The organism is Winslowiella sp. 2C04 (assembly GCF_050037805.1).
Lineage (GTDB): Bacteria > Pseudomonadota > Gammaproteobacteria > Enterobacterales > Enterobacteriaceae > Erwinia > Erwinia toletana_A.
On the sequence record NZ_CP188300.1, the window covers coordinates 1841620 to 1955692 of the forward strand.

Sequence of the window (114073 nt, forward strand, 5' to 3'; positions counted from 1 at the left end):
CACCAGTACCGCCATCGCCACTTTGGCGCTAATGCCAAAGCCGAACCACAGCACCAGTAGCGGGGCCAGCGCAAACACCGGTATTGCCTGGCTGATCACCACCACCGGCATCAGCCAGCGTTGCAGCCACGAAGAAAAAGTCATCGCCAGTGCCAGCATTGCGCCAAGCAGAACGCCCAGCAGCAGGCCGCTTAGCATTTCTGCCGCGGTAATCAGCGTGTGGTGCAGTAAAAAAGCGTGGCCGTTCCACAGCGCCAGCGCAACCGCCAGCGGTGATGGCAGCAGAAAGGCGGGGATATCAGTAAAAGTGATCAGCCACCACAGCAGAATAAAACCGGCGAAAACCGTCAGCCCCTTCATGCTTCTCTGACCAGTTGCTGTAATAATTTTCCCTGGCTGTGCAACAGGTGAGGATCGTCGGGCGCGCGCGGCGGCGTTCCGGCAATCATCAGCGTAGTGTCAATCTGCGCCGGCTGGCCGGAAAGCGTCATCAGACGGTGGCTGAGACGACAGGCCTCCATCGGATCGTGAGTAATCAGCAGCACGGTATGATCGGCCAGCAGTTCAGCCGCCAGTGCCTGGATTTTGGCGCGGGTAAGGGTATCGAGAGCAGAAAAGGGTTCATCCATCAGCACAATCGGCTGACGTTGATACAGCGTACGGGCGATGGCAACCCGCTGACGCATGCCGCCCGACAGTGCGGCTGGCAACAGAGCCTGCTTTCCGGCCAGTCCGACACGTTCCAGCAGAAAGTCGACCCAGGCCGAGTCGACTTTTTCACCGCGCAGGCGCGCGGCCAGCGCAATATTTTCACTTACCGTCAGCCATGGATAGAGCAGATCCTGCTGACCCATCCATGCAATACGGCCGGTCAGCGGTTGCCCGTCGCTGCCGCAGACCGTACCGGAGCTTTGTTGTGCCAGCCCGGCAATAATCCTCAACAGGCTGGTTTTACCCACGCCGCTGGGGCCGAGCAAGGCAACAAAACTGCCGCTGTCGATATCAAAACTGAGCGAATTGAAAATCAGCTGCTGGCCAAAATGTAGCGACAGGTTGCGCACCTGAATACCGGGTGGCGCGGGAACGGATGTTTTCATCGCGTATTAACCCGATCTGCCGTTGCATTTAGCCCCATTTGCCAGAATGCTGCTTCAAGCTGGGTCGCGGTGGTAAAGATAGTCGATAAACTACTGAAGCGGCTTGCCGCACCACGCTGTTGACCAGTGCGCTCCAGCAGATCAAGCGCGCGCTGTACTCCCGCCAGATAGTCGCTATCACCATAGTTTTGCATCCAGCGGGCATAAGGATTTCCCTCCATTACCGTCTTCGGATCGTCCAACAGACGCAGACCAATTTCGGCATAACCCGCAACGCAGGGCATCAGCGCCACCAGCAGCTCAAGCGCATCGCCAGACTGGCCGATATCCAGCACATAGCGGGTGTAATTGATGGTTTCCATCGCTTCGGGTTGTGCGGCCATTTCTGCTTCGCGAAGACCCCATTCAGCGCAATAGCCGACGTGTAGCGGCAACTCCGACACGATGGCATTCAGAGATGCGCTGGCGGCGCGAATATCGGGCAGGGTGCGCATTTTGTATACCAGCAGGGCGTAAGCGCGGGCGAAGTGGATCAGAAACAGATAATCCTGCGTCAGATAGCGACGAAAAGCGCTCTGGTCCAGCGTACCGACGGCCAGTTGCTGGATAAAGGGATGTGCAACATAGTTCTGCCAGTGGCTGCCTGCCTGCTGGCGCAGTCGTCCGTAGAGACCGGTATCGAACATGGTGGTTAACATGGGACCTCCAAAAGTGTGTGGAGATCCGGGCGCGATGAGCTGAATGGCAAGTGCAGACTACCAACCCGTCCCTTCGCTGGCATGACCCAGATCAGGTTCAAAGGGTTCGGCTTACGCCATCTCAGCCCATTACAGGACACCCCTCGGAGTCGCTTGTTATACGATATTTATTTTTTGATTACAATCGCCGGGTGTTCTGTTCGCCAGATCTGCTTTTGCTTACCGCATAACGTATTGTGTCAGGCAGAGCTTAAGAAACCGTCAATGACTCTGCGATTAAGAAAGCGGAAATACCTGATTCATTAATACCGAATAATTAAGCATCAAATGTTCAACAATAATGACCTCATCAGCTACTCTTTATTTAAATTCAGCCCAACTCAAAACACAGCAACGTGATGTGAAAAACCACATCTGCGCAGATATTTGTATGAATATTCGGCGGGAGAAGAGGGTTTAGCATGATATACAGGTAAAGCAATGCCCATATCTAAACGAAAAGTAAACGGATACTCGATTTATATAAATGAATCGAACATGGATATCAGTGCGTTGATGCACAAGTACTTTAATAATGAAATTCAGGGGGCAAGACTCAATAGCGGTCATGAGCTTCGTACTGTGGAACTAATTGAGTTTAACTCGAAAAAATTCATCTTAAAAAATGACAAAGAAATAGATTTGCGCCTGGAGAAAAGGATTCAGAGTATTATATTTGGTTCTTTCTATTCAAGATTGATGAAGAAGCTGTACAGCCTGAGGAAAGACCAGCGTGCCTGCACTCCACAACTCTATTACGTGGCCGAGAAAGTGAAGTTCAGACAATGCGTAGACGTCTATGCTCTGTATGAATACATTGAGGGCACTCCGCTGAAAGCTATTGACCGAGAAAATTCTTACCGTGTGAAGCAATGCATTACTGACCTGCATCAGGTTGGTCTGGCATCCAATGACATTCATCCGGAGAATTTTATTCAAACCAGAAATGATGAAATAAAAGTTATCGATTTATCCTTCAAAGGAAGTCTGAAGATTTGCCAGGCAAACGACATTTACACTCTCAGAAATAAGTATGGTATAAACTTTTCTGGTAAAGGCGTGGTTTTTCATTTGATCTCGACAAAAGAAAAATTAAAAAAATTATCCCGTCGCTTAAGAGGGAAGTGATTTTATCCCGGCTTAAGCTATTAATGCGAAGTTGTAAGGCAGTGGGTATTCCTGCGTTGGTGATTGGATAGCGAAATCATCAACGTCAGTTCATTCTGAGTTACGTCATCGATTACCTGTGACACGCTTGCAACCCATTACTATTGTGAAAACCAGCAAGCAAAAAGCCCGCTCAGGTTTCCCTGAGCGGGCTTCTCAAATATGGCTCCCCTGACTGGACTTGAACCAGTGACATACGGATTAACAGTCCGCCGTTCTACCGACTGAACTACAGAGGAATTGTTGGAACGGGGCGAATATTAGCGACTGGCCGACAGTGTGTCAACAGCAAAAAACAGTCTAGCTTTCAACTGGCTACGTTTACAGCAAAGCGGCCGCTTAGTGAGCAGTTTCGCTGTTGTCATCTTGCTGCTGCCAGTTATCGATGCGGCTAAGCGGATCCTGCAGATAAAACTGACTGAAACGCTGATAAAGTGCAGGAAAACGATGGTGTAATAATTCAGGTGCACTGAAGAAGTACTCCGAAAGCACCGCAAAGCATTCCGCCGGGTCACTGGCCGCGTAGGCATCAATAGTCGTCGCATTTTCACCGACCAGATCGATTTCATCCTGTATTGCGTTCATCGCCGCATGCAGATCTTTCTCCCAGGCCGCAACGCTGCGTAAGGAAATTGCCGGTACGCCGTTGGCATGGCCGCTGCCACGGGAGTCCAGTTTATGCGCCACTTCATGCACAATCAGGTTAAAGCCGGAAACATCGAAAGAGTCCTGAATATCCAGCCAGTTAAGCACCACCGGGCCCTGTTGCCAGCTCTGACCCGATTGCACCGTGCGTTCGCTGTGAACCAGGCCGAAATCATCCTGCCACTCGTCGTCGACCACAAAGGGCGAAGGATAGATCATCACTTCGTGAAAGCCATCCAGCCATTCCAGACCGAGATTCAATACCGGCAGGCAGAACAGTAAGGCGATGCGCGCGCTGCGTAGATCGTTAAGCGCAAAATCTTGCAGTGGCACCAGGCGTTTTTGCTGCAGAAAGCGTTGAGCCATCGTCGTCAGCGCCTGCTGCTCGGCCGGGTTTAGCGACGAAAAAAGCGGTACAGACAGCGCTTCCTGCCAGGGTAGCGATGAAAGTTGTTGTTGCTCTGCGTTTCCTTTCCACGGCCATTTAATCATTGCGCATCTCACTGTGGTTGCCCGCCTGCATCGCCGGCTCTTACAATACCCTCTGACATTCAATCACTTACTGCAAGAAATGTCTGTGATTCACGCCGCAATGTCAGTCACAGGAATATCTTATCGCTCTGGATGATTATGCCGGGGTGTCATCAGCATAATCAACTGCTATAACTTGATAATAATCTCGTTTTATCTAAAGGGTTTACATAAGTTGCAACAAGAGTGAGTTACATGTCATAAGGGTTTGTAACCCATTTTAAGATATTGAATGTGGATTTAGTTATCGTGACGAGTAAATTCTGTGGGCAGGAGTGGAGCATGTTGCGATAATTTAGCGTTAATTAATTCCAGTTCTTCAGCATTACCCTGTCATAATAAACCTGATAAAGCATCTGTAGGCTGCTACGGCCCGTCTATGCAGCGATAAAATAAGGATTTGCCCCAGCGGACAATATCCACCACGCGGATGTGTGTCTGGACTGATATAGATTTCTCGACTTTAATCCAGCGCTTTTCATTGCACTCATCCGTGTGTAGTCTAAGGATGTTTATGAGTAATACATCCCTACATCGCTTGAAAAAGTAGCTAAGTCAAAGTCAGAATAAAAATGTGAAAAAATCAGTTATTTTATTTCCCTTTGTTTTGTCTGAATAATACCTCATGCTATTTCATCATCCTGGTTTGATGTTTCACTATGGACATTCATCAATTACACGTATTATTCTGGATTAAATTCGGCTACTGAAAAGTCATCTGAAAAATATATATTTTTTGTCAAGTGTAGGAGTTGTAAATACTTTCACCGCCTTATAAAAAGATTAGGGTGTTCTTCAACTGGTAAAGCTCTGTAGGGCTTGAGTTGTTAGGTGTGTGAATTTATTATGGCGGGAGGGTTCCCGCCTTTTTTATTTCATTATGAAATATAAATCTTTATCTTTTTTCACAACTCGATAGAAGCTGTTCTCACTATCCTTTATCCCATCAGTTGGCAGAGATCCACAATTGCTCCAATCATGAACTATCCTTTTTTCTCCTGAGTTACGAATGAAAAATCTGATCGCCCAAGGCGCCTCTGGATTAAGCCAGTCGATAAAGGAATTAAAACTTTTAAATATTTCTTCTTTTTGGGAAGGGGTCGAGGAACATAAAATATATATTCTTTTGTAGTTTACGAACTCTTCAGATTGAGTTTTATTTATAACTAAACTGGAAATGGTTCTATATCTTTCTTGTTGTGATTGTAAGTTTCCTGAAAATGCATATGATATGACTATCGAGTGCACTAAAAGAATGGCCATTGGAATGCAGTATATTGGTGAAGTAAATCGATTGTTAATGATTATTGCTATAATCATCATGAAAACACCAAAAGACATAAGAACTCTTGGCCCAGCAAATCCCTCCTTCAGTAAAACTGATGGGAACAAACATAAAACGTAAGATAAAAGAATAATTATAAGTATAAAAACAGATTTGGCGCGACTCACTTTTATAAAGGTTGAAATTAGCGAAAATACAACCAATAATGTTATAGCTATAAATAACCATCCTAAACCATGATAAAGGTCGCTAAATTTATCATGGAGAAATATAATGTTCCTTTTTATCTCATCTAAACTTCCGATACTTCCCCTTGAGCTGATAGCTTCACTTTTTGCTACCACTAATAAATAATAAGAAGCACAGGATACCATTGCAGAGAGTAATATCAAGGCTGAGCGTTTAAGAATAACCCTTAATGTTATATCATGTAAAATATCTTTTATTATAATACAGCAATATATGCAAGCTGCAATAATGATGCTGGACTGGTAAAGTGTCAGTGACAAAAAAAGACATATTGTAGTGAGCGCAAAGCTCAACAATCTATTTTTGAGAGTAAACGCAACTGATGCTGTTGCTAGGAAGACTGCAAGTGCCATAGGCATGCTATCATATTGATAAGCAAAGTTTTGCAAAGAAAAAGGGTTTGCGAAAACAAGTGCGCAAGTAACTGCTCCAATCCAGCCTTTAGTATCAAAAAGCTTAACATAAAGAATTATAGATGATATGCATAGCAGGATTAAGGATATCAGCTTTGGTAGTGGGCTTAAGTTAACCCCCTCGAAACCAAAGCCCAGAATTTTATAGATAATGTCAGCTGAGGGCCTGCCAAGATTAGTTAGTCCAACAAATCCCCAATACTCTCTACTCAGGTCATCTCTAAATGGGATGTCATTGATTATGAGTGGGAAATATAAAAGTAACATCATCAATATAATGAATGTTATCTTTAAATTGCCATTAACGTTAATCATCCTTTCCACCTTTCAATAAAAAACGAGGACGTCTCTTGACCTCTATATAAATCCTGCCAATATATTCTCCCAATACACCTATACCGATAAGTTGAATCCCACCAAGAAACAAAATCGATACCAGAAGAGATGGATATCCGCGAACAGGGTTACCGAATGCTAGAGTACCTATAATCATCCAGGCGCCGTACAGAAAAGAAATTCCAGCTACTACGAGTCCAATGTAAGTCCATATGCGGAGCGGTATAGTTGAAAAGCTTGTAATGCCTTCAAGAGCAAGATTCCATAATTTCCAGCCATTAAACTTCGTTGTCCCTGCTACGCGCTCTGCCCGGGAATACTCGACCACATCAACTTTGCCACCAACCCATGAGAGTATTCCTTTCATGAATAGATTACGTTCTGGCATTTGTCTTATGTGATCGACAACCTCCCGTGACATCAGTCGGAAATCGCCAACGTTTTCTTCGATTTGCGGATTGCTAATTTTATTGTGAAGACGATAGAACCATTCGGCAGTTTTGCGTTTTATATGTCCGTCAGTGCTGCGGTCTGTTCTTTTAGCCAGAACTACATCAGCGCCTTCCTGCCAGCGCTCAATGAGGAGGGGGATAACTTCTATCGGGTCTTGTAAGTCAACGTCGATAGGAATTACGGCATCGCCGGTTGCGCGCTCAAGCCCAGCAAACAGCGCTGGCTCTTTACCAAAGTTGCGCGTGAAGGATAATGGCACTATAAGCGGGTCAGAAACTGTAAGAGCATTAATAATCGATTCTGTAGCGTCTACGCTGCCATCGTTGATGAAGACTATTTCAACTTCATGCTGCTTTAAGCCTTCAAATTCTCTTACTGTTCGATAAAAAATAGGTATTGCATCCTCTTCGTTAAAGACGGGGACAACCAGTGAGACCTTCATTTTACATCCTTGAAAACTATAAATTTAGAATATACAAATCCGCATATCAGGCTGATAGCAGAGAAAAAGATCAATGTGATAACAGGAGAAAGCTCGCACATATCGGCAACCCATCCGATCACGGATGCGAGAGAGCCCATAAATAACACGTAGATCATGTATCGCATGGTGGTTGTTTCAGAGTTAAACGTCCATCGTGCATTAGCAAAAAAAGAGAAAGTTACAGCGACACAAAATGCACTAAAGTTAGCCAGCGCTTGAGCTGCCCCACAGTAAACCATCATGGCGAAGATGGCCCAGTGAATGCATGTATTTATGACGCCGACTGAAACGTATTTCTTAAATGTTTTGAGCATAAAATCGTTGTTCTAATGAGAGTTGTCCGATCTTGGCATTACGTTAAGTCAATGGCAAGGCTTCGTAATGAATTGTCAGAATCTGAACGTAAAAACTTAATTCCAGCAAATTTTAACGCGCCACCAAAACCTCTACCTCAATCGATTGATCAATCCTCTTGAACAATAACCCTGTATTTAAATACAGTGTTTATTAGGTTGACAAATCATGTCAAGACGAAACGAAACCGACGTGGTTACCGCTCAGCCGTCAAAATTATCCCGAGTGTACGGTGATTATAAGAGACTTCGCGGCAGAACTGGCTAAGGTCAACTGGATTGGACTGCACTGCACTGCACTGGACGCTGGCGGAGGCTGACCGCGGGATAGAGCACCACGTCGACCAGTTCAAGGACATATCCAATGAGGTAGGTGACGACTTGGCATTCATGCTGTTTAACCCAAATGTGAGTTAACTGTGGGATTTCTATCACCTTTAAACCTGTCATTGACCGCAGCGTGACACCGAAAATCTAAAACATGGTTGATTACGATTCATTTAGTGAGTGCCAATTAGGGAAAAATTATGGGGCGGAGTCTGATTACAACGTACGGTGAAGCGTTCGGGGGCCCGGAATTGGAACGGATGGCGGTTGTAGGCGTGATGACAGCAAAGTTTCTGAAGATTCATGAGCCGGACGGGCCGATTATCTGACTATGGGGCAAAAAATTGTCGCAAGTTAACTCACAACTGCGACTGATTTTGAGACAGCTTGCGGCAAGGGTTTGCTTTACTTGGTATAACTCAGTGTGACATGTTAATTTTATCTGTATTCATTATATTAAAGTGTTATCAGTCGTGGTTTATAAACCTGCTGACAGCATTCAAAAAGCGCGTATTGCCAGCAGCCTGTGGGATGCAGCTTAGTGTTAAATGTTGAGAGTGCCGCAAACAAGCCATCTATAGGGAGAAGTCTATGTCGTCTATGTCGCTTGAAACTTGGCAGTCACGATTTGAAACCTGGTTCAATCAGAACTGGGCGCAGGATGATAAAGCCCACGACGTGGCACATCTGCGTCGGGTATGGAAAACCGCACAACAGATTATGCAGGGCACCGGAGCCAATCCGCTGGTGGTTTTAACCGCCAGCTATTTCCATGACGTGGTTAACCTGCCGAAAAATCACCCTGAACGGCATCTGGCATCCAGTAAAGCGGCAGTGGAAACACGTCGAATTCTGTTGGAGGCATTTGCTGATTTCCCCACGGCGCTACATGACGAAATCGCCCATGCGGTGCAGGCACACAGCTTTAGTGCCGGTATCGCGCCGAACAGCCTGGAAGCCAAAATTGTTCAGGATGCTGACCGTCTTGAGTCGCTTGGCGCAATCGGTCTGGCGCGGGTGTTTTACACCTCAGGCGCGCTGGGGCGTCCGCTATTTGACAGTCAGGATCCGTTAGGCAAAGACCGTGAGCTGGATGACAGCCACTGGACGCTGGACCACTTTCAGAAAAAGCTGTTTACGCTGCCGGAAACGATGCAAACCGTGGAAGGCAAAAGATTGGCTAAGCATAATGTCGCATTTTTGGTGACCTTTGTGGCCAAATTATGCGCTGAAATCCAGGGCGATCTCTCAGGGATGGATGAGTCAGTACTGCGTGATTTCACCCCCCGCGAAAGCGAATATTAAATTTTTGTGAACATCTATCCAAAATATTTAACATGGGCTAACGTGGGTGAGACTATAACCAGGAGAATCAGGTATGACCGGCACCGTGAATTTGACGATTAAGATCGATCCCGCGTTAAAAGAGACCTTGAAAAGCCTTGCTCTGGAAAATCAAACCACATTAAGCGAGGAGGTTAGTCAGCGTTTGCAGTCCAGCCTGTCTGGCTCTCAACCACCCGCCATTGACAGCCAGCACATCGAAGAGCATGGCGAAGATGATGAAACGTCAGTGCAGTTAACCAGCAGCGAATTAAAGCAAATTCGTGCGTTGTTGAAAAAACAGAAAAAGAAAAAATAAGTTCCCGTCTTACACGGGAGCCGTTCCCGGCTCCCGTACTGGTGTCATGCAGGATACAATCCCCTTAACCAGCATTATCAGTTACTCATCGTCACCATAGTAGAGCACGCCGAGCTTGATTAGCGGTCGACCCTGCGATTTCCGATGCAGGTTGCTGTCACGTAAAGAATAGACGCAGCCGCAATACTCCTGCTGATAAAAGCGTTCGCGCTTGCTGATCTCAATCATACGTGAGGATCCACCCTGCTTGCGCCAGTTGTAATCCCAGTAAACCATATCGGGATACGCAGCCGCTGCGCGATCTCCGCAGTCATTAATCTGTTGCATGTTTTTCCAGCGCGAAATGCCCAGCGAACTGGAGATCACTGAAAAGCCATTTTCCCAGGCATACAGCGCCGTACGCTCAAAGCGCATATCAAAGCACATAGTGCAGCGTACCCCGCGTTCCGGCTCCCACTCCATACCTTTGGCGCGTTCAAACCAGTTATCGGTGTCGTAATCCGCATCAACAAAGGGTACGCCGTGCTGCTCAGCAAAACGGATGTTTTCTTCTTTGCGCAGCAGATATTCTTTCTGCGGATGAATATTCGGGTTGTAGAAAAATATCGTGTAATCAATCCCGGAAGCCTGGATCGCCTCCATCACTTCACCCGAGCAGGGGGCGCAGCAGGAGTGCAGCAGCAGTTTATCCGCACCATTGGGTAAGGTTAGCGGGGTGCGTTGCAGTTCGCTCATCTTGATCGGCTCCATTATAAAAAACAGAGCAAGTTTAGGAGCCTGGCAAGCGGATGTCACCCCTGCGGCGGGGATTAATCGGGCCAGTTAAGCTGCTGAAAAAGTGAGATAAGCGCCATTTCTGTCTTACGCTGGGTCAACGAAGTGATAGACTGACACCAGACTATCCCAAATTAAGCAGCCCTATGAGTGAATTTGATACCGTTGCGGCGCAGCTGGCAGAACAGGCACGCCAGCAGCAGCAGCAAAAGAGTGAGCAGGATCGCCAGCTGTTACAGCGATTGCTGGAGATTTATGACCAGAAAACCCTCGCCAGCCTGCTGCGAAAGGTCAGTCAGCATGAGTGGACGCGCGAATCGCTTAACCGCTGGCTGAATGGCAAAAGTGTCGCTAAACCGCTGACCGAAGCGGAAGTCAGCCTGCTGGAAAAAATGCTGCCGGAACCGCCTGCGCATCATCCTGATTACGCGTTTAAGTTTATCGATCTTTTTGCCGGAATTGGGGGTATTCGCAGCGGCTTCGAAGCCATTGGCGGCCAGTGCGTATTTACCAGCGAGTGGAATAAACACGCGGTGCGTACTTACAAAGCCAACTGGTACTGCGACGAGCAGATGCACCGTTTTAATCAGGACATTCGTGATATTACGCTCAGTGGCAGAGCCGATGTCAGTGAGCAGCAAGCGTATCAGCATATCGACCAGGAGATTCCCGATCATCATGTGCTGCTGGCCGGCTTTCCCTGTCAGCCATTTTCGCTGGCGGGAGTATCGAAGAAAAATGCGCTGGGCCGCGCTCATGGTTTTGAGTGTGAGGCGCAGGGAACGCTATTTTTTGATGTGGCGCGGATTATCACCGCCAAAAAACCGGCGATCTTTGTGCTGGAAAACGTGAAGAACCTGAAGAGTCATGACAAGGGCAAAACCTTCCGCATTATCATGGAGACCCTCGATGAGCTGGGCTATGAAGTGGCGGATGCGGCCGTCAGCGGTAAGGACGATCCAAAAATTGTCGATGGCAAACACTTTCTGCCACAGCATCGGGAGCGCATCGTGCTGGTGGGGTTCCGCCGTGACTTACAGTTGTCCGCAGGTTTCAGCCTGAGCAATCTCAGCCAGTTTTATCCACAGCAGCGCAAAACCATCGGTGAATTGCTTGAGCCGACGGTCGATGCTAAATATATTCTGACGCCAACTCTGTGGAAATACCTTTACCAGTATGCCAAAAAGCATCAGGCCAAAGGTAACGGCTTCGGCTATGGGCTGGTCGACCCGGCGCGTAATAATGGCGTAGTGCGAACGTTATCTGCACGTTACTACAAGGATGGCTCGGAAATTCTGATCGATCGCGGTTGGGATCGCCAGCTGGGTGAGGCAGATTTTGACGATGCGGAAAATCAGCAGCGTCGTCCGCGACGCCTGACACCGCGTGAATGCGCCCGTTTAATGGGCTTTGAAAGCGTCGGCGGTAGGGTATTCAGGCTGCCGGTTTCGGATACTCAGGCTTATCGCCAGTTCGGCAACTCGGTGATTGTGCCGGCATTTGCCGCCGTCGCGCAATTGTTGCGGCCGTGGATTATCGAAGCGACAAATAAAGTCTGACGGGTTGCGTTTGCCAGCGTGCAGCAGCATCCAGGGAGAGAAGATGGCCGACGTCCATTCTGCGGCAGTCCGCAGCAAAAATATGCGCGCTATTCGCACGGAAAATACCGCGATTGAGAAGCGGCTGGCGCACCTGCTGGAAGAACTGGGATTCAGCTATCAGGTTCAGGACAAAACGCTGGCTGGTAAGCCAGATTTTGTGCTGGCGGAGCAGCGAACGATTATTTTTGTTCACGGCTGTTTCTGGCATCACCATCACTGTTATCTGTTCAGGGTGCCGGCAACGCGCAGTGAATTCTGGCTGGAAAAAATCGGCCGGAATGTCGAGCGGGACCGGCGAGATATCGCTACGCTGACCGCCGAAGGTTGGAAGGTGCTGGTCGTCTGGGAATGCGCGCTGCGTGGCAAGCTCCGGCTGAAAGATGAGGCCATCCGTTCACGTCTTGAGGAGTGGATAATTGCCGGAAACGGTAATGCCGGGATAGATCATCAGGGCATTCACCGTTTCTGAGCGACTTATGCCAGCGGCTTAATTCGCGGCTTTGCCGGAAACAGATATTTACCCAGCGTCACCAGTACCACCGCAAAGATGATAATCGCCAGCGCCAGCCATTCCCGCGTCGACAGCGTTTCATCCGCAAAGCTGGTGCCGAGCAGTACTGCCACCACCGGATTAACATAGGCATAACTGGTAGCCACCGCCGGGCTGACGTTGCGGATCAAATACATATAAGCATTAATCGCAATAATTGAGCCGAAAACGATCAGGAAGCCGAGGGCTAACATACCCTGTAAATCGGGCATCGCCTGCAGTTTTTCACCGCTGATAACGCTCACCACCAGCAGTACGCTACCCGCTGCCAGCATCTCAATGGCTGCCGCCATCGCGCCTTTCGGTAGCTCAATCCGCGAACCCCATACCGAGCCAAACGCCCAGCTGACGGCGGCCAGCAGGATCATCATCGCGCCCCAGGGATTGCCGCTTAAATGGCCACCGCTGTTGAGTAACACGATACCGCTCAGGCCGACGGCGATGCCCAGCCACTCAATCCAGCGCGTGGCGATGCCAAATAGCTGGCTGAAGCACAGCGCAAACAGCGGAACGGTGGCGACCATTACCGCTGCCAGCCCCGACGGCACATGCTGATGCTCGGCAATCGTGACCAGTCCGTTGCCGATCGATAATAACAGCACGCCGACAATTGCCGCATTAAGCATCGCCCGGCGGCCCGGCATCGGATGTCCACGCAGTTTTAAGAAGCTGAACAGGATGATACCGGCAATCAGAAACCGTAAGCCTGCCATCATCATTGGCGGCCAGCTTTCGACGCCGAGGCGAATCACCAGGTAGGTTGATCCCCAGATGATATACAGAGTGAATAATGAAGCGACTAACAGTACGGCAGGGGCGGCATGGCGTGGCATAGTACTGGCTCAGGCAAATTTTTCAGGCGCTTACACTACCGCTAAATCATCTATTAATCGTCACAAATATTGCCATTGTGACCCATAATTGTTTAGATCGACCGCTTCCATAGATAACACGCACAGGGTGAACGTATGGCCAGCATCAAGCTGACGGTAAGACGCCTGTATAAACTGCGCGAGCAACGTATGGTTAATACCCAGGCGACGGCACGCATTTATGTTGGCGACAGGCTTATAGCTACCGAGGAGATCTCCGGTATGACGGAGAGTCCGGTCAGTAAATATCTGCATCATGACCAGGCGCAAGGCCAGCCGGTGCGGGTTGAATGGGACTGTGACGGAATAGCAGATATGGCAGTGGCGGAAATTGAAGTCTGTCCCTGCTGCCAGCATCATGAACATTGATAAAGGAAAACCATTTTGGCTGGAAGTAGCTTACTGACGTTATTGGATGATATTGCCACCTTACTTGATGATATTTCGGTGATGGGCAAGCTGGCGGCGAAGAAAACCGCAGGTGTACTGGGTGACGATTTATCGCTAAATGCTCAGCAGGTAAGCGGAGTTAAAGCCAATCGGGAAATTCCGGTGGTGTGGGGCGTTGCCAAAGGTTCATTCCTCAATAAGCTGATACTGGTGCCGCTGGCGCTGTTAATCAGTTATTTTGCGCCCTGGGCCATTACGCCGCTGTTGATGATTGGCGGTGCTTATCTCTGCTTTGAAGGCGTGGAAAAAGTCATGCACAGCCTGCAGAGTGATAAATCGCACTCGACGCCTGAAGCTCGTGAACAGCGCCTGCTGAAAGCCGCCGAGCAGAATCCGGCTGAGTTCGAAAAGAAGAAGATCAAAGGGGCTGTTCGTACCGATTTTATTCTGTCGGCAGAAATTGTGGCGATCACGCTCGGCATCGTTTCTGACGCGCCGCTGCTGAATCAGGTGCTGATTCTTTCCGGCATCGCCATTCTGGTGACCGTTGGGGTGTACGGAATTGTCGCCGGTATCGTCAAGCTGGACGATTTAGGTTTATGGCTGAAGCAGAAAAGTTCCGCCATTGCCCAGGGGATTGGCGCTGGGTTGCTGGCCGCTGCACCCTGGCTGATGAAGATCCTGACGGTGGTCGGCACGCTGGCAATGTTTCTGGTCGGCGGCGGGATTATCGTTCACGGTTTGCCGTGGCTGCATCATACCATCGACCACTGGAGCAGTGGATTCAATGGTCTGGTGACTGCGTTAATCAGTAACGGTGCCAATCTGGTGATCGGCTTTATCGTTGGTTCGATTGTGCTGTTTGTCGTAAATATGATTGCGAAGATACGCGGTAAATAAGTATAAAGGCAGCAGATAACCTGTAAGACAATCCCTGGAGTTAACATGAACGACGATATTTTCGAATTTGATATTGATGCCCAGCTGGAACAAGCTGAAGCCAATGCCGAAAAGAAAGCCAACGAAGTGCCAGCCGATCTGGGCGATGAAGCCGATTGCGAAGGCTGCAAAATCTGATTCCAGGTGATGAAGATTGATGTAAAAACGGACAACTCAGGTTGTCCGTTTTTTTTAATTTTTCAGCAATCGTTATCATAAAAATGTTTATGAGGCTAAATCCCTGCATTTACGCTATTTCCTGCCTGACTTTATCGATCAGCCGATTTTTTTAGTCGCAAGTAGCAGGCGAGAATGATTCGCACCTGCTATACCTGTTAAGGTGTTTTTCACCCTGAAACGGAGGCGCACGATGTTGTTTATTGTCAGTGATGAAGTACAGCATAAAAATGGCGGGCCAAGGATGATTGTTACCGGTTACGCCAGCGGCATGGTTGAGTGTCGTTGGCACGATGGTTACAGCGTCAGGCGTGAGGCTTTTAAAGAAGATGAACTGTATTCCCTTGCATCAGAGCGTCAACTTGCCAGTTAATTATCCCTGAGGCCGCCTGACGATATTATTATCGCCGGCGGCTTTTCTTTGCCTGCCACTCTTTCAAATCTGTACGTAAAGTACTTTTGGCATTTTCTTGAACCGGGTAAACTTATTGTGGGCGTCATCCTCGCGAGGGCGCTGGGCGTTACGCCACGTGCATCAGGCAAATAGCTGAACGGTGAGACCATTCCCCGGCACGGAAAATTCAGGTGCTGGCGAGCTTTCTGCATGTGACACCCGAATAATTACAGCCGGGCAGCTTGTTTTAACCACGTCTACACTGAATGATAGTTGCAACTCGGAGGCTGTGTTGGTTGAAAACTAATGCGTTTTTTCGCCGTATCGGCTCCGGAACAAATCCGCGACATATCGTGCACCTCTGTTTTGTCGCGGTATTTCTGTGTTCGACTTTTCTTACCTTGCGTGAAGCGCTGGAGTTAAAGAACAGCTATGAAGTGAATCAGCAAATCCGTTTAACGACGGTAGCCGTGACGCTGGATCGCCAGTTTCAGTTCAGCCTTGATACGCTGGGCGTTTATCGCTCAATGCTGAGTCATGCCCTGACCAGCCCTATAGACTCAGATAATAATCGCCAGGCGGCGCAACTGTTTAATCAACTGCGTGATGATCCTGTCTGGTAAGTGAATCTGAACACTCAGCGCAGTATGCCGCTCAACGGCGTATCCGACAGCTGGATGAAAGATTATCCGCTGCTTAACCGTGATGACCCACAGCGCTTAAGTGACGAACTGAGCGCGGTGCTTGAGTTAAGCTTTATCCTGCAGTTCAGCGATCCCGATCGCGATTTTCACTCCCGCCTCTGGTATATCTCGCGCGGAGGATTTTACCTTAGCTCCACACCTCCGCTTAACGATAATGACACGCTGAACAGTTATCGCGTGATGATTCAACGCGACTACTTTACTGCCATGCAGCCGGATAAGAACCCTTTGCGTCATCGGTACTGGACGCCGATGTATAACGGATTGTCAGAAGAAAGCGCAATCATCACCGTCAGTGTACCGGTGGATAGCGGTGATTACTGGTTCGGCGTGTTGGCGATGGACTTTTCGCGCGAAAGTATTCACCGGCATTTGCAACGGGCGATACAGCAAAAACATCAGGGTGTGGTGCTGCTACTGGATCGTCAGCAAAACGTGCTGGCAAGTTCCGATTCGCCTCCTGCCATTGAAGGGCACGCGCTGAGCACCAGTGAGAAGCAGCAGTTGAAGAATGCACTGCAACAGGGCGTCAGAGGAGAGTTACGGTTTGGTACGCGCTACCTGACATGGGATAAACTGCGCGGTTTTGACGGTGTTATTGTTAATATTCAGACATTGGCTGAGGGGCTGAAAGGCGACCAGGGGCGAATAGTGCTGGTGTTGATATTGATGTGGTTGCTGTTCAGCTTAATTTTACTGGGATCGTATTACGCTATTATCCGCCTTATTTCTAAAATGATGAGATTGCAAAATAAACTGGAGTGGCGTGCGAATTACGATGGTCTGACTCGATTATACAATCGCGCGGCGTTTTTTGATCTGAGTGAGCGCTGTGCGGCACAGTGCCAGCGCAGTCACCGACCGCTGTCACTGATTCAGCTGGATATCGATTTCTTTAAGTCAGTTAACGATAATTATGGGCATCAGGCCGGTGATTCAGCGTTGTCACACGTAGCCGGAATTATCACGCAGTCGTTACGCCGGATGGATATTGCCGGACGGGTCGGCGGAGAAGAGTTTTGCCTGTTGTTGCCGGAAACTCAGCTGGAGGAGGCGGTGGCAGTTGCCGAGCGTATCCGTCATCAGCTGGCACAAAAAGAGCTGATGATCAGCATCGATCAAACGGTGATCCTGACCGCGTCATTTGGTGTTGCCAGTAGCGAGGAGCAGGGCGATTACCAGACTGACAGCCTGCAATCGTTGGCCGACAGCAGACTGTATCAGGCAAAGCAGAGCGGCCGTAACCGCGTATGCTGGCAGAGTTAAACCTCGCCGCGATTATCCTCTTCCACTGCCTGCCAGATGCGTTGCAAAATATCCGGAAAGGCTGACTGCACGCGGCTCCAGCTCGGAATAAAAGGTTTATCGTTGGGACGTTCAATAAACGACTGGCCGGCTTCCAGGATGGTCTGAGTAAACATTTCCACTGCTGCTTCTTCCGCATGCTGATCAAACGTCAGGCCATTCATTGTGGCTTCGTGGTTATACACTTCCATCATATCCAGCGCGTTACGGTAGTAAGTGGCTTTCAGTACGCGGAATGAGTCACTGGTCACACTGACGCCCATGGTTGCCATTTTTCGCAGCAGCGACTGCACAATATCATTGCTCATCCGGCGCAGGCCGCCGGTACCATCCTCTTCTGACAGCGGCTGATGTTTATGGTCGTAGTTATCGGCAATTTCTACCTGACAGCTCTGCCGGGTGGTGTAATTGCGATAGATTTCTGACAGCACGCCAATTTCCAACCCCCAGTCTCCGGGAATTTTAATGCCGTTCAGCACGTGGGTGCGCATGGCAAACTCACCGGAGAGCGGATAGCGAAAACTGCTGAGGTAATCGAGATATTCGGAGTGACCATAGACTTTTTGTAGTGAACGCAGCAGCGGGCCAACCAGTAAGCGACCCACGCGACCATTAAGCTTATTGTCAGCTACCCGGGCATAGAAGCCCTTACAGAACTCATAGTGGAATGACGGATTGGCCAGGGGATACAGCAGACGAGCCAGCATGCCACGTTCATAAGTAACAATGTCGCAGTCGTGGAGTGCTACGCAGCTGGTACGATCGGACGCGAGGGTATAACCGGTACAAAACCAGACGTTACGCCCTTTACCGGGTTGGCTGGGCGACAAGCCCTCTTTATCCAGTTCGGCGTCCAGTGCCTTCAGGCGCGGGCCGTCATTCCATAAAATGCGGTGGCGCTGCGGCAGACGAGAAAAGAATTCACGCGCATGCAAAAACTGCTCACGGTCGGCGCGATCAAGACCAATCACAATCTCTTCAAGATACGGGACTTTTGCCAGTTCGTCGACGATATGGCTTAATGCCGGTCCTTCCAGTTCAGAAAATAGCGAAGGGAGCATTAGCCCCATTTTGCGCTTTTTGGAAAATTGAACCAGATCTTTCTCCAGCGATTCAACGCTGCGGCCTGTCAGGTTATGGAAATTAGTAATAACACCATTCTGGAAAAAATCACTCATTGTGTTCCCCTTCAGACAGCCTACTGACGCCCGGCATGGGCAAGAAAATTGACTTTGTGACATGCATTCGCGCGGCAGAACTACTCCTGCGCGATAAAGTAGTCGAGCCCTTCACTCCAGCCATCGGGTCCTGTGTGGCTGGTTTCGTAAATATTGTGTCGATCGGCGCGGGATAAAACGATCGGCGTTTTACTGAAGCCTTTAATCACCACAGCATAGTCAACGCTGTCGAGCATTGGCGCATCGTTAGGCCCGTCACCCAGACCAACAGTGATAAAAGGTTGTTGATGGTGCGACGGATACGCTTGCAAGAGCCAGGCCAGGGCTGCGCCTTTCCCACTCCCTTTTGCCATCACATGCCAGAAGCGGCCGCCCTGAGTCAGGCTAAAACCTTCGGCATCAAGCGCTTCACGGAAGGCAGAAAACTGCTGTTCACTGTCACGCCATACCAGCGATTCTGACGCCTCGCGGCGGCGCGCCAGTGCCGCATTGCTGACGGTCAGGCCGGTGATATCGGCGACTTCTCTGTCGGTGAAGTCGGCAAAACCGCTAAAACGAAACTGATACTGCTGACGTAAACGGCGCAAGCAGTGGCAGATTTCACTGTAGTCTTTGCCGGCGTGATGGCGAACGGTATCACCTCCGGCGCTGTCGAGCTGAACCAGTGCGCCGTTTTCAGCAATAAAAGGCGCGCCACTGAAGCCCAGTTGCTGTTGTAGCGGTATAATTTCTGAGGCGGTTTTGCTGGAACAGAACACCAGAGAAATCTGATGCTGTTTAAGGCGATCTAACCAGGGCTGAGCGGGTTGCCAGCTATAAGTATGGTGATCGAGTAGTGAGCCATCTAAATCAGTCACAATCATTAATGCGTCATGCAAACCTGGCATGGTGTTCACCTCGAAACTTAACGGATAAGAGAGATAACATCCTGATTAATGGCTAAGTATAACTAACTCTGCGGCTTGTGAAGGGAAGCTAAGATGATTTAACAGTCGGTAAGATATTAGGAAGTTTTTTTGTAAGATTATTCTTAAAAGTGGTGAGAAAACATTGCTATTGTACGATTTATGATCGAGTTATAGGCCGCTACAGCTATGGCACCATGCCAGCCAACGTGTTTAGAGCGGGAATAAATATTCAGAGTTTTGCTAGCATCAGACTTGTCTTAATTACTCGAAAGAGTAAGCTGTCAGCGTTACGGATTACCCTGGTGTAACGAATTTCTTTTTAATGTTTTTCTTTCCCGGCCACTGGCCGGGATTTTTTTTGGCATGCAGTTAACGGTTCACTTCACTGATTGAGAAATCACGGATATCCAGCTCGAAGGCCTCCGCCAGTTCGCTGTAAGAACCGTACTCTTTACCCTGTACCTGTAACCTGTGCGCATCTTCATTAGCCATGAACTCTTGCACTTCGCCGGACGAACGACTTTGAATCGCATCCAGCAAGGCGTCAACATCAACTTTCACTTCGCGCTGAATGTCATCGCCGTTCTGTTTTGCCGTGCCCATGATTCTAATCCTCACTGAGCCAATGTGCTGTAAGTATAGCCACTGGTGAGAAGGGGGAGGGGGCAGGGGCAAAAAAAGCCCGCGCTGCGCGGGCAAAAATCCTTGTTACTTTTTGGGTTGTCTGCCTCTTTGGGGGAGACAGCTGTAAGAATTTTACCCGCTGCTGGTGTCAGAAGTCTCACATCGTAATGTTAAGAAAGTGAAAAGGTCAGCGGGTATTGCCCGGGCTTACGATGATTTACATCCGTGCTGGCAGCAAAAACAGAGATAAATGCTATCTTAATAACGAGTTAAAAATATTTTTAATAATTTAATTGTATTTACCAGGAGTCAGTATGGATTTTCTGCGCATTGTAATCGCTATTCTGTTGCCACCACTGGGCGTGTTTATGCAGGTTGGTTTTGGCGGCGCGTTCTGGCTGAACATTTTGCTGACCCTTTGCGGTTATATCCCCGGTATCGTTCATGCTGTATGGGTTATCGCTCGTCGATAAGTGCGTGATCGAGGTCAGGAAAAACCGGCCAGTATCGGTTAAACTTCCTCTATTATTTCGGGGAGAAAACCAATGAAGGTTAATGATCGGGTAACAGTTAAAACTGACGGTGGTCCGCGTCGTGCCGGCAAGGTTCTGGCGGTAGAAGATTTTAGTGAAGGCACTATGTACCTGGTTTCGCTGGATGATTATCCGCTGGGAATCTGGTTTTTTAACGAGCTGGGCCACGACGACGGTATTTTTGTCGAACCGCACGATGCTTCGCAGTAACCCGTCATCGTAAATCACGGGCCTGACCTTGAGTCAGGCCCGTTTTAGTTTATCTGTCGGTTAAAACGTTTCCCAATTTGCATTCTGTGACGTCAGTAAACGACCGGCAGCAGAACGCGTGCGCAGAGCTGATGCACCGGAGTTCAGCGTCACTGCATCGCTTTCGGCATTCTCATTGAGACGAAATGCCGCCACCGCTTGGGTCAGACGCGCAGCCTGCTGCTCAAGTGACGAGGCCGCGGCAGAGGCTTCTTCAACTAACGCGGCGTTTTGCTGTGTGACATTATCCATTTCGGTTACGGCCTGACTGACCTGCTGAATACCTCTGCTCTGTTCATCTGAGGCGGCGGCAATTTCCGCCATGATATCGGTGACGCGGCGCACGGCATCGACAATTTCTGTCATGGTATCGCCAGCGTGGCCCGCTTGTGATGAACCTTTGCCAATCAGGTCGACCGATTCAGCGATCAAGCCGTCAATCTCTTTTGCCGCCTGGGCACTGCGCTGTGCCAGATTGCGGACTTCACTGGCGACGACCGCAAAACCTCGCCCCTGCTCACCGGCGCGGGCCGCTTCCACCGCGGCGTTTAACGCCAGGATATTCGTCTGAAAAGCGATACTGTTAATCACATTAGTAATTTCGGCAATTTTACCTGAGCTGGCGGAAATATTGTTCATGGTGCTAACCACGCCGCTGACAATATCGCCACCTTCACGGGCCTTACCTGAGGCATCCGCCGCCAGCAGGCTGGCATGATGGGCATTTTCGGCGTTCTGTTTTACGGTGGCGGTAAGCTGTTCCATGCTGGCGGCTGTCTGCTCAAGAGCTGCCGCCTGCTGTTCGGTACGGGCAGAGAGATCGGTATTTCCAGCGGAGATCTCGCCGGAGCCCTGCCAGATAGCGACCGCACCTTCACGTACCGTACCAACGGTGTTGATCAGCGCCCGCTGCATCGCCTGTAAATTATTGCCCAGGATACCAATTTCATTACGCCCCCAGTTTTGCATCGGGGCGGTTAAATCTCCCTGAGCGATCAGTTCAATACGGCCTACCGCCTGGCGCAACGGTGTAATCACGACGCGACGCAGAAAGATAAACGTTGCCAGCGTCAGCAACAACGCCAGCGCAAAGGCGGCGGCCATGGTGATAAAGCCAAGACGCGAGTGCTGTTGGGCCTGAGTATTAATCGCTTCGGCGCGGTCGGTGCGAATCTTAATCGCCTTCAGCAGCAGCTGATTATATTGATCATCAAGTTTGCGCGTGACGTCGGTTTCCTGCGCGATGACGCCCTCGAAACTGCCCTGTCGGGCCGCGGTAATCATCGGTGTCAGGCCCTGTTTAACGTAAGCTTCAAAACGCTGCTTCATCGGTGCATCGAGTGCGATGCCCGCCGCGGTTTTATCGGGACGATTGCCATAGCGCAGGAAATTTTCCTGCGCTTGCTTAATGCGGTTTTCGCTGGCGGCCAGATTCGCTTTGAACTCATCCATTTCGCCGATACGCGCTGCGGCAGCGGCATGAATGACATTCAGACGTGCAGTTCGCAAGTGATTGGAGCTGTTGGAGACCGCCATGCGAATTTGAATTTCCTGAGTAGCGTCATTTAACGACTGGTTACTTTTAATCAGAAAATAGCTGGAAAGGCCGATACACAGTGCAAAAAGCAGCAGAATTCCGCCAAAGATTACGGCAAACAGCGGAACCAGCCGCAGATGCTGCCAGAAACTTAATCCGCTATATTCGGCTGTTGATTGATTAACTGTCATATTCTGTTGCTCTCAGTCAGATGTAGGGCGAAGCACTGCTTCGGTATCGATCTGAGCATCGGCAAAATAATGAAAACAATTAGCGGAAAGAGTGGGATCGCCGTCGCAAAACGAAAAGTTAAGATAAATAAAAAAGGCCGGTCAGTCCCGGCCTTTTCATTGGGTGATTATCTCACGTTGACATAAATACCTGAGGTGACATTATCAGTTAAACGGACAACATGATAAATAACCTGCTTGTTGTGCGTTTTGATTTTTCGCTTGATATTACCTTTGTGCGATGAAACCGTTTTCGCTTTTATTTGCATCTTATCGGATATCTGTATCGTATCATGACCTGACATCCACATCTTCAGCATATTTGATTCGGTCTGGCTGAGTGTTAACGGATGAACCTCTGGGCCAGAGGAATTACGATTTGGGGTGTTAAGTCTCTTTTGCAGATAGGTGCATAGCAGATCATCAAGTACTGCGGGCTTAATCGATTTTGAGGTAATAATCAAGTTCTTACGAACATAAAGATACTCCTCGAAGTGGATGTTCGAGATAGCCATAAAGATAAAGAATAGTGTATCAGGGTGCTGAATCAGGATATTTCGAATACGCAGGCTGGCATCAGGCTCGTGAATAAAACACTCTTCATTTATAAATACAATACCAGGCTTAATTTGCTGGCATTTATTATGAAGCTGGTCGATATCGTTGACTGAAGAGATATTCTTCTTCTTAACTCCTTTTACAGTCATATAGTCCATCAGACCCAGCCTTGTGTAGCTGCATGAATCCATAATAATTGTTGGCATGTTAGCGACCCTCACCAAATTGTTATCCGTTAAATCAACGATGAATTACGCGTATCGCGGTACGAAAAAGATAGCTTTGCAAAAATTTATTTTTATTGTTCACGAACTACCCGTGTGCAGACCGATGTCTTGCTAAGGCCAACAACTCATCCTTGCTGAGCACCACGTAGTTTGTGTTTGGAAGATGAAAGCGTTGTCTTACTACACGCAGCGGAGTGACACGGGCCAGAAAGACCGGCGGCGATATGCCAACATGCTGCTCCAGTTGCAATATTTCATTACATTGCCACTATCACCCAGAATTGGTCATTTTCTGATAAGATAATTCCTAAAATGATTTGTTGTACGAATGTTTCGTCTATCTGGGTGTGTTGACAATGCCGTAAAAACCATTTTAAGACAAGTAAAAAAAACTGAATCCGAAAAGGCTTGAAAAACATCCATTTGCGCTATTTTTCATCAAGATGCTCGCGCCAGGGCGCCGTGAGATAGCTTTTTTAAAATACGCGAAATATCCTTTGATAAGAATAGTTTTCATTTGAATAAGGAATTTATAAGATTTTCCTTAGGGAAATTCTTACAAAGAGTGTTCTGATTACAGGTTGATAGTTTTTCATTGCTTAAGTTTTTATATGGGATTGTTTAGGTTGGTTAATGTTTAGTTTTTGGGCATTTCGGAAATTATGTCAGAAAGTAAATCAAACACTTCACTGAATAAATGCTCGCAGAAGGGTGCCAACAGCGGCATCAAAATGCCCATCGTTAGTATGCCGATTGATAAGGTAATCGGAAAACCAATCGCGAAAACTGACAGCTGAGGTGAAACGCGATTTAACAAACCGAGTGCCATGTTAAGCGTCAATAACAGCGTGATTAACGGCAGCGCCAGCATCATGCCGTTAAGAAAAATTAATCCTCCGGCTTTGGTCAGCGCCAGAAACGCATTGGCATTAAGCGGTTCACCCCCAATCGGCAGGGTATGAAAGCTGTCAGCCAGCAATGAGATCAGCCACAGATGGCCGTTAAAACTCAGAAAAAGCAGCATTGCCAGCATATCGAGAAAGCGCGCCAATACCGGCATATTCAGGCGGCTACCGGGGTCAAAGAAGGTCGCGAATGATAATCCCATCTGTAAACCAATCACTTCACCTGCGGTTCGCACCGCCGCAAAAGCGAACTGCATGGTAAAGCCCAGGGCGATGCCAATCAGCATTTGCTGGATCAGCAGCCAAAGACCGCCGACGGAAAACAGCGTCACCTGGCTGGGGGGTAACATGGGCACCAGTAACCAGGTGATCATAAATGCCAGGCCAACTTTCACTTTGCGGCTGACCGATCGTTCACTGAGAATCGGTGCGGTGGCAATAAGTGCCAGCACCCGCACCATTGGCCAGAAGAATTGACTAAGCCAGAGCATCAGCTGGCTGCTGTCGAAAGTGAGCATCAGCCGATTATATAGGGCAGGTTGTTAAACAGGGTGCGCATATAGTCGAGGATCAGACTGAGCATCCACGGCCCGGCGATCACGGCGGTGGCCGCAACAGCAAGAATTTTGGGAATAAACGACAGCGTCTGTTCGTTAATCTGCGTTGCGGCCTGCAGCAGGCTGATTAACAGACCACTGATCAGTGCGGCCAGCAGCAGCGGGGCGGCCATTGCCAGCGCCACTTTCATCGCTTCGTGACCAAGCACCATTACCGATTCCGGTGTCATTGTTATATTTCCTGATGGCAGAGCAGGCGATTACGCCGCCAGTTAAGGTTAAGAATAAAAACTCTGTGCCAGTGAGCTGACCAGCAGTTGCCAGCCATCGACCAGCACAAAGAGCATCAGCTTAAACGGCAGCGAGATGGTCGCCGGTGGCACCATCATCATTCCCAGCGCCATCAGCACGCTGGCGACCACTAAATCGATAATCAGAAACGGAATAAACACCGTAAAACCAATCTGGAACGCGGTTTTCAGCTCACTGGTCACATAGGCTGGCAGCAGAATGCGCATTGGCACTGCTTCCGGGCCAGCTATCGGTGGGGTATTCGCCAGCCGGGCGAATAACGCCAGGTCCGCTTCGCGCGTCTGACGCAGCATAAATTCACGCAGCGGCTGCACCCCTTTATCAATCGCCACTTCCATGCTGATCTTGTCCTCGCTAAATGGCAGATAAGCATCCTGATAAATTTTGTCGAACACCGGCGCCATAATAAAAAAGGTCAAGAACAGTGCCAGACCGAGCATTACCTGGTTTGGCGGCGCTGACGGAGTACCAAGCGCATTGCGCAGCAAACCAAAGACGATGATGATGCGGGTGAAACTGGTCATCATCAGCAGGATTGCGGGCAAAAAAGTCAGCGAAGTGAGAAAAACCAGCGTCTGCACCGGCAGTGACCAGCTTTGTCCACCATTGGCCAGCGGCTGGCTGACCAGGCCCGGAAGCTGGGCATATACCTCTGGCGTCAGCATTAACAGTGGCAACAGTGATAACAGTCGACGAATCATTGCGATTTTCCGGAGCGTTTCAGGAACGTCTGTAGCAGGTGACGAAAATCTGCCGTTGCCATCGGCTCAGACTGTGGGTCCGGCGCTTTTGGCGGCAAGGTATGCAGATGGGTAATATGTTGGGCGGTAACACCCAGCACCAGACGCGCATCGTCCACATCAACAATCACCACACGCTCACGCTGGCCGATGCTGACGCTGGCGCTGACGTTTAGCGACTGGGAGCTGACTCGCCTGGGCGCAAAGCCACAGCGCCGCGCCAGCCAGGCGCAAGCGAGGATCAGTAACACAATAAAGGCCAGCACCGAGCTGACCTGCGTCAGCATCGAACCCGCGGAAGGCACGGCAGGCGAGGACGGCATAGATTGAAGCGGCTGGGTGCTGCTTTTCATTTATCGGCTCAGACGACGCATGCGTTCAGAAGGCGTAATAATATCGGTGATGCGAACGCCGTATTTATCCGCGACCACCACCACTTCACCCTGGGCAATCAGGTAGCCGTTAATCAGGATATCCAGCGGTTCACCGGCCAGCCCATCCAGCGCCACGACAGACCCTTGCGACAGGCGCAGCAACTCTTTAATGGTCATTTTGGTACGACCCAGCTCGACGGTCAGTTTGACCGGGATATCCATAATCAGATCGATATCCTGCAACGAACCGGCAATATCATTATTTTCAAAGGACTTAAAGACGTTATCCGTTGACGGCGAGCTGGCGGATGCTGCTTGCTCATTCATGGCTTCAGCCCACAGATCGTCCGCAGACGCGTTACCGTCGGCTGGTTTATTACTGTCAGTCATGGGCCTGTTCCTCATTCAGCGAGTTCAAAATTGGGTTAATCAAATGTTCCACACGCAGCGCATATTGACCGTTCAACGTGCCATATTGACTGGTTAATACCGGCACGCCATCGACGTGGGCGAGAATGCGATCGGGCTTTTCAATCGGCAGCACGTCACCGGGTTTCAATTGCAGAATGCGCGACAGGCGTAATGAAACATCGGCAAAGTTAGCCACTAATTCCAGCTCCGAGTGTTGAACCTGTTTGACCAGCGTTTCGCGCCAGCTCTGATCTTCCTGGCGCGAGTTTTCCAGCGGCGGGTTGACCAGCAGTTCGCGCAGCGGCTCGATCATGCTGAACGGAATGCAAATATTAAATTCACCCACCAGATTGCCAATCTCCACCTGGAAGGGCGTCGTCACAACAATGTCATTCGGCGATGTAGTAATATTGGTAAACTTCACCTGCATTTCCGAGCGCACATACTCCACTTCAAGTGGATAAATCGCTTTCCAGGCGTCACTGTAGCCGTCCAGCGCCAGCTTCAGCATGCGGCGAATCACCCGCTGCTCGGTATGGGTAAATTCACGACCTTCAACTTTGGTCGGGAAGCGTCCATCACCACCAAACAGGTTATCTACCGCGATAAAAACCAGCGCAGGCGAGAAGACAAACAGCGCGGTGCCGCGCAGCGGTTTCAGGTGCACCAGATTCAGGTTGGTTGGCACCGGAAGGTTGCGGGCAAACTCATGATAAGGCTGAATTTTAATGGCGCCGACGCTGATGTCCGGGCTGCGTCGCAGCAAATTAAATAATCCCATGCGGAATTGTCGCGCGAAGCGTTCATTAATGATTTCCAGCGCCTGTAAGCGTTCACGAACAACACGGCGCTGGGTATTGGGATCGTAGGGACGAATATCGCTTTCGCCCAAACCTTTAACTTTTTCGTCTGCGGTACTGTCACTGTCGCCGTTAAGCAGCGCGTCGATCTCAGCTTGCGAAAGAATGTTATCGCCCATCGAATCACCTCAAAATAAAGGCGGTAAACAGCACATCGTTTACGACCTGTGGAGGTTGACCCTCAACCAGTGGCGCTGCCAGCACCTGTTTGATCTGCGTCATCAGATCCTGTTTGCCCTGTTCACTCATCAGTGTTGATGCATTCTGACGCGAGAGTAGCAGCAGTAGTCGGCTACGCACTTCAGGCAGATATTCGTTCATGCGGCGACGTGTCTCTTCATCGGGCAGGCGCAGCGTAAAGCCGATATACAGCACGCGATCGGCATCGCTGGTGGCATTGACCAGGTTCACCGTAAAAGTATCAAGTGCAAAAAACAGAGGGGCGGCTGGGGGCTGTTTTTTTGCCGTGGTTTCTGTGGCATCAGCGGGTTTTTTTATCATTCGCCAGACTGCATAGCCTGCCACGCTGCAAGCGGCCACTGTGACAATCAGTAACAGCGGGATCATTATTGAACGTTTGCGGCCTTTGGCTTTCGCGATATCAGACATTTTTGCAGTAACTTCCTGTGAATTAGATGGGCGACGCCAGCCGCAGAGCCAGGTCAGATTATCCCGCGTCTTTTGTCGTTCAATAGCCAGAAAAGACGCGAGTTTTACTGCTAGCTTCGGCGTTTGCCGCTATCAGGCGAAAATATCAACAGCGTTGTTGCCGATCGCGCGTGCCTGAAGGGTGGCCGGAACGGCAATCGGCGTTATCTCGCCATCGTTATCCCGCGTCCTGCCAGAGTTACCGCTGGCGTTGCCACCTGACTGTTGCTGGCCGCTGAAAGAGTGGCTCTGCGCAGAGGCATCACTGCTGACGTTGCTCTGCGCGAGATAAATGCCGCTCTCTGCCAGCGCAGTACGCAGTTGCGGGATGGCGGCCTCAAGTGCGGCACGCACCTGGCTGTGACCCGAAACCATATTCAGCTGCGCCTGGTCGTTATCCAGTTTCAGGCTGATTTGAATCGATCCGAGATCCTGCGGATGCAGGCGCAGCTCAGCATTTTGCTGGCCGTTACGGTTGAACATTACCACCTGCTGGCTCAGTGCCTGCTGCCACTCCGGGCTGCCCAGCTGCGAATTCAGCTGCGGCGTGGCAGGCGCCATAACGCTGGCCGATGCTGTCGGTGTCAGCGGCGTACTGGCGGCGCTGAGGGGGGCGACAGCCGGCAAGCTGGTCGGCTGACTCTCTGTCGATTGCTCTTGCTTAATACTGCTTAACGTCTGCTGAAAGGAAGAGCTGGCCGACAGGCTGGCGCGGGTATCCATGCTCGTCTGCGCGGGCGTGCTGTTACGGGTCAGGCTGCTCAACAGCGCATTCAGACCGTGCTGTTTACTGCCGTCAGTTTCATTGTCAATGCCAGTACTGCTGGCGTCGTCAGGGTTTGCCGCGGTGAAATCAGGCTTAACCGGCGTTGGTGGCAGCATGGCAAACAGCGCCTGTAACGCCTGTTTATCACCGTCGGTTAGCTCCGCTGGCTTAAGCTGCTGTTGATCATCGGCGGATTCTGGCTGGACTTTACTCTTTTCGCTTTGTAGCAGTGCATTTAACGCTTCTGGTTTATCCAGCGCGGCAAGCAGGGTGCTGAGTTCGCTGGCAGGCAGCGATTTTTCCTCGCGACTTTGCTGCCCCGGCAGTTTGGCAGTTGCGCCTGCGACAGTGCCGGATTGCTGTGCCAGCGTTAACAGGCGGTTGCCCAGCAGGGTCAAAAACGCCGGCGGCATAGCGTCACTGGCGGTTAAATTGTTGCTGACGGCGCTGAGTTCGACGCTGGTATCGGCGCTGACCGCCGTCGGAAGTGTTGGCAGCGTGATCATTCGCCTTTCCTCAATGATGCCCGTTGGGCAAATTCATCCATCCGTTTCTGATCGAGACGGTTTTCTTGTAGTAATGCCGTCGACAGAGCACGGGCTTGCAGAGTTTCGTAAGCATGCAGCCGCTGCTGTTTATCGCGCCAGCAGCGCAACGCCTGCTCCAGTTTGCTGTTCCACTGCGCCAGCTGATGACGATGCTGCTCAATTGCGTTTTCCAGCGTCAGAATAAACTGGTGATAGTTGTGCCAGCGGGTACTGGCAATGCCGGACGACATATTGCTGTTAAGCTGGTTGCGATATTCGTGCTGGTAGTCGAGCAACATAGAGAGCTGATCGTCGGCCTGCTTATGCGCGCGCCGCACATCGCCCAGCTGCTGCGTGGCTTTCTCCACCTCTTTTTGCGCTAAATCGCGCAGTGTCTCAATCGCCGTGCTTTGCTTTGCCATACTGGCCTCACCTGAACTGTTTACGCTGAAACGAGCAATGCTGGCCGCTGGTGATGGTTAACCAAAAATGGCCTGCAGATGCAGTAAGGCATCGTCGTAACTGCTGCGCTCGAAAATGCCCTGCTGCAGAAACGCTTCCAGTTCCGGATAAAGCCTGATGGCTTTATCCAGCATCGGATCGCTGCCAGCGGCGTAAGCGCCGACGCTGACCAGATCGCGGTTGCGCTGATAGCTGGAAAGTAACTGTTTGAACTGGCGCACTTTGGCGTAATGGTTTTCATCAATCAGTGACGTCATTGCACGGCTGATCGACGCTTCAATATCAATTGCCGGATAGTGGCCCGCTTCAGCCAGACGGCGTGACAGCACGATATGACCGTCAAGGATGGCGCGCGCCGAGTCGGCAATAGGATCCTGCTGATCGTCGCCTTCAGTCAGTACGGTATAGAAAGCGGTAATTGAACCGCCGCCATCGATACCATTACCGGCGCGCTCAACCAGCGCGGGTAGTTTGGCAAATACCGACGGTGGATAACCTTTAGTGGCGGGCGGTTCACCAATCGCCAGCGCGATTTCACGCTGCGCCATGGCATAGCGCGTCAGGGAGTCCATGATCAGCAGAACGTGCTGACCACGATCGCGAAAATCCTCGGCGATGCGGGTGGCGTAGGCGGCACCCTGCATACGCAGTAGCGGAGAGACATCGGCGGGAGCAGCGATCACCACCGCGCGCGCGCGTCCTTCAACCCCAAGAATGTTCTCGATAAAATCTTTCACTTCGCGACCACGCTCACCGATCAGCCCGACGACGATCACATCGGCTTTGGTGTAGCGCGCCATCATACCGAGCAGCACGCTTTTACCGACGCCGGAACCGGCGAACAGCCCCATGCGCTGGCCGCGTCCGACGGTGAGCAGGGCATTAATCGCGCGAACGCCGGTATCCAGCACATCGGTAATTGGCGTGCGCTGTAGCGGGTTGAAGGGCGGGGTAATCAGCGCTGCCCGGTAGCCGGTTTCTGGCGAAGGCAGGCCATCCAGCGGACGCCCGCTGCCATCCAGCACTCTGCCCAACAGCTGCGGGCCGAGTAACAGCTGTTTGCCACTGTGCTGGCTGTCTCCGCTCACGCGGGCAAAAACCCGCGCCCCCGGCAGAATGCCTTCCACTTCTTCCAGCGGCATCAGAAACAGCCTCTGGCCGTTGAAGCCAACCACTTCGCTCTCAACTTCGGCCACCTGCTGGCCGTCGTAGCGTTCAATGACGCAGGTTGCGCCAAGCGGCAGTTGCAGGCCGGTGGCTTCCAGCACCAGCCCGGTGGCGCGCGTCAGGCGACCGTAGCGGCGTACCGTTGGCAGCTGGCTAAGACGTTGTTCAAACGCGTCGAGTGCGCCGAGCCAGCGTGAGAGACGCGAGGTCATTACAGCTCTCCCGGTGCAGCCAGACGGCACAGTTCATGCCAGCGGGTGGCGATGCTGGCATCAAGGTCGCCATCTTCAGCGCTGACCTTGCAACCGCCGGGATGCAGCGAGTTGTCGGCCAGTAAGCGCCAGCCGTGCAGAGTCAGCGTGGCACCAAGCGTCTGTTCAATTTGCGGCAGATCGTCCGGATGAACCCGCAACTGTGGCTTACCGCTGAACATAGGCTCCTGCTGGATCATCTGTTGAATCTGACGTAAAAGTGCCGAACCGTCGACCGCGGTCGCCTGACCCAGCACCTGACGCGCCGCCTCCAGCGCCAGCTGCATCAGGCGTGCGGCAATCACGCTGTCCAGCGCTTCCAGCGTATGCTGAAACTCGGCAACCAACTGCTGCATTCGCGCCTGTAACGGTGCCTGCTGCTGTTTTGCTTCCGCCAGACCTTGCTGATAACCGACGTCATAACCCGCTTTTTTACCGTCGTTGAAGCCTTTCTGCTGACCTTCAGCGTAGCCTAAGCCCTGAGCTTCATTGCGCACCTGGGTTTGCAACAGTTCCAGCTGGTTCTGTTGCAGATCACTCTCTTCAGCTTCGACCTCAGGGGCGGTATATTCCTCAACCGCTGGCTTTTCCGGCTGCGCGAAGTCGTCAGGCTGCCAGGTTTGCCACGGGCGGGAAGAAAAGGCATCAGACATACGTTTCCTCGCTGCTGCCAATCACCATCTCGCCACTTTCTGCCAGACGACGAACAATCAGCAAAATCGCCTTCTGCTCGTTTTCCACTGCGGACATACGCACCGGGCCACGGTTGGCGAGATCGTCGCGCAGTATATCGGCAGCGCGCTGCGACATATTCTGCAGGAATCTCTCACGAAGCGGTTGTTCGGAACCTTTCAGCGCAATCAGCAACTGTTCGGACTCCACTTCCTGCAACAGGCGCTGGATACTGCGATCGTCCACCTCAACCAGATTTTCGAACAGGAACATCTCGTCGATAATTTTCTGCGCCAGTTCGCCATCGAATTCGCGTACCGCTTCGATAACCGCTTCTTCCTGCTGGGTTTTCATCAGGTTGATAATTTCGGCTGCGGTTCTTACGCCGCCCATCTTCGCGCGCTTGAGGTTTTGACCATCCAGCAGGGTGTTCAGCACTTCGGTCAGTTCAGCCAGCGCGGCAGGCTGCACGCCGCCAAAAGTGGCGATACGCAGCATCACATCGTGGCGTAAACGATCATCGAACAGCGCCAGAATATCGGCCGCCTGACCCCGTTTCAGGTGCACGAGGATAGTGGCGATAATCTGCGGATGTTCGTCGCGAATCAGGTCGGCTGCGGCCTGTGGCTCCATAAAGTTAAGTGTTTCCATACCGCTGGTGGTTTCACGCGTTTCGAGAATATCTTCCAGCAGGCTGGCCGCGCGCTCTTCGCCCAGTGCCTTAATCAGCACAGAGCGCAGATAGTCGTTAGAGTTGATGCTGAGCGCGGCGTACTGCTCGGCATCGGCTTCGAACTCGCGCAGTACCTCGGTCAGCTGCTTATGCGAAACCTGTCGCATATTCGCCATTGCCGCGCTGAGATGTTGCACTTCGCGAGTGTTAAGATGTTTAAACACCTCAGCCGCACGCTCTTCGCCAATCGTCATCATCATAATGGCGCTTTTTTCAGTACCGGTCAGACTCATAGTTCGTTACTCATCCATTGGCGAATCACCAGCGCTACGACGCGTGGATCGTTCTCAGACATATCGCGAATGCGTTGGCTCAGCAGCTCAGCACTCATCCGCTGCTGTGATTTACGATCCAGATCCTGCTCATCTTTGCTCAGCGTCACCGAGAAGGCCTCTTGCTCCTCCTGGCGCTGAAGCTGCTGGGCGCTGGCCTGGGCACGGGCTTTTTCTTGCTGCTGTTTACGCAGCAGCTGCGGGCGTACCAGTTTGCGGTAGAGAATAAAGGCCACCAACAGCACCAACAGCCAGCGTCCGGCACTCATCAGCTGATCGAAGAACGACTGCTGTTGCCAGAAGGGCAGCTCGCTACCATTGATATCGCTCTGGGTAAACGGTGAGTTGACCACGTTGACGCTATCGCCACGCTCGGTGGAGTAACCCATTGCTTCGCGGGTCAGATCTTCAATTTGTTTAATTTGTTGTTGATTCAGCGCGATCGCTTTGCCCTGATCATCGGCACGATAGTTCACCACTACCGCCACCGAGAGGCGTTTGATGTTGCCGACATTCATTTTGGTATGCAGGATCGTACGATCAACTTCGTAGTTGGTGGTGTCATCCTTACGGCTGTTGGAAGGAAGAGCACGCTCACTGTTACTGGTATTGGTGGTGCCATTATTAGCATTAGCACCCGTGTTATTGTTGGCGTTAGCCGCAGTATTATTGTTGTTATTTGGCTGGGTAACCGGAGCTGCATTGGCAGGGGCGGGTTGATTCGACAGCGCGCCCGGCACGCCACCTGGATACTGTCCACCCAGTTGTTCACTGACGCTGCTTTGACGTGAACGGATCGCCGCATTGTTGGGATCGTTGTTCGGTTTATACTGCTCATTGGTTTGTTCGCGGCTGTCAAAATCAATCTGGGCGGTAACCTGAGCATGTACGTTAGTCTGGCCGACAATTGGGCCAAGAATCGCCTCAATACGCTGCTGATAGCGGCTTTCTACTTCAGTGGTGTACTTAAGTTGTGCATCATTGAGATCGCGTCCAGCGCCGTCCGCATGCGTCAGCAGTCGGCCAGCCTGATCGACCACCGTCACATTACCTGGCGGTAAGCCAGCAACGCTACTGGAGACCATATGCACCACGGCACTGATTTGACCTTCATCCAGCGCTCGTCCCGGTTGCAAATTCAGCGTGACTGACGCAGAAGGCGACTTCTGTTCGCGCACAAACAGCGTCGGTTTAGGCATCGCCAGATGCACGCGTGCGCTTTTTACCGGCCCGAAGGTTTCAATGGTGCGTGCCAGCTCACCTTCCAGCGCACGCTGATAGTTAACCTGTTCGCTGAACTGGCTGATGCCGAATTTTTCTTTATCCAGCAGTTCAAAGCCGACCGCGCCGCCTTTTGGCAGTCCCTGTTGGGCAAGCCGCAGTCGCAGTTCATGGACTTTTTCCGCCGGCACCATGAGCGCACCCCCTTTGTCCTCAAAACGGTAGGGGATATTCATCTGGGTCAGCTGGGTAACAATTGCGCCGCCATCTTCATCAGTAAGGTTATTATACAGAACGCGATAGTCGGGGGCTTTCGCCCACAGAATCATGGCAATAACCACGGCAATGGCGGCGGCTGCGGCGATAATAAGGGGAATGCGTGGGTTTGCGCGCAGGCGAACCAAAAGGTCATTGAAGCCTTTCTTTTCAGCTGAATCCTGAGTGGTAGCATTCATGACCGATTCCTGCCTGACTGATGACCGGACTGTTTCACGTGGCGTGGTAGCAAAACTGACTCCCTGATGCGGCTTACAATAAAAGTTCCACCTCGATGGACGGCCATTATTTTCTGATTCGTAAAATTCGATGGGCTGATAAGCCATAGCTTTTGCGCTTATTTGCGGGCTTTGTCCGATTGACACTGTGATAAGTTTGCTGTCGTAAAAATCATCCGTTATCCAGTTCGAGGTAAAAATGGCTATTCAGGGCATTGAAAGTGTGGTGCAGCAATTGCAGGTGGCGACGCTTCAGGCCAGCAATAAAAGCACTGACGCGGTCGCGCAGGCAGATTTTGCCGGGCAGCTGAAACTGGCATTGAGTAAAATCAGCGAGACGCAGAGCGCAGCACGCAGCCAGGCGCAGGACTTCGAATTGGGTAAAGCTGGCGTGTCTCTGAATGATGTTATGGTCGATCTACAGAAATCTTCTGTTTCAATGCAGATGGGGATTCAGGTGCGTAATAAGCTGGTATCGGCGTATCAGGATGTGATGAATATGCAGGTTTAAAGCCATTCTGATTACTGCTAAAACTGTGCGCTGTGTAATGTTTGTTTAACCATTGCTGTGCATAATAGTATCTGACCTTTGACAGAGCTAACGCCGCGTATAACGCGAGTGCCGGAGATAAGCGCCGGAGAAAGGCCAAGGAATATCTGAGAGCTGCCAGCTTAGCTGGCAGCTTTTTTTGTGCCTGAAAAACATGCTGCTGAACATCTTCCGATTATTCCTAAGGCGAAACGGTGATTTGCTACTACATTTAACTGTGTAGTTTGATTTTCTTACGCTAATTAACCAGAAAGGGAACCAGCATGAGTGATAATGAAACTCTGAAAACGCCGACCGATCATTTACGTGATGTGACTTCACAGCTGAAAGAGATGCGTCACTATGCGCAGACCAATACGGAAACCTTGTCAACACACTGGCTGGCGTTTGACGCAGGTGAGTATCAGAACAAAGAGTTCGCTGAAGCGATCAATGACCTGCTGACTAAACAGGGTGCGGTGCTTGAAGCACTGGAAAAAACCGTTCAGGATTTAGAGATTGAAGCCAATCGCATCGATAACGAAGCCTGACAGGTTGATACTTGCTACAACGGGCCCGCTTATGCGGGTCTTTTTTTTGCGGCAAATGAAATTAAGCCGTCGCATTTACATTACGCTGACAAAATAAAACGATGATAATGCTTGCTAAAAAAATCGTTACATGTGTAAATAGCGCATCGGTTTGTGATACAGACCTATTTATGCCAAGCGATTTTATTAAAGCAGTTCTCAGTTCGAGCGTTATCTCAGATATCTCTTTCCCTGATTCTTCTTATTACCTTGCTCATAAGTATTATCTGCAAAGCAATCCTGTCCGCCTGATTAAAACAGGCTTATGAAATTCAGAGGAAAGTATTATGTCTAACAAAATGACTGGTTTAGTAAAATGGTTTAACGCTGAGAAAGGTTTTGGCTTTATTTCTCCTACCGATGGCAGCAAAGATGTATTCGTACACTTCTCTGCAATCCAGGGCGATAGCTTCAAGACCCTCGACGAAGGTCAGAGCGTAGAGTTCTCTGTTGAGAACGGCGCTAAAGGTCCTTCAGCGACCAACGTTATCGCACGCTAAGTGATGACGCCGCAGGCCTCTTACGACAGCGATGATGGCAGCGACCGGAGCAGTTAAGAGCCTGTAAAAGAAAACCCGCCTTGTGCGGGTTTTTTTGTATCTGCTAAACGGCAAGTGAAATACGATTAAGCGTTCTGGAAATAATTATCAGAGAAAGAATTAAGCCGTTATTTATCGGCGCAGTCAGGATATTTTTTCTTTATCGCGCTGCGTTAAAGTGAAATAGTGGCCGCAGTGTGCGCAAATCAGCGTCTGGTTTTTAGCGATTTTGGATGATTGCTGTTTGCTGCTATTTGAACATGATGGGCATGTTATTTGTTTCGTGCGGTTACGAAAAAAGCGTAAGCTGTCGAGATTCATCATTTTGTTGATCTCATTGTGACCGGTAGCTCAGTTTACGCTCTATTATTTTCAATAGCCCGCCTTATATTGTCTGTTTAATCGGCAGGCGATAATAGGGTTAAAGATCAATATGTCTGCTTAAAATTTAAAAATCTGCCACCAGCCACATATCGGCCTCTTCAAACATCTCTTCAATAATTCGCGCCATAATCGCTTTATCACTTTTACTGGCGTCGGTTTCGATGGCGTTACGCTGCATCGGTTTAACTTTAACCAGTGCATGAGGGAAGGCGCGATGGATGCGTTTTTCCAGTTCCTCATGAATCATTTCATTGGCATTGTTCAGCCCTGCCACATTGCGCTTATCGTAAATCAACTCGACGAACATTGCTGTCAACCTCTCTGTGAGAAACCTTGTCATTGTAATGTGCTTCGCTAATAATACTGGATAATAATACAGTATCAATGGTTGTCGCAGGCTGAATGACGATTTGTTAGCCGATTTTGTGGATTATTACCGGTTATCGCGCTGGCTGGCTTTTCGAAGCCCCAGCAGTGGTGGTAATTTACCAGGGTTATCAGACGCTGTGTCGTTGCCAGCAGTCAACCATTTTTGCAGGAGTAGGTATGGCAAAGCACCCCACGGGTAAACACTTAAAAGCAGAAGTGCTGCATGATGATAAGCAACTGCTGATTTACGTAGTAAAAGGTTCACGCATTGAAGATATGCCGGTGGATGACAACGAAGATTATCCGGGCGATATGCTGATGGCACTGCCAAATCTGAGCAAAGAGTTTGATACTGAACTGGATGAAATGCTGAGCGAAGCGCAATCGGGTGATGTGCTGGTGCTGGTTTGTCCGGGCGACCAGACTTTCAGCTACGGCTACTCGCGTGTGAAAGCGATGAGCGCTGACTGATATTTTCAGCCGGGTTGTTTACCAGATGATCCGTCTGGTGATAGTTTCATGACAGGAATACACAGAGGAACAATAATGAAGCAACTGGTCATCGATATTTTAATGAAAATGGCTAAGATGGACGTTGATGCCAAAGAGCTGGCGGCTCAGGTTGAGGCACAGTCACTGCTGATTGCCGCGCTGTTGCTGACTGCAGGAAAGGAGGGTTCCAACAATATCTCCGAGAACATCCAGAATGCAATTATGACTGCGGCAGGAACTTCCGTTGAATTTTTACAGGCCGATGTTGATCTGTTGCTGATCCACGTTAATCGTCTGCTGGCGGTAACGCGCTATGTTGATGAACAATCAACGGTAACTGAGTAAGCCAGTGCAATTGAGCCCGCGACGGCGGGCTCAATATCGGCTTATTTACGGCCAATCACTTTAGCAAGTACAAAACCAATACCCGCTGCTACCGCCAGTGAAGCCAGTGGAGAACTTTTGGTTTGTTGTTTAACAGTATCAACAAAGTCATCCACCGCATAGCTACCACGTGCCAGCTTCTGGCGTACTTTGCCTTTTAATTCATGTTCAGAAGAGCCTGCTGCTTTACCAAACTGCTCCTGACCGGCACCAATTGCTTCATCAACTTTGTCTTTTGCCTGTTCAAACATAGCTTCTCCTTAGGTGTGTTGAGTCCTCAATACGAGACACTATTAATCGTAGACCATGATTTGGAAAGCTTGCAGAGTCAGATGTTTATAAATGTTGCATTGGGGGGAGGGAGGGCAAAAAAAAGAACCTCTGGAAGTGGAAATCCAGTAACACTTCCAAAGGCCGTGCAACAGCACGATTCGTTACAAGGGTAATCAGCGATGTTACTCGCCTGTTAAACTTATACAATAACCTCTAACTTGTACAACTATAATTGTACAAAACCCCCTGGTCGGAGGAGTATATGCGATGCATGTTTCTGGCAGTCCTGTTCTTATAACTGGCTGAATGCTTATAGTTCATTCTTTATGCAGAATTCTTCCCAGGTCATGCCCAGCGCTTCAGCGTGGGTACGCAGGTATTTTTCTATCGCCTTGGCCGCTACGGCTTTATCTGGTTCGGCCAGCTGAATTGAAAACAGCATCGCATCCTGTTTTTTGGCACGAAGAAAAGCGGCATAGATACGATCGGCCTGAATCTCTTTCAATTTTTCCTGCGTCATACCCAGCGCTTGTGCATCCTGTTCGCTGATTTTATCCAGCCCGGCCTGGAAATCAGGATGCGCCTGTAAAAACATGGCGCGGGCAAGGGTGTAGTACTCTTCAGGGGTTTTCATGGCAGTTTTCCTTTTGATTCAATCCGCCTAGTTTACACTTGATAAACCGCCGATGCCTCCCCGAAGCCGCTGTCGGGCAAATTTGTTGAATGTTTCTTGCGGTATTTAACTGAAAATCATAACTTACCCGCGTACGCATCGAGGACAGGGATAATAAATGAAGAAGTGGATTGTATTTTGTGCGGTGGCGTTAAGCGGCTGTACGCAGATTACCAATTACGATCAGGCGGTCAAAACCCCTGCGCCGGTCACGCTGCAAGGTAGCTGGCAGAGCGTAGGGCCGCAAAGCGGGCTGATTAGCGATCAGGCGGTGGCCAGCCTGCTGATTACCGCTGAAGGCGATACGCTCGACTGCCGTCAGTGGCAGCGCGTGATTGCCAAGCCAGGCAAGCTGACGGTGTTGGGCGATGACTACGTGAATGTGAATAAACAGCTACGGGTAATGCCGCTGGAGCTGGAAGGTACAACCCTGCACTATGACGGACTGAAGCTGCGGAAAATGGATCATCCGACGGCAGAGTGTCAGCAGGCACTTGATGCGCTGTCCAGCAATCCGGCTGCTGCGTCGTTGCAAAATATTGAGCCGGCACTGATGCAAGTGAAGAAAACGGCAAACTAATACCGCAGCCGGTTAACAGCCCGACGCGTCCATGCGTCGGGCTGTACAAGGTTACTGCACGACCCAGACGCTCAGGCTGCCGCCGTTACAGAAAAATTGCCCGTTACCCTGGTCATCACAGCTGACGATCTCTTCACGATGGCCGAGATAATCACGCCACTGTGAATGGGCAAAGTTCTCTCCCAGCGCTACGGTTTTCTCACCCTGTTCACCGTTGGACATAATCACCACGCAGCCCGGCTGTTCTTCCGTACCGCTGCGGCTGAAAGCAACGCAGTTGGCATGATCAAAATAATCGGTCTGCACCCCGTGCGCATACAGCTGACGGGCGCGGATTAATGCTTCCAGTTCAGGGATTGCAGGCATCTCAATTTTATACTGCTGACCATCGCCGCCTTCATCCTCATAGCTGGCACCAAACAGATCCGGGTAGAAGACAGTCGGTACGCCTTGTTCACGCAGCAGAATCAGCGCATAGGCCAGCGGTTTGAACCACGGCTCAACCGGCGCTTCCAGCGACTGTAGCGGCTGTGTATCGTGGTTGGCGACAATCGTCACCGCATGGAAAGCATCGGTGGCGACCAGCGTGTCATTGAATATCTGACTGAGATCGTAATCGGCACCCTGTTGCGAGGCATGATGAAAATTCATATGCAGCGGGGCGTCGAAAAGCATGGTTTTGCCGTCGACCTGGTCAATATATTGCTGCAGCTTATCCACTTCATGCGACCAATATTCCGCGACGATAAACATTGGCTGCTCAGCGACTTCCTGAATATGATCGATCCACTCTTTGTAAAACCATGCGGGAATATGTTTAACCGCATCGAGTCGGAAACCGGTGCAATGCACTTCATTCATCACCCAGCGCGCCCAGTATTTAAGCTCCTCGGTTACCGCATGATTGCGAAAGTCGATATTAGCGCCCATCAGATAATCGAAGTTGCCCAGTTCGTCATCAACCTGCTCATTCCAGCCTTCGCCGGTATAGTCATTGACGATTTTGAACACGCCATTTTCATCCGGGTTTTCAATATGATCAACGCCGCTAAAACATTTGTAATCCCAGACGAATTGTGAATATTTGCCGTCACGCACCGGAAAGGTAAAGCGCGTCCAGGCTTCGGCATCGATCACCTCTTCGTCAATCTCTTCACGATTATCGGGATTGACGCGATTAACCTGCACCGCCTCTTTTTCATCGGCACCCATTTTATGGTTGAGCACCACATCGAGCAGTACGCCAACATTATGTGATTTCAGTGCCTCTACCGCTGCCAGCAACTGTTCTTTATCGCCGTATTTAGTGGCGCGGCTGCCTTTAGTATCAAATTCACCTAAGTCGAACAGGTCGTAAGTATCGTAGCCGACAGAGTAGCCGCCGGAATCCCCTTTATAAGCTGGCGGTAGCCAGACAGAAGTAATACCGATTTCTGCCAGCCATGCCGCACGCTCAGCTGCTTCAGGCCACAATTTTCCCCCGTCGGGGTAATACCAGTGAAAGAACTGCAACAGCGTGGGGTTATGCATTGTAAGCTCCATTTTTAACCAGCTAAAAATGAAGTATGGAGTAAGCGTGAGGAAAAGCGCGGGCCGTTACAGATTTATTTTTGAACGTTGGCCCGCTTGATGCATTGAAGGAATATCTGGCGTGACTGATACCGGTTATTCTGCCGGATATAATACCGTGCCAGCCAGTTTGCCGTAGGCGGAATTCATCGATTTTTGCCGATTAGAATGGCCAATCAGTGAACTCAGTTCTTCCATGCGCGCCTGCAACAGCCGCTTGATTTCTGCTTCGTTATCCAGCAGATGACGCAGCACCGGACGCAGCTGATCCTGAGTATGAGAAGGCACAGGCTGCTGCCGGGTTAGCTGGCTTAATTTTTCGACCGCACTGACATAATTAACTTCCATATCAATTAATTCTTCCCATTTTCCCTCGCTGGCCAGGCGTAACACCGACTGGCTGAGAGATAACAGCTGTTGGTAAATCGTGAACAAGTGCGGTGCAATATTCATTAAATCGCGTCCTGAACCAGGGCTTTAGAAGTGGACACCTCTTTCCAGGCATCGGCAATATTGCGCAGTAAGGCTTCGACTTCTTCAATTGCCGCAACATCATTATGCAGATTGGCCTGTAACAGGCGACGCGTCATATAGCTATACAGCGCGGATAAATTATCGGCCAGCTCATCGCCGCTGCTGTCATCCAGCCCCATTTTCAGTCCGTTATCAATAATATTGATCGCTTTTGACAAGGATTCGCCCTTACCCGGCTGGTTGCCGTCCTGCAAAAACAGGCGGGCGCGCACCAGTGCGCTTAACGCGCCGTCGAATAACAGTGTCATTAACTGGTCGGAACTGGCGCTCATGACGGCGCTTTCCAGGCCGACTTTGGCATAAGCTTTGGTACCGCTTGCGCTATACATTATGTCCTCTCTTATGACGAGCTGCTGGAAGAGCTGTTTGACGTGGTGAACTGTGAGGCTAAATAGTTGCTGGTACTGTTCAGCTTGTTCATCAGCACGTCCAGTTGGGTGAACTGCTCTTTGTAACGGGCGATGGCATCATTAATACTGTCGTTAGTTTTATTGTACTGCGCGGTCAGCGACTTCAGGGTTTGACTGACGCCATTGGTGGCGTTGGTCAGGATCCCGTCGGTAGCCAGGTAGCGGGTAATGGAGTTATTGATGGTGGTGCTAATACCGGTGCTTTTGCCGTCACCATTAATCATCGCCATCACGCCTTTGGCGTCGTTTGACAGCGCCGTCGAGAGCTTATCGCTGTCCAGCACCAGTTTGCCGGTGGTCGGATTCGAGGTAATACCAATCTGCGACAGGGTTTTATAAGTCGATGAGCTGGCGGCGTTAGTCAGCTGATTCTTAAGCTGGGTCTGAATGGTGCGCAGGGTGCTGTCGCCGAGCAGTGCACCGTTGCTGCTGCTCTGTTCTTCGGCACCGGCATCTACCGCGGTATAAGCGGTCAGATTACTGAAGCTGTCCTGCAATGCGTTATAGGCATCCACCCAGGCTTTAATTGCCGTGCTGGCCTTTGAGGTGTCTTTGGCAATCGTCAGCGACTGGGTATCAGTGGTTTTATTCAGTAGCGTTAAGGTTACGCCTTGCGGCGCATCAGTAATGGTATTGCTTTCGCGCTCAATATCGACACCATTAACCGACAGCAGGGCGTTTTGCGCGCTGACGGTCTGCGACATGCCGTTGCTGCTGGTGCTGGCATCATAACCTATAAAACTTTGCAGTTTAGCGTCACCGCTGACGCTAAGCGTCATGGCATTTTTCTCGCCGGTTTCGGCGGAGGTTACCACCAACTGATAGTTTTTATCATCTACTTTGATAATGCTGGCGTTTACGCTGCTATCAGCATTATTAATCGCATCGCGGATACCGGTCAGGGTGCTCTGTGCATCGGTCAGCTCAATTTCCAGCGGTTTCTCTTGTCCTGGCTGGCTGATGGTCAGCGTACGGGTGCCGGCGCCGCTGGTGCCCAGATTGCTGGTGCTGCTGTCAACTTTGCCGGAAAGCAATGACTGCGCCTGCGCCAGTTGGGTAACCGCAACGGAATATTTACCGGTCGCTGCGCCAGCTTCAGTGGTGGCGGTAAATGCGTCGGTGGCGCTGCTGGTGGCGGTGGTGCTCTGGAAAATCGCGTTGGTATTGATCGCCGAGTTGGCGGTCTGGAAGCTGGTCAGCGCGCTTTTCAGTGAACCATAAGCGCTCAGCTTGGCGGTATACGCTGATTGTTGGGTGGAAATCGGCGTCAGGCGTCCTTTTTCCGCGGTAGTCAGATTGGTTAACAGCGTATCCAGCGGCAGCCCGGATCCAATACCCATTGAAGAGATGGAAGCCATAACAGTCCTTATTTTATTCGGGTGTGAAAGTACTCGGTTTATCGGCACAACATCCGGGAAGTTTACAAATTTTTTTTCCCGTCAATAAACGGAACAGCGACCGTGGAGAAGGGCATTTCCTGGCATTAGGATTTGAAGCAGCGAGGAGGTCAGCGGCAGAAATAAATTGTGTCTGAGAGTGAAATTTTTCTAAAGGTTAGCGGGCGGACGCCGATAGAGGGTTAGACGGCGATAAAGCCGAGGGCAACAGCCCAAACCTAACCGAGTAGAATGAAAGGATATTATCATGGCACAAGTTATTAACACTAACAGCCTGTCGCTGTTGACCCAGAACAACATGAACAAATCACAGTCCGCACTGAGCACCTCTATTGAGCGTCTCTCTTCCGGTCTGCGTATCAACAGCGCAAAAGACGACGCTGCGGGTCAGGCGATTGCCAACCGTTTTACCTCTAACATTAAAGGTCTGACTCAGGCTGCGCGTAACGCTAATGATGGTATCTCAGTGGCTCAGACCACCGAAGGTTCACTGTCTGAAATTAACAATAACTTACAGCGTATCCGTGAACTGACCGTTCAGGCAACTAACGGCACCAACTCTGATTCTGATCTGACTTCCATTCAGGATGAAATCACTTCCCGTCTGAGCGAAATTGACCGCGTATCCGGCCAGACTCAGTTTAACGGCGTGAAAGTGCTGGCTTCTGATAACACTATGAAAATTCAGGTCGGCGCTAACGATGGTGAAACCATCTCTATCGACCTGCAGAAAATTGATTCCAAAAGCCTCGGCTTAAATGGTTTCAATGTCAACGGCGCACAGAAAGTGACCGGCAGCCAGTTAATTTCTGAGTTTAAAGCAACCGGTACTGATAACTATAAAGTGGGTGCAGACACCTTCAACGTCAATGTTGATAGCGGTGCGGTGACGAAAGGTGGCGATGCTCAGTATATCGGTGCTGCTGATGGTAAATTTACCAATAGTGCAACGACTGATAACGCTGCCGCCATTGATGATGCTGTCGATTTAGCAAGTAAACTGGCAGATAAAAAATCTGGCGATGTCGTCTCTTACAACGGTATGGATCTGACTTTAACCGCTGATGCTGATGATAAGGGTAACGCCAGCTTTAAAACTACCGTAGACGGTAAAGACGTTAACATGACCACTACAGGGAGCACCGCTGCTGCTGGTACTGGCGCTACTTTGGGTGGAACGGCTCTTTATACCAATGCTGTTTCTGGCCAGCTGACCACTTCAGCTACCCAGGATAACCGCGCAGCGAAAATGTCCGATCTGGATCTGCAAGGTGCGAAAAAAGACGGCAGCACCCTGAAAATAAATGGCAAGCAGTACGATGTCAACGCAACTGGCGATCAAGTGACTGCGAAATTTGACGACGGCACCGGTACTATGGTTGATAAAACCGTTTATATGGGTCGTACCGAAGCCGGTGCTGCAACCCTGATCAATGAAGATGCGGCTAAAGCACAGCAGTCTACTGCAAATCCACTGGAAGCACTGGATGACGCTATCAGCAAAATCGACAAATTCCGTTCAAGCCTGGGTGCAGTGCAGAACCGTCTGGATTCTGCGATCACCAACCTGAACAACACCACCACCAACCTGTCATCTGCACAGTCCCGTATTCAGGATGCTGATTACGCAACTGAAGTTTCCAATATGTCCAAAGCGCAGATTCTGCAGCAGGCAGGTAACTCAGTGCTGTCTAAAGCTAACCAGGTTCCACAGCAGGTTCTGTCTCTGCTGCAGGGCTAATTGGCCACGCGGTACGCGTAACACTGTTTAAACCCTGCTTCGGCAGGGTTTTTTGCTGATAATCCACCAGAAAAATTCCACCGATCCCGCTGCGATAACCCTGATAAGACCCTCGGCCTGCTCGATAACACTAAGCCGAATTAACCCGCTTTTTTATCCCTATTCACTCAATCGATATTGCTACAGAAACGGATAATTATGCCGATAACTCAATAACGCAGGGTAGTCAGAGTGAGCGATCTATATACCGCCGAAGGCGTGATGGATAAACATTCGCTGTGGCAGCGATACGTGCCGCTGGTGCGCCATGAAGCGTTGCGCCTGCAGGTGCGTCTGCCCGCCAGTGTCGAGCTGGACGATCTGCTGCAAGCCGGAGGTATCGGGCTGTTAAATGCCGTCGATCGTTTTGATGCGTTGCACGGTACCGCCTTCACCACCTATGCGGTGCAGCGCATTCGCGGCGCGATGCTGGATGAACTGCGCAGTCGCGACTGGGCCCCCCGCAGCGTACGCCGCAACGCGCGCGAAGTGGCCGGGGCGATGCAACAGGTAGAGCAGTCACTGGGGAGAGCGGCCACCGAGCAGGAGGTTGCCGGACAGCTGAATGTCTCGATGGAAGAGTACCGGCAGATCCTGCTGGATACTAACAATAGCCAGCTTTTTTCCTACGACGAGTATCGCGAAGAGCACGGCGATAGCGCGGAGCTGGTGACAGAAGGGCATGAAGAAGCCAACCCGCTGCATCAGCTGATGGAAGGGAATCTGCGCGATCGGGTCATCGAAGCGATCGAGGGGTTACCCGATCGCGAAAAGATGGTGCTGACACTGTATTACCAGGAAGAGCTGAATCTGAAAGAGATTGGCGCGGTGCTGGAAGTCGGGGAATCCCGCGTCAGCCAACTGCACAGTCAGGCGATAAAACGCTTGCGCACCCGGTTAACGGCAGCGCGCTGACAGAGTCAGTTCTCGCTTTCAAAATTTTAACCGGGGAATCTCATATGGTATCCAAAACTAAAACAAGGCCATTAAGCCGATATCTGAAAGACTATAAACACAGCCAGAGCAACTGCTCGCACTGCGACAAAGTGCTGGATCGCATGGCGCTGGTCTTTCGCGGCCAGGTAATCAATAAAGAAGCCATCGTGCGGATGGATCAGTTGATCGACGAGCAGGTGTGGCAAAAACTGCAAAGTGAGTTGACGGCGCTGTGCCGCTTTTGCAGTGATATTTACTGCAACAGCCAGCCTAACTATTTCGATATCATGGCGTTTAAACAATATCTGTTTGAGCAAACTGAGATGAGCCACAGCACCATTCGTGAGTATGTGGTGCGCCTGCGTCGCCTCGACGATATGCTGTCGGCACGTAATTTCCCGGCGGATAAGCTGCGCGGTAATAGCTGGCATGCATGCCTGGAACAAGATCTGCCGGATGCCGGGCAAAACAACTATCGTATTGCGCTGCGCAAGTACGATCAGTTCCTTGGCTGGCAACGTAATTAGCCAACATATTAAATCGGAGATGACCATTCGGTCATCTTCTGTAAAACTACAGGGATAACTGAAAAAGCTTTCGCTGGAGGCTACGTTGTCCTTACATCACCTTATGCAGTTCCCCCGTCTTGAATTTATCGGCGCACCGACGCCGCTGGAACATTTGCCACGTCTTTCCGACTACCTTGGCCGCGATATTTTTATTAAACGTGACGATGTCACGCCGGTCGCGCTTGGCGGTAATAAACTGAGAAAACTCGAATTCCTTGCCGCTGATGCGCTGCGTCAGGGAGCCGATGTGCTGGTGACAGCCGGTGCCATTCAGTCCAATCACGTGCGTCAGACTGCCGCGGTAGCCGCAAAGCTTGGGCTGAAATGCGTGGCGCTACTGGAAAATCCGATCGCCACCGAAGCGGAAAACTACCTGACCAATGGGAATCGCCTGTTACTGTCATTGATGGACACCGAAATCGTCATGGTTGATGCTCTGCATGCGCCGGACAGCCAGCTGGAACAGCAGGCCACGCTGCTGGAAGCGCAAGGATTTCGTCCATATGTGGTGCCGGTCGGGGGATCGAATGCGCTCGGTGCGCTGGGTTACGTTGAGTGCGCGCAGGAAATTGCCCATCAGATTGAAGGGATAACGGATATTGCGGCGGTGGTAGTGGCTTCGGGCAGTGCCGGAACCCATGCCGGGCTGGCGGTTGGGCTGGAGCAGTTGTTACCGGATACCGAGTTGGTAGGTGTCACCGTCTCACGTAAGGTTGCCCATCAGCTGCCAAAAGTGCAAAGCCTGCAACAGTCGGTGGCGCAGTCGCTGACCCTCAGCGCCTCGGCAGAAATTACCCTGTGGGATGACTACTTTGCCCCGCAGTACGGCGTGCCGAATGAAGAGGGCATCGAAGCGATAAAACTGCTGGCGCGGCTGGAAGGCATCATGCTTGACCCGGTGTATACCGGCAAAGCGATGGCAGGTTTGATTGATGGGATTGCGCAGCAGCGCTTCCGCCGCGAAGGGCCAATTGTGTTTGTTCACACCGGTGGTGCGCCGGCGTTATTTGCTTATCATCCTTCGGTCTAAGTCGTCGCCGAAAAAGCGTTTATAATCCGGACGATATTATTGCTGGAAACTTTTGGAATCGGTGGCAAAAGCCGCCCTTACCTGTGATAACGGTGCTGAAAACCGCACCGTTATCGACTTATAGCAAAGCATAAACTCACAATAATGGGGTCGATATGAACTTCTCTCTGGTACGTCGCCAACTGGTGATGGGTGTGATGGCAGTGGCGCTGGTGGCGGGTTTTAATGCCAACACCTTCGCGGCGGAAAATCTGCTGAATAAAGTGAAACAGCGCGGTACGCTGCTGGTCGGTCTGGAAGGAACTTACCCGCCGTTCAGCTTCCAGGATGAAAACGGCAAGCTGGCCGGTTTTGAAGTCGACTTCGCCAATGCCCTGGCGCAGCACCTCGGTCTGAAAGCCGATCTGAAACCGACCAAATGGGACGGAATGCTGGCTTCGTTAGATTCCAAGCGCATCGACGTGGTGATCAATCAGGTTACCCTGTCTGACGAGCGCAAAAAGAAATATGACTTCTCCACTCCTTACACCGTTTCCGGTATTCAGGCGCTGACCAAAAAAGATAACGCCGGTAGCATCACCAAACCTGAAGATCTGAATGGTAAAAAAGTCGGTGTTGGCCTCGGTTCTAACTACGAGCAGTGGCTGCGTGAAAACGTCAAAGATGCTGATGTGCGCACCTATGATGACGATCCAACCAAATATCAGGATCTGCGCGTTGGCCGTATCGATGCGATTCTGGTTGACCGCCTGGCGGCACTGGATCTGGTGAAGAAAACCGGTGGTACGCTGGCGGTTGCTGGCCCGGCATTCTCGCGTCAGGAGTCCGGCGTGGCTGTGCGTAAAGGCAATGAAGATCTGGTGAAGGCGATTGATGCCGCCATCGCAGAGATGCAGAAAGATGGTACGCTCACTAAACTGTCTGATAAATGGTTTGGCGCGGACGTTACTAAATAATGCAAGATAGTATTCAACTGGTGCTGGATTCAGCACCTTTTTTATTGAAAGGTGCCGTTTTTACTCTGCAACTGAGTATTGGCGGCATGTTCTTTGGCCTGCTGCTCGGTTTTATCCTGGCACTGATGCGCCTGTCCACCTTCTGGCCAGCCCGCTGGCTGTCACGGTTCTACGTCTCAATATTTCGCGGCACACCGCTGATCGCACAGCTGTTTATGATCTACTACGGCCTGCCGCAGTTTGGTATTGAGCTGGATCCGATTCCTTCGGCAATGATTGGCCTGTCGCTCAACACCGCGGCTTACGCTTCTGAATCGCTACGTGGCGCGATCTCTTCCATCGAACGCGGACAGTGGGAAGCGGCCGCCAGTATTGGTATGACGCGCTGGCAAACAATGCGCCGGGTGATTCTGCCGCAGGCAGCGCGCACCGCATTACCACCGCTCGGCAACAGCTTTATCAGTCTGGTGAAAGATACCTCGCTGGCGGCCACCATTCAGGTGCCAGAACTGTTCCGACAGGCGCAGCTGATTACCTCGCGCACGCTGGAAGTGTTTACCATGTACCTTGCGGCATCACTGATTTACTGGGTGATGGCAACGCTGTTATCGGTGTTGCAGAACAAGCTGGAAAATCACGTTAATCGTCAGGATCGGGAGTCAAAATGAGCGCCATCGAAGTCAGCAAACTGGTGAAGCAGTTTAATGGTCAGACGGTGTTGCATGGCATCGATCTGTCCGTCAGTTCCGGTGAAGTGGTGGCGATTATTGGCCCAAGCGGATCGGGTAAAACCACCTTACTGCGCAGTATTAATCTGCTGGAAGAACCGGATAGCGGCACCATTAAAGTTGGCGATATCTTAATTGATGCTAATCAGCCGCTGAGTAAACAGCAACAACAGGTGCGCCGTTTACGTCAGCAGGTCGGCTTTGTCTTCCAGAGCTTTAATCTGTTCCCACACCGCTCGGTGCTGCAAAACATTATTGAAGGGCCGGTTATCGTTAAAGGTGAGCCGAAGGCAGAAGCGATTGCTCGCGCACGCCAGCTGCTGGAGAAAGTCGGCCTGCACGGTAAAGAAGACAGCTACCCGCGCCGTCTGTCTGGCGGCCAGCAGCAGCGTGTGGCGATTGCGCGCGCGCTGGCGATGCGGCCTGAAGTGATTCTGTTTGATGAGCCGACCTCGGCGCTGGACCCGGAGCTGGTAGGGGAAGTGCTGAATACCATTCGGGCGCTGGCAGAAGAGAAGCGCACATTGGTGATTGTGACGCATGAGATGAGCTTCGCCCGTGATGTCGCCGACCGCGCGATCTTTATGGATCAGGGAAAGATTGTCGAACAAGGCCCGGCCAAAGCACTTTTCTCTCATCCGCAGCAGGAACGCACCCGTCAGTTTCTCGATAAATTCCTCAATAATTAATCGCCTTACTTATGCGGTTACATTCGGCTTGCTGACGCTAGCCGGGCAGGGAAGCCCGGAACTGGCCCGCTAAGCGAATTATAATATTAAAAAGACCGCGCCTCTGGCACGCTGCCTGACGCGAAAATAAAGTATCGCGTCTACAAGGATGAACATATGCCGGTTAACGGGACAAATAACGGCGGCAAACTGTTGCCCGTCACAGGGATAAATCTGCCTGGTGCTTCTCCGCTCCAGACCAGTGATACGCTGAGCACGGTCATTCAAACCAGTAATACCCCGCTGTCATTGCCCAAAACAGACCGATCCGCCACGCAATATTCTCTGCCTGCACCACAAACATTGGCGCCAACTGCGACATTTTCAGCCAAATTAGCCTTGGTCGAGGCGCTCGAGGAGTGGCAACAGCTTGCGGTTATTTATCCCGCTGAAGAAAACGTGCAGGATTTTTTTCTCGCCAGAGGTGTAACCAGTGCTCATCATTATGTCTACGGAGCAGGAGTTAATGAGAAGGGAAAAAACTTTATCGAAAGTTTTCGACAAAGAAACCAGCCGGTAGTGATCTGTTCATTACAGCAGGCGCTGAATGACTGGCAAAAAATGACCATTGAGGAAAGAAAGATTTGCTCCGTCAGATACTTCGCCAGGTCACGCGGCATTGACAGTAAATACTTCGGTACGCTGGCTAATATCGAAGCTGGCGTGTCCGGGCGGGGGAAAAAGCTGACGGAGCAGCAGTCGAGTAAAAATATTCCGCTCAGAGATCTCAGCCCAATGCGCAATGCCCTGGCGCTACGCTGCTGGCTGAAGCTGGAGCCAGAACAACGTAAGCTGATTGGTATCAAAAATTTCGCACAATGTGTTGACGTCAGCTGGTCGATGTTCAGGCGCTGCGCCAGCCTGTTCAGTAAATCGGCAACCGGCCTGACGCCGTATGGTGAAAAATTTTATCGTAAATATTACGGGATAATGAACGCGCTGCTGAACTGGCAGAAAGCGGTTGCCACGCAGCCGCAGACAGTGACGCTGGCACAGTTTGCAGGCGATCACGAGATAAAACTCACCACCCTGATGAGATGTGCCGACAGGAATGGCCTGACTGAACTGGGCTTAGCCTTTTGCCGACTGGCTGAAACAGACTGCATGCAGCAAAGCGTCAGAACATGGCTTAATAGCATGGGTTCAGGCACCTCATCACCAGATTCGCCGATTGTTGCCATTAAGCAGGAACCGGATGACGGTTTGCTGGCAGAGAGCTGCTGGGAACCGCAGCGCTATCGGCTGATACTGAAATTAAATGACGCCGCGCCACTGCTGCTTGACCCGAATAATCCCGAACGCAGCCTGACCGCTGAACGAATTAAACCAGCAGGCTGGAAAATCTATCCATCCGTTGAGCTGGAAGCCTGTCTGAAAACCAAAGGAAAGCAGGTCAGAAATCAGTTTATGGCGAAGGCTAACCGTTTCGCCAGCCGGTTAATTGCAAGTGACGGTAGCCAGCAAATAAAAACCTTCGATAAATATCTCAGTCGCCCGTTGCAACAGTTTATCCCCTCCGAAACTGAGCCAGCAGACGACCGGCCCGCGCCGTGGGGGCTGGGTATTTTTGCTGAGACTTCAATTCCCGCCCTGACGATTTTGGGCGGATACAGTGGCGTGCTGCTTGATTCTGAAGAGCAAATTGCACGCGAAAATCGCGCAATTGGCTGCCAGCGCAACCTTGGTTATAGCTGGACGCTGCCGGCTGATGCTGAAGGGCACGCGGTGATTGTTTCGGCTTTTCGGCACTCGAATCGTCTGGCGTTGATCAATACCAATCAAATGCATCAACTGCCGCCGCTAAATGAAGCGGGCATCGCGGGGGCCGCAGGAAATAATATTGCTCTGTTGTTTATCGACGACCTAATCCCGCTGTATGTCACCATCAAACCGGTGAAGAAAGGGCAGCAATTACTGGTGGATTATGGACCAGGCTACGATCCGCTGGATATTAAAAAGGAAACCTCTGTTGTTGAGGCAAAAACCACGGCAGGATTAAAGCCTCAGCCGGCTGAACGGTCGGAGCCGTCAACAAAAAGACGCCGTGTTTAGTGGGAAGCCTGGCCGCCAGCAATGCGTGCCGACGGCCAGACCGCAGTGGTGTTAGCCGATAGTCATCAGGCTGGCATTACCGCCTGCTGCTGCGGTATTGACGCTGAGCGAGCGCTCGATTAACAGGCGTTCCAGCAGCAGATTGGTTTCACCGCGGGCAAAGCCTTGCACCGAGACAATGGCACCTTCGCGAGCGGCGACACTGGCGCACAGCTCACGCAGCTGATCGGCATCGCCGTGATAAATCACCGCCTCAATGTGTTCGCCCTTCGCAAGGACATCTGCTGCAAAGTCGATATGGCGTTGTACTGCTTCAGGCAAACGCCCGAACAACTGACGATACTCTGGTTGCTGCGGCCATAACGCGCGGCTGCCGACACTGGTGACGGCGGCCAGCTGCACCAGGCGGTCGCGGTCATTATCCGCCAGGCACAGCACGCGTTCACGTGGCAGCAGGGCAAAGCTGTTGCGCTCGCCGGTTGGACCCGGCAACAGGCGCAGCGTACCGGCCTGCGCCAGCTGGCCAAAGCGCTGACTTACCGCTGTCAGTTCTGGTTGCTGCTGGCTTATCCATGCCGTCAGTGCCTGATGGGCCTGCTGCAACGTTGGGCGCAGCGCGGCATCCAGCGGACGCTCGCTATCCTGTCGGTCCAGCGTAATCTGCAGCGCGTCATCGGGACGATGCGACAGCAGACGATACAGATAGAGCGGACCACCGGCTTTTGGTCCGGTGCCGGACAGACCTTCACCACCAAACGGCTGCACGCCAACCACTGCGCCGACCATATTGCGGTTGACGTAAAGGTTGCCGACTTTGGCATTTTGCGTCACCTGATTAATGGTTTCATCGATGCGGGTGTGAACGCCAAGCGTCAGGCCATAACCCGAAGCGTTAATCTGCTCAATCAGCGCTGGCAGAGTATTGCGGCTAAAGCGCACCACGTGCAGCACCGGGCCAAAGATCTCTTTATCCAGGTCTTCGACCGCATTCAGCTCAATCAGCGTTGGCATCACAAAAGTGCCTTGCGCCCACTCTTTGCTGTCCTGACGATTTTCCTGCGCCGCCTGGTACACTTTCAGACCTTTGCTGCGCATCGCCTGAATATGGCGGTCGATATTCTCTTTTGCTTCACGATCGATGACCGGGCCGATATCCGTTGAGAGGCGTTCCGGATTGCCCATACGGCATTCCGCCATCGCACCGCGCAGCATTTTTAGCGTGTGTTCAGCAACATCTTCCTGGATACACAGCAGTCGCAGTGCCGAGCAGCGCTGGCCGGCGCTGTCAAACGCGGAGGCGACGATATCCACCACCACCTGTTCGGACAGTGCAGAAGAGTCGACGATCATCGCGTTCATGCCGCCGGTTTCCGCCACCAGCGGTGTAGGGCGGCCCTGTGGATCAAGGCGTCCGGCAATATTACGTTGCAGCAGAGTGGCAACGGCGGTTGAGCCGGTAAACATCACGCCGCGCACGCGATCATCGCCGGTCAGCTGTGCACCGACGGTTTCACCGCGCCCTGGTAACAGCTGAATGGCACCCAGTGGAACGCCCGCATCCAGCAGGATTTGAATCGCCTGGGCGGCAATCAGCGGCGTCTGTTCTGCCGGTTTAGCCAGCACGCTATTACCGGCGGCCAGCGCGGCGGCGATTTGCCCGGTAAAGATCGCCAGCGGGAAGTTCCATGGGCTGATGCAGACGACCGGCCCCAGCGGGCGATGGGTTTCATTGTCGAAATCATCGCGTACCTGACCGGCGTAGTAGTGCAGGAAGTCAACGGCTTCACGTACTTCTGCAATCGCGTTGCTGAAGGTTTTACCGGCTTCGCGCACCAGAATACCAATCAGATGTTGCATCTGGCCTTCCATCAGGATGGCGGCACGCTCAAGGATCGCCGCGCGCTCCTGCGGCGGTGTGGCAAACCAAATCGGGCCGGCGTTAACGGCCGCATCCAGCGCGATGGACACTTCCTGTTCGCTGGCCTCACGCACTTCACCCACCACATCCGTCGGCTCTGCCGGGTTGATAATCGGCTGGGTTTCACCGCTGGCCAACTCACCGTCAATCATCGGCTGTGCCAGCCACGGTTGTGAGGCGCTATTCAGCAGTGCGCTGGAGAGCGACGCCAGACGATGTTCATTGGCCAGATCCAGCCCGGCAGAGTTTTGACGTTTGCTGCCGTACAGATCGCGCGGCAATGGAATTTTCGGATGTGGCAACCCTATTGCGCCTTCCGTCGCCGCCAGTTTCTCGACGGCTGAAACCGGATCGGCCACCAGATCCTCAATCTGCAAGGTTTTATCGGCGATACGATTAACAAATGAAGTGTTGGCCCCGTTTTCCAGCAGGCGACGCACCAGATAGGCCAGTAGCGTTTCGTGGGTGCCGACCGGTGCATAGATACGACAAGGGCGGTTCAGTTTGCCGTCGGCGACTTTGCCCACCACTTGCTCATACAGCGGTTCGCCCATGCCATGCAGGCACTGGAACTCATACTGACCTGGATAATAGTTATTGCCCGCCAGCTGATAAATCGCTGCGAGGGTTTGTGCATTATGAGTAGCAAACTGTGGATAGATCAGATTAGGCACCGCCAGCAGTTTGCGGGCGCAGGCGAGGTAGGAGACGTCGGTATACACCTTGCGGGTATACACCGGATATCCCTCCAGGCCTTCCATCTGGGCGCGTTTGATTTCGCTATCCCAGTATGCGCCTTTTACCAGACGAATCATCAGACGGCGGCGGCTGCGCTGGGCCAGATCGATCAGTGAGTCAATCACGAACGGACAGCGTTTCAGATAGGCCTGGATCACGAAGCCAATACCGTTCCAGCCCTCCAGTTCCGGTTCGAAGCACAGTTTTTCCAGCAAATCTAATGACAGCTCCAGGCGGTCTGCCTCTTCAGCATCAATATTAATGCCGATATCGTAACTGCGCGCCAGTAAAGTCAGCGATTTAAGGATCGGATAAAGCTCTTCCATCACCCGCTCATACTGCGCGCGGCTGTAGCGCGGGTGCAGCGCCGAGAGTTTGATTGAAATCCCCGGGCCTTCATAAATGCCACGGCCATTGGAGGCTTTGCCAATGGCGTGAATCGCCTGCTGATACGAGAGCAGATAGGCTTTGGCATCTTCGGCGGTCAGTGCGGCTTCACCCAGCATATCGTAAGAGTAGCGGAAACCTTTCTCTTCCAGCTTGCGCGCATTGGCCAGCGCCTCAGCGATGGTTTCGCCGGTAACGAACTGTTCACCCATCAGGCGCATCGCCATATCCACACCTTTGCGGATTAACGGCTCGCCGCTTTTACCAATAATGCGGTTAAGCGAGTGTGACAGGCTGGCTTCATTGTGCGTTGCCACCAGCCTTCCGGTGAACAACAGTCCCCAGGTGGTGGCATTAACAAACAGCGACGGGCTGCGTCCGAGATGTGACTGCCAGTTACCGTTACTGATTTTGTCGCGAATCAACGCATCGCGCGTCGGCTTGTCGGGAATGCGCAGTAATGCTTCGGCGAGGCACATCAACGCCACGCCTTCCTGCGAGGAGAGTGAGAACTCTTGTAGCAGGCTTTGCACCATGCCAGCGCGTCCGCTTGCCCCTTTCTGGTGCCGAAGCTTATCGGCCAGCGAGTAAGCCAGCTGATGAGTTTTCTCCGCCAGTGCGGCAGGCAGGCGCGCCTGTTCCAGCATCATCGGTACTGCTTCGGTCTCCGGGCGACGCCATGCGGAGGTAATCGCCGCACGCGTGACCGACTGCGGTAAAATGTGTTCAGCGAAGTCGAGGAATGGCTGATGCGTCTCTTCTGTCGGCAGCGCATCGCCCTCATTAATCTGGCTGTCGGTGGCGATCTCAGGCAGGGCATCATCCCGTTCAAGATGAGCTAAATAGTTGAATATGGCCTGTTTTATTAGCCAATGCGGCGTGCGATCAATTTTCTGTGCGGCCAGTTTGATACGATCGCGTGTGGCTTCATCGAGCTTTACACCCATGGTGGTTGTTGCCATGCCCTGAACACTCCTCAAATAGATTACCAGGCTAATGAGCTGCAATATCACTTATGTTGCAACTAAGTGCAACCGTGTTAATTGTGACCCAGCTGGCATTGTGAAAAATCACTTAAATGTTAACACTGCCAAAGCGGCATGCTTATTGCTGCAAAAAGCTCGCCAGTTGATTAAGTCTCGTAAACACCTGGTTTTATCAGGGTTGTTACGGGGTGCAACCATTGGTTTTGTGATCGGGTGCAACCTCTGGACTTTTAGCGAACGTTTACAGGTGAACTGGGGGTAACGGATGTGTTAAATCCATTGTGCGCAGAAAACGTTTCCGGCAGGATACCGCGCCTCGGGGTAAACAGATGTGACGCCGCCACGTTCCGGTGGTGTAAAGGGTAAAAATAATGGCTCTGCAAAAATCGATAATAAATGGAGAAACAGGATGACTGTAAGTACACCGATGATGGTGACCTTTATCGTTTATATACTTGGCATGGTGTTGATCGGCTTTATTGCTTACCGCTCAACAAAAAACTTTGATGATTATATTCTGGGCGGCCGCAGTCTGGGGAGTGTAGTGACTGCGCTATCGGCCGGTGCCTCGGATATGAGCGGCTGGTTGCTGATGGGCCTGCCTGGCGCCATTTTTATCTCCGGTATTTCCGAGAGCTGGATTGCCATCGGCCTGACTATCGGTGCCTGGCTGAACTGGAAGATTGTCGCCGGCAGACTGCGCGTTCAGACCGAGCATCATAATAACGCGCTGACGCTGCCGGACTTCTTCTCCAGCCGGTTTGAAGATAACAGCAAGCTGCTGCGGGTGATCTCGGCAATTATCATTCTGGTATTTTTCACCATTTACTGTGCTTCCGGTGTGGTTGCCGGAGCACGACTGTTTGAAAGTACTTTTGGCATGAGTTACGAAACCGCGCTGTGGGCCGGTGCGGCGGCGACTATCGTCTACACCTTTATTGGCGGTTTTCTTGCGGTCAGCTGGACCGACACCGTGCAGGCCAGCCTGATGCTGTTTGCACTGATCCTGACGCCGGTAATGGTGATTTTCGCGGTGGGGGGATTCAGCGATTCGCTTAAAGTGATTGAGGCCAAAAGCATTGAGAACATTGATATGCTGAAAGGGCTAAACTTTGTCGCCGTGGTTTCGCTGCTGGGCTGGGGACTGGGCTACTTTGGCCAGCCGCATATCCTGGCTCGATTTATGGCGGCCGATTCCCATCGTTCAATTCGCACCGCGCGTCGTATTGGTATGGCGTGGATGATTCTGTGCCTGGCAGGTGCGGTAGCGGTTGGCTTCTTTGGTATTGCTTACTTCCAGAACAACCCGGCCCAGGCGGCTGGCGTGTCGGATAACGCCGAGCGTATCTTTATCGAGCTGGCGCGCATTCTGTTCAATCCATGGATTGCCGGGATTCTGCTGTCAGCGATTCTGGCAGCGGTGATGTCGACGCTGAGCTGTCAGCTGCTGGTGTGCTCCAGTGCACTGACGGAAGATCTGTACAAAAGCTTCCTGCGTAAAAAAGCCAGTCAGCGCGAGCTGGTGTGGGTCGGTCGCCTGATGGTATTGCTGGTGGCGGTCGTCGCTATCGCGCTGGCCTCCGATCCGAACAACCGGGTATTGGGTCTGGTCAGCTATGCCTGGGCGGGCTTTGGCGCGGCCTTTGGGCCGGTAGTTCTGTTTGCGGTGTGCTGGTCGCGTACCACGCGTAACGGCGCGCTGGCTGGGATGGTTGTCGGTGCCGCAACGGTACTGATCTGGAAACATTACGCCTGGCTGGGGCTGTACGAAATCATTCCTGGCTTCGCCTTCGCCTGTATCGCCATTGTGCTGGTGAGCCTGATGGGGCGTGCGCCGTCCAAAGCTGCGCTGCAGCGGTTTGCTGCGGCTGAAGCGGAATATAAAGCGGATTGATCTGCTGCCGGTGAGCCGTTTCCGCTCCCGTTGTTCTGTTCTGTCAGGGGCAAACCCGCGCCCCAGTTAAAGGCCCCACGTTGTGGGGTTTTTTTTGCTTTGTACCCCAGCAAATCAACAAAATTACGCGACCACCTCTTGTATTTTATTTGGCGATAATGATAATCGATATCGTTTCTGCTTTACGCTTCTTTACTCTCATTGACCGCGTTTCACATTTAAGGTGGCAGGCATGTTCGTTCCTTTTCTTATTATGCTGCGTGAAGGATTGGAGGCGGCGCTGATTGTCAGCCTGATTGCCAGCTACCTGAAGCGCACTCAGCGCGCGAAATGGTTTCCTGCCATGTGGGCCGGGGTAGTTATCGCCGTGGCGCTCTGTCTGGCGGTGGGAGTATTTATCAATGAAACCACCGGTGAGTTTCCACAGAAACAGCAGGAGCTGTTTGAAGGGTTAGTGGCGCTGGTGGCGGTCTGCATTCTGACCTGGATGGTATTCTGGATGCGCAAAGTGTCGCGCAACGTCAAAGCGCAGCTGGAAGACGCCGTTGATCACGCATTACAACGCGGCAGCAGTAATGGCTGGGCACTGGTGCTGATGGTGTTCCTTGCCGTCGCCCGGGAAGGGCTGGAATCGGTATTTTTCCTGCTGGCGGCTTTCCAGCAGGATGTCGGTATTGCGCCGCCAATTGGTGCGGTATTGGGCCTCGCTACCGCGGTAGTGTTGGGTATGCTGCTCTATTGGGGTGGCGTGCGCCTTAATCTGGCGAAGTTTTTTAAATGGAGCAGCCTGCTTATTCTGTTTGTCGCCGCCGGGCTGGCCGCCGGAGCGATTCGCGCTTTTCACGAAGCGGGCCTGTGGAATCATTTTCAGGCTGTCGCCTTTGATCTCAGTAACACGCTTTCCACTCATACGCTGTTTGGCACCTTACTCGAAGGCATTCTCGGGTATCAGGAGACGCCAACCGTCAGTGAGGTGGCCGTGTACTTTATCTATCTGATTCCGGCGCTGCTGCTGTTCTTTCTGCCAGCACGTCCTGCGGCTTCAGCGGCGAGTTCATCGCGCTAAGCCAGCTGAATGCGCGTCTGCTGACGCGCAGTTAAATGACCTTTAAAGGGAAATAATATGACTACTCGTTTTCGCCGTAAGGCGCTGTATGTCGCGCTGCTGGCGGTGTCTGCTGCATCCACAGCACTACAAGCTGCTGACGTTCCGCAGGTAAAAATTAGCGTTAACGATAAGCAGTGCGATCCAATGACGTTAACGGTAAATGCCGGTAAAACCCAATTCATCATCAAAAATGACAGTCAGAAAGGGCTGGAGTGGGAAATCCTCAAAGGGGTGATGGTGGTGGAAGAGCGGGAAAATATTGCGCCGGGTTTTAGCCAGAAAATGACCGCTAATCTGGAAGCGGGCGAATATGAGATGACCTGCGGCCTGCTCAGCAACCCGAAAGGCAAACTGATTGTTAAGGCTAACGGCGTGCAGCCAAACAACGGCAAGCCAGATGTACTGCAACTGGTTGGCCCGATTGCCGAATATAAAGTGTATGTCACCAAAGAAGTGAATCAGCTGGTAGCCAGCACTAAAGCCTTTACCGATGCGGTAAAAGCCGGAGATGTCGAAAAAGCGAAGGCGCTGTTTGCACCGACGCGTCAGCATTATGAGCGTATTGAGCCGATTGCTGAACTGTTTTCCGACCTCGACGGCAGCATTGATGCGCGTGAAGATGACTACGAGAAAAAAGCGCAGGATCCTGAGTTCACCGGTTTCCACCGCCTGGAGAAAGCGCTGTTTGCCGACAACACCACCAAAGGCATGGATGAGTACGCTGACCGCTTATATAAAGACACGCTGGATCTGCAAACCCGCATCAGCGAACTGGCATTTCCGCCGGGTAAAGTGGTTGGTGGCGCAGCCGGCCTGATTGAAGAGGTGGCTGCCAGTAAGATTTCCGGTGAGGAAGATCGTTACAGCCGCACCGACCTGTGGGACTTCCGCGCTAACGTCGATGGCGCACAAAAAATCGTCAGCCTGCTGCGGCCGCTGCTGGAAAAAGCGAATCCGCAACTGTTGGCGAAAATCGATGCTAACTTCAAAAAAGTCGACGCTATTCTTGACAAATATCGCACTGAGCAGGGCTATCAGCCATACGATAAATTAACGACTGCCGATCGTAATGCGTTAAAAGGTCCGATTACGGCACTGGCCGAGGATCTTTCGCTGCTGCGCGGTACTTTAGGTCTGGATTAATCAGAAATGGCAAAACAGGATGATGCGGCGCTGCCGTCGCGTCGGCGATTACTGAAAGGGATGGGCATCCTGAGTGGTGCTCTGGCTGTCGGTGGCGGCTGTCCGGTGGCCGCCGCGACGGCGAAACAGCAGCAGACTTTTTCACCCGGCGCGTTGCCGCCCAACGCGCGTAGCGAAGAGCAGCCTTTCTACGGCACTCACCAGGCCGGCATCGTTACGCCGCAACAGGCGGCAATGATGCTGGTGGCTTTTGACGTGCTGGCCAGTGATAAAAACGATCTGCGGCGGCTGTTTACGCTGCTGACACAGCGCATAGCCTTTTTAACCAAAGGGGGTAAAGCGCCGCTGGTGACCAATCCGCAGTTGCCGCCGATGGACTCTGGGATCCTCGGTGACACGATCTTTCCTGATAATCTCACCATTACCGTGTCGCTGGGCAGCTCGCTGTTTGATGAGCGCTTCGGTCTGGCACATCTTAAGCCGCTGAAGCTGCAAACCATGACGCGTTTTCCTAACGATGCGCTGGATGCCCGCCTGTGTCATGGCGATCTGCTGCTGCAGATTTGCGCCAACACTAACGATACGGTGATTCACGCACTGCGCGATATCATCAAGCATTCGCCGGATTTGCTCAGTGTGCGCTGGCGTCGCGAAGGGTTTATCTCCAATCATGCGGCGCGCAGTCAAGGTAAAGAGACGCCGATTAATCTGCTGGGCTTTAAAGACGGCACTGCTAACCCTGATACTGCCGATCGGCCACTAATGGACAATATTTTGTGGGTGGGGGCCGGGCAGGGTGAACCGGACTGGACGCACGGCGGCAGTTATCAGGCAGTGCGGATTATTCAGTTCCGCGTCGAATTCTGGGACCGCACGCCGCTGAGTGAGCAGCAGACCATATTTGGCCGCGAAAAACACAGCGGTGCACCTCTGGGGATGCAGAATGAGCACGATGTGCCGGACTACAGCAACGATCCGGATGGTGAAGTGATTTCGCTGGATGCGCATATCCGGCTGGCCAATCCACGCAGTGCGGCAACGCAAAGTAGCCTGATGTTGCGTCGCGGCTACAGCTATTCGCTGGGTGTTTCTCAGTCAGGCCAGCTGGAAATGGGATTACTGTTTGTTTGCTATCAGCATGATTTAGAAAAAGGTTTTCTGGCAGTGCAGCAACGCCTGAACGGTGAGGCGCTGGAAGAGTATATCAAGCCGGTTGGCGGCGGTTATTTTTTCGCTTTGCCGGGTGTGGTCGATGAGAAACATTATCTGGCGCAGGCGCTACTTGAGGCCTGATATTTATTATTCTGGCTGCTTTGACAGGCTATTTATTAATCAAATCTGGCGGCTGCGTTCGCAAGCCGCCAACTATTTTTAGCAAATTATCCAGCCGCTTCGCTTGGGGTATTTAATTTTAACTGCATGATTTTTATCAGCAAAACATTTAATGCCTATTGCCGCAATGGTAATAAGCTCTTTTTTACTGCGGGCGAAGTAAAATAATTGTTGCATTCAACTGAAGATCTGTTGCACTTTAATCACAGCGGTAGTCAGATGTGTTTAAGTTTCACCATGGAGATCGCGAATGGGAAAAGTTGTTCATGGATACTCAAATCTCAATACCTTTTTAAGCGCTTTTCCTCGCGAGGGTGTTTCTCTCTCAATAATATTCTCTTCTTTTTTCTCTTTCCAGACGCTTTATCAAAACGTTACTCGTTTTCCGGTGCGTAATACGCTCTGGCCTCTGTACGCACTTTTTTCAATGGCTATTCAAGGCTTAAAAGGAAGCCAAAACCTCTAAAGCGTTCACGTAATCGCCTCTCTGCTGAAAGAGAAGCGGGAAATGAAACCAACTGTAAGGTGCCACTATGGGAAGACAGAAAGCAGTGATCAAAGCTCGTCGTGAAGCAAAACGTGTGCTTCGTAGCGATTCACGCAGTCATCGTCAGCGTGAAGAAGAATCGGTCACCTCGCTGGTGCAAATGGGTGGGCTGGACTCTATTGGTATGGCGCGCGACTCGCGCGATCACTCACCGATTGAAGCCAGGAATGAAGCTCAGGCACACTATCTCCATGCCATAGAAAAGAAACAACTGATCTTCGCGACCGGTGAAGCAGGTTGCGGTAAAACCTGGATCAGTGCTGCGAAAGCGGCAGAGGCCCTGATTCACAAGGATGTCGAAAGGATTATTGTTACGCGTCCGGTACTGCAAGCGGATGAAGACCTGGGCTTTTTGCCCGGTGATATTTCAGAGAAATTCGCACCGTATTTCCGGCCAGTGTATGACGTTCTGGTTAAACGTCTGGGTTCTTCCTTTATGCAATATTGCCTGCGACCTGAAATCGGTAAGGTCGAAATTGCGCCCTTTGCCTACATGCGCGGGCGCACCTTTGAAAACGCCGTGGTGATCCTTGATGAGGCGCAAAACGTCACCGCCGCCCAGATGAAAATGTTCCTGACCCGCCTTGGGGAAAACGTGACGGTTATCGTCAACGGTGATATCACCCAGTGTGACTTACCGTCTAACGTGCAGTCAGGCCTCAGCGATGCATTAGCGCGCTTTGAGGAAGATGAGATGATTGGCATCGTGCGTTTTGGGAAAAATGATTGTGTGCGTTCGCTGCTCTGTCAGCGCACGCTGCACGCTTATAGTTGAGTGAGTTAATCTGTAGCCGCAAAAGCCCGGCCTCACGTCCGGGCTTTTTTTTACACGATATTTCAGCCGCTGTCAGTGAAACAAAATCTGATTAATCACATTGTTAAAAAGTCTGATTCTGTAAGAAACGATCAACAAGAGCATGTAACTTGTCTTTTGCAACTTTATGAGAGAGGAAAGTTCATGCCACCGCTAAGCGTAACAAATTCCAGTGTGCCGATTAATAGCCATTCTCGTTCGATTTATGAAAGCGTTAAGCCAGCTTCTCCGGAACATCAAAACGTCAAAAAATTATTGGGCCAGCCGCCGGATAATAAAATGCTGCGGCCTCTGCCGGCAAATTTGGCGGTCGCATTCCAGACAAATAATGCTGAGGCATTAAAAAACTATATGGAGGAAAAAAATCTGCAGGTGTTATCTTTAGCCGTGACGACGGATAACAAAGTCAGTGCTGTTTTTACCCTTAGCTATCTGGGGCGTAATGATGGCTTTAGTATGGAGCAGTCCCATATTGAAATCAGCGATGCTCTGCCACAGACGCTGAATAGTTGTGCAGCATTCGAAGATTTTTTCAGTTGCTTGCAAACATCCGCAGAGAACGGCAATCTCAAACAATTTACCAGCATTGAGCATCCTGCGCCGAAATTATCCGGGAGTAACGCGGATAATATTACTACGACAGTAAACGGCCAGGAGTTTATTTTAACCGGTGAGCAGAGGGAAGAATTGGATGGGTTACTTGCTCCCTGGATGAAACTGGATGAAGAATTAAAAGAATTAAAACGTCTGATGGCGGAAATGCCTGATGGTCATCACCGCACCCGTGAGCAGCATGATTTATATGCCAGATTAATGGCAGAAGGGTATCAAAAGAAAATTTTATATGATGCACTGGATGATAAATTGGTCAGGCTGACACAACAATGGATGCCGGTAGATAACGAACGTTAACCACAGCGTTTCAGGTTGATAACTGCTATCTTCAAAAACAAAAAAGCCCGAACCGAAGTTCGAGCTTTTTTATCGAATATGGCGGTGAGAGAGGGGTTCGAACCCTCGATACGTTGCCGTATACACACTTTCCAGGCGTGCTCCTTCAGCCACTCGGACACCTCACCAATTTTTTGTTATCCCGTAAGGGCTAACGGGGCGCTACTATAGGGAGTCGCAGGGAAACGGTCAAGAAGATTTTTTCCCTTTCGTTATATTCGGTTAAGCTGTAACCAGCTGAGATTGCGCAGCAGAAAATAGCCCCACAAATGTGGGGCATAATTATTATTGATTCAGTGATTTAACCCGGTTGGCATAGCTTTTACGCAGCTTTTGTAATTTTGGTGGAATCACCGCCATACAATAACCATTTTGCTGACCACGACCGCTCCAGTAATCCTGATGATAGTTCTCCGCCGGATACCATTCGCCGCTTTCTATTGTCGTCACCACTGGCTGCTGATGATCCTGCTGGGCGCGCTGAATAGCCGCCTCGGCTTCCTGACGTTGTGCCTCATCAGCAGGGAAAATCGCCGAACGATATTGCGTGCCGATATCATTGCCCTGGCGGTTCAGCTGTGTCGGATCATGGGTGGCAAAGCTGATATCAAGCAGATCGCCGTAATTAAGTTTTTCCGGGTCAAAACCAATGCGGATACCTTCCGCATGACCGGTGGTGCCGGTGCACACGTCTTCATAAGTTGGGTTAGCGGTGTGACCACCGATATATCCGCTTTCAACGGTCTCCACGCCGATCACATCTTTAAATACTGCCTCAGTACACCAGAAACAGCCGCCTGCAATCGTTGCGTATTCAATAGCCATGCTCAAACTCCCGAATGGTGATCGCTTATCCTGTTAGTGACAGGATAAGCACTCTGGATAAATCTGTTATCACATTGTAGTCGCAGAGGGAAGCTGACCACCAGGCACTGGATGCTGTCCGGGGTCATCATAGCAAATGCCACTCAACAGCCAGCGGCGTTACAGCGAGGCCTCAGGTTTACGTCCCAGTACCCGTTGATACTCTTGCCGTGCGGTGTTTTCGGAAAATTCTCCCGACCATTTGGCGATCACCACGGTAGCGACGCTATTGCCAATGGTGTTGCAGGTGGCAATTGCCATCGACATAAAACGGTAAACACCAAACAGCAGTGCCAGCCCCTCAACCGGCAGGTGCCCCACGGTGGTAACGGTGGCGGCAAACACCACAAAACTGCCGCCGGAAACTGCCGCTGCACCTTTTGAGGTCAATAACATAATTACCAGCACGCCGAGCTGCTGTTCCCAGCTCATCGGCACGCCATAAGCATTGGCGATAAACAGCACGCACATCGACATATAAATTGAGGTGCCATCAAGATTGAAGGCATAACCGGTCGGCAGCACCAGACCAACGCTCTGACGCGAGCAGCCAAAGCGCTCGAGTTTTTGCAGCAGGCGGGGCAGAGCGCTTTCGGAAGACGCAGTACCAATAACAATAAAGATTTCATCTTTAATGTACTGCAAAAAGCGCCACAGGCTGAAACCGCACAGCCGACACACCGTGCCAAGCACCACAAAAATAAAGAGGATTACCACGCTGTAGAACATCATTACCAGGTTGGCCAGCGACAGTAATACTGCCGAGCCGTTACTGCCAACGGCATAGGCGACTGAACCGAAGGCGCCCAACGGCGCAAGACGCATAATCAGGTTAATAAATTCGAAGAAGCACTCGGAGATACGGTTGATACCGTCTTCGATCACCACCCGGCGCTCTTGCTTCAGCGCCAGCAGACCAAAACCGAACAGCACCGCAATAATCAGCACCTGCAACAGCTGTCCTCCGGCGAAGGCACCAATAAAGTTATCCGGAAAAATACTCTGGATAAACTCCAGCGTGCCGCCAGGAACATGGCCTTTGGCGATGGCGGCGGTAGCGGCCGCCGTAGTGCCCGAGGTGGCATGTGCACCATACATGTCGGCACCGATATTCAACAGGTTACCGCTGACCAGCCCCAGCAACAGTGCCAGCGTGGAGATAACTTCAAAATAGATCAGCGCGCGTAAACCCACCTTGCCGACCTGTTTGATATTGCCCGCTGAAGCAATACCGTGCACCACGGTAAAGAAGATCAGCGGCGCGACGGCGGTTTTGATCAACTTAAGAAAGATATCACCGAGTATTTTAAATTTTTCCGCGGTTTCAGGGAAAATAAAGCCAAAACCGATACCGATAATCATCGCGGCAATCACCTGAAATGTCAGGTCATGCCAGAAAGGTTTTTTTGCTGTAGAGGACATGGTATTGATCTCTTTTTTTATCAGCAGTGTAGGGTCGCCAGAGGCCTGATGACAGGCAGCCTCTGGCTGAGAGTCAGCGCTTAAATCTTTACGCTAATGGCCACCGCACGGTCGACCATTTGTGGTGCCAGACCGAGGTAGTTGGCCGGTGTTGTTAAGCTTTCCAGCGCCTGATAACTGAGTTTTTCAGTGACGATTCCCTGCTCAATCAGTGCAGCATGCAGACTGATATTGCGCTCATTGGCGATGCGGCAGGCTTTGTACACCACATCATGTGCCGCCTGGCGACCAAATAAGGGTGCCAGCCCCATCATTACCGCTTCGGCAACGATCAGCCCCTGGGTCAGATTAAGATTTTCCAGCATCCGCTCTGTGCGGACATCGAGGCCCGACAGCATAAATTTCGCCTGCTCAAGTGCGGCGGCGCTCAACAGGAATGATTCGGGAATCGCTATCCACTCTGCCTGCCACGGGCCGGTTGAGCGCTCAAAGTCCTGGATCATCGCATCCAGCATCAGGCCAGATTGCTGGCGGACACCTTTGGCAGCGGCGTAAATCAGCTCACAGGAGATCGGATTGCGCTTTTGCGGCATCGTGCTACTGGCACCACGACCCATCACAAAGGGTTCGTAGGCTTCACCCAGTTCGCTGGTCATCATCATCATGATATCGAGCGCAATTTTTCCTAATGAACCGGTAACCATTGCTAAAAAATTTACCGTTTCTGCAAATCCGTCGCGCGCCACATGCCAGGTGGCCTGTGGTACGCCCAGCTGCAATTCAGCCATCATTGCCTGCTGTACTTCCAGCCCCTTGTCGCCGAGTGAGGCGAGGGTGCCAGCGGCACCGGCAAACTGTCCTACTTCTACTCGCGGGCGTAGCTGTTGCAGACGCTGCGCGTGGCGATCGAACATACTGAGCCATACCGCGCATTTATAACCAAAGGTCACCGGCAGGGCTTGCTGCAGATGGGTACGCCCGGCCATCGGCGTATCACGATAGCGCTGGGCTAAATTTCGTAACAGCTCGCGTACGCTGTCGATATCGCGGCCAACAATCTCCAGCGCACTGCGGATTTGTAACACCACGGCGGTATCCATAATGTCCTGAGTGGTGGCTCCCCAGTGCACGTAGCGACCTGCCTCGCCGCAAATTTCCGACAGTTGCTCAACCAGCGGCAGAATTGGATAACCAACAATTTCAGTTTCATGCTGCATTTTCGGCAAGTCGAGCGCGGAATAACGAGCGCGTTGCGCAATAATTTCTGCCGCTTCGTCCGGGATGACGCCGCAGCTCGCTTCTGCTTTAGCTAACGCTATCTCGCTCTCGATATAGCGTTCTATCAGGCTTTGATCGGAAAAAACCGCTCTCATCTCTGCGGTAGCAAACATATTTTTGAACAGTGACGAGTCATAAACTGTGCTGGACATAGGCGATACTCCGTAATTAATGTCCGTACATTTTAATATGTACGTACATTACAGATATGCCATTGCTGATATACTGTCAATCTTCAATGAGCAGGGATTGTCAAAAGTATGAGCCAGACACGTTATTCCACCGTTGCTGAAGATCTGACCGAAGCCATCGCCAGCGGCACCTATCCGGTTGGTAGCCTGCTGCCGACCGAGTTTGAGCTGTGTGAGCTATATAATGTCAGCCGACATACGGTACGCGCCGCTATTCTCAAGTTGCAGGAGCAGGGGCTGGTGTCGCGCAGGAAACGAGTAGGGACGCGGGTGGAAGCCAGCAAGCCGTATACCGGTTATTCACAGGCACTGGGATCGCTGTCTGATCTGGCGCATCTGGCTGAAACGCAAACCCGCAGCATTCAGCAGATTCGGCACTTTGTCGCCGATACCAGCGAAGCCTGTCGGCTGGAAATTCAGCCTGGCGGCCACTACTTTTGCGTGTCGAGCATCCGGGTCGATCAGCAGCATGGACGCACGCCGATTTGCTGGACCGATGTCTATGCCGATGAACGCTATGCTGAAGTGATACCGGCAGCGCAGGCGAAAAGCCAGGAGCTGATCGCTTCGCTAATCGAGCAGCAGTTCGCGCGGCATATTGCCGCAATTGAGCAGCGGGTACAGGCGGTGTTACTGTCAGAAACGCTGGCGCAGCAACTTAATGCACGTGCGGGCACACCGGCGTTAAAAATTACCCGTTTTTATCGCGACGAGAGTGGTGAAAATATTGTGGTGTCCGAAACGATACACCCGGAAGATCGCTTTACGCTGATTATGCATGTGGAGCGGGACAAGCATCGTAGCTGACGGGCTTTAACTGACTCGCGCCTCACATCGGAAGAAATGAGGCGCGATTGCAGGCAGGTGATATTAACAGAGTGGTTTTAACGTTTAAAACGACATTGTTACGCCAGCATAATAAGCACGGCCCGCTTCGTTATAGGTCGATGCGCCTTCATTGTCACGCCAGACGCGCTTATCAAACAGGTTGCTGATACCGGCATTCAGACGCAGATTTTTTACTAAATCATAATTGAAACCGATACCGGCTACCGCATAGGCGCCAAGCTGGTTGGTTGACAGCGCGTCGACTTCGTTACGAATTTCCACGTATTCACGCGGTTTCTGCCGTCCATAGAAGGTCCAGTTCAGATTGGCAGATAACTTATCGGTCACCTGATAGTCGAGCATTGTATTAATGGTGTACTCAGGAATCACCGACAGCGGATTACCGGTATCTTTATTTTCCGACGTAATCATATAAGTCGCATTGGTGCGCCAGTTAAGCTTCTCTTTAACCAGTGGAACCGTCAGATTTGCTTCCAGCCCTTCAACTAACGCCTTACCGCCGTTTTCCCAGCGCAGGATGTTATAATCGTTGGAGGCATAGCCAATAATATCAGTGCCTGAAACGATTTTATTTTTGTAATCATTACGGAAATAGGTTATCCCGGCGCTAAAATCGTTTTCGCTATACTCCAGTCCAATCTCTTTGTTGATGCTGACTTCCGGGTCCAGATCGCTGTTGCCCATTAAGTAGCAGCCATTAGCGGCGATATCATTCGGGCAGCCATTACCACGGGTTGCCAGCAGATAACCGTCGCTGGACTGGTAAAGATTCGGCGCTTTAAATACCCGCGCGATACCGGCTTTAATTTTAACGTGGTCGGTTAGCGCCTGCGAAATATTCAGGCTCGGACTCCAGTTGCTGCCAAATTTGCTGTGATAGTCAAAACGCAGGCCGGGAATCAGGTTGGTGCCCGGCGTGGCTTCTATGTTGTCCTCAAAATAGAGTGCGCTCAGTTCAGCGCTGTTTTTCGCGCTGCGGCCCGCAGGATCGCCAGAGATGCCCCCAATGGTAATACCGGTGGCATCAGTAACCTGCATCGACGCTGGGTCGTTTAATTGTTCACGGTTCCATTCGGCGCCGAGCGTTACGGTTTGCTCTAACCACAGATCGAGCGGCAGGGTGATTTCACCGCTGGTACGGACATTTTCCAGTCGGCTGGTCTGGAATTCATCACCGTTAATCATCCCTTCAACGCGCCCGGTAGAACCTTCCTGCAGGCGGGTATTATTCGTTTTTTCGTAGTAAACGCCAACGCGCGACTGGCCCCAGTCCCAGATGCCGTTATGCGTGATGCCGTAAGTCTGGCGGTAGAGACGATTGGTCTCCTGACCGTATAGCGATTCAACCAGATTATTTGGGCTGGCGTTGCTGTTGCTGTACTGAGTGTCGCCAGCATAGATATTGCCCTGGCGACTGTAGCTCATATCGAAATCGACAATTTGCGTTGGGGTGATTTTCCACGACAGCAGGGCATTAATATCTTTATTGCGCACGCCCTCTTTACCCGCGGCATAAGAGCCGTTATGCGCATTATTGATATCCCAGGCGTCGGCGTCAGTTTTGTTGATATTGCCATACAGGCGCATCGTCAATGCGTCACCGGCCAGTGGGCCGTTCAGGCTGAAGTTTGCGCGTTTGGTCGCGCCTTCTTTGTCATCTTCCGGCTGGTTGGTAAACAGAGAAAGTGTGCCGTGCCAGTCATTGGTCGGGCGTTTGGTGATGATATTAATCACCCCGCCAGCGGCTCCGGAACCATAGCGGGCTGCAGCGGGGCCGCGCAGAACTTCAATGCGTTCAACCATTTCCGCCGGTACCCAGTTGGTATCACCGCGGGTATCGCGCTCGCCGCGCCAGCTGTAGCGCACCGAGTTACGCGAGGTAGTTGGCACGCCATCGATCAGAATCAGGGTGTTTTCGGGCCCCATACCGCGAATGTCAATCTGGCGGTTATTGCCACGGCTGCCGCTGGCGCTGTTGCCGGTCAGATTAACACCCGGCATTTTGCGAATAATATCAGAGAGATCGTTTACCGGAGGATCTTTAGCAATATCCTTCGCCGTAATGATCGAGACGCCCGGTTGTTGTTTGAGTTGAACTTCTGCCGGTGCCTGAACCACCATCTCCGCTTCATCACTGGTTACATCTGCTGCGGCATAACTGTTTCCGCTCAGTAAACCCGCCAGAAGTATTGCTCCAGGCCTCATTTTGCAAGAGGTTGTGTGAACCATGGAAATTATCCCTGATATTGTAAAGATATATTATTGAACGATTATGATAACGATAATTATTTCCATTTGTAGTCATGAAAGTGAAACTTCACAAAATCTCCATGATTGATGGATAAATCATCATAAAAAGTAGGGTTGTCCAAATTTTCTGACTGGATTCAGGGGATTAGCCGATTGAAGGTCGTAAGGAGAAAATTGTGCAGAATTGGCGTGTTACATCAATTTCGCGGCTAAAAAAACACTGACGTCTAAGGGAAATGTTTATTATCTGCGTCAATCGCGTATGATTGTCACACTTCGTAATACGAATCGTTTGCATTTTAATTCGCTGTTACATGCCTTCACTTTTCAGGAGAGAAAATGAAATTACATTTTGCGTTAGCTTCGTCGCTGGTTGCTGCGAGTTTGATTCTCACAGGTTGTGACAATGCATCCGCTGAAGCAAAGGAATCAGCCACCGTCAGTATTAAGCATGAGCAGGGAACCACTCAGGTGCCGGTCAATCCGAAAAAGGTGATTGTACTGAATCCTTCGACGCTGGATATCGTCGATGCGCTGAATATTCCGGTGGCTGGCGTACCGCAAAACAGTACTCATCTTCCCCCGTTCCTGGCGAAATACAGCGGCAAGGAGTATCTCAACGCCGGTACGCTGTTTGAGCCGGATTATGAAGCCCTGAGCAACGCGAAACCTGATTTGATTATTGCCGGTGGCCGCGCACGCGATGCTTATAATAAGCTCAGCGCCATTGCACCGACCATTGCCCTTGATATCGACAGCCAGCATTTTGTCGACAGTCTGACAGAACGTACTGAACAACTGGGGTCAATTTTTGATAAGCAGCAGGAAGCGAAAACGTTACTCGATAACTTCAATCAGAAAATTACCGAGGTTAAAGCAAAATCCGCCAATGCCGGTAGCGCGATGGTGGTGATGATCAGCGGCGGCAAAATGTCTGCTTACACCCCAGGCTCACGTTTCGGTTTTGTGTTTGATGTGCTGGGCTTTAAACCCGCTGCGAATTTCACCCAGACCGGTCGCCACGGCAACGTGGTCTCTTCTGAGTTTATTCTGCAAACCAATCCACAGTGGCTGTTCGTGCTGGACCGCGATAATGCCATTGGCCGTAATGAAGGACAGTCCGCACAACAGGTGCTGGATAACCCGCTGATTGCGAAAACCGATGCCTGGAAGAATAAGCATATCGTTTATCTCGACTCCGCTTCACTGTATATCGCCGGTGGGGTGCAAAGTTACAGCCAGCTGATGGATAAAATCAGCAGCACGCTGGATCAGGCAACGCAGGGACAGTAATTTCCGCTGATGAAAACCTTTCAGTATGTAACAGGCCTGGCGGTGGTGCTGGGCCTGATGATATGGAGTCTGTGCGTCGGCGCCAGCCATATGACGCTCAGCGGCTTCTGGTCAGATCCTGATATGCGTGACATCTTTTTAATCAGCCGCGTGCCGCGTACCGTGGCGCTGCTGCTGGCCGGCAGCGCGATGAGCGTAGCCGGTTTGATTATGCAGATGCTGACGCAGAACCGTTTCGTTGAACCCTCAATTGCCGGTACCACCCAGTCAGCCAGTCTTGGCCTGCTGCTGGTAATGATTTTCAGCCCGTCCGCCTCGGTGCTGGTAAAAATGGTGGTTGCCACGCTGTTTGCCCTCGGCGGCACCGCGCTGTTTATGCTGCTGTTGCAACGGATGCGGATTAAATCGCCGCTGATGGTGCCGTTGACCGGCATTATGCTCGGGGCGGTGTTCAGTGCGGTAACCACCTTCCTGGCGATGGAATTTGATCTGCTGCAATCGCTCGGCAGTTGGGATTCTGGCGATTTTTCCGGTGTTATACAGGGGCGCTATGAGCTGCTGTGGATTGTTGGCGTGCTGACGCTGCTGGCAATGTTGATCGCCGATCGTTTTACCGTGGCCGGAATGGGCCGCGATTTTTCCATTAACGTCGGGATTAATTATCAGCAGGTGATGCTGACCGGTATGGCAATCATCGCCGTTATCTGCGGCGTGGTGGTGGTAGTGGTCGGCGTGTTGCCATTCCTTGGGCTGATTGTGCCGAATATTGTCAGTATGGCGATGGGCGACAATCTGCGGCGGACTATTCCCTGGGTGGCGTTGTGCGGCGGTGCGCTGGTGTTGCTGTGCGATATCATCGGGCGCTTAATCAGTTATCCGTTTGAGATCCCGGCCAGCGTTATCCTCGGGGTAATTGGCGCGCTGGTTTTTCTGATCTTAATACTGAGGACAAAACGCCATGCAGGTTAATTCCTCATCCTCAAACCCGCGCGTGGTGGCAAAGCGGCACAGCTTAAGTTTACCGGCCCGACGCTTGATTCTGCTTGCTGCAGTGGCGCTGGCGGCAATCGTGCTGTTTATGACCATTAATCTGCGTGGCAATATTCAGTATATTCTGGTGCATCGCGGGCTGATTTTAGCCACCATGCTGCTGGTGGCGTTTGCCTCCGGTGTCGCCACCTTACTGTTCCAGACCGTCACCAATAACCGCATTCTCACCCCTTCGGTGATGGGGCTTGAAGCGCTGTTTATTCTGATCCAGACCACCATGATATTTTTTGTTGATGCGGACGGGTTCGGCATCTTCGGCGTGACGGGCAAATTTCTTTGCGAAGCGCTGCTGCTGGTGGTGTTTTCTGTCCTGCTCTATCGCTGGTTATTGACCGGTGTTGGCATCAATTTGCATCAGGTATTGTTGGTTGGGCTGGTGTGCGGCACGCTGTTTCGCAGTGTCTCTAATCTGTTGCAACGCCTGTTGTCGCCGGGCGAGTTCGCGATTCTGCAAAGCCGTATTTTTGCCACCTTTACCCGTGCCGCGCCAGAAATTATTGCCGTGGCAGCGGTGCTGACGGTGCTGATTGCGCTGGCAATCTGGCGGATGCGCCACGTGCTGGATGTGATAGCGCTTGGGCGCAATACCGCGATTAATCTTGGCGTGGCTTATCAGAAGCAGGTGGTGGTGATTCTGCTGCTGGTCTCGCTGCTGGTGGCTGTCTCTACCGCGCTGGTGGGGCCGCTGACCTTCCTCGGCTTGTTAGTGGCTAACCTGACTTATCAACTGATTGGCTCGCACCGTCATGAATATTTGCTGCCCGGCGTGGTGCTGACCGGCATTATTACGTTAGTGGGTGGACAGCTAATTCTTGAGCGGGTATTTAGTATGGCAGGCACGCTGTCGGTAGTGATTGAATTTACCGGCGGGGCGCTGTTCCTTTACCTTTTGATCAAAAAGGCTAAGTTGTGATTGAAATAAACGGTGTGGTTAAAAAATACCAGCAAACGCCGGTACTGAATCAGATTAATGAGCGCATTGCTGAAGGCGGGATTACCTCGATTATTGGCGCCAATGGCGCCGGTAAGTCGACGCTGTTATCGATTATCAGCCGCCTGCTGACGCCGGATGCTGGCAACGTGAGCATCAGCGGGCTGGATGTTGCCACTACATCCGGTGACCAGCTGGCAAAGATGCTGTCGGTGCTGCGTCAGGAGAATCACTTTACCAGCCGCCTGACGGTTTACGATCTGGTCGGGTTTGGCCGTTATCCCTACAGCCGTGGCCGGCTGACTAAAGACGATCTTCAGCATATTGAAACCGCGCTGGCGTTTCTTGATTTGCTGCCGTTAAAAGATCGTTATCTGGATGAGTTATCGGGTGGACAGCGGCAGCGCGCTTATGTGGCGATGGTGTTATGCCAGGACACCAAATATGTGCTGTTGGATGAACCGCTAAACAATCTTGATATGAAACACAGTGTGGCAATGATGAAGCAGCTGCGCCGGGCGGCGGATGAGTTGCAAAAAACCATTGTGCTGGTGATTCATGATATCAATTTCGCTTCGGTTTACTCCGACCATATTATTGCGATGAAGCAAGGAGAGGTAATCTATCGCGGCACGCCGCAGCAGATTATGAATTCTCTAACCCTTGAAGCGATCTTTGATACCCCGGTGACCATCGAACAGGTCGGCGGCCAGTATATAGCGGTATATTATCGTTAGTGCCGCGCCGCTAAACCCTTTTCTGGGGTGATTACCGCCGTAATAAACGCTGTTTAGTCATCATATCGGACTGTGCTGTTATCAGCACAGTCCGATGAATAGTGTTATCAATTAAAGACGTATTCTCGCCTCGATGCAGTATTTCATTTTTCCCTCCTCACAATTAAAGACATCGTCATAAGTTAGAACACAAGATTATTGGTGGCGTGCGCAACTTCCTGTCAGGTTATTCCATATTGTTCTTTATGGATGATTTAAATTGCAATTTAGTTCTAAGCTATTGCAGTTTTTCGCTAACTTATAAGCCAGGAGTCGCAGTATGAGTTTAAACGCCTCAGCCAATTTGCCAGTGCTGGACTTTGCCTTATTAAACGGCAGCGCCCGACAACGTCAGGCTTTTCTCAGTCAGTTAAGCCAGGCGGCACGTGATATCGGTTTCTTTTATTTAATCAATCACGGCGTTGATGTCGCGCTTCAGCAGCAGGTGCAGCAGGTAGCACAACAATTTTTCGCGCTGGATGAAGCAGAGAAAGCGCAGGTGGCAATGGCTAATTCGCCGCATTTTCGTGGTTATAACCGACCCGGATCGGAAATCACCCGCAGCCAGCCTGACTTACGTGAACAGTTTGATATCGGTGCGGAACGTGAAGCTTTGACGCTGGATGCCAGCTCGCCGGTATGGCTTCGTTTACAGGGGCCGAACCAGTGGCCGGCCGCGCTGCCGGAATTAAAGTCTTCGCTAATACGCTGGCAGCAAGAGATGACGCAGATGTCGCTGCGCCTGTTGCGGGCGTTTGCCGCAGCGCTGGAACTGCCGGACGACGCCTTTGATCCGTTGTTCGGTGATAAACCTAACGAACATATCAAACTGATCCGTTATCCGGGGCAACCGGCGTCCGCCAGTCAGCAAGGCGTAGGCGCGCACAAAGATTCGGGTTTCCTCAGTTTTCTGTTGCAGGACCACCAGCCCGGCTTACAGGTGGAAGTTGAACCCGATCGCTGGATCGATGCGGTGCCGATTGCTGGAGCCTTTGTGGTGAATATCGGTGAGTTACTGGAACTGGCGAGCAATGGCTATTTGCGTGCCACCGTACATCGTGTGATATCGCCACCGGCCGGCCAGCAGCGGCTGTCGATCGCTTTTTTCCTTGGCGCACAACTCGACGCGGTGGTGCCGGTATTTCAACTGCCGGAGCATATTGCCCGGCTGGCACAAGGGCCGGCCAGCGATCCGCTGAATCCGCTGCTGCGTGATGTCGGCTGGAACTATCTGAAAGGACGTCTGCGTTCACATACCGATGTGGCGCAGCGTTATTACGCTGATTATCTGAAATAAACCGACAATAACTGATGCTGATAAAGGATAAATAATGAAAAAAACGTGGGTAGTGATAGCTGGTCTGGCCATGTCGTTAAATATAATCTCCACTGCAATGGCGGCAGAAGCGTTGCGGGTGGCGGCCGATCCGGTGCCACATGCGGAGATCCTGCAATATGTTAAGAAGATCGACCCGTCGCTGGATCTGAAAATTATTGAGTTAACCAGTGGCGTAAATGCCAACGAATTACTGGCGCATGGTGACGTTGATGCCAACTATTTCCAGCACGTACCTTATTTGCGCGATCAGGAGAAGGCATTAGGTCAGACATTCGCTGTGGCGGCCACGGTACATATTGAACCGTTGGGTATTTACTCACGTAAAATCACCTCGCTACAGCAAGTGCCGGATAACGCCACGGTGGCGGTGCCAAATAATGTCACTAACCTGAGTCGGGCACTTTATCTGTTGCAGGCAAACGGATTAATCAAACTCAAAGCCGGTTTTAACGATCCGGCTAAACACCAGGCTACGCCGAAGGATATTGCGGAAAATCCGAAGCAGCTGAAAATTCTGGAAATTGAATCGCCGCAGATCCCGCGCTCACTGGATGATGTTGAACTGGCAGTGATCAACGGTAACTATGCGCTGGAAGCCGGGCTGGTGCCGGCGAAAGACGCATTAGGCCTGGAGAGTGCAGACAATAATCCGTATGCCAATATTCTGGTCACGACGCCTAAGCTGGCAGCCGATCCGCGGATTAAAAAGCTGGCTGAAGATCTGCAATCGCCAAAAGTGGCGGAATTTATTCGACAGAATTATCAGGGATCGGTGATTCCGGTAGCAGGTAAATAAGATGATTAGCGTTGAGCAGCTGGGGAAAATCTATGCCGGTAACCCAAGACCGGCGCTGGATAATATCACGCTGACCATTCCCGATGGTGCCATTTATGGCATCCTCGGGCGCAGCGGAGCGGGTAAAAGCACGCTGATTCGCTGTCTCAACCTGCTGGAACGCCCGACCTCCGGGCGTATTATGCTGGATGGCCGCGACCTGATGACGCTGACGGCGGCAGAGTTGCGCCTTCAGCGTCAGCGCACCGGCATGATATTTCAGCATTTCAATTTACTGCATGCCAAAACGGTGGCAGAGAATATCGCCGTTCCGCTGGAAATCGCCGGAGTAAAAAAAACTGAGCGCCTGGCCCGGGTGGCAGAACTGCTGGCGCTGGTCGGCCTCAGTGACCGGCGCGATGCCTGGCCATCGCAGCTGTCCGGCGGCCAGAAGCAGCGGGTTGGTATTGCACGCGCTCTGGCGGCGAAACCGGACTATCTGCTGTGCGATGAAGCAACCAGTGCGCTGGACCCGGAAACCACCGGCTCAATTCTGGCGTTGCTCGACGACATTAATCGCCAGCTTGGGTTGACCATTGTGTTGATCACCCATGAACTGGAAGTGGTGAAAAGTATTTGTCATCACGCCGCGCTGCTGGAACACGGCAGGGTAGTGGAAAGCGGCGCCCTTGGGCAGCTGCTGCTCGACCCGTCGTCGAAGCTGCGTAGCCAGTTGTTGCACGATCGCGAAGCGGAAAGGGCATTTTTACGTAAACATGGCGTCAGAGAGGGGGCATTATGCGCGGTCGCGTAGACTGGGAAACGTTCTGGGATCTGATGCTGAACGCCACGCTGGAGACTCTCTATATGGTGGTTGTGGCAGCGTTGTTTACGGTGGCGATAGGTCTGCCGCTGGGCATCGTGCTGTTTATCACCCGCAAGGGGGGAATTCATCCGGCCGCTACGCTTAATCGCCTGTTAAGTGGGCTGGTCAATATCGGGCGTTCTTTGCCGTTTATCGTGCTGTTGATTGCGCTGATCCCTTTTACCCGGCTGATTATCGGTACCACGCTCGGCACCACCGCCGCGATTGTACCCATTACCATTGGTGCCTTTCCTTTTTTCGCGCGTATTGTGGAAAACGCGCTGGATGAAGTTGATAAGGGGCGGATTGAAGCCATTTTGTCGATGGGCGGCACCGGCTGGCATATCGTCAGTAAAGTGCTACTGCCGGAAGCGTTACCGGCCTTGCTGGCGGGAATTACCCTGACCACCGTGCTGCTGATCGGTTTTTCATCGATGGCGGGGGTGATAGGCGGCGGTGGTCTGGGAGATTTGGCGATTCGTTATGGTTATCAGCGTTTTAATAATCAGATTATGATCGGCACGGTGGTTACGCTGATTGTTCTGGTGCAGCTGGTGCAGACGCTGGGCGATCGGCTGGTGCGCTCGCTGGCGCATCGACGTTAAAGAGAGGTTTCCTTCAGGGCCTGGTTGGGTAACCGGCTGTAGATGCAGTCGGATGCTGCCGGTAGTGGCGGGCATAAAAACCACCGATGGCTTTCAACAGACTGGATTTACCCCAACCGCTGCCAACAATAAAATTCCGCAGTATCTTCTTTCTGAACGTCATATTTTTTCCCGCAGAGGTAAGGGCAAAGCCTGAATCGCTTGCCGGCTGAAAAACAGCATGTGATTAATATCCTGCAGAATTATTAATCGGTTGAAAACGGCTTTTCAGGAATAATATGTGCGTAAAAAACGACATGCTTTTTATTGCTTTATTTTTTTGAAAATCCGGCAAAGGAAAGGGTGAAATGATTATTGGAAAGAATGATTCCATAATGCGAGATTATTAAGTGGGTTATTAAACTGCAGCGGTAAATAAGGGGTAAAAATACAGTAATAATTAACTGGCAAGAATCAAAGATAAACTTGTCGATAAATCATTTCTTCATGACGCAGCTGTTTCAGAATGCTCTTAAATTATCATCATTCTGGCAGAAGCCAGAACAGGGTCTATACTGAACTGTGATGTCATCCGCAATTTGGTCAGAGAAAATGAATCAGGCAGGCAAAAATTATCGATCTGCGACAGGAGAAAAGCAGCGCAGTACCAGGAAAGAGCGCATTACCAGGAAAGAAAGTTGGCAGTCAACCACCTGTCGTCAGTTGCCCTGTTGTTTCCGCTTTCTTTCGCCGATAAATAATTTATTTCTGCCCCGACAGCAACTATTTTATTCTGGCATGACAATGCAGAACATTTTCCTGACCGGATTATTTCAGTCGTTATTTATCCGAATGATTAATCATCAAATTAACGTCTGCAATCTGATGCAGATCGGGAGAAGAGTGTGAGCAGAGAATCCGAAGGTTTCCCTTCTTTAAGTGGCGGCCTCTACGCGTTTTTCTTCGATGTCGATGGCACCTTAGCGGCTATCAAACCGCGCCCCGATGAAGTGTCGATTCCGGCAACGGTTCGCGCCACACTGCAAGCGTTATCCACTTTGAGCCACGGGGCGGTAGCGCTGATTTCCGGCAGGCCAGTTGAGCAACTGGATCAGTTGGCTGCCCCTTTTTACGCGCCGCTGGCTGGAGTTCATGGTGCTGAACGTCGCGATGCCACAGGTGAACTGCACCGTATCAGTTTGCCGGATGAGGTAGTGACGCAATTGCATGAAACCCTCAGCAGCAGTATCAGCAACTGGCCAGGTACGCAGCTTGAGACTAAAGGTATGGCTTTTGCCCTGCATTATCGTCAGGCAGAACAGTTTCAGGCGCAGGTTTTGCAACTGGCAGAGTCAATGGTGCAACGCTTTCCGATGCTGGCGCTGCAGCCGGGAAAATGCGTGGTGGAATTAAAACCGAAGGGAATCGATAAAGGCGCAGCGATAGCCGCCTTTATGCAGGAAGCGCCTTTCGCCGGGCGTATTCCGGTGTTTATTGGTGACGATCTGACAGATGAAGCCGGATTTCGTGTGGTTAATGCCATGAATGGCTTATCCGTAAAGGTCGGAGAGGGTTCAAGTCAGGCGCGCTTTCGGCTGAAAAATGTTGATGAAGTTTACAGCTGGCTTGAACAGATGAAATTACAATTAGATCAAGACAACCTCGGTAAGGAGTCAAGGTTATGAGTCGCTTAGTGGTCGTATCTAACCGTATCGCTGTTCCCGATGGTTCTAATAGTGCTGGTGGCCTGGCGGTCGGTATTCTGGATGCGCTGAAATCTACAGGTGGACTGTGGTTTGGCTGGAATGGTGAGATAAGCACTATCGCTGAAGAAGAACAAGAGCCGCTGGATATCGTCAAGCAAGATGGTATCACCTATGCCTCTTTCGGTCTGAGTCAGAACGACTACGACCTCTATTATTGCCAGTTTTCCAATACGGTTATCTGGCCCGCGTTTCACTATCGGTTAGATCTGGTGCAATACCAGCGTGAAGCCTGGGAAGGATATTGCCGCGTCAATGAATTACTGGCGGAACGTCTGCAACCGCTGGTGGAAGATGATGATATTCTGTGGATCCACGATTACCATCTGCTGCCGTTTGCAGCTGCCTGTCGCAAACTGGGAATGAATAATCGCATTGGCTTCTTCCTGCATATTCCTTTTCCTACGCCGGAAATTTTCAACGCTTTGCCGCCTCACGAAGAGCTGTTGCAGATGATGTGTGATTACGATCTGCTTGGCTTCCAGACTGATAGCGACCGCACCGCATTTCTCGACAGCCTGTCACTGCTGACTCAGGTTCAGAATAAAGGCGATAAGCAGCACCGTGCTTTTGGCAATGACTTTGCTACTGAGGTTTATCCGATTGGTATTGAGCCGGAAAGTATCAAAGAGATGGCTGAAGGGCCGTTGCCGCCGAAAATGGCCGCCATGAAGCGTGAGCTGGGCGATGCGAAAAATATCATTGCCTGCGAACGGCTGGATTATTCCAAGGGGCTACCGGAGCGTTTTCTGGCTTATGAAGCGCTGCTGGAGAACTTTCCAGAACATCGCGGCAATATTCGCTATTCGCAGATTGCGCCAACCTCACGTGGCGACGTGCAGGCGTATCAGGATATTCGTCATCAGCTGGAAACTGAAGCCGGGCGAATTAACGGTAAATATGGCACGCTGGGCTGGACGCCGCTCTACTACCTGAACCAGCATTTTGATCGTCGCCTGTTGATGAAGATTTTCCGCCTGACCGATGTTGGTCTGGTCACGCCGCTACGTGACGGCATGAATCTGGTGGCGAAAGAGTATATTGCGGCGCAGGATCCGGATGACCCCGGCGTGCTGGTGTTATCGCGCTTTGCGGGTGCCGCCAATGAGCTTACCTCGGCGCTGATTGTCAATCCTTACGATCGTGACGAAGTGGCGGCGGCGCTGGATAAAGCCCTGACGATGTCGCGTACCGAACGCATCTCGCGCTATAACGATATGATGGCGGTATTGCGGGAAAACGATATTTCTCACTGGCGCGAAAGCTACCTGAAAGATTTGCAGGCGCTGGCACCGCGCACGGAAGATCATGAGATGAACCATAAAGTGGCAACCTTTCCACGCTTAGCCTGATAGCCGCGGCGAGACAGGACGGTAGTGAGGACGGCGTTTTGCCGTCCTTTTTTATTTAAGAAAACCCCATGCCCGCCGATAACTCCCTCAACGAACTGACATTAGCGATCAAACATTCACACTACTAATGTAATCCCCAGTTACATCTCTTTTCTCTCCATGATCAGAAATCTCTCCCTGTTAACAAAACGTTGCGGAAAGCTGCTTTAAACCTAATCACCGGTACCGCGGTTTTAGACGGAGTTTTTGAGAATATTTATCTAAGTGACTAATTTTTCAGGAACTATAAATGAATTAAACTAGCGTTTAATGCTTCAGTGGCATTAATTCCCAAAGGTATATGCTGTTAAATTGTCTTAACAGCGCAGCTGTGACAGGTTAAGAGTGAAAAGTGAGCTTTTTCAGCAGTCGAAAAGGTCACTGAACCATTCTTTAACAAAAAATGGCGTAATTGTTCTTTTATTAATCTAATCAACAGCTTCGCTGATGGGTTTTCGGCAATAATTTGGCTTAAAAGTGTGATGCAGATCACACTTTATCTAAAATTAAGTCGCTCGCTCGTTGTATGTGGAAATCCAACGGGATAGAGTTGCGCTGCTTTCAGAATATTCTTAAATATGTAAGCGAACGTCTCGAAGCATTATTCTTAGCTCACCCCCTCTGAGGAGCGTGAGCGACGACGACTTACTAAACCAGTACTCGGCACGATGCGTAATCATTCAGCATACGTTTGGCTGCTGCCACGTGTTTTTGCCATCTTTAGATTTACCAACCAGCAATCAGGGAAGCGGAATTTATCCCGTGAACGTTAAAAGTAGTGTCAGTCAGGATGGGAAATAATGGGTACATCAGAATTACTCAAACATATATACGACATTAATTTGTCCTATTTATTGCTTGCACAGCGTTTAATTAACCAGGATAAAGCTTCTGCCATGTTTCGCTTAGGTATCGATGAAGCGATGGCAGACTCGCTGGCGCAATTAACCTTACCGGAAATGGTAAAACTCGCTGAGACTAACCAGTTGGTTTGTCAGTTTCGCTTTAACGATCATCAAACCATCAGCCGCCTCACTCAGGAATCTCGCGTGGATGATTTACAGCAAATCCATACCGGCATTCTGCTATCCAGCCGTTTATTACGCGAAACTTCAGCACGAGTTGAAGATTTGTCGAAAAAGAGAGCGGGATAATGAGTGAAAAAAGTATTGTCCAGGAAGCTCGCGATATTCAACTGGCAATGGAATTAATTACTCTCGGTGCGCGTTTACAGATGTTAGAGAGCGAGACGCAGCTCAGTCGTGGCCGTTTAATAAAGTTGTATAAAGAGCTACGCGGCAGCCCACCGCCAAAAGGCATGTTGCCGTTCTCAACCGACTGGTTTATGACCTGGGAACAGAACATTCATGCCTCAATGTTCTGCAATGCCTGGCAGTTTCTGCTGAAAAGCGGCCTGTGTCATGGCGTCGATGCGGTGATTAAAGCTTATCGTTTGTACCTTGAGCAGTGTCCGCAGTCGGATGAGACGCCGCTGTTGGCGCTGACGCGCGCATGGACGCTGGTACGTTTTGTCGAAAGTGGCATGCTGGAACTCTCCAGCTGCAAATCCTGTCATGGCAGTTTTATCACTCATGCACACCAGCCGGCTGGCAGCTTCGTCTGTAGCCTGTGTCAGCCGCCATCTCGCGCGGTAAAAAGACGTAAACTTTCTGCGCAGCCTGCCGATAACACTCCACAACTGCTGGATGAACAGGTTAAACGCGCCGTTTAAGATTGTTCGAAACGTGGAATGACATCCAGCAGCGGTTTTTAACCGCTGCTTTTTTTTGCTCTGCGTTTACCGAATAACACCCTCGGCTCTCTGGCTTAACATCCACCAACACGTTGCGGACGTAAGGATTTATTGTGCTGGTTATTTTAGGTTATTTGCTGGTGATTGGTTCGGTGCTGGGGGGCTACATGATGGTGGGTGGTCATCTTGGCGCACTCTATCAACCTTCGGAATTGCTGATTATTGGGGGCGCAGGCATTGGCGCATTTATTGTCGGTAATAACGGAAAGTCGATCAAAGCGACCCTGAAAGCCTTGCCGCTGTTAATGCGCGGCTCTAAATATAACAAAGCGCTGTATATGGATCTGATGGCGTTGCTGTATCGCCTGATGGCGAAATCTCGACAGCAGGGCATGTTATCGCTGGAAAGAGATATCGAAAATCCGCGCGAAAGTGAAATCTTTGCTAATTACCCACGCATCCTTGCCGATAACCGTCTGGTGGACTTTATCACTGACTATCTGCGGTTAATGGTGAGCGGAAATATGAATGCGTTCGAAATCGAAGCGCTTATGGATGAAGAGATCGAAACCTACGAGCACGAATGCGACGTGCCGGCGCAGAGTCTGGCGGCGGTGGGTGACTCTTTACCTGCATTCGGTATTGTCGCCGCGGTAATGGGCGTGGTACACGCGCTGGCCTCAGCGGATCGTCCGGCCGCCGAGCTGGGGGCGCTGATTGCCCATGCGATGGTCGGTACTTTCCTCGGTATTTTACTGGCCTACGGTTTTATTTCGCCACTGGCATCGGTGCTGCGTCAGAAGTGTGCGGAAACGACCAAAATGATGCAGTGCATTAAGGTGACGCTGCTCTCCAGTCTGAACGGGTATGCGCCGCAGATTGCGGTGGAATTTGGCCGTAAGACGCTGTATTCCACCGAACGTCCCTCTTTCAGCGAACTGGAAGAGCACGTGCGTAATGCCAAATCACCGGCAAAACAGACTTCGGATCAGGACGCATGAAGAACAGCAGTCACCCCATCGTGCTGGTAAAGCGGCGCAAAGTGAAAAAACATGAGAGCTCGCATGGCTCATGGAAAATCGCTTACGCCGATTTTATGACAGCGATGATGGCGTTCTTTCTGGTGATGTGGTTGATTTCCATCGCCAATCCCAAAGAGCTGGTGCAGATTGCCGAATATTTTCGTACTCCGCTAAAGGTTGCGCTGAGTAACGGACCGCGCAGCAGTGACAGTGAAAGCCCGATCCCCGGCGGCGGTGATGATCCAACGCAGCAGCAGGGTGAAGTTAAAAAAGTGGTCGATATGGACGCGCAGAAACGCAAGCTGGATGAAATTCGCCTGAATCGTCTGCGTGAAAAACTCGATCAGCTGATTGAATCCGATCCCCGGCTGAAAGCGCTGCGCCCGCATCTGATCATCAATATGGTGGAGGAGGGGCTGCGTATTCAGATTGTCGACAGCCAGAACCGCCCGATGTTTAAAACCGGCAGTGCGCAGGTGGAGCCTTATATGCGCGATATCCTGCGGGCGATTGCACCCATTCTTAACGATATTCCCAACCGCATCAGTCTCGCCGGACATACCGATGATTTTCAGTATGCCGGAGGCGATCGTGGTTACAGCAACTGGGAACTCTCAGCCGACCGCGCCAATGCCTCGCGGCGTGAGCTGGTAACCGGCGGGCTGGCGAGCAGCAAAATGCTGCGCGTAGTGGGGATGGCCGACACCATGAAGCTGAAAAATCGCGGCGGTAATGATGCGGTAAACCGCCGAATTAGTTTGCTGGTATTAAATCACGATACCGAAGCGCAAATCGAAAAAGAGAACGCCGAAAGTGATGCGGTGCAGATTAACGATGCCGCAAGTATTAAACAAATTACCGTTCCGGCTGAACCGTCGGATGCGGCATTAACCCCAGACCATCAACCTGTACAGGCCGCGCCGAAGACTGCGCCACAGCCGGTGAGCTCGTTACCGACGGTGGCGGAGATTCCGTCGCAGCCTAATCGCGACTCACAGCCGAGGTGATACCGTGAGCATGGATATTAGCGATTTTTACCAGACGTTTTTCGATGAGGCTGACGAATTACTGGCCGACATGGAACAACACCTGCTGGGATTAGACCCACAGCAGCCCGATTCGGAGCAGCTGAATGCCATTTTCCGTGCGGCCCATTCGATAAAAGGCGGAGCGGGTACTTTTGGTTTCACTGTCTTACAGGAAACCACGCATATTCTGGAGAACATTCTCGACGGTGCGCGCCGCGGTGAAATGCAGCTCAGTACCGACATCATCAACCTGTTTTTGGAAACCAAAGATATTATGCAGGAACAGTTAGATGCCTGTAAAACCGCCCAGGAACCTGACGCAGAAAGTTTTGAATATATCTGTCAGGCGTTGCGCCAACTGGCGCTGGAGGCCAAAGGCGAAGTTATTGAACCGGCAAAACCGCTGACGCTGGTGACCGAAGCGCAACCGGCCACGGTTGTTCCCGCCGGTTTGCGGCTGGCGCTGGTCGACCTTAAACCGAGCGAAGTGTCACTGATGCTGGATGAGCTGGCTAATCTTGGCACCGTCAGTGAGGTGAAGAAAGGTGAAACCTCACTGGAGGCGACGCTGATTTCCTCGGTCGATAAAGATGACATTGTGGCGGTACTCTGTTTTGTGATTGAAGAGTCACAAATCCGTTTTCCGGATGCAGCAACGCCAGCGGCACAGCCAGAAAGCGCCGATAAACCGGCAGAAAACCTGGCTACCGTCAGCCCTGTCACGCCGGCGCTCAAGCCTGAAGTGAAAAAATCCGCGCCCGCCCGCAGCAGCGAGTCGGGCAGCATTCGCGTGGCGGTAGAAAAGGTCGATCAGCTGATCAATCTGGTCGGCGAGCTGGTGATCACTCAGTCAATGCTGGCGCAGCGATCCGGCGAGCTGGATCCGGTTAATCACGGTGACCTGCTAAACAGTATGGGGCAGCTGGAGCGCAATGCGCGTGATCTGCAAGAGTCGGTGATGTCGATTCGTATGATGCCGATGGAGTACGTATTCAGTCGCTTCCCTCGGTTGGTGCGCGACCTGGCCAGCAAGCTGGGTAAAGAGGTGGAACTGACGCTGTCAGGCAGCTCGACCGAGCTGGATAAGAGTTTAATCGAACGGATTATCGATCCGCTGACTCACCTGGTGCGTAACAGCCTCGACCACGGCATTGAATCGCCGGAAAAGCGCCTGCTGGCGGGTAAACATGCCTGCGGCAACCTGACGCTTTCTGCTGAACATCAGGGTGGCAATATCTGTATCGAAGTCAGCGATGACGGCGCGGGCCTTAACCGTGAACGCATTCTGGCTAAAGCACTCTCCTGCGGGCTACCGGTCAGTGAATCAATGAGCGATGAAGAGGTCGGCATGCTGATTTTTGCACCTGGCTTCTCTACCGCTGAGCAGGTCACCGACGTGTCCGGGCGCGGCGTCGGTATGGACGTTGTGAAACGTAATATTCAGGAGATGGGAGGCCACGTCGAGATCGGTTCGAAGCCGGGCAAAGGCACCACCATTCGTATTTTGCTGCCGCTGACGCTGGCGATCCTCGACGGCATGTCGGTGCGGGTCGCGGAAGAGGTGTTTATCCTGCCTCTGAATGCGGTGATGGAGTCACTGCAACCGCTGGCAGCAGATCTGCATCCGCTGGCCGGTGGCGAACGCGTGCTGGAAGTACGCGGCGAGTATCTGCCGCTGGTGGAGTTGTGGAACGTATTTGATGTGCAGGGCGCGAAGACGGAAGCAACGCAGGGCATCGTGGTTATTCTGCAAAGTGCCGGAAAACGCTATGCGCTGCTGGTCGATCAGCTGATTGGTCAGCACCAGGTGGTGGTGAAAAACCTTGAGAGCAACTACCGCAAAGTGCCGGGTATTTCTGCCGCCACCATCCTCGGCGATGGCAGCGTGGCGCTGATTGTTGATGTCTCAGCCCTGCAATCTTTAAACCGAGAAAAGCGTGTGGCCGGCGTCGCAGCTTAACTAAATGATTAAGGTAGACCTATGACTGGAATGGCAAACGTTACCAAACTGGCTGGCGAAACGGTAGGCCAGGAGTTCCTGGTATTTACGCTGGGTGATGAAGAATACGGTATCGATATTTTGAAGGTGCAGGAGATTCGCGGTTACGATCAGGTTACGCGCATCGCCAATACCCCGGCATTTATTAAAGGCGTCACGAATTTGCGCGGTGTCATCGTACCGATTATCGATCTGCGGATTAAATTTGCTCAGCCGGGTGTCGAATATAACGATAACACCGTGGTGATCGTGCTGAATCTGCAACATCGCGTCGTGGGAATTGTGGTTGATGGCGTTTCTGATGTGCTGTCTCTGACGCATGAGCAGATTCGTCCGGCTCCTGAATTTGCCGTCACTATGTCGACGGAATACCTTACCGGACTGGGCGCGCTGGGCGAGCGGATGCTGATCCTCGTTGATATCGAAAAGCTACTGAGCAGCGAAGAGATGGCGCTGATGGATAATCTGCGCAGCGCATAATAATTTAATCATCTCCGGGGCGGCATTCGGTCGCCCCAACCGTAAAGGTTCCTTATTTGCTGCCGATAACATCAACAGATGGCAAATGTAATAAGGGACGGTATGTTTAAGCGTATGAAAGTTGTGACCAGTCTGATTGTGGTTCTGGTCGTGTTCGGCTCACTGCAATTAATCTCCGGCGGTCTGTTTTTTCAGGCTTTAAAGAGTGATAAAGCAAATTTCACTATCACTGAGCAATTGCGCCGCGAGCAGACAAATCTGACCGCGTCATGGATTGCTTTGGTTCAAACCCGTAATACCCTCAACCGCGCCGGTCTGCGCTACATGCTCGATTCAAATCAGATGGGCAGTGGTGACACCGTAGCGGATCTCCTGAAGCTGGCGAAAACTCAGCTGGCACTGGCAGAGCAGCAATATGCCGAGTACAGCGCTGAATTGCCGGACGATGTGAAAGCACTCAGTCACGTTAAAGCAGTCACAGAGAATTACACCATTCTGCACGGTGCACTTAACGATCTGATTAAGCTGATGGCCGAAGGCAATATCAAAGAGTTTTTCGATCAACCCACTCAGGGCTACCAAAACGGTTTTGAGGCCGCTTACAACAGCTGGCTGAATAATACCGCTGCGCTGTTTGCTGAAGGGTCGGCGGAAAACGATCAGGCTTACAACCAGGCGATCTGGGTGCTGGCGATTGTCTTCGTGGTTTTGCTGGCCGTAATGGCGGTGGTGTGGAGCGGTATGCATCACATTCTGCTGCGTCCGCTGAATGCCACCATCAGCCATATTCGCCATATTGCCAGCGGCGACCTGACACAAACCATTGAAGTTGAGGGACGCAACGAGATGAGCCAGCTGGCTTCCAGCCTGCAACATATGCAGCAGGAGCTGGTAAACACCGTCGGTGATGTGCGCGACGGTTCCGATGCAATCTTCACCGGTGCCAGCGAAATCTCTGCCGGAAACAACGATCTGTCGGCGCGAACCGAGGAGCAGGCTGCCTCGCTGGAACAGACTGCCGCCAGCATGGAGCAACTGACGGCGACGGTGAAACAGAACGCTGAGAATGCCCGCCAGGCGTCGCAGCTGGCGCTCAGTGCCTCAGAAACCGCGCAAAAGGGCGGTAAAGTGGTCGATGGCGTGGTGAAAACCATGAGTGATATTGCCGGTAGTTCGAAGAAGATTGCCGATATTATCAGCGTAATCGATGGTATTGCCTTCCAGACCAATATTCTGGCGCTAAACGCGGCGGTGGAAGCGGCGCGTGCCGGTGAGCAGGGGCGTGGTTTTGCGGTAGTGGCGGGAGAAGTGCGCAGTCTGGCGCAGCGTAGCGCCCAGGCAGCAAAAGAGATTAAAGCGCTGATTGAAGATTCCGTCAGTCGCGTCGATACCGGCTCGGTGCTGGTGGAAAGTGCCGGAGAGACCATGCATGACATCGTCAGCGCGGTGACGCGCGTGACCGATATTATGGCGGAAATCGCGTCGGCATCCGACGAGCAGAGTCGCGGTATCGACCAGGTGGGGCAGGCGGTTACCGAGATGGATCGGGTTACCCAGCAGAATGCGTCACTGGTTGAAGAGTCCGCTGCCGCTGCGGCAGCGCTGGAAGAACAGGCCAGCCGACTGTCACAAGCGGTATCGGTGTTCAGAATTCGTAAAGAATTCGCCGCACGCGCCGTTAATGTCAGTACCGCCAGTAAATCTGCTCCGAGTTCTGCTTCGGTGATCGCCGCGCGTAAGCCGGTCACTAAAGTCTCTGAAGAGAACTGGGAAACATTCTGATTGGTTAATTGCTGCCGCCCGTAACGGGCGGCATGGCCCCGGAGGTCGTGATGTTTAGCCGTATTCGTGTCTCTGCTACGTTGATTTTTATCCTTGCCGTGTTTTGCCTGATGCAAATTGTCAGCAGTGGTTTGTCATTCAACTCTTTTCGTCAGGATGCGAATAACCTTTACCAGGTCGATACCAGCGGTCAGCAGCGTGATGCGCTGAGTCAGAGCTGGGCCTCGTTACTCAGCGCACGCGTGACCCTGAGTCGTGCCGGTACGCGTGCGGCGTTAAGTTTGCCGCGTGATCAGGTCACCAGCCTGATGGCGGGTGCGCAGCGCGATCTGGATAGCGCTGATAAAACCTTTCAGCGTTTTCTCGCCATTCCGCGGATGACACCGGAAGGTGAGGCGATGACCAAAGAGATCAAAGCCAGCTATGACAACTATCACCACGAGCTGGCTCAGCTGATTGTCTATTTAGAGAATTATCAGCTTCAGGATTTTCTCGATGCGCCCACCCAGAAGTCGCAGGATAACTTTCTTGTGCAGTACAACCGCTGGATGCTGCATATCAGCGGTATCGTTGAGCACGCTAAACATCAAAGCCATGATTTTTATACCCAGTCGAAGTGGATATTTGCCGGTGCGGTTACGCTGTCGCTGCTGATGACGCTGCTGGCGCTGGGCTGGCTGAAACAGGCGTTAATCACCCCACTGACGCGTATGCGCGATCATTTTTCCCGTATTGCCTCCGGTAACCTTGGCGGCAACATTGAACAGCGCGGAAGTAATGAAATCGGCCAACTGTTTACCGGGCTGCGCGATATGCAAAGTCGTTTGGCTGAAACCGTCGTGCAGGTGCGTGAGGGTAGCGAAACCATGCAGGTGGGGATTCGTGAAATCGCCAGCGGCAACAATGATTTATCAGCGCGCACCGAGCAGCAGGCTGCGTCGCTGGCAGAAACTGCCGCCAGTATGGAGCAGCTAACCGCCACGGTTACTGCCAATGCAGATAATGCGCGTCAGGCATCGCAGCTGGCCCGTGATGCTTCCGCCACCGCGCATAAAGGCGGTTCGCTGACCGGAAATGTGGTCGCGACTATGCATCAGATAGCCACCAGTTCGAAGAAAATTGCTGATATTACCAGCGTAATCGATGGTATTGCCTTTCAGACCAATATCCTGGCACTCAACGCGGCGGTAGAAGCGGCGCGTGCCGGCGAGCAGGGGCGTGGTTTTGCGGTGGTGGCGGGTGAAGTGCGCAACCTTGCGCAGCGCAGCGCGCAGGCGGCAAAAGAGATCAAGGTGCTGATTGAAGAGTCGGCCAGCCGGGTAAATCAGGGGTCGACGTTGGTGGCTTCTGCGGGTGAAACCATGGAAGAGATCGTTCAGTCGGTTACCCGGGTTAACGACATCATGGGCGAAATCGCCTCGGCGTCGGATGAGCAGCGTCGCGGCATCGAACAGGTGGCGCAGGCCGTCAGTCAGATGGATCAGGTCACGCAACAGAACGCGGCGTTGGTCGAGCAAGCGGCGGCGGCCACCGAGGCGCTTGAAGCACAGGCCGAAAACCTCAGTGAAGTGGTGACAAGATTCTCTGTCGATGACGTTACCGATACTGGCGATTTTCAGGCGCTGGCTTCCGGGCATAACAGCGCGGTCTTAACCTCTTAATCAGCGATAAGCTGGATGGCCCTTAAATGAAAAAAACGACGTTGCTGGCACCGTCTGAAAACACCACTTTGCTGTCGCAAATGGTGCAGCGCCTGCCGTTATCGGATACGCATTTTCGTCGTATCAGTCAGCTGATTTATCAGCGAGCTGGCATCGTCCTCGCCGACCATAAACGCGAAATGGTTTATAACCGCCTGGTGCGTCGGCTGCGTATGTTGAATATTGATGACTTTGGTCGCTACCTCGCGCTACTGGAGAACGATGTTAACAGTGCGGAGTGGCAGGCGTTTATTAATGCGCTGACCACCAACCTGACGGCTTTTTTCCGTGAGGCGCACCATTTTCCCATTCTGGCAGAGCATGCCAAACGGCGTAACGGCAGCTTTAACGTCTGGAGCACCGCCGCCTCGACCGGCGAAGAGCCATGGTCGATCGCGATGACGCTGGCCGAAACCCTCGGGGCCGGGCCGGGTAAATTTCAGGTGCACGCCAGCGATATTGATACTCAGGTGCTGGAGAAAGCGCTGGCCGGGGTTTATCGGCAGCAGGAGTTGCGCACGCTTTCGCCCCAACAGTTGCAGCGCTTCTTTCTTCGCGGCACCGGCCCGCATCAGGGCATGGTGCGGGTGCGTTCGGAACTGGCTGGCATGGTGAATTATGCCCAGCTTAACCTGCTGGCGCCGGAGTGGGCGCTACCGGGCCCGTTTGACGCAATATTCTGTCGTAACGTAATGATCTACTTCGATAAAGAGACCCAGGAAAAGATCCTGCGCCGTTTCGTTCCGCTATTGAAGCCGGGTGGTTTGTTGTTCGCCGGTCATTCAGAAAACTTTAGCCAGATAAGCAAAGAGTTTTATCTGCGAGGACAAACGGTCTACGGGCTGACTAAGGAAAGATAATGAGCAAAATCACCGTGATGTGCGTTGATGACTCCGCGCTGATGCGGCAGTTGATGACCGAAATTATTAACAGTCATCCGGATATGGAGATGGTGGCCACCGCGCCCGATCCGCTGGCCGCACGCGATTTAATCAAACAGTTCAATCCGCAAGTGTTGACGCTGGACGTTGAAATGCCGCGCATGGATGGCCTCGACTTTCTTGAAAAGCTGATGCGCCTGCGGCCGATGCCGGTGGTGATGGTGTCTTCACTGACCGCGAAAGGCTCTGAAGTCACCCTGCGTGCGCTGGAGCTGGGAGCCGTCGATTTTGTTACCAAGCCGCAGCTTGGCATTCGTGAAGGAATGCTGGCTTACAGCCAGATGATTGCCGACAAAGTGCGCGCCGCCGCACGCGCCAGGTTGCATGTGCGCCCGACCCAGACGGTGCCTGCGATGCTGAAAGCCGGGCCGCTTCTGAGCAGTGAAAAGCTGATTGCGATTGGCGCGTCGACCGGTGGCACTGAGGCGATTCGTCATGTGCTGCAACCGCTACCGGTGACCAGTCCGGCACTGCTGATTACCCAGCATATGCCGCCGGGCTTCACCCGATCGTTTGCTGAGCGACTGAATAAACTGTGCCAGATCACGGTGAAAGAGGCCGAGGATGGCGAGCGTATTTTGCCCGGTCACGCCTATATTGCGCCGGGTGCGATGCACCTTGAGCTGGCGCGCAGCGGGGCCAACTATCAGGTACGGCTGAATGATGGCCCGGCGGTTAACCGCCATAAACCGTCGGTGGACGTGCTGTTTAACTCAGTGGCGCACTATGCCGGGCGCAATGCGGTTGGCGTGATCCTGACCGGTATGGGCAGTGATGGCGCGGCCGGACTGAAGACGATGCATCAGGCGGGGGCCTGGACCATCGCCCAGAGCGAAGCGAGCTGTGTAGTTTTCGGCATGCCGCGTGAGGCTATCGCACACGGGGGTGTCAGTGAAGTGGTGGATCTTCACCAAATCAGTCAGCACATGCTGGCAAAAATTAGCGCCGGACAGGCATTGCGAATTTAGTGCAATCCCGTCCCGCGATTCAGATCAAAACAGGAGTAGATATGGTCGATAAAAATATGCGCTTTTTGGTGGTAGATGACTTCAGTACGATGCGTCGTATTGTGCGTAACCTTCTGAAAGAGTTGGGATTCAATAATGTTGAAGAAGCGGAAGATGGCGCAGATGCCTTGAATAAACTGCGTGCCGGTAGTTTTGATTTTGTTATTTCCGACTGGAATATGCCGAATATTGACGGGCTGGAGCTGCTGAAAACCATACGTGCGGACGCGGCGATGGCCGCGCTGCCGGTGCTGATGGTGACGGCAGAAGCCAAGAAAGAGAACATTATTGCGGCTGCTCAGGCGGGAGCCAGCGGCTATGTGGTTAAACCTTTCACTGCCGCAACCCTGGAAGAGAAGTTAAATAAAATCTTCGAAAAACTGGGTATGTAAGGAGACGTGATGAGCGAACTTCTGAAACCAAATGTCGATGCTGCCTCGGCGCATGACATCATTTCGCGCATTGGCTCACTGACGCGTATGCTGCGTGACAGCCTGCGCGAACTGGGGCTGGACCAGGCGATTGCGGAAGCGGCTGAAGCCATTCCTGACGCCCGTGACCGCCTTGATTATGTGGTACAGATGACGGCGCAGGCGGCAGAGCGGGCGCTGAACAGCGTCGAGGCTTCTCAGCCACGTCAGACGTTGCTGGAGAACGGGGCAAAACAGCTGAAAGGGCGCTGGGACGAGTGGTTCGAAAATCCGATAGCGCTGTCAGATGCACGTTCGCTGGTAACGGATACCCGGGGATATCTGGAATCGGTACCGGACCATACGGCGTTTACCAATGCCCAGCTAATGGAAATCATGATGGCGCAGGATTTCCAGGATCTTACCGGCCAGGTAATTAAACGCATGATGGATGTGATCCAGGAGATTGAGCGTCAGCTACTGATGGTACTGCTGGAAAATATCCCTGAAGGCAGTGCTCGTCAGAAAAAAGAGAGCGACAGTCTGCTGAATGGCCCACAGATGAACGCTGCTGCGCCGGGCGTGGTGGCGAATCAGGATCAGGTTGACGATCTGCTGGACAGCCTCGGTTTTTGATCTTCCCCTCACGGGTCGCCAGCACGCGACCCGTTTTTCCCTTTTCCCGCCATCCTTAAAATAACCGCTATTTTTCTTCTCTGATCGCGCAATCAGACTGATGAGGTTTTGGCATGCTAATGCCCTGAAATTCCGTCGAAACAGGTTTGCTGCCGTGTCTCAAGACAGTGATGAGGAAAAAACCGAAGCCCCCACACCCCACCGATTAGAAAAAGCGCGTGCGGAGGGGCAAATTCCGCGTTCGCGCGAAATGACCTCATTATTGATGCTGTTAGTCGGCGTCATGATCCTCTGGCTGGGCGGTGAACCGATGGCGCGCCAGCTGGCGGCGATGGTCTCTTCCGGTCTGAATTTTGATCACAGCATTATCAGCGATGATAAGCAGAGTATTCGCCATATCAGTTCGCTGCTCGGGCAGGCCGTCTGGGCGCTGTTGCCGGTGATGAGCGGACTGGTGCTGGTGGCGATTGCTGCACCCATGATGCTTGGCGGCATTGTGTTGAGTGGCAAAGCGATCAAAGTCGATTTCGGCAAGCTTAATCCGCTGAAAGGGCTGAAGCGGATGATTGCGGCTCAAGCCTGGGCCGAACTGTTAAAAGCGATTCTGAAAGCGGTACTGGTGGGCAGCGTCACCGGCTGGTATCTGTGGAGCAGCTGGCCGGAGATGCTGCGTCTGATCACCGAGTCGCCCTTTGCCGCGTTAAGCCATGCGCTGAATATGATTGCGATCTGCGGGCTGTTCATTCTGCTTGGCCTGATCCCGATGGTCGGTTTTGATGTGTTCTGGCAGCTCTGGAGCTACTTTAAGCAGCTGCGCATGACGCGTCAGGAAATTCGTGACGAATTTAAGCAGCAAGAGGGCGATCCGCATATCAAAGGGCGCATACGCCAGGCGATGCACGCCGCCGCGCGCCGCCGCATGATGGCTGATGTGCCGAAAGCGGACGTGATTGTCACCAACCCGACCCACTACTCGGTAGCCTTGCAGTATGACGAAAAGAAAATGAGCGCGCCGAAAGTGTTGGCAAAAGGAGCCGGAGAGATTGCGCTGCGTATTCGTGAGATCGGTCAGCAAAATCGAATACCACTGCTGGAAGCGCCGCCGTTGGCACGCGCGCTCTGGCGACACAGTGAAATTGGCCAGCATATTCCCGGCACGCTGTATGCCGCGGTGGCGGAAGTGCTGGCATGGGTCTGGCAACTGAAGCGCTGGAAAGTGGAAGGCGGCCTGATTCCCAAGAAACCTGAACGTTTGCCGGTGCCGGAAGCACTGGACTTTGCTGGAGAGAAAAAAACTGATGGCTAATCTGGCCGCATTATTACGGTTGCCGGGCAACTTTAAAGATACCCAGTGGCAGGTGCTGGCCGGGCCAATCCTGATCCTGATGATTCTGTCGATGATGGTGTTACCGTTACCGGCATTTATTCTCGACTTACTGTTTACCTTCAATATTGCCTTGTCGATTATGGTGCTGCTGGTGGCAATGTTCACCCAGCGCACGCTGGAGTTTGCCGCCTTTCCCACCATTCTGCTGTTCTCGACTTTACTGCGTCTGGCGCTGAATGTGGCATCCACCCGAATTATTCTGATGGACGGTCATACCGGAGCCGCCGCCGCCGGGCAGGTGGTCGAAGCCTTCGGTCACTTTCTGGTGGGCGGCAACTTTGCCATTGGTATCGTGGTATTTATTATCCTCGTAATTATCAACTTTATGGTGATCACCAAAGGTGCCGGACGTATCGCTGAAGTTGGCGCGCGTTTTGTGCTGGACGGCATGCCCGGTAAGCAGATGGCGATTGACGCCGATCTGAATGCCGGCCTGATTGGCGAAGATGAAGCGAAACAGCGCCGATCTGACGTCACCCAGGAAGCCGATTTTTACGGCTCGATGGACGGGGCGAGTAAGTTTGTGCGCGGTGATGCCATTGCCGGCATTATGATCATGATTATCAATATTATCGGTGGCCTGCTGGTCGGCGTCGTGCAGCATAATATGCCGTTGGGCCATGCGGCAGAAACCTATACGCTGTTAACCATTGGTGATGGTCTGGTTGCGCAGATTCCGGCTCTGGTGATTTCCACCGCCGCCGGTGTGATCGTCACTCGTGTCAGTACCGAGCAGGATGTGGGTGAGCAGATGGTCACCCAGCTGTTTAACAATCCACGGGTAATGTTGTTAAGCGCCGGGGTGCTGGGGATGCTTGGACTAGTGCCGGGAATGCCAAATCTGGTATTCCTGCTGTTTACCGCCGCTTTGCTGGGGCTTGCCTGGTATATGCGCGGAAAAGAGATGGCACCAAAAGCGACACCGCAGGCGGTAGCCAAACCGCAAGAGAGCTCGGCGGCGGTCGAAGCCTCATGGACTGATGTCCAGTTGGAAGATGCGCTGGGTATGGAAGTGGGCTATCGCCTGATTCCGATGGTCGATTTTCAGCAGGATGGCGAACTGCTTGGTCGTATCCGCAGCATCCGTAAAAAGTTTGCGCAGGAAGTCGGTTTTCTGCCGCCGGTGGTGCATATTCGCGACAATATGGATCTGCCGCCAGCGCGCTACCGGATCCTGATGAAAGGGGTAGAAATTGGCAGCGGCGATGCCTGGCCGGGGCGCTGGATGGCGATTAATCCGGGAACTGCGGCGGGCAGTCTGCCGGGTGAAGCGACGGTCGATCCGGCCTTTGGGCTGGCCGCGGTGTGGATTGAAAGTGCGCTGAAAGAGCAGGCGCAAATTCAGGGCTATACCGTAGTGGAAGCCAGTACCGTAGTGGCTACCCATCTCAACCATCTGATTGGCCAGTACTCCAGCGAGCTGTTTGGCCGTCAGGAAGCGCAGCAATTGCTGGATCGCGTGGCGCAAGAGATGCCAAAACTGACGGAAGACCTGGTGCCCGGCGTGGTTACGCTAACCACGCTGCATAAAGTGCTGCAAAATCTGCTGGCGGAACGGGTATCGATACGCGATATGCGCACCATTATTGAAACGCTGGCGGAGCATGCGCCGGTCCAGCCCGATCCCAATGAGTTAACCTCGGTGGTGCGGGTAGCGTTGGGTCGTGCCATCACTCAGCAATGGTTCCCGGGCAGCGAAGAAGTGCAGGTGATTGGGCTGGATACCTCGCTGGAGCGCTTGCTGTTGCAGGCATTGCAGGGTGGCGGAGGGCTGGAGCCTGGGCTTGCCGATCGGCTGCTGGATCAAGCGCAGCAGGCGTTACAACGTCAGGAAACGCTGGGCGCGCCGCCGGTACTGTTGGTCAATCATCCGCTACGCGCATTGCTGGCCCGCTTCCTGCGCCGCAATCTGCCCCAGCTGATGGTGCTGTCGAATCTGGAACTGACCGATAACCGTCAGATTCGTATGACGTCAACCATCGGCGGTCATTGATGCTGCGGCTGACAGTGTTAAGTATGCTGTGGCTGCCGACCCTTGCGCTGGCGGCTTCCGGCGGCTGGAGCGCCAGCGGAACCGGTGCGGCGCTGAGTCAGCGCGGCGTGCAGGCCTCTTCACCGGCATTGTCGCCACCTGCGCCGGTAGCGGGAATGATGACGGCAGTGTACTGGCAATATCAGCTGACCGGGCCGACACCAGCCGGGATGCAGGTCCGGCTATGCTCGGCTACCCGCTGTGCGGCAATAGAAGGCAGCAGCGGATCGACGCGCGGCCTGAGCAATGTAGCGGCTAACGAGAGTCTGCGTTTTGTGTTTTATGTCGAAGGGAAGGGGCGGTTATTTCCGGTGCTGAGGGTATTAAGCAATCAGGTAATGGTGAATTACCAGCAGTAATCCCGGGGCGTTATTTAGAGGCGACGTTTTCGCCGCCCCTAAGAAATAGCGGCTGTTTACATCCGTTCTACTGTTTCAATACCGAGTGTATCCAGGCCTTGCTTCAGCGTCTTCGCGGTGAGCAGCGCCAGTTTCAGACGGCTCTGACGCGTTTGTTCATCTTCTGCCGCCAGAATCGGGCAATGCTCATAAAAGCCTGAGAACAATCCTGCCAGATCGTACAGATAAGCACACATCACATGCGGCATACCGTCGCGTGCCACCTGCAAAATGGTCTCTTCAAATTGCAGCAGGCGCGCCGCCAGTGCCGCTTCACGATCTTCGGTGATGTTTACGGATCCGCTAACGTCGGCTAACCCGATGCCAGCCTTACGGAATACCGACAGTACGCGGGTATAGGCATATTGCATATAAGGCGCGGTGTTACCTTCGAAGGCCAGCATATTGTCCCAGTCGAAGATATAGTCGGTGGTGCGGCTTTTCGACAGGTCGGCATATTTCACCGCGCCGATACCGACGGTATTTGCCAGCGCTTTCAGTTCGTCAGCAGGCATATCCGGATTTTTCTCGCCGACCAGTTTGGTGGCGCGTTCAACCGCTTCATCCAGCAGATCGGACAGCTTGATGGTGCTGCCGGAGCGGGTTTTAAATGGACGACCATCTTTGCCCAGCATCATACCGAACATATGGTGTTCCAGCGGAATGCTCTGCGGTACATAACCGGCTTTGCGCACAATGGTCCACGCCTGCATCAGGTGTTGATGCTGACGTGAATCGATGTAATACAGCACACGGTCGGCGTGCAGCGTTTCGTAACGATATTTGGCGCAGGCGATATCGGTAGTGGTGTACAGGTAGCCGCCATCCTTTTTCTGGATGATCACGCCCATCGGTTCGCCTTCCTTGTTTTTATACTCATCAAGGAATACCACGGTGGCGCCTTCACTCTCAACCGCCAGGCCTTTTGCTTTCAGATCGGCAACAATGCCCGGCAGCATTGAGTTATACAGGCTTTCACCCATCACATCATCACGGGTCAGCGTCACATTCAGGCGGTTGTAGACCAGCTGGTTTTGCGTCATGGTGATATCGACCAGCTTTTTCCACATTGCCAGGCAATATTCATCGCCGCTCTGCAGCTTCACCACGTAATTACGGGCGCGCACCGCGAACTCTTCGTCTTCGTCGTAGGTCTTTTTCGCTTCACGATAGAAGTTTTCCAGGTCGGCCAGCGCGATATCGCCATGCTGTTCGTTCTGCTGTTTTTCGAGGAAAGCAATCAGCATGCCGAACTGGGTACCCCAGTCGCCGACGTGGTTAGCGCGAATAACCTTATGGCCGAGAAACTCCAGCGTACGCGCCGAGGCATCACCGATAATGGTTGAGCGGACGTGACCGACGTGCATCTCTTTTGCCACGTTTGGCGCTGAGTAGTCGATAACGATGGTCTGTGCTGGCTGGCGGGCAACGCCGAGACGCGGATCGCTGACGGCGGCATCAACTTGCTGTGACAGCCACTGACGGTCAAGAAAAATGTTAATAAAGCCAGGACCGGCGATTTCAACTTTGCTGGCAATTCCATTCAGATCGAGATGCTGTAACACCTGTTCTGCCAGTTGTCGTGGCTGCTGCCCCAGTTTCTTTGCCACGGCCATGATGCCGTTAGCCTGATAGTCACCAAACTGGACTTTTGCCGACTGGCGGACCTGTGGTTCGCAATCTGCTGGCGCGCCAACAGCGACCATCGCCTGACTGACTTTGTCTGAAAGAAGAGCCTGAATATTCACCGGGATACCTTAATATGCTGAAAAGGCTCGTCTGCTGGCAGATCGAGCCATTGTCATCGCGTCACCTGACAGCTAATCGTGATGCTGTACAATGGCGCCGCGGAAAAATAAGGGGAAAAGTATACTGTATTTGGATCGAGGCGTCAGCAGCTGGTGGTGTGATGGAAACAACGATGTTCATGTTTCCATCAAATACACGAATTCTTAACGACGACGGGACTGGCGGTGTGGGTTGACGACCAGCTTGTTATTACGCATCTTCCAGTGACGAATAATAGCAAAGCCCATCAGCGCGATTAAGATTGCGACCACGATTAACATAAACATATGTGTTATTCCTTGTGAGATGGTGGTCGCAATCTATAAGAAAATAAGATTCAAGGCAAACAATAAGTTACAATTTAGGATTTGGCTGACATTCTCAGGAATATTCTTAAATAACATGATATTAAAAGTTAAAAAATTACGTTTATAAGGTTAAAAAAGTCAGTAAGTTGCAAGATTGACACTCTTTTAGATTAACTGATAAATATAATTGACGATAAACGGTTTTTTTATATCTTTACTGCTTGCGAGCGTTGTGTGGCGGGCAGTTAATAAATAAGACAATTACTCATTATCTGGAGAAAATGTGTTGCCACTGAATTGTGTAGAGGAACTTAAGGACCTGGCGGAAGACTTACCACGCTTCGCGCAGGCACTGGAGCAGTTAGCTCAGCTGTTAGGGCTGGAGTTATCCCAGCTTGAAGCCGATCATATTTCAGTGCGCTGCCATCAGAACACCACGGCAGAGCGCTGGAAAAGCGGCTTTATGCAGATTGGAGAGCTGTTCTCGGAGAATCAAATTAATGGCCGGGCGATCTGTCTGTTTGAGTTAAGAGAACCGTTAAAGATTGGCAGCTGGCAATTAAACGTTATTGAACTGCCGTGGCCCGGTAATAAGCTGTATCGCCATGAGGGCTGGGAGCATGTTGAAATTGTGCTGCGTGGCGATGTGAAGACGCTGGGCGCACGTGCGCTGGCGTTGCTGTCTGACGAAGGGTTAGCGCAACCCAATATTTCAATTAAATCCAGCTCTCCGCACGGGGAGGGTGAACGCCTGCCTAATCCCACGCTGGCGGTAACCGATGGCAAAATTACCATCAAGTTCCATCCCTGGAGCCTGAAGGAAATAGTTGCCAGCGAACAGCATGATTAAAGCGTACTGACTGCGCGCTCCATGCGGCTGATGGCTTCATTCAGCGTGGCGCGGGTACAGCCAAAGTTAAAGCGCACAAAGCCGTCATCGCCAAAATCACGTCCCGGAGAAAAACCGAGGCCGTGGTTTTCAAAAAACAGCGCCGGACTGGCGACCGGCAGTTGCTGCGCATTGATCCAGCCAAGATAGGTGCCTTCCGGCGAAGCCAGCGATAATCCTTCGATGGCATTGACGCGCTCAACCAACAGATCGCGATTGCCTCGCAGATAATCCAGTTGGGCATCAAGCCAGGGCTGCCCGTCGCGCCAGGCAGCTGTTGCCGCCACCCGCGCCAGAATATCGGTTTCCGGTACCATGCCTTTGCGCTGGCGATTAAAACGTTCACGCAGCGTTTTATTGGGGATAATGGCCAGTGACGCGCCCAATCCGGCGATGTTGAAGCTTTTTGACGGCGAGAGCAGCGTCACTGAACGTTGCGCCGCGTCTTCGCTAAGCGAAGCAAACGGAATATGCTGCACGCCAGGTTCGAGGATCAAATCGCAGTGAATCTCATCGGAACAGACAATTAAATCATGACGCTGTGCAAATGCCAGCTGTGCCTCCAGCTCATCCCGGCGATACACCGTGCCGCCAGGATTCTGCGGATTACACAACATCAGCAATTTCTCATTGCCTGAGAGCTGTGCGGCACCCGCTTCCAGATCCATCAGCCATCGGCCCTGTTCCAGCCGCAGTTGCAGATTCAGCTGGGAGCGCTCGGCCAGTTTTGCCGCCAGACGGAACGGCGGATAGATTGGGGTTGGCGCAATAGTGCCCTGGCTGGCGTCGGTAAAAGAACGTACGCAGAGGTTCAGTCCGCTGACGATACCCGGCAAAAACACCAGCCAGTCCGCTTCCACCTGCCAGCCATAGCGCTCAGCCATTCGTTGTATCACAATATTAATCAGTTCATGCGGTGTGTCGCCATAGCCAAATATACCGTGTGCGACGCGCTGCTGTAATGCGTCAATGATACAGTCCGGGGAGCGAAAGTCGCTGTCGGCGATCCATAATGGCAATACGTCACGATCGCCATATTTATGCCACTTAACGCTATCGCTGTGACGTCGGTCTATCCATTGATCAAAATTGAATGCCATGATGAAGATTCCCGTTAATATAACCAGCAAAAGCCAGCCTAACCGAGAATCTGAAAACCAGCCAGCAGTCATTAAACAGGAGGATGCGATGACGAAATTGGAAGTATGCTGCTACGGAGTGGATTGCGCGATAACCGCTCAGCAGGCCGGAGCGGATCGCATTGAACTCTGTGCCGCACCGAAAGAGGGAGGGCTGACGCCATCTTACGGCAGTCTTAAAGTGGCGCGTGAACAGTTGACCATCCCGGTTCATCCAATTGTGCGTCCTCGCGGCGGCGATTTCTGTTATTCCCTGGCGGAATTTAACGCGATGAAATCTGACGTGGTGGCCATTCGTGAGCTGGGTTTTCCCGGCGTAGTGATTGGCATGCTGGATGAAGACGCCCATATAGATATGGTGAAAATGCGCCAGATTATGGCGCTGTGCGGCGAGATGGCGGTGACCTTCCATCGCGCTTTCGACCTGTGCCACAGCCCGAAACGCGCGCTGGATGAGTTGACCGACCTGGGGGTTGCGCGCATTCTGACTTCGGGCCAGCAACAGAGTGCTGAAAGCGGAATTGCATTACTTAAGGAACTAACGCATATCAGTGAAGGTCCAATGATTATGGCGGGTGCTGGAGTCAGGCTTAGTAACCTGCAAAAGTTCCTCGACGTGGGCATTAAAGAGCTGCACAGCTCGGCCAGTCGTCTGGTGCCATCGCCAATGCGTTACCGGAAAGCGGGTGTTTCAATGTGTTCAGACGCCGAAACCGATGAATTCAGCCGTTATTGTGTCGACGGCGATGTGGTCGAAGCGATGAAGGGCATTATCAATATGAACGCCGTCCGGGTCGCCTGACAATCAAACCGATTTTTGCCGCGCAGCACGCCGTTACACAGGCGTGATGTTTGCAAGTACCAGGCCCCAGCATTTTGCTGGGGCTTTTTTTATGTCGCGAGTCTGGCTTCTTCAGCGAAAAAAACCGCTCTGCTGAAAGCGGTTATCGCTATACTTATAGCTTAATCATCAGGGAGTTCAGACGTCCGGAGAGCATAATGAACAGAACTATTCCAGCTTGTCTGAGCATCATCGCCTTGAGTGCGCCACTGAGTTTTAATGTCAGTGGCGCGGAGCCGTGCCCGGCTGATAGCAAGGCAGCAAATGACAGTAACAGCGTGATTATGTTGGGCGGCACCTCGAAAGGTGAAGTACGGCAGTTCGTGGTTGGCGAGTTTGGTAAAGATGTCGATCTGCAAAAGCGCCTGCTCGGGCAATTTGATCGCTGCGGTAATCTGACCGTTGCCGATATCAGCTATGACAAAAATGAAGGCAATGTGCAGCTAAAGATGGAGCAGCATATTGCGCGCGTGACCGATGGCTGGCAGGCAGAATACTCTTACTCGATAATGGTTCAGCAACAGGGTAAAGCTGTTGAAGTCAGTAATAAGCAGGGCATCATTAACTACAAGGTGGGAAAAAGGGGCAATATCACCAGCGCTACCGATATCTTTACCAGTATGGGTGAAAAAGGTTTTACCGAGACGACCTACAGCCACGATGACAATCTTCGTCTGCTGAAAAGCGTGGCGCGCGGCACCGATAATCTGACCAATGGCGAATATCATTATCAGTGGAACGATAAAGGGCAGGTATCAACCACTACCTCGGCGAAAAGCAAAGAGACATACACCTACGATAAACAGAATCGTGAGCTGCGGCTGCACAGTGTCACCACTACGCCAGCTGGCGTGATTACAGCAATTGATGAGTGCCAGTCATGGGATGATATCGGTAACTGTACGCTGAGTTATTCGCGTGAAACCGAAGTTATGGACAAATTAACCGTCAAACGTAACCTGAGCGCGGCGTATCGCTTTGAGTACTGGGATGAGGGAAACAAGTAGTGGTGTTTACTGCGTGCATGGTATAGCTGGTTAAGATTTGAACAGTAGGGGGGCGGTCGGGCTGGGGCTGTGTGTTTATCGGTTTTGCCGCAAAACTTGCGTTGTCGAAACGATAAAAATGAGGCCGGTATTATCCGGCCCAACTGATTTATGGCTTTCTGGCTACCAGTACCGCCCGCAGCGGGGCAGGATAACCTTCAACAGTTTTCGTTGCATCCTCAGGATCAAGAAATTCTGCCAGCGATTCACTGGTCATCCAGTCGGTTCTGCGCTGTTCATCGGTGCTGGTGACGGAGTAATCGACGACGCGGACATCTTCAAAACCACACTTCTCCAGCCAGTTTTTTAACGCGCCGGTCGACGGAATAAAGTAAACGTTTCGCATCTGCGCATAACGCTCGCCCGGTACCAGTACCGCCTGGTCATCACCCTCAATCACCAGCGTTTCCAGCACTAACTCACCACCGCTGACCAGCTGGTTTTTGAGCTGGAACAGATGATCCAGTGGCGACCGGCGATGATAGAGCACGCCCATCGAGAACACGGTATCAAAGGCTTTTAATTCTGGCAGCTGCTCGATACCCAGCGGCAACAGATGCGCACGTTGATCGTTACCGAGTAATTTTCGTACCGCTTCGAACTGGCAGAGAAACAGTTGCATCGGATCGATACCGACAACAAAATTCGCGCCGGCACCCAGCATACGCCACATGTGATAGCCGCTGCCGCAGCCAACATCCAGCACCGTGCGGCCAGCCAGCGGTGAAATATGCGGTAAGACCCGTTGCCATTTCCAGTCAGAGCGCCACTCGGTATCGATTTCGGTGCCATAGAGCGAGTAAGGGCCTTTGCGCCACGGCATCAGGTTGCGCAGCAATTTGTCGATACCGGCACGTTGACGGTCGGTAAGGTTGCTGGTGTCCGCGCTGACGCTGTGCAGCAAATCAAGGCGTTCCGGCTCCAGCAGCGGTAAATATTCCACTGCTTTATGCCAGTTTTTAAAATGGCCGTGCAGATTTTCCCGCTGCCAGCTGGCAATTTGCGCCGGCAGCGTTTCCAGCCATGGTGCCAGTGGGCCTTTAGCAATTAACTGATAAAAGTTACCGAAATCGATCATGCATCACTCGCTTTGACGGCAATCAGTGAGCCGAAGTTAAAACACTGGAACCACAGTTCCGCATGTTCGAAACCGGCGTTATGCAGACGCTGTTTATGGGTTTCGACGCTGTCGGTCAGCATAACGTTTTCCAGCATGCTGCGTTTCTGGCTGATTTCCAGCTCGCTGTAACCGTTGGCGCGTTTAAAATCATGATGCATATTAAACAGCAGCTCGCCAACCTGGTGATCTTCAAAGCTGAACTTTTCAGACAGCACCAGCGCGCCGCCAGGTTTCAGCCCCTGATAGATAGTATTCAGCAGTTGCTGACGCTCGTCAGGCTCAAGAAATTGCAGGGTGAAATTCAGTACCACCATTGAGGCATTTTCGATATTAATTGCGCGAATATCCGCTTCAATTACCTCTACCGGCGTGTCGGCACGGAAGGCGTCAATATGGCGACGGCAGCGTTCTACCATCGCAGGTGAGTTATCGACGGCAATAATCTGACAACCTTCGGCCTGAATATTACGGCGTACTGACAGAGTCGCGGCACCCAGTGAACAGCCAAGATCGTAAACCCGGCTGTGTGGCTGCACAAAGCGTTCGGCCAGCATGCCAATCATCGAAATGATATTGGAATAGCCTGGCACCGAGCGCTGAATCATATCAGGGAAAACTTCAGCTACGCGCTCATCAAAGGTCCAGTCACCAAGCTTTGCTATTGGCGCGGAGAAAAGCGTATCGCGGTTAGACATAACGGTAAATCCGGTGAACAACGGAAAGGGCGCTATTTTGGCAGAAAGCGGCGCGGGCTGCACCTTTTCTGCCATTTCAGGTCAATTATCGCAGAGTAAGAATCAGATCCCATGGCATAAACAGGAGATTACAGATAACCATGCCGATTAACGCCAGACCGGTTATCAGCATGCCATTACGACGCCAGTACATAATACTGTGATGCATTCCCCAGCCATGCATGGCGCGGCCCGCGAAGAAAAACAGCCCACACAGATGCAACATCCAGATATCTGCGCCGTTCATCTCCATCATTACCAGCAGTAACAGCGCAATGGGGATATTTTCCATTGCGTTACCGTGAATACGCATTGCGATTTGTAATTCATAGAATCCACCATCGCCATGTGCGACGCGATACTGACGGCGCAAACGGATCACATCAATGGACAATTTGATTAAAAACAGTGCCCCAAGCACGACATAAAGCGCGCTGACCATGCTGAACTCCAGTAAGGAAAAGTTGTTGCTGCGCACATCATAGCCGGGAATTGTAAAGGTGTCGCCGGACAACGCGGTAACAGTTTAGGGTTTCTTTAGTCAGCCGCTAAAATAACTGAGCCTGTTGTGGCCAGTCCGGGGCAGAGCCAATCTCAGGCATCGCCTGCTGCAGGTGTGGCCACAGGAACTGAATCAGCGTCAGCGCTTCGCCAATATCGGGAGTGTGAATAAACAGCCACGGCTGCCCTTGTTGGCGCCATGCGGGCAATTTTGCCAGCCATGCGGCGAAAAACGGCAGGTTAGCCGCGGGATCTTCGCCGCCGATAAAGCGTATCATCGGATTGCTGGCGGTCATTACCGCATGTGGCGGCACTTTGGGCTTTTTTCGCTGGGCATCAATGACTGCCGCCAACGATGAAGTTGACGCGTGCACCGGTCGACTGTCCAGAATCACCCGATTGACGCCGCGCTGATGTAATCCACGGTTAAACGCCTGTTCGGCCTCGCCTTTGGCAAAGAACGCCGGATGGCGCACTTCAACGCCATACTGAAACGCCTGCGGCAGTTTATCAAGAAATGCCCACAGCGCTGGCAGCTCATCCGGACCAAAAGCCGAAGGAAGTTGCAGCCAGTACTGACCAATACGCCGGGCGAGTGGATCGAGCGTGCGGAAAAACTCCTCGGTCAGGTCATCACAGCCGCGCAACGCCGCCTTATGGCTGATGGTGGAGGGAAATTTAAAACAGAAGCGGAAATCGTCATCGGTCATATCGCGCCAGCGCAGGACAATTTCCGGCTTAGGCAGCGCATACAGGGTAGTATTCCCTTCAACACAGTTAAAATAACGGGCGTAATCCGCCAGCGTGACGATTCCCAGCTTTTTCCACTGCGGATGCTGCCACTGCGGCAGACCGAGGTATAACGGTTTCATCTCCGTCTCCGAAATGTCAGGCAAAAGAGAGAGATTAGCGATAAAGCGCGCATCAGGCGACCATAAAGGTGTCGTGATGCGGCGAATTTTGTTAGTTTTTTCTGATAAACCCCGGTGTGCGAGCATCAATCGTTGAGATCTGGCGCGGTTGTGGCGCTCAGCTCTTATCGCACTGGCGATTTTACATTATAATGCCTGCCTTTTTCTGGGCAGCGTCTGCCCGACGTGTCTGGTAATTAGCTGATTATTGCCAGATGGGTACTATCAAAAGACGACTTAAATGCTGCGCGTGCAGCAGCGATGAAGTTAAAAGGATATCGTTATGCGTACTGAGTATTGCGGACAGATCAATCTGTCTCATGTAGGCCAGCAAGTGACACTGTGCGGTTGGGTCAATCGTCGCCGCGATTTGGGCAGTCTGATCTTTATTGATATGCGCGACCGTGAAGGCATCGTTCAGGTGTTCTTCGACCCAGACCGTCAGGATGCATTCAACCTGGCTTCTGAACTGCGTAACGAATTCTGCATTCAGATTACCGGCACCGTGCGTGCGCGTGATGAGAAGAATAAAAACAGCGATATGGCGACCGGTGAGATTGAAGTTTTCGCCACCGATTTAGTCATTATCAACCGCTCTGAGCCGCTGCCGCTGGATTCTAACCACGAAAACAGTGAAGAAGCGCGTCTGAAATATCGCTATCTCGATCTGCGTCGCCCGGATATGGCTAACCGACTGAAAGCGCGCGCGAAAATCACCAGCTTTGTGCGTCGCTTTATGGACGATAACGGTTTCCTCGATATCGAAACGCCCATGCTGACCAAAGCAACGCCAGAAGGCGCACGTGATTATCTGGTGCCAAGCCGGGTACATAAAGGCAAGTTCTATGCGCTGCCGCAGTCACCTCAGCTGTTTAAACAGCTGCTGATGATGTCCGGCTTTGACCGCTACTATCAGATTGTGAAATGTTTCCGTGACGAAGATCTGCGTGCCGATCGTCAGCCAGAATTTACCCAAATCGACGTCGAAACCTCCTTTATGACCGCGCCTCAGGTGCGTGAAGCGATGGAGCGTCTGGTACGCGAACTGTGGCTGGATGTTAAAGGCGTTGAGCTGGGTGATTTCCCGCAAATGACTTTTGCAGAAGCAATGCGCCGCTACGGTTCAGATAAGCCCGATCTGCGTAACCCGATGGAGCTGGTGGACGTTGCTGACCTGCTGAAAGCGGTTGAGTTTAAGGTGTTCTCCGGCCCGGCGAATGATGCCAAAGGTCGCGTAGCAGCGCTGCGCGTGCCGGGTGGCGCGACCCTGAGCCGCAAGCAGATCGACGAATATGGCAAATTTATTGAGATCTACGGTGCTAAAGGTCTGGCGTATATTAAGGTTAATGAGCGTGCTAATGGCCTGGAAGGTATTCAGAGCCCGATCGCTAAATTCCTTAACGCTGAGATCGTTGAAGCGATTCTGGCGCGCACCGGCGCTGCCGATGGCGATATGATTTTCTTTGGTGCGGATAGCGCTAAAGTGGTGACTGATGCGCTGGGCGCACTGCGTCTGAAACTCGGTCGCGATCTGAAAATCACTCAGGAAGGCAGCTGGGCACCGCTGTGGGTAATTGACTTCCCAATGTTTGAAGATGATGGTGAAGGCGGCCTGACGGCGATGCATCATCCGTTTACCGCGCCAAAAGATATGACGCCGGAACAGCTGAAAAATCTGCCGGAAACGGCGATTGCGAACGCCTACGATATGGTGATTAACGGTTATGAAGTGGGTGGCGGTTCCGTACGTATCCACAACAGCCAGATGCAGCAAACGGTGTTCAGCATTCTCGGTATTAACGAGCAGGAGCAGCGCGAGAAGTTCGGCTTCCTGCTGGATGCACTGAAGTACGGTACGCCGCCGCACGCCGGTCTGGCATTTGGTCTGGATCGCCTGGTGATGTTGTTGACCGGCACCGACAATATCCGTGATGTTATTGCCTTCCCGAAAACCACTGCAGCGGCTTGTCTGATGACCGAAGCACCAAGTTTCGCCAACCCGGCTGGGCTGGAAGAGTTGGGCATTCAGGTGGTGAAGAAGGAAAAGCCTGAGAGCAACTGATATGGCATATAAGCAGCCCGTCTCGGTGTTGGTGGTGATCTTCGCCCGCGACACCCGGCGGGTGCTGATGCTACAGCGGCGTGACGATGCGGCGTTCTGGCAATCGGTTACCGGCAGCCTTGAACAGGATGAAATGCCGGTGCAAACCGCGCTGCGCGAAGTGCAGGAAGAAGTGGCAATTGATATCAACGCTGAACAGCTCACATTGGTTGACTGCCAGCGCCAGATAGAATTCGAAATCTTTCCGCACTTTCGCCATCGCTATGCGCCGGATGTGACCCACTGCCGCGAGCACTGGTTCACGCTGGCGCTGCCGACGGAACGGGAAGTGGCGATTAGCGAGCATCTGGCTTTTCAGTGGCTCGAAGCCTGCGACGCCGCGCTGCTGACCAAGTCCTGGAGTAATCGCCAGGCGATAGAAGAATTTGTGATTTAAGTTTTGTTTCGAGGAGAAAGCGAAAAATGGCAGGCCATAGTAAATGGGCGAACACTAAACATCGCAAAGCGGCACAGGATGCCAAACGCGGTAAAATCTTCACCAAGATCATCCGTGAGCTGGTGACTGCCGCTAAGCTTGGCGGTGGCGATCCGGACTCCAACCCACGTTTGCGTGCGGCAATGGATAAAGCGCTGTCTAACAACATGACGCGCGATACCATGAACCGTGCGGTAGCGCGTGGTGTCGGTGGTGATGATGACAGCAACATGGAAACCATCATCTACGAAGGCTACGGCCCTGGCGGCACTGCCGTGATGGTTGAGTGTCTGAGTGATAATCGTAATCGTACCGTATCTGAAGTGCGTCACGCCTTCACCAAAACTGGCGGCAACCTCGGAACCGACGGTTCCGTGGCGTATCTGTTCACCAAAAAAGGGGTGATCACCTTCGCACCTGGCCTGGATGAAGATACCGTGATGGACGCTGCGCTGGAAGCCGGTGCTGACGACGTAGTGACTTACGATGACGGCGCAATTGACGTCTTCACCGCCTGGGAATCGCTGGGCGCGGTGAAAGATGCGCTGGAAGCCGCCGGTCTGACGGCAGATTCTGCTGAAGTCTCCATGATCCCTTCGACCAAGGCCGATATGGATGAAGAGACCGCGCCGAAACTGCTGCGCCTGATTGATATGCTGGAAGACTGCGACGACGTGCAGGAAGTTTACCATAACGGTGAAATTTCTGATGAGGTGGCGGCTACGCTGTAATGGCGTTGACTGGCATGTTACTGCACACCACCGGAGGCGCGTGATGGCAATTATTCTGGGTATTGACCCTGGCTCACGCGTGACCGGTTACGGTGTGATTCGACAGGTGGGGCGGCAGCTGACTTATCTCGGTAGCGGCTGTATTCGTACTAACGTTACCGATCTGCCGTCGCGCCTGAAGCTGATTTACGCGGGCGTCAGCGAAATTATTACGCAGTTTCAGCCGGAGTATTTCGCCATTGAGCAGGTATTTATGGCGAAAAATGCGGATTCAGCCCTGAAACTGGGACAGGCACGCGGAGCCGCGATAGTCGCGGCGGTAAACCAGGATTTACCGGTGTTTGAATATGCCGCGCGTCAGGTGAAACAGACGGTGGTCGGTATCGGCAGCGCCGAGAAAAGTCAGGTGCAGCATATGGTGCGCACCTTACTTAAACTGGCGGCTAATCCACAGTCCGATGCCGCCGATGCACTGGCAATTGCTATCACCCACTGTCACGTCAGTCAGAACGCCAGCAGGCTGAGTGAAACTCGATTGCAGCTGACACGCGGGCGTCTGCGTCCCTGACAGGCTGGATATTCATCCAGCCTTTTTTATGTTATAAACAGCCATATTCCCTCATTATCCAAAGGAAGCAAACGTGATAGGTCGTCTGAGAGGCATTATTCTTGAGAAACAGCCGCCGCAGGTATTAATTGAAGCCAGCGGCGTGGGTTATGAAGTGCATATGCCGATGACCTGTTTTTATGAGCTTCCTGAACTGAACCACGAAGCGATTATCTTCACCCAGTTTGTGGTGCGTGAAGATGCGCAGCTGCTGTTTGGTTTTAACAGCAAGCAAGAGCGAGCGCTGTTTCGCGAGCTGATCAAAGTTAACGGCGTCGGGCCAAAACTGGCGCTGGCAATCCTGTCCGGTATGTCGGCGCAGCAGTTTGTGACCGCTGTCGAACGCGAAGAGATTGCCGCGCTGGTGAAGTTGCCGGGTGTCGGCAAGAAAACCGCCGAACGCCTGGTGGTGGAAATGAAGGATCGCTTTAAAGGTATGCATGGCGATCTGTTCTCTGCGGATTCGACCTTCGCGCTGACCAGTGAAAGCCCGGCACCTGCTGCTAATGATGCAGAGGGTGAGGCGGTCTCTGCACTGGTCGCCCTTGGCTACAAACCGCAGGAAGCCAGCAAAATGATCAGTAAAGTAGGCCGTGCTGGTGCCGACTGTGAAACGCTGATCCGTGAAGCCCTGCGCGCAGCTATTTGAGGTAAAGCATGATTGAAGCCGATCGTCTGGTATCGCCGGGCGCTATCACCGAAGAAGAGGTGATTGACCGCGCCATCCGTCCTAAGCTGCTGGCAGAGTATGTTGGTCAGCCGCAGGTGCGCGAGCAGATGGAGATCTTTATTAAAGCGGCGAAAATGCGTGGTGATGCGCTGGATCACCTGCTGATTTTTGGCCCGCCAGGGCTGGGAAAAACTACGCTGGCGAATATTGTCGCTAATGAGATGGGGGTGAATCTGCGTACCACCTCCGGTCCGGTATTGGAAAAAGCCGGGGATCTGGCGGCAATGCTGACCAACCTCGAACCCCACGACGTGCTGTTTATCGATGAAATTCACCGGTTATCGCCGGTGGTTGAAGAGGTGCTTTATCCGGCGATGGAAGATTATCAGCTGGATATTATGATCGGCGAAGGCCCGGCGGCCCGCTCAATTAAACTCGATCTCCCTCCCTTTACCCTGATTGGTGCGACTACCCGCGCCGGTTCACTGACGTCACCACTGCGCGACCGCTTCGGCATAGTGCAGCGCCTGGAGTTTTACCGGGTTGAGGATTTACAGCATATCGTCGGACGCAGCGCCGCCTGTCTTGGGCTGGATCTCAGCGCTGAGGGGGCACTGGAAATTGCCCGGCGTGCGCGTGGAACGCCGCGTATCGCCAACCGCCTGTTGCGTCGCGTACGCGACTTCTCAGAAGTGCGTGCCAATGGCGAGTTAAGTGGTGACGTAGCCGCTAAAGCGCTGGATATGCTGAATGTCGATACCGAAGGGTTCGACTATATGGACCGGAAATTACTGCTGGCGATCATTGATAAATTCACCGGCGGCCCGGTAGGGCTGGATAACCTGGCGGCGGCAATTGGTGAAGAGCGTGAAACCATTGAGGACGTGCTGGAACCCTATCTGATTCAACAGGGCTTTATTCAACGCACTCCGCGTGGTCGTATTGCCACCCAGCATGCTTATAAACACTTTGGTATTACCCGCGAATAATTTTACGGGCGGCGAGAATGTTCAGCCGCCCGCAGATAAACGCCGACTACACGGCCGGCTTCTTCACCATACTCAGCACAAACATTGCTGCTGCACACAGCACTACTGACGGACCGGCTGGCGTGTCATAAAACGCCGAGAAGGTCAGGCCACCGGTTACCGCCATAACGCCAATTGCCACGGCTACGGCCGCCATTTGTTCGGGCGAGCGGGCAAAACGACGCGCGGTTGCCGCCGGAATAATCAGCAGCGAGGTGATGATCAGCGCACCAACGAACTTCATTGAGACGCCAATGGTCAGTGCGGTTACCAACATCAGCAGCAGTTTGGTGCGCTGAATATTCACACCGTCTACCTGCGCCATTTCCGGACTGATGGTGATCGACAGCAGCGCGCGCCACTGCCAGGCAAGAATCGCCAGCACCAACGCCACCCCGGCAGCAATGGCGATCAGATCGACCGGCGTAACTGACAGCAGATCGCCAAACAGGTAAGCCATTAAATCAACCCGCACATTAGACATCAGGCTGACGACCACCAGACCCAGCGACAGCGCGCTGTGCGCCATGATCCCCAGCAGGGTGTCTATCGCCAGATGCGGACGACGTTCCAGCCATACCAGCCCGAGCGACAGCAGCAGGGTGACGGCAATAACGGCATAAAAAGGATTGATATTCAGCAGCAGGCCAAAGGCCACCCCCAGCAGGGAAGCGTGTGCCAGCGTATCACCAAAATAAGACATCCGACGCCAGACAACAAATGAGCCAAGCGGGCCAGCAGCCAGTGCCAGCATGATGCCGCCCAACCAGCCAGGCAGTAACAGTTCAATCATGACGGGCCCTGTCCTTTACGCAGAATAATGCGTCCCTGAAGATCGTGACGATGATTATGGTGATGGCGATAAA

The 114073-nt window shown here is 52.0% G+C and carries 116 protein-coding genes, 2 tRNA genes, 1 pseudogene and 1 riboswitch (2 of these 120 running past the window's edge); of the genes and pseudogenes, 68 read left to right on the forward strand and 51 right to left on the reverse strand.

Annotated features, from left to right (window positions below):
* The 3 genes in view from ACP3TC_RS08105 to ACP3TC_RS08115 are tightly spaced (each overlapping or abutting the next) and all read right to left on the reverse strand, a layout consistent with a single transcriptional unit that may run on beyond the window.
* On the reverse strand, positions 1-360 hold the 5' end (the start) of the coding sequence (locus ACP3TC_RS08105; protein ID WP_426817980.1) for an ABC transporter permease. It extends 384 nt beyond the left edge of the window; only the first 360 of its 744 coding nucleotides appear in the window; it begins with the start codon at positions 358-360; the stop codon falls past the left edge of the window.
* The gene (locus ACP3TC_RS08110; RefSeq protein ID WP_426817981.1) at positions 357-1097 is read right to left on the reverse strand and encodes an ABC transporter ATP-binding protein; all 741 of its coding nucleotides are present in this window, start codon (positions 1095-1097) and stop codon (positions 357-359) included. The genes ACP3TC_RS08105 and ACP3TC_RS08110 overlap by 4 nt, the downstream gene beginning before the upstream one ends.
* Complete coding sequence (locus ACP3TC_RS08115) at positions 1094-1795, reverse strand: TenA family protein (RefSeq protein ID WP_313852597.1); 702 nt, start codon at positions 1793-1795, stop codon at positions 1094-1096. Before ACP3TC_RS08115 ends, ACP3TC_RS08110 begins: the two co-directional genes overlap by 4 nt.
* A 51-nt stretch (positions 1796-1846) precedes the next feature.
* A riboswitch (TPP riboswitch) is annotated at positions 1847-1949 on the reverse strand.
* A gap of 326 nt (positions 1950-2275) precedes the next feature.
* Here ACP3TC_RS08115 and ACP3TC_RS08120 point away from each other — a divergent pair.
* A complete protein-coding gene (locus ACP3TC_RS08120; RefSeq protein ID WP_426817982.1) occupies positions 2276-2962 on the forward strand; it encodes a lipopolysaccharide core heptose(II) kinase RfaY in 687 nt (228 codons plus the stop codon).
* Positions 2963-3164: 202 nt separating this feature from the next.
* On the opposite strand, the gene ACP3TC_RS08125 is transcribed toward ACP3TC_RS08120, so the two are convergent.
* From ACP3TC_RS08125 to ACP3TC_RS08145, 5 genes are all read right to left on the reverse strand, one after another.
* Positions 3165-3240, reverse strand: a tRNA-Asn gene (locus ACP3TC_RS08125).
* Positions 3241-3340: 100 nt separating this feature from the next.
* A complete protein-coding gene (mtfA, locus tag ACP3TC_RS08130) occupies positions 3341-4138 on the reverse strand; it encodes a DgsA anti-repressor MtfA (RefSeq protein ID WP_313852595.1) in 798 nt (265 codons plus the stop codon).
* Positions 4139-5047: 909 nt separating this feature from the next.
* A complete protein-coding gene (locus tag ACP3TC_RS08135) occupies positions 5048-6439 on the reverse strand; it encodes a glucosyltransferase domain-containing protein (RefSeq protein WP_426817983.1) in 1392 nt (463 codons plus the stop codon).
* On the reverse strand, positions 6432-7355 hold the full coding sequence (locus tag ACP3TC_RS08140; RefSeq protein WP_426817984.1) for a glycosyltransferase family 2 protein: 924 nt from the start codon (positions 7353-7355) through the stop codon (positions 6432-6434). The genes ACP3TC_RS08135 and ACP3TC_RS08140 overlap by 8 nt, the downstream gene beginning before the upstream one ends.
* Entirely contained in the window at positions 7352-7711 is a 360-nt protein-coding gene (locus ACP3TC_RS08145) for a GtrA family protein (protein WP_426817985.1), read from the reverse strand. The genes ACP3TC_RS08140 and ACP3TC_RS08145 overlap by 4 nt, the downstream gene beginning before the upstream one ends.
* A gap of 966 nt (positions 7712-8677) precedes the next feature.
* Between ACP3TC_RS08145 and ACP3TC_RS08150 the strand changes: the two genes are divergently transcribed.
* Positions 8678-9382 carry a phosphohydrolase gene (locus ACP3TC_RS08150; RefSeq protein ID WP_426817986.1) on the forward strand — a complete coding sequence of 235 codons (705 nt, stop codon included), beginning with the start codon at positions 8678-8680 and terminating at the stop codon, positions 9380-9382.
* Positions 9383-9455: 73 nt separating this feature from the next.
* Entirely contained in the window at positions 9456-9719 is a 264-nt protein-coding gene (locus ACP3TC_RS08155) for a hypothetical protein (protein WP_313852593.1), read from the forward strand.
* Positions 9720-9800: 81 nt separating this feature from the next.
* Here the strand turns inward: ACP3TC_RS08155 and ACP3TC_RS08160 are convergent, their stop codons facing one another.
* On the reverse strand, positions 9801-10454 hold the full coding sequence (locus ACP3TC_RS08160) for an epoxyqueuosine reductase QueH (RefSeq protein ID WP_313852592.1): 654 nt from the start codon (positions 10452-10454) through the stop codon (positions 9801-9803).
* Positions 10455-10639: 185 nt separating this feature from the next.
* On the opposite strand from ACP3TC_RS08160, the gene ACP3TC_RS08165 reads away from it, so the two are divergent.
* Together ACP3TC_RS08165 and ACP3TC_RS08170 are read left to right on the forward strand one after the other, a co-directional pair.
* A complete protein-coding gene (locus ACP3TC_RS08165) occupies positions 10640-12052 on the forward strand; it encodes a DNA cytosine methyltransferase (protein ID WP_313852591.1) in 1413 nt (470 codons plus the stop codon).
* 43 nt (positions 12053-12095) lie between these two features.
* On the forward strand, positions 12096-12563 hold the full coding sequence (locus ACP3TC_RS08170) for a very short patch repair endonuclease (RefSeq protein ID WP_426817987.1): 468 nt from the start codon (positions 12096-12098) through the stop codon (positions 12561-12563).
* A gap of 5 nt (positions 12564-12568) precedes the next feature.
* Here ACP3TC_RS08170 and yedA read toward each other — a convergent pair whose 3' ends face one another.
* Positions 12569-13477 (reverse strand): drug/metabolite exporter YedA, encoded by a 909-nt coding sequence (gene yedA / locus ACP3TC_RS08175; RefSeq protein ID WP_426817988.1) that lies wholly within the window; start codon positions 13475-13477, stop codon positions 12569-12571.
* A 135-nt stretch (positions 13478-13612) separates the two neighbouring features.
* Between yedA and ACP3TC_RS08180 the strand changes: the two genes are divergently transcribed.
* The 5 genes and pseudogenes from ACP3TC_RS08180 (at position 13613) to dgcQ (ending at position 17386) form a co-directional block, all read left to right on the forward strand.
* Positions 13613-13885, forward strand: a complete 273-nt coding sequence (locus ACP3TC_RS08180; RefSeq protein ID WP_313852588.1) for a hypothetical protein — start codon at positions 13613-13615, stop codon at positions 13883-13885.
* A gap of 15 nt (positions 13886-13900) precedes the next feature.
* On the forward strand, positions 13901-14806 hold the full coding sequence (locus tag ACP3TC_RS08185; protein ID WP_313852587.1) for a DUF808 domain-containing protein: 906 nt from the start codon (positions 13901-13903) through the stop codon (positions 14804-14806).
* Between the two features lie 45 nt (positions 14807-14851).
* Positions 14852-14983 (forward strand): hypothetical protein, encoded by a 132-nt coding sequence (locus ACP3TC_RS08190; RefSeq protein WP_277619529.1) that lies wholly within the window; start codon positions 14852-14854, stop codon positions 14981-14983.
* 232 nt (positions 14984-15215) lie between these two features.
* Positions 15216-15395, forward strand: coding sequence for a YodC family protein (locus ACP3TC_RS08195; protein WP_313852586.1), 180 nt, complete (start codon positions 15216-15218; stop codon positions 15393-15395).
* Between the two features lie 287 nt (positions 15396-15682).
* Positions 15683-17386: pseudogene (dgcQ, locus tag ACP3TC_RS08200) on the forward strand (cellulose biosynthesis regulator diguanylate cyclase DgcQ).
* On the opposite strand, the gene ACP3TC_RS08205 reads toward dgcQ, so the two are convergent.
* The 3 genes from ACP3TC_RS08205 to yodD form a co-directional block, all read right to left on the reverse strand.
* Positions 17383-18603 carry a glycosyl transferase gene (locus ACP3TC_RS08205; protein WP_313852584.1) on the reverse strand — a complete coding sequence of 407 codons (1221 nt, stop codon included), beginning with the start codon at positions 18601-18603 and terminating at the stop codon, positions 17383-17385. The pseudogene dgcQ and the gene ACP3TC_RS08205 sit on opposite strands and share 4 nt — an antisense overlap.
* Positions 18604-18683: 80 nt before the next feature.
* Positions 18684-19490, reverse strand: a complete 807-nt coding sequence (locus ACP3TC_RS08210; RefSeq protein WP_426817989.1) for a mannosyl-3-phosphoglycerate phosphatase-related protein — start codon at positions 19488-19490, stop codon at positions 18684-18686.
* A gap of 390 nt (positions 19491-19880) precedes the next feature.
* Positions 19881-20114, reverse strand: a complete 234-nt coding sequence (yodD, locus tag ACP3TC_RS08215) for a YodD family peroxide/acid resistance protein (RefSeq protein WP_426817990.1) — start codon at positions 20112-20114, stop codon at positions 19881-19883.
* Between the two features lie 335 nt (positions 20115-20449).
* Between yodD and ACP3TC_RS08220 the strand changes: the two genes are divergently transcribed.
* Positions 20450-20608 carry a YqaE/Pmp3 family membrane protein gene (locus ACP3TC_RS08220; protein WP_017800079.1) on the forward strand — a complete coding sequence of 53 codons (159 nt, stop codon included), beginning with the start codon at positions 20450-20452 and terminating at the stop codon, positions 20606-20608.
* Between the two features lie 72 nt (positions 20609-20680).
* Positions 20681-20878, forward strand: coding sequence for a protein DsrB (gene dsrB, locus ACP3TC_RS08225; RefSeq protein ID WP_313852581.1), 198 nt, complete (start codon positions 20681-20683; stop codon positions 20876-20878).
* A gap of 60 nt (positions 20879-20938) precedes the next feature.
* Here dsrB and ACP3TC_RS08230 read toward each other — a convergent pair whose 3' ends face one another.
* From ACP3TC_RS08230 to fliF, 15 genes are all read right to left on the reverse strand, one after another.
* Positions 20939-22645 carry a methyl-accepting chemotaxis protein gene (locus ACP3TC_RS08230; RefSeq protein ID WP_426817991.1) on the reverse strand — a complete coding sequence of 569 codons (1707 nt, stop codon included), beginning with the start codon at positions 22643-22645 and terminating at the stop codon, positions 20939-20941.
* A gap of 167 nt (positions 22646-22812) precedes the next feature.
* Entirely contained in the window at positions 22813-23448 is a 636-nt protein-coding gene (gene rcsA / locus ACP3TC_RS08235) for a transcriptional regulator RcsA (protein ID WP_313852579.1), read from the reverse strand.
* Between the two features lie 658 nt (positions 23449-24106).
* Entirely contained in the window at positions 24107-24892 is a 786-nt protein-coding gene (gene fliR / locus ACP3TC_RS08240; protein WP_313852578.1) for a flagellar biosynthetic protein FliR, read from the reverse strand.
* Complete coding sequence (gene fliQ, locus ACP3TC_RS08245; RefSeq protein ID WP_313852576.1) at positions 24892-25161, reverse strand: flagellar biosynthesis protein FliQ; 270 nt, start codon at positions 25159-25161, stop codon at positions 24892-24894. Before fliQ ends, fliR begins: the two co-directional genes overlap by 1 nt.
* A gap of 48 nt (positions 25162-25209) precedes the next feature.
* Positions 25210-25941, reverse strand: coding sequence for a flagellar type III secretion system pore protein FliP (gene fliP, locus ACP3TC_RS08250; RefSeq protein WP_313857748.1), 732 nt, complete (start codon positions 25939-25941; stop codon positions 25210-25212).
* Positions 25941-26336, reverse strand: a complete 396-nt coding sequence (gene fliO / locus ACP3TC_RS08255; RefSeq protein WP_426817992.1) for a flagellar biosynthetic protein FliO — start codon at positions 26334-26336, stop codon at positions 25941-25943. Before fliO ends, fliP begins: the two co-directional genes overlap by 1 nt.
* A complete protein-coding gene (gene fliN, locus ACP3TC_RS08260; protein ID WP_313852574.1) occupies positions 26337-26747 on the reverse strand; it encodes a flagellar motor switch protein FliN in 411 nt (136 codons plus the stop codon). It abuts the gene before it with no gap.
* The gene (gene fliM, locus ACP3TC_RS08265) at positions 26740-27747 is read right to left on the reverse strand and encodes a flagellar motor switch protein FliM (RefSeq protein ID WP_313852572.1); all 1008 of its coding nucleotides are present in this window, start codon (positions 27745-27747) and stop codon (positions 26740-26742) included. Before fliM ends, fliN begins: the two co-directional genes overlap by 8 nt.
* 4 nt (positions 27748-27751) lie before the next feature.
* On the reverse strand, positions 27752-28237 hold the full coding sequence (fliL, locus tag ACP3TC_RS08270; protein WP_313852570.1) for a flagellar basal body-associated protein FliL: 486 nt from the start codon (positions 28235-28237) through the stop codon (positions 27752-27754).
* Between the two features lie 132 nt (positions 28238-28369).
* On the reverse strand, positions 28370-29548 hold the full coding sequence (locus tag ACP3TC_RS08275) for a flagellar hook-length control protein FliK (RefSeq protein ID WP_426817993.1): 1179 nt from the start codon (positions 29546-29548) through the stop codon (positions 28370-28372).
* A complete protein-coding gene (fliJ, locus tag ACP3TC_RS08280) occupies positions 29545-29991 on the reverse strand; it encodes a flagellar export protein FliJ (RefSeq protein WP_313852566.1) in 447 nt (148 codons plus the stop codon). Before fliJ ends, ACP3TC_RS08275 begins: the two co-directional genes overlap by 4 nt.
* Before the next feature lie 57 nt (positions 29992-30048).
* On the reverse strand, positions 30049-31410 hold the full coding sequence (gene fliI, locus ACP3TC_RS08285; protein ID WP_313852565.1) for a flagellar protein export ATPase FliI: 1362 nt from the start codon (positions 31408-31410) through the stop codon (positions 30049-30051).
* Positions 31410-32102 carry a flagellar assembly protein FliH gene (fliH, locus tag ACP3TC_RS08290; RefSeq protein WP_313852564.1) on the reverse strand — a complete coding sequence of 231 codons (693 nt, stop codon included), beginning with the start codon at positions 32100-32102 and terminating at the stop codon, positions 31410-31412. Before fliH ends, fliI begins: the two co-directional genes overlap by 1 nt.
* On the reverse strand, positions 32095-33087 hold the full coding sequence (fliG, locus tag ACP3TC_RS08295; RefSeq protein WP_313852563.1) for a flagellar motor switch protein FliG: 993 nt from the start codon (positions 33085-33087) through the stop codon (positions 32095-32097). Before fliG ends, fliH begins: the two co-directional genes overlap by 8 nt.
* On the reverse strand, positions 33084-34802 hold the full coding sequence (fliF, locus tag ACP3TC_RS08300; protein WP_426817994.1) for a flagellar basal-body MS-ring/collar protein FliF: 1719 nt from the start codon (positions 34800-34802) through the stop codon (positions 33084-33086). Before fliF ends, fliG begins: the two co-directional genes overlap by 4 nt.
* Before the next feature lie 238 nt (positions 34803-35040).
* On the opposite strand from fliF, the gene fliE reads away from it, so the two are divergent.
* The 3 genes from fliE to cspE all read left to right on the forward strand — a co-directional run bounded on the left by fliE (position 35041) and on the right by cspE (position 36460).
* The gene (gene fliE / locus ACP3TC_RS08305; protein ID WP_313852560.1) at positions 35041-35352 is read left to right on the forward strand and encodes a flagellar hook-basal body complex protein FliE; all 312 of its coding nucleotides are present in this window, start codon (positions 35041-35043) and stop codon (positions 35350-35352) included.
* A gap of 302 nt (positions 35353-35654) precedes the next feature.
* Positions 35655-35921: a hypothetical protein gene (locus ACP3TC_RS08310; RefSeq protein WP_313852460.1), complete on the forward strand. Its 267-nt coding sequence runs from the start codon at positions 35655-35657 to the stop codon at positions 35919-35921.
* Positions 35922-36247: 326 nt separating this feature from the next.
* The gene (cspE, locus tag ACP3TC_RS08315) at positions 36248-36460 is read left to right on the forward strand and encodes a transcription antiterminator/RNA stability regulator CspE (RefSeq protein WP_052900423.1); all 213 of its coding nucleotides are present in this window, start codon (positions 36248-36250) and stop codon (positions 36458-36460) included.
* 183 nt (positions 36461-36643) lie between these two features.
* On the opposite strand, the gene ACP3TC_RS08320 is transcribed toward cspE, so the two are convergent.
* A complete protein-coding gene (locus ACP3TC_RS08320; protein WP_426817995.1) occupies positions 36644-36823 on the reverse strand; it encodes a YnfU family zinc-binding protein in 180 nt (59 codons plus the stop codon).
* A gap of 124 nt (positions 36824-36947) precedes the next feature.
* Complete coding sequence (locus tag ACP3TC_RS08325; RefSeq protein WP_313852458.1) at positions 36948-37190, reverse strand: DinI-like family protein; 243 nt, start codon at positions 37188-37190, stop codon at positions 36948-36950.
* A 239-nt stretch (positions 37191-37429) separates the two neighbouring features.
* On the opposite strand from ACP3TC_RS08325, the gene ACP3TC_RS08330 reads away from it, so the two are divergent.
* Both ACP3TC_RS08330 and iraP read left to right on the forward strand, forming a co-directional pair.
* On the forward strand, positions 37430-37723 hold the full coding sequence (locus tag ACP3TC_RS08330) for a hypothetical protein (RefSeq protein ID WP_313852457.1): 294 nt from the start codon (positions 37430-37432) through the stop codon (positions 37721-37723).
* A 75-nt stretch (positions 37724-37798) separates the two neighbouring features.
* Complete coding sequence (iraP, locus tag ACP3TC_RS08335; protein ID WP_426817996.1) at positions 37799-38089, forward strand: anti-adapter protein IraP; 291 nt, start codon at positions 37799-37801, stop codon at positions 38087-38089.
* A 41-nt stretch (positions 38090-38130) separates the two neighbouring features.
* On the opposite strand, the gene ACP3TC_RS08340 is transcribed toward iraP, so the two are convergent.
* Positions 38131-38379, reverse strand: a complete 249-nt coding sequence (locus ACP3TC_RS08340) for a CsbD family protein (RefSeq protein WP_313852455.1) — start codon at positions 38377-38379, stop codon at positions 38131-38133.
* Between the two features lie 332 nt (positions 38380-38711).
* Complete coding sequence (locus ACP3TC_RS08345; RefSeq protein WP_426817997.1) at positions 38712-39035, reverse strand: DUF6388 family protein; 324 nt, start codon at positions 39033-39035, stop codon at positions 38712-38714.
* 157 nt (positions 39036-39192) lie between these two features.
* On the opposite strand from ACP3TC_RS08345, the gene yedD reads away from it, so the two are divergent.
* On the forward strand, positions 39193-39654 hold the full coding sequence (yedD, locus tag ACP3TC_RS08350) for a lipoprotein YedD (protein WP_426817998.1): 462 nt from the start codon (positions 39193-39195) through the stop codon (positions 39652-39654).
* A 51-nt stretch (positions 39655-39705) separates the two neighbouring features.
* On the opposite strand, the gene amyA is transcribed toward yedD, so the two are convergent.
* From amyA to fliD, 4 genes are all read right to left on the reverse strand, one after another.
* On the reverse strand, positions 39706-41184 hold the full coding sequence (gene amyA, locus ACP3TC_RS08355; RefSeq protein WP_426817999.1) for an alpha-amylase: 1479 nt from the start codon (positions 41182-41184) through the stop codon (positions 39706-39708).
* A 135-nt stretch (positions 41185-41319) separates the two neighbouring features.
* A complete protein-coding gene (gene fliT, locus ACP3TC_RS08360) occupies positions 41320-41676 on the reverse strand; it encodes a flagella biosynthesis regulatory protein FliT (protein ID WP_426818000.1) in 357 nt (118 codons plus the stop codon).
* A complete protein-coding gene (gene fliS / locus ACP3TC_RS08365) occupies positions 41676-42086 on the reverse strand; it encodes a flagellar export chaperone FliS (protein ID WP_426818001.1) in 411 nt (136 codons plus the stop codon). The genes fliT and fliS overlap by 1 nt, the downstream gene beginning before the upstream one ends.
* A gap of 11 nt (positions 42087-42097) precedes the next feature.
* Positions 42098-43525 carry a flagellar filament capping protein FliD gene (fliD, locus tag ACP3TC_RS08370; RefSeq protein WP_426818002.1) on the reverse strand — a complete coding sequence of 476 codons (1428 nt, stop codon included), beginning with the start codon at positions 43523-43525 and terminating at the stop codon, positions 42098-42100.
* A gap of 286 nt (positions 43526-43811) precedes the next feature.
* Between fliD and ACP3TC_RS08375 the strand changes: the two genes are divergently transcribed.
* From ACP3TC_RS08375 to ACP3TC_RS08410, 8 genes are all read left to right on the forward strand, one after another.
* Positions 43812-45305 (forward strand): flagellin, encoded by a 1494-nt coding sequence (locus ACP3TC_RS08375; protein ID WP_426818003.1) that lies wholly within the window; start codon positions 43812-43814, stop codon positions 45303-45305.
* Positions 45306-45536: 231 nt separating this feature from the next.
* Complete coding sequence (locus ACP3TC_RS08380; protein WP_313852447.1) at positions 45537-46259, forward strand: RNA polymerase sigma factor FliA; 723 nt, start codon at positions 45537-45539, stop codon at positions 46257-46259.
* Between the two features lie 44 nt (positions 46260-46303).
* On the forward strand, positions 46304-46807 hold the full coding sequence (gene fliZ, locus ACP3TC_RS08385; protein WP_426818004.1) for a flagella biosynthesis regulatory protein FliZ: 504 nt from the start codon (positions 46304-46306) through the stop codon (positions 46805-46807).
* A gap of 85 nt (positions 46808-46892) precedes the next feature.
* A complete protein-coding gene (locus ACP3TC_RS08390; protein ID WP_426818005.1) occupies positions 46893-47879 on the forward strand; it encodes a D-cysteine desulfhydrase in 987 nt (328 codons plus the stop codon).
* A gap of 155 nt (positions 47880-48034) precedes the next feature.
* Entirely contained in the window at positions 48035-48835 is an 801-nt protein-coding gene (gene tcyJ, locus ACP3TC_RS08395) for a cystine ABC transporter substrate-binding protein (protein WP_313852444.1), read from the forward strand.
* Entirely contained in the window at positions 48835-49503 is a 669-nt protein-coding gene (tcyL, locus tag ACP3TC_RS08400; RefSeq protein WP_313852443.1) for a cystine ABC transporter permease, read from the forward strand. Before tcyJ ends, tcyL begins: the two co-directional genes overlap by 1 nt.
* Positions 49500-50252 carry an L-cystine ABC transporter ATP-binding protein TcyN gene (tcyN, locus tag ACP3TC_RS08405; protein WP_313852442.1) on the forward strand — a complete coding sequence of 251 codons (753 nt, stop codon included), beginning with the start codon at positions 49500-49502 and terminating at the stop codon, positions 50250-50252. Before tcyL ends, tcyN begins: the two co-directional genes overlap by 4 nt.
* 156 nt (positions 50253-50408) lie before the next feature.
* A complete protein-coding gene (locus ACP3TC_RS08410) occupies positions 50409-52343 on the forward strand; it encodes a hypothetical protein (RefSeq protein WP_426818006.1) in 1935 nt (644 codons plus the stop codon).
* A gap of 51 nt (positions 52344-52394) precedes the next feature.
* Here the strand turns inward: ACP3TC_RS08410 and putA are convergent, their stop codons facing one another.
* The gene (putA, locus tag ACP3TC_RS08415) at positions 52395-56348 is read right to left on the reverse strand and encodes a trifunctional transcriptional regulator/proline dehydrogenase/L-glutamate gamma-semialdehyde dehydrogenase (RefSeq protein WP_426818007.1); all 3954 of its coding nucleotides are present in this window, start codon (positions 56346-56348) and stop codon (positions 52395-52397) included.
* Between the two features lie 433 nt (positions 56349-56781).
* Here putA and putP point away from each other — a divergent pair, with 433 nt between their 5' ends.
* The 7 genes from putP (at position 56782) to ACP3TC_RS08450 (ending at position 64122) form a co-directional block, all read left to right on the forward strand.
* On the forward strand, positions 56782-58266 hold the full coding sequence (gene putP, locus ACP3TC_RS08420) for a sodium/proline symporter PutP (protein ID WP_313852438.1): 1485 nt from the start codon (positions 56782-56784) through the stop codon (positions 58264-58266).
* Positions 58267-58498: 232 nt separating this feature from the next.
* Positions 58499-59332 carry an iron uptake transporter permease EfeU gene (gene efeU, locus ACP3TC_RS08425; RefSeq protein ID WP_313852437.1) on the forward strand — a complete coding sequence of 278 codons (834 nt, stop codon included), beginning with the start codon at positions 58499-58501 and terminating at the stop codon, positions 59330-59332.
* Between the two features lie 57 nt (positions 59333-59389).
* On the forward strand, positions 59390-60517 hold the full coding sequence (efeO, locus tag ACP3TC_RS08430) for an iron uptake system protein EfeO (protein ID WP_426818008.1): 1128 nt from the start codon (positions 59390-59392) through the stop codon (positions 60515-60517).
* Positions 60518-60523: 6 nt separating this feature from the next.
* The gene (efeB, locus tag ACP3TC_RS08435; protein ID WP_426818009.1) at positions 60524-61810 is read left to right on the forward strand and encodes an iron uptake transporter deferrochelatase/peroxidase subunit; all 1287 of its coding nucleotides are present in this window, start codon (positions 60524-60526) and stop codon (positions 61808-61810) included.
* Positions 61811-62099: 289 nt separating this feature from the next.
* Entirely contained in the window at positions 62100-62315 is a 216-nt protein-coding gene (locus ACP3TC_RS08440; protein WP_426818010.1) for a hypothetical protein, read from the forward strand.
* A 67-nt stretch (positions 62316-62382) separates the two neighbouring features.
* On the forward strand, positions 62383-63171 hold the full coding sequence (phoH, locus tag ACP3TC_RS08445) for a phosphate starvation-inducible protein PhoH (RefSeq protein WP_313852431.1): 789 nt from the start codon (positions 62383-62385) through the stop codon (positions 63169-63171).
* Positions 63172-63246: 75 nt separating this feature from the next.
* The gene (locus tag ACP3TC_RS08450; protein WP_313852430.1) at positions 63247-64122 is read left to right on the forward strand and encodes a hypothetical protein; all 876 of its coding nucleotides are present in this window, start codon (positions 63247-63249) and stop codon (positions 64120-64122) included.
* Between the two features lie 79 nt (positions 64123-64201).
* Here the strand turns inward: ACP3TC_RS08450 and ACP3TC_RS08455 are convergent.
* From ACP3TC_RS08455 to ACP3TC_RS08470, 4 genes are all read right to left on the reverse strand, one after another.
* Positions 64202-64289, reverse strand: a tRNA-Ser gene (locus tag ACP3TC_RS08455).
* Positions 64290-64446: 157 nt separating this feature from the next.
* The gene (gene msrA, locus ACP3TC_RS08460; protein WP_313852429.1) at positions 64447-64986 is read right to left on the reverse strand and encodes a peptide-methionine (S)-S-oxide reductase MsrA; all 540 of its coding nucleotides are present in this window, start codon (positions 64984-64986) and stop codon (positions 64447-64449) included.
* A 159-nt stretch (positions 64987-65145) separates the two neighbouring features.
* Complete coding sequence (locus ACP3TC_RS08465) at positions 65146-66447, reverse strand: cation:dicarboxylate symporter family transporter (protein WP_313852428.1); 1302 nt, start codon at positions 66445-66447, stop codon at positions 65146-65148.
* A gap of 80 nt (positions 66448-66527) precedes the next feature.
* Positions 66528-67877: a class-II fumarase/aspartase family protein gene (locus tag ACP3TC_RS08470; protein ID WP_426818011.1), complete on the reverse strand. Its 1350-nt coding sequence runs from the start codon at positions 67875-67877 to the stop codon at positions 66528-66530.
* Positions 67878-67985: 108 nt separating this feature from the next.
* On the opposite strand from ACP3TC_RS08470, the gene ACP3TC_RS08475 reads away from it, so the two are divergent.
* Positions 67986-68723: a GntR family transcriptional regulator gene (locus tag ACP3TC_RS08475; protein WP_313852426.1), complete on the forward strand. Its 738-nt coding sequence runs from the start codon at positions 67986-67988 to the stop codon at positions 68721-68723.
* Between the two features lie 84 nt (positions 68724-68807).
* Here ACP3TC_RS08475 and ACP3TC_RS08480 read toward each other — a convergent pair whose 3' ends face one another.
* Complete coding sequence (locus tag ACP3TC_RS08480; RefSeq protein ID WP_390902374.1) at positions 68808-70994, reverse strand: TonB-dependent siderophore receptor; 2187 nt, start codon at positions 70992-70994, stop codon at positions 68808-68810.
* Positions 70995-71354: 360 nt separating this feature from the next.
* Here ACP3TC_RS08480 and ACP3TC_RS08485 point away from each other — a divergent pair, with 360 nt between their 5' ends.
* From ACP3TC_RS08485 to flhE, 25 genes are all read left to right on the forward strand, one after another.
* Positions 71355-72308, forward strand: coding sequence for a siderophore ABC transporter substrate-binding protein (locus ACP3TC_RS08485; protein ID WP_426818012.1), 954 nt, complete (start codon positions 71355-71357; stop codon positions 72306-72308).
* Between the two features lie 9 nt (positions 72309-72317).
* Positions 72318-73277, forward strand: a complete 960-nt coding sequence (locus ACP3TC_RS08490; RefSeq protein ID WP_313852424.1) for an ABC transporter permease — start codon at positions 72318-72320, stop codon at positions 73275-73277.
* Entirely contained in the window at positions 73267-74271 is a 1005-nt protein-coding gene (locus tag ACP3TC_RS08495) for an iron chelate uptake ABC transporter family permease subunit (RefSeq protein WP_313852423.1), read from the forward strand. The genes ACP3TC_RS08490 and ACP3TC_RS08495 overlap by 11 nt, the downstream gene beginning before the upstream one ends.
* Positions 74268-75026 carry an ABC transporter ATP-binding protein gene (locus ACP3TC_RS08500; RefSeq protein ID WP_426818013.1) on the forward strand — a complete coding sequence of 253 codons (759 nt, stop codon included), beginning with the start codon at positions 74268-74270 and terminating at the stop codon, positions 75024-75026. Before ACP3TC_RS08495 ends, ACP3TC_RS08500 begins: the two co-directional genes overlap by 4 nt.
* 319 nt (positions 75027-75345) lie before the next feature.
* Positions 75346-76362: an isopenicillin N synthase family dioxygenase gene (locus ACP3TC_RS08505; RefSeq protein WP_426818014.1), complete on the forward strand. Its 1017-nt coding sequence runs from the start codon at positions 75346-75348 to the stop codon at positions 76360-76362.
* Positions 76363-76396: 34 nt separating this feature from the next.
* Positions 76397-77200, forward strand: coding sequence for a MetQ/NlpA family ABC transporter substrate-binding protein (locus ACP3TC_RS08510; RefSeq protein WP_426818015.1), 804 nt, complete (start codon positions 76397-76399; stop codon positions 77198-77200).
* A gap of 1 nt (position 77201) precedes the next feature.
* Positions 77202-77993, forward strand: a complete 792-nt coding sequence (locus ACP3TC_RS08515) for a methionine ABC transporter ATP-binding protein (protein ID WP_313852418.1) — start codon at positions 77202-77204, stop codon at positions 77991-77993.
* Positions 77978-78649 (forward strand): methionine ABC transporter permease, encoded by a 672-nt coding sequence (locus ACP3TC_RS08520; protein ID WP_426818016.1) that lies wholly within the window; start codon positions 77978-77980, stop codon positions 78647-78649. Before ACP3TC_RS08515 ends, ACP3TC_RS08520 begins: the two co-directional genes overlap by 16 nt.
* A gap of 884 nt (positions 78650-79533) precedes the next feature.
* A complete protein-coding gene (gene otsB / locus ACP3TC_RS08525; RefSeq protein ID WP_313852415.1) occupies positions 79534-80313 on the forward strand; it encodes a trehalose-phosphatase in 780 nt (259 codons plus the stop codon).
* Complete coding sequence (gene otsA / locus ACP3TC_RS08530; RefSeq protein ID WP_313852414.1) at positions 80310-81743, forward strand: alpha,alpha-trehalose-phosphate synthase; 1434 nt, start codon at positions 80310-80312, stop codon at positions 81741-81743. Before otsB ends, otsA begins: the two co-directional genes overlap by 4 nt.
* Before the next feature lie 839 nt (positions 81744-82582).
* On the forward strand, positions 82583-82936 hold the full coding sequence (gene flhD, locus ACP3TC_RS08535; RefSeq protein WP_313852413.1) for a flagellar transcriptional regulator FlhD: 354 nt from the start codon (positions 82583-82585) through the stop codon (positions 82934-82936).
* Complete coding sequence (flhC, locus tag ACP3TC_RS08540; RefSeq protein WP_313852412.1) at positions 82936-83514, forward strand: flagellar transcriptional regulator FlhC; 579 nt, start codon at positions 82936-82938, stop codon at positions 83512-83514. The genes flhD and flhC overlap by 1 nt, the downstream gene beginning before the upstream one ends.
* 134 nt (positions 83515-83648) lie before the next feature.
* Positions 83649-84536 carry a flagellar motor stator protein MotA gene (gene motA, locus ACP3TC_RS08545; protein ID WP_426818017.1) on the forward strand — a complete coding sequence of 296 codons (888 nt, stop codon included), beginning with the start codon at positions 83649-83651 and terminating at the stop codon, positions 84534-84536.
* Positions 84533-85564 (forward strand): flagellar motor protein MotB, encoded by a 1032-nt coding sequence (gene motB / locus ACP3TC_RS08550; protein ID WP_313852409.1) that lies wholly within the window; start codon positions 84533-84535, stop codon positions 85562-85564. The genes motA and motB overlap by 4 nt, the downstream gene beginning before the upstream one ends.
* Before the next feature lie 4 nt (positions 85565-85568).
* The gene (cheA, locus tag ACP3TC_RS08555) at positions 85569-87545 is read left to right on the forward strand and encodes a chemotaxis protein CheA (RefSeq protein ID WP_426818018.1); all 1977 of its coding nucleotides are present in this window, start codon (positions 85569-85571) and stop codon (positions 87543-87545) included.
* A gap of 21 nt (positions 87546-87566) precedes the next feature.
* Positions 87567-88064, forward strand: a complete 498-nt coding sequence (cheW, locus tag ACP3TC_RS08560) for a chemotaxis protein CheW (RefSeq protein WP_313852407.1) — start codon at positions 87567-87569, stop codon at positions 88062-88064.
* Between the two features lie 102 nt (positions 88065-88166).
* Complete coding sequence (locus ACP3TC_RS08565; RefSeq protein ID WP_313852405.1) at positions 88167-89846, forward strand: methyl-accepting chemotaxis protein; 1680 nt, start codon at positions 88167-88169, stop codon at positions 89844-89846.
* Between the two features lie 50 nt (positions 89847-89896).
* The gene (locus tag ACP3TC_RS08570; protein ID WP_313852403.1) at positions 89897-91507 is read left to right on the forward strand and encodes a methyl-accepting chemotaxis protein; all 1611 of its coding nucleotides are present in this window, start codon (positions 89897-89899) and stop codon (positions 91505-91507) included.
* Between the two features lie 26 nt (positions 91508-91533).
* The gene (gene cheR / locus ACP3TC_RS08575) at positions 91534-92406 is read left to right on the forward strand and encodes a protein-glutamate O-methyltransferase CheR (protein WP_426818019.1); all 873 of its coding nucleotides are present in this window, start codon (positions 91534-91536) and stop codon (positions 92404-92406) included.
* A complete protein-coding gene (locus ACP3TC_RS08580) occupies positions 92406-93455 on the forward strand; it encodes a protein-glutamate methylesterase/protein-glutamine glutaminase (RefSeq protein WP_313852401.1) in 1050 nt (349 codons plus the stop codon). Before cheR ends, ACP3TC_RS08580 begins: the two co-directional genes overlap by 1 nt.
* Before the next feature lie 41 nt (positions 93456-93496).
* Complete coding sequence (gene cheY / locus ACP3TC_RS08585) at positions 93497-93886, forward strand: chemotaxis response regulator CheY (RefSeq protein ID WP_313852400.1); 390 nt, start codon at positions 93497-93499, stop codon at positions 93884-93886.
* 9 nt (positions 93887-93895) lie between these two features.
* Entirely contained in the window at positions 93896-94540 is a 645-nt protein-coding gene (gene cheZ, locus ACP3TC_RS08590) for a protein phosphatase CheZ (protein ID WP_313852399.1), read from the forward strand.
* A gap of 154 nt (positions 94541-94694) precedes the next feature.
* Positions 94695-95846 carry a flagellar biosynthesis protein FlhB gene (gene flhB, locus ACP3TC_RS08595; protein ID WP_313852398.1) on the forward strand — a complete coding sequence of 384 codons (1152 nt, stop codon included), beginning with the start codon at positions 94695-94697 and terminating at the stop codon, positions 95844-95846.
* Complete coding sequence (gene flhA / locus ACP3TC_RS08600; RefSeq protein ID WP_426818020.1) at positions 95839-97920, forward strand: flagellar biosynthesis protein FlhA; 2082 nt, start codon at positions 95839-95841, stop codon at positions 97918-97920. Before flhB ends, flhA begins: the two co-directional genes overlap by 8 nt.
* Positions 97920-98318, forward strand: coding sequence for a flagellar protein FlhE (gene flhE, locus ACP3TC_RS08605; protein ID WP_426818021.1), 399 nt, complete (start codon positions 97920-97922; stop codon positions 98316-98318). The genes flhA and flhE overlap by 1 nt, the downstream gene beginning before the upstream one ends.
* A gap of 56 nt (positions 98319-98374) precedes the next feature.
* Here flhE and argS read toward each other — a convergent pair whose 3' ends face one another.
* Together argS and ACP3TC_RS08615 are read right to left on the reverse strand one after the other, a co-directional pair.
* Complete coding sequence (gene argS, locus ACP3TC_RS08610; protein WP_426818022.1) at positions 98375-100105, reverse strand: arginine--tRNA ligase; 1731 nt, start codon at positions 100103-100105, stop codon at positions 98375-98377.
* A gap of 204 nt (positions 100106-100309) precedes the next feature.
* Complete coding sequence (locus tag ACP3TC_RS08615) at positions 100310-100432, reverse strand: hypothetical protein (protein ID WP_313852394.1); 123 nt, start codon at positions 100430-100432, stop codon at positions 100310-100312.
* Between the two features lie 304 nt (positions 100433-100736).
* On the opposite strand from ACP3TC_RS08615, the gene ACP3TC_RS08620 reads away from it, so the two are divergent.
* Positions 100737-101303 carry a VOC family protein gene (locus ACP3TC_RS08620; RefSeq protein ID WP_426818023.1) on the forward strand — a complete coding sequence of 189 codons (567 nt, stop codon included), beginning with the start codon at positions 100737-100739 and terminating at the stop codon, positions 101301-101303.
* On the opposite strand, the gene ACP3TC_RS08625 is transcribed toward ACP3TC_RS08620, so the two are convergent.
* On the reverse strand, positions 101300-102442 hold the full coding sequence (locus tag ACP3TC_RS08625) for a MalY/PatB family protein (protein ID WP_426818024.1): 1143 nt from the start codon (positions 102440-102442) through the stop codon (positions 101300-101302). The genes ACP3TC_RS08620 and ACP3TC_RS08625 overlap by 4 nt on opposite strands.
* 88 nt (positions 102443-102530) lie before the next feature.
* Here ACP3TC_RS08625 and cutC point away from each other — a divergent pair, with 88 nt between their 5' ends.
* Together cutC and ACP3TC_RS08635 are read left to right on the forward strand one after the other, a co-directional pair.
* Complete coding sequence (gene cutC, locus ACP3TC_RS08630) at positions 102531-103283, forward strand: copper homeostasis protein CutC (RefSeq protein WP_313852388.1); 753 nt, start codon at positions 102531-102533, stop codon at positions 103281-103283.
* A 197-nt stretch (positions 103284-103480) separates the two neighbouring features.
* Complete coding sequence (locus ACP3TC_RS08635; RefSeq protein WP_426818025.1) at positions 103481-104329, forward strand: hypothetical protein; 849 nt, start codon at positions 103481-103483, stop codon at positions 104327-104329.
* 148 nt (positions 104330-104477) lie between these two features.
* Here ACP3TC_RS08635 and cmoB read toward each other — a convergent pair whose 3' ends face one another.
* The 4 genes from cmoB to ACP3TC_RS08655 all read right to left on the reverse strand — a co-directional run bounded on the left by cmoB (position 104478) and on the right by ACP3TC_RS08655 (position 107595).
* Entirely contained in the window at positions 104478-105446 is a 969-nt protein-coding gene (cmoB, locus tag ACP3TC_RS08640) for a tRNA 5-methoxyuridine(34)/uridine 5-oxyacetic acid(34) synthase CmoB (protein ID WP_313852385.1), read from the reverse strand.
* Positions 105443-106183: a carboxy-S-adenosyl-L-methionine synthase CmoA gene (gene cmoA / locus ACP3TC_RS08645; protein WP_313852383.1), complete on the reverse strand. Its 741-nt coding sequence runs from the start codon at positions 106181-106183 to the stop codon at positions 105443-105445. The genes cmoB and cmoA overlap by 4 nt, the downstream gene beginning before the upstream one ends.
* An 85-nt stretch (positions 106184-106268) precedes the next feature.
* Positions 106269-106664, reverse strand: a complete 396-nt coding sequence (locus ACP3TC_RS08650) for an MAPEG family protein (RefSeq protein WP_313852381.1) — start codon at positions 106662-106664, stop codon at positions 106269-106271.
* A gap of 106 nt (positions 106665-106770) precedes the next feature.
* Positions 106771-107595 carry a DUF72 domain-containing protein gene (locus tag ACP3TC_RS08655; protein WP_313852380.1) on the reverse strand — a complete coding sequence of 275 codons (825 nt, stop codon included), beginning with the start codon at positions 107593-107595 and terminating at the stop codon, positions 106771-106773.
* A 322-nt stretch (positions 107596-107917) separates the two neighbouring features.
* On the opposite strand from ACP3TC_RS08655, the gene aspS reads away from it, so the two are divergent.
* From aspS to ruvB, 6 genes are all read left to right on the forward strand, one after another.
* Positions 107918-109696: an aspartate--tRNA ligase gene (aspS, locus tag ACP3TC_RS08660; protein ID WP_426818026.1), complete on the forward strand. Its 1779-nt coding sequence runs from the start codon at positions 107918-107920 to the stop codon at positions 109694-109696.
* Between the two features lies 1 nt (position 109697).
* A complete protein-coding gene (gene nudB, locus ACP3TC_RS08665; RefSeq protein WP_313852378.1) occupies positions 109698-110132 on the forward strand; it encodes a dihydroneopterin triphosphate diphosphatase in 435 nt (144 codons plus the stop codon).
* A gap of 26 nt (positions 110133-110158) precedes the next feature.
* Positions 110159-110902, forward strand: coding sequence for a YebC/PmpR family DNA-binding transcriptional regulator (locus tag ACP3TC_RS08670; RefSeq protein ID WP_313852376.1), 744 nt, complete (start codon positions 110159-110161; stop codon positions 110900-110902).
* 43 nt (positions 110903-110945) lie between these two features.
* The gene (gene ruvC, locus ACP3TC_RS08675) at positions 110946-111470 is read left to right on the forward strand and encodes a crossover junction endodeoxyribonuclease RuvC (protein WP_313852375.1); all 525 of its coding nucleotides are present in this window, start codon (positions 110946-110948) and stop codon (positions 111468-111470) included.
* Between the two features lie 73 nt (positions 111471-111543).
* Complete coding sequence (ruvA, locus tag ACP3TC_RS08680) at positions 111544-112158, forward strand: Holliday junction branch migration protein RuvA (protein ID WP_426818027.1); 615 nt, start codon at positions 111544-111546, stop codon at positions 112156-112158.
* 8 nt (positions 112159-112166) lie between these two features.
* The gene (ruvB, locus tag ACP3TC_RS08685; protein WP_313852371.1) at positions 112167-113168 is read left to right on the forward strand and encodes a Holliday junction branch migration DNA helicase RuvB; all 1002 of its coding nucleotides are present in this window, start codon (positions 112167-112169) and stop codon (positions 113166-113168) included.
* Between the two features lie 46 nt (positions 113169-113214).
* Here the strand turns inward: ruvB and znuB are convergent, their stop codons facing one another.
* Entirely contained in the window at positions 113215-114000 is a 786-nt protein-coding gene (gene znuB / locus ACP3TC_RS08690) for a zinc ABC transporter permease subunit ZnuB (RefSeq protein WP_313852369.1), read from the reverse strand.
* Positions 113997-114073 carry the final stretch of a zinc ABC transporter ATP-binding protein ZnuC gene (gene znuC, locus ACP3TC_RS08695; RefSeq protein ID WP_313852366.1) on the reverse strand. Its footprint extends 679 nt past the window's final position, so the window shows 77 of its 756 coding nt (coding positions 680-756); the start codon falls outside the window, past its right edge; the stop codon is at positions 113997-113999. The genes znuB and znuC overlap by 4 nt, the downstream gene beginning before the upstream one ends.

Coding starts and splice junctions, on each gene's coding strand:
- ACP3TC_RS08110 (WP_426817981.1), bottom strand. CDS start 1,097: ATGAAAACATCCGTTCCCGCGCCACCCGGTATTCAGGTGCGCAACCTG.
- ACP3TC_RS08115 (WP_313852597.1), bottom strand. CDS start 1,795: ATGTTAACCACCATGTTCGATACCGGTCTCTACGGACGACTGCGCCAG.
- ACP3TC_RS08120 (WP_426817982.1), top strand. CDS start 2,276: ATGCCCATATCTAAACGAAAAGTAAACGGATACTCGATTTATATAAAT.
- mtfA (WP_313852595.1), bottom strand. CDS start 4,138: ATGATTAAATGGCCGTGGAAAGGAAACGCAGAGCAACAACAACTTTCA.
- ACP3TC_RS08135 (WP_426817983.1), bottom strand. CDS start 6,439: ATGATTAACGTTAATGGCAATTTAAAGATAACATTCATTATATTGATG.
- ACP3TC_RS08140 (WP_426817984.1), bottom strand. CDS start 7,355: ATGAAGGTCTCACTGGTTGTCCCCGTCTTTAACGAAGAGGATGCAATA.
- ACP3TC_RS08145 (WP_426817985.1), bottom strand. CDS start 7,711: ATGCTCAAAACATTTAAGAAATACGTTTCAGTCGGCGTCATAAATACA.
- ACP3TC_RS08150 (WP_426817986.1), top strand. CDS start 8,678: ATGTCGCTTGAAACTTGGCAGTCACGATTTGAAACCTGGTTCAATCAG.
- ACP3TC_RS08155 (WP_313852593.1), top strand. CDS start 9,456: ATGACCGGCACCGTGAATTTGACGATTAAGATCGATCCCGCGTTAAAA.
- ACP3TC_RS08160 (WP_313852592.1), bottom strand. CDS start 10,454: ATGAGCGAACTGCAACGCACCCCGCTAACCTTACCCAATGGTGCGGAT.
- ACP3TC_RS08165 (WP_313852591.1), top strand. CDS start 10,640: ATGAGTGAATTTGATACCGTTGCGGCGCAGCTGGCAGAACAGGCACGC.
- ACP3TC_RS08170 (WP_426817987.1), top strand. CDS start 12,096: ATGGCCGACGTCCATTCTGCGGCAGTCCGCAGCAAAAATATGCGCGCT.
- yedA (WP_426817988.1), bottom strand. CDS start 13,477: ATGCCACGCCATGCCGCCCCTGCCGTACTGTTAGTCGCTTCATTATTC.
- ACP3TC_RS08180 (WP_313852588.1), top strand. CDS start 13,613: ATGGCCAGCATCAAGCTGACGGTAAGACGCCTGTATAAACTGCGCGAG.
- ACP3TC_RS08190 (WP_277619529.1), top strand. CDS start 14,852: ATGAACGACGATATTTTCGAATTTGATATTGATGCCCAGCTGGAACAA.
- ACP3TC_RS08195 (WP_313852586.1), top strand. CDS start 15,216: ATGTTGTTTATTGTCAGTGATGAAGTACAGCATAAAAATGGCGGGCCA.
- ACP3TC_RS08205 (WP_313852584.1), bottom strand. CDS start 18,603: ATGAGTGATTTTTTCCAGAATGGTGTTATTACTAATTTCCATAACCTG.
- ACP3TC_RS08210 (WP_426817989.1), bottom strand. CDS start 19,490: ATGCCAGGTTTGCATGACGCATTAATGATTGTGACTGATTTAGATGGC.
- yodD (WP_426817990.1), bottom strand. CDS start 20,114: ATGGGCACGGCAAAACAGAACGGCGATGACATTCAGCGCGAAGTGAAA.
- ACP3TC_RS08220 (WP_017800079.1), top strand. CDS start 20,450: ATGGATTTTCTGCGCATTGTAATCGCTATTCTGTTGCCACCACTGGGC.
- dsrB (WP_313852581.1), top strand. CDS start 20,681: ATGAAGGTTAATGATCGGGTAACAGTTAAAACTGACGGTGGTCCGCGT.
- ACP3TC_RS08230 (WP_426817991.1), bottom strand. CDS start 22,645: ATGACAGTTAATCAATCAACAGCCGAATATAGCGGATTAAGTTTCTGG.
- rcsA (WP_313852579.1), bottom strand. CDS start 23,448: ATGCCAACAATTATTATGGATTCATGCAGCTACACAAGGCTGGGTCTG.
- fliR (WP_313852578.1), bottom strand. CDS start 24,892: ATGCTCACTTTCGACAGCAGCCAGCTGATGCTCTGGCTTAGTCAATTC.
- fliQ (WP_313852576.1), bottom strand. CDS start 25,161: ATGACACCGGAATCGGTAATGGTGCTTGGTCACGAAGCGATGAAAGTG.
- fliO (WP_426817992.1), bottom strand. CDS start 26,336: ATGAAAAGCAGCACCCAGCCGCTTCAATCTATGCCGTCCTCGCCTGCC.
- fliN (WP_313852574.1), bottom strand. CDS start 26,747: ATGACTGACAGTAATAAACCAGCCGACGGTAACGCGTCTGCGGACGAT.
- fliM (WP_313852572.1), bottom strand. CDS start 27,747: ATGGGCGATAACATTCTTTCGCAAGCTGAGATCGACGCGCTGCTTAAC.
- fliL (WP_313852570.1), bottom strand. CDS start 28,237: ATGTCTGATATCGCGAAAGCCAAAGGCCGCAAACGTTCAATAATGATC.
- ACP3TC_RS08275 (WP_426817993.1), bottom strand. CDS start 29,548: ATGATCACGCTGCCAACACTTCCGACGGCGGTCAGCGCCGATACCAGC.
- fliJ (WP_313852566.1), bottom strand. CDS start 29,991: ATGGCAAAGCAAAGCACGGCGATTGAGACACTGCGCGATTTAGCGCAA.
- fliI (WP_313852565.1), bottom strand. CDS start 31,410: ATGACCTCGCGTCTCTCACGCTGGCTCGGCGCACTCGACGCGTTTGAA.
- fliH (WP_313852564.1), bottom strand. CDS start 32,102: ATGTCTGATGCCTTTTCTTCCCGCCCGTGGCAAACCTGGCAGCCTGAC.
- fliG (WP_313852563.1), bottom strand. CDS start 33,087: ATGAGTCTGACCGGTACTGAAAAAAGCGCCATTATGATGATGACGATT.
- fliF (WP_426817994.1), bottom strand. CDS start 34,802: ATGAATGCTACCACTCAGGATTCAGCTGAAAAGAAAGGCTTCAATGAC.
- fliE (WP_313852560.1), top strand. CDS start 35,041: ATGGCTATTCAGGGCATTGAAAGTGTGGTGCAGCAATTGCAGGTGGCG.
- ACP3TC_RS08310 (WP_313852460.1), top strand. CDS start 35,655: ATGAGTGATAATGAAACTCTGAAAACGCCGACCGATCATTTACGTGAT.
- cspE (WP_052900423.1), top strand. CDS start 36,248: ATGTCTAACAAAATGACTGGTTTAGTAAAATGGTTTAACGCTGAGAAA.
- ACP3TC_RS08320 (WP_426817995.1), bottom strand. CDS start 36,823: ATGATGAATCTCGACAGCTTACGCTTTTTTCGTAACCGCACGAAACAA.
- ACP3TC_RS08325 (WP_313852458.1), bottom strand. CDS start 37,190: ATGTTCGTCGAGTTGATTTACGATAAGCGCAATGTGGCAGGGCTGAAC.
- ACP3TC_RS08330 (WP_313852457.1), top strand. CDS start 37,430: ATGGCAAAGCACCCCACGGGTAAACACTTAAAAGCAGAAGTGCTGCAT.
- iraP (WP_426817996.1), top strand. CDS start 37,799: ATGAAGCAACTGGTCATCGATATTTTAATGAAAATGGCTAAGATGGAC.
- ACP3TC_RS08340 (WP_313852455.1), bottom strand. CDS start 38,379: ATGTTTGAACAGGCAAAAGACAAAGTTGATGAAGCAATTGGTGCCGGT.
- ACP3TC_RS08345 (WP_426817997.1), bottom strand. CDS start 39,035: ATGAAAACCCCTGAAGAGTACTACACCCTTGCCCGCGCCATGTTTTTA.
- yedD (WP_426817998.1), top strand. CDS start 39,193: ATGAAGAAGTGGATTGTATTTTGTGCGGTGGCGTTAAGCGGCTGTACG.
- amyA (WP_426817999.1), bottom strand. CDS start 41,184: ATGCATAACCCCACGCTGTTGCAGTTCTTTCACTGGTATTACCCCGAC.
- fliT (WP_426818000.1), bottom strand. CDS start 41,676: ATGAATATTGCACCGCACTTGTTCACGATTTACCAACAGCTGTTATCT.
- fliS (WP_426818001.1), bottom strand. CDS start 42,086: ATGTATAGCGCAAGCGGTACCAAAGCTTATGCCAAAGTCGGCCTGGAA.
- fliD (WP_426818002.1), bottom strand. CDS start 43,525: ATGGCTTCCATCTCTTCAATGGGTATTGGATCCGGGCTGCCGCTGGAT.
- ACP3TC_RS08375 (WP_426818003.1), top strand. CDS start 43,812: ATGGCACAAGTTATTAACACTAACAGCCTGTCGCTGTTGACCCAGAAC.
- fliZ (WP_426818004.1), top strand. CDS start 46,304: ATGGTATCCAAAACTAAAACAAGGCCATTAAGCCGATATCTGAAAGAC.
- tcyJ (WP_313852444.1), top strand. CDS start 48,035: ATGAACTTCTCTCTGGTACGTCGCCAACTGGTGATGGGTGTGATGGCA.
- tcyL (WP_313852443.1), top strand. CDS start 48,835: ATGCAAGATAGTATTCAACTGGTGCTGGATTCAGCACCTTTTTTATTG.
- tcyN (WP_313852442.1), top strand. CDS start 49,500: ATGAGCGCCATCGAAGTCAGCAAACTGGTGAAGCAGTTTAATGGTCAG.
- ACP3TC_RS08410 (WP_426818006.1), top strand. CDS start 50,409: ATGCCGGTTAACGGGACAAATAACGGCGGCAAACTGTTGCCCGTCACA.
- putA (WP_426818007.1), bottom strand. CDS start 56,348: ATGGCAACAACCACCATGGGTGTAAAGCTCGATGAAGCCACACGCGAT.
- putP (WP_313852438.1), top strand. CDS start 56,782: ATGACTGTAAGTACACCGATGATGGTGACCTTTATCGTTTATATACTT.
- efeU (WP_313852437.1), top strand. CDS start 58,499: ATGTTCGTTCCTTTTCTTATTATGCTGCGTGAAGGATTGGAGGCGGCG.
- efeO (WP_426818008.1), top strand. CDS start 59,390: ATGACTACTCGTTTTCGCCGTAAGGCGCTGTATGTCGCGCTGCTGGCG.
- efeB (WP_426818009.1), top strand. CDS start 60,524: ATGGCAAAACAGGATGATGCGGCGCTGCCGTCGCGTCGGCGATTACTG.
- ACP3TC_RS08440 (WP_426818010.1), top strand. CDS start 62,100: ATGGGAAAAGTTGTTCATGGATACTCAAATCTCAATACCTTTTTAAGC.
- phoH (WP_313852431.1), top strand. CDS start 62,383: ATGGGAAGACAGAAAGCAGTGATCAAAGCTCGTCGTGAAGCAAAACGT.
- msrA (WP_313852429.1), bottom strand. CDS start 64,986: ATGGCTATTGAATACGCAACGATTGCAGGCGGCTGTTTCTGGTGTACT.
- ACP3TC_RS08465 (WP_313852428.1), bottom strand. CDS start 66,447: ATGTCCTCTACAGCAAAAAAACCTTTCTGGCATGACCTGACATTTCAG.
- ACP3TC_RS08470 (WP_426818011.1), bottom strand. CDS start 67,877: ATGTCCAGCACAGTTTATGACTCGTCACTGTTCAAAAATATGTTTGCT.
- ACP3TC_RS08475 (WP_313852426.1), top strand. CDS start 67,986: ATGAGCCAGACACGTTATTCCACCGTTGCTGAAGATCTGACCGAAGCC.
- ACP3TC_RS08480 (WP_390902374.1), bottom strand. CDS start 70,994: ATGGTTCACACAACCTCTTGCAAAATGAGGCCTGGAGCAATACTTCTG.
- ACP3TC_RS08485 (WP_426818012.1), top strand. CDS start 71,355: ATGAAATTACATTTTGCGTTAGCTTCGTCGCTGGTTGCTGCGAGTTTG.
- ACP3TC_RS08490 (WP_313852424.1), top strand. CDS start 72,318: ATGAAAACCTTTCAGTATGTAACAGGCCTGGCGGTGGTGCTGGGCCTG.
- ACP3TC_RS08495 (WP_313852423.1), top strand. CDS start 73,267: ATGCAGGTTAATTCCTCATCCTCAAACCCGCGCGTGGTGGCAAAGCGG.
- ACP3TC_RS08505 (WP_426818014.1), top strand. CDS start 75,346: ATGAGTTTAAACGCCTCAGCCAATTTGCCAGTGCTGGACTTTGCCTTA.
- ACP3TC_RS08510 (WP_426818015.1), top strand. CDS start 76,397: ATGAAAAAAACGTGGGTAGTGATAGCTGGTCTGGCCATGTCGTTAAAT.
- ACP3TC_RS08515 (WP_313852418.1), top strand. CDS start 77,202: ATGATTAGCGTTGAGCAGCTGGGGAAAATCTATGCCGGTAACCCAAGA.
- ACP3TC_RS08520 (WP_426818016.1), top strand. CDS start 77,978: ATGCGCGGTCGCGTAGACTGGGAAACGTTCTGGGATCTGATGCTGAAC.
- otsA (WP_313852414.1), top strand. CDS start 80,310: ATGAGTCGCTTAGTGGTCGTATCTAACCGTATCGCTGTTCCCGATGGT.
- flhD (WP_313852413.1), top strand. CDS start 82,583: ATGGGTACATCAGAATTACTCAAACATATATACGACATTAATTTGTCC.
- flhC (WP_313852412.1), top strand. CDS start 82,936: ATGAGTGAAAAAAGTATTGTCCAGGAAGCTCGCGATATTCAACTGGCA.
- motB (WP_313852409.1), top strand. CDS start 84,533: ATGAAGAACAGCAGTCACCCCATCGTGCTGGTAAAGCGGCGCAAAGTG.
- cheW (WP_313852407.1), top strand. CDS start 87,567: ATGACTGGAATGGCAAACGTTACCAAACTGGCTGGCGAAACGGTAGGC.
- ACP3TC_RS08565 (WP_313852405.1), top strand. CDS start 88,167: ATGTTTAAGCGTATGAAAGTTGTGACCAGTCTGATTGTGGTTCTGGTC.
- ACP3TC_RS08570 (WP_313852403.1), top strand. CDS start 89,897: ATGTTTAGCCGTATTCGTGTCTCTGCTACGTTGATTTTTATCCTTGCC.
- cheR (WP_426818019.1), top strand. CDS start 91,534: ATGAAAAAAACGACGTTGCTGGCACCGTCTGAAAACACCACTTTGCTG.
- ACP3TC_RS08580 (WP_313852401.1), top strand. CDS start 92,406: ATGAGCAAAATCACCGTGATGTGCGTTGATGACTCCGCGCTGATGCGG.
- cheY (WP_313852400.1), top strand. CDS start 93,497: ATGGTCGATAAAAATATGCGCTTTTTGGTGGTAGATGACTTCAGTACG.
- cheZ (WP_313852399.1), top strand. CDS start 93,896: ATGAGCGAACTTCTGAAACCAAATGTCGATGCTGCCTCGGCGCATGAC.
- flhA (WP_426818020.1), top strand. CDS start 95,839: ATGGCTAATCTGGCCGCATTATTACGGTTGCCGGGCAACTTTAAAGAT.
- flhE (WP_426818021.1), top strand. CDS start 97,920: ATGCTGCGGCTGACAGTGTTAAGTATGCTGTGGCTGCCGACCCTTGCG.
- ACP3TC_RS08615 (WP_313852394.1), bottom strand. CDS start 100,432: ATGTTTATGTTAATCGTGGTCGCAATCTTAATCGCGCTGATGGGCTTT.
- ACP3TC_RS08625 (WP_426818024.1), bottom strand. CDS start 102,442: ATGGCATTCAATTTTGATCAATGGATAGACCGACGTCACAGCGATAGC.
- cutC (WP_313852388.1), top strand. CDS start 102,531: ATGACGAAATTGGAAGTATGCTGCTACGGAGTGGATTGCGCGATAACC.
- ACP3TC_RS08635 (WP_426818025.1), top strand. CDS start 103,481: ATGAACAGAACTATTCCAGCTTGTCTGAGCATCATCGCCTTGAGTGCG.
- cmoB (WP_313852385.1), bottom strand. CDS start 105,446: ATGATCGATTTCGGTAACTTTTATCAGTTAATTGCTAAAGGCCCACTG.
- cmoA (WP_313852383.1), bottom strand. CDS start 106,183: ATGTCTAACCGCGATACGCTTTTCTCCGCGCCAATAGCAAAGCTTGGT.
- ACP3TC_RS08650 (WP_313852381.1), bottom strand. CDS start 106,664: ATGGTCAGCGCGCTTTATGTCGTGCTTGGGGCACTGTTTTTAATCAAA.
- ACP3TC_RS08655 (WP_313852380.1), bottom strand. CDS start 107,595: ATGAAACCGTTATACCTCGGTCTGCCGCAGTGGCAGCATCCGCAGTGG.
- aspS (WP_426818026.1), top strand. CDS start 107,918: ATGCGTACTGAGTATTGCGGACAGATCAATCTGTCTCATGTAGGCCAG.
- nudB (WP_313852378.1), top strand. CDS start 109,698: ATGGCATATAAGCAGCCCGTCTCGGTGTTGGTGGTGATCTTCGCCCGC.
- ACP3TC_RS08670 (WP_313852376.1), top strand. CDS start 110,159: ATGGCAGGCCATAGTAAATGGGCGAACACTAAACATCGCAAAGCGGCA.
- ruvC (WP_313852375.1), top strand. CDS start 110,946: ATGGCAATTATTCTGGGTATTGACCCTGGCTCACGCGTGACCGGTTAC.
- ruvB (WP_313852371.1), top strand. CDS start 112,167: ATGATTGAAGCCGATCGTCTGGTATCGCCGGGCGCTATCACCGAAGAA.
- znuB (WP_313852369.1), bottom strand. CDS start 114,000: ATGATTGAACTGTTACTGCCTGGCTGGTTGGGCGGCATCATGCTGGCA.